Source organism: Paenibacillus kyungheensis (assembly GCF_028606985.1).
GTDB lineage: Bacteria > Bacillota > Bacilli > Paenibacillales > Paenibacillaceae > Saccharibacillus > Saccharibacillus kyungheensis.
Window position 1 is genome coordinate 588,871 of sequence record NZ_CP117416.1, and the last position, 115,343, is coordinate 704,213.

General features: G+C 39.5%; 106 protein-coding genes and 3 pseudogenes (2 of these 109 only partly in view). 77 read left to right on the top strand and 32 right to left on the bottom strand.

The window, feature by feature from the left end; translation table 11 throughout:
• The 4 genes from PQ456_RS02595 to paiA all read left to right on the top strand — a co-directional run.
• A protein-coding gene (locus tag PQ456_RS02595; protein WP_273614730.1) for a hypothetical protein crosses the window boundary here: on the top strand, positions 1–9 show its final stretch. It extends 477 nt beyond the left edge of the window; only the last 9 of its 486 coding nucleotides appear in the window; its start codon lies off the left edge, out of view; the stop codon is at positions 7–9.
• 204 nt (positions 10–213) lie between these two features.
• On the top strand, positions 214–1,584 hold the full coding sequence (locus PQ456_RS02600; RefSeq protein ID WP_273614731.1) for a TraB/GumN family protein: 1,371 nt from the start codon (positions 214–216) through the stop codon (positions 1,582–1,584).
• Between the two features lie 186 nt (positions 1,585–1,770).
• The gene (locus tag PQ456_RS02605; RefSeq protein WP_273614732.1) at positions 1,771–2,232 is read left to right on the top strand and encodes a MarR family winged helix-turn-helix transcriptional regulator; all 462 of its coding nucleotides are present in this window, start codon (positions 1,771–1,773) and stop codon (positions 2,230–2,232) included.
• An 18-nt stretch (positions 2,233–2,250) separates the two neighbouring features.
• Positions 2,251–2,775: a spermidine/spermine N(1)-acetyltransferase gene (paiA, locus tag PQ456_RS02610; RefSeq protein WP_273614733.1), complete on the top strand. Its 525-nt coding sequence runs from the start codon at positions 2,251–2,253 to the stop codon at positions 2,773–2,775.
• Positions 2,776–2,803: 28 nt separating this feature from the next.
• On the opposite strand, the gene PQ456_RS02615 is transcribed toward paiA, so the two are convergent.
• Entirely contained in the window at positions 2,804–3,355 is a 552-nt protein-coding gene (locus tag PQ456_RS02615) for a hypothetical protein (RefSeq protein ID WP_273614734.1), read from the bottom strand.
• A gap of 292 nt (positions 3,356–3,647) precedes the next feature.
• Here PQ456_RS02615 and PQ456_RS02620 point away from each other — a divergent pair, with 292 nt between their 5' ends.
• Entirely contained in the window at positions 3,648–4,544 is an 897-nt protein-coding gene (locus PQ456_RS02620; RefSeq protein WP_273614735.1) for an NAD-dependent epimerase/dehydratase family protein, read from the top strand.
• Positions 4,545–4,656: 112 nt separating this feature from the next.
• On the opposite strand, the gene PQ456_RS02625 is transcribed toward PQ456_RS02620, so the two are convergent.
• The 3 genes from PQ456_RS02625 to PQ456_RS02635 form a co-directional block, all read right to left on the bottom strand.
• Complete coding sequence (locus PQ456_RS02625) at positions 4,657–5,244, bottom strand: hypothetical protein (RefSeq protein WP_273614736.1); 588 nt, start codon at positions 5,242–5,244, stop codon at positions 4,657–4,659.
• 88 nt (positions 5,245–5,332) lie between these two features.
• A complete protein-coding gene (locus PQ456_RS02630; RefSeq protein WP_273614737.1) occupies positions 5,333–5,869 on the bottom strand; it encodes a chromate transporter in 537 nt (178 codons plus the stop codon).
• 12 nt (positions 5,870–5,881) lie between these two features.
• On the bottom strand, positions 5,882–6,523 hold the full coding sequence (locus PQ456_RS02635; RefSeq protein ID WP_273614738.1) for a chromate transporter: 642 nt from the start codon (positions 6,521–6,523) through the stop codon (positions 5,882–5,884).
• Between the two features lie 320 nt (positions 6,524–6,843).
• Here PQ456_RS02635 and PQ456_RS02640 point away from each other — a divergent pair, with 320 nt between their 5' ends.
• Positions 6,844–8,043, top strand: coding sequence for an ROK family transcriptional regulator (locus PQ456_RS02640; protein WP_273614739.1), 1,200 nt, complete (start codon positions 6,844–6,846; stop codon positions 8,041–8,043).
• 89 nt (positions 8,044–8,132) lie between these two features.
• A complete protein-coding gene (locus tag PQ456_RS02645; RefSeq protein WP_273614740.1) occupies positions 8,133–8,489 on the top strand; it encodes a DUF1292 domain-containing protein in 357 nt (118 codons plus the stop codon).
• Positions 8,490–8,575: 86 nt separating this feature from the next.
• Here PQ456_RS02645 and PQ456_RS02650 read toward each other — a convergent pair whose 3' ends face one another.
• Together PQ456_RS02650 and PQ456_RS02655 are read right to left on the bottom strand one after the other, a co-directional pair.
• Positions 8,576–9,172: a hypothetical protein gene (locus tag PQ456_RS02650; RefSeq protein ID WP_273614741.1), complete on the bottom strand. Its 597-nt coding sequence runs from the start codon at positions 9,170–9,172 to the stop codon at positions 8,576–8,578.
• A gap of 62 nt (positions 9,173–9,234) precedes the next feature.
• Positions 9,235–9,891, bottom strand: coding sequence for a hypothetical protein (locus tag PQ456_RS02655; RefSeq protein ID WP_273614742.1), 657 nt, complete (start codon positions 9,889–9,891; stop codon positions 9,235–9,237).
• Positions 9,892–10,334: 443 nt separating this feature from the next.
• On the opposite strand from PQ456_RS02655, the gene PQ456_RS02660 reads away from it, so the two are divergent.
• Together PQ456_RS02660 and PQ456_RS02665 are read left to right on the top strand one after the other, a co-directional pair.
• Complete coding sequence (locus tag PQ456_RS02660; RefSeq protein WP_273614743.1) at positions 10,335–11,705, top strand: dihydrolipoyl dehydrogenase family protein; 1,371 nt, start codon at positions 10,335–10,337, stop codon at positions 11,703–11,705.
• Positions 11,706–11,890: 185 nt separating this feature from the next.
• Positions 11,891–12,703 (top strand): helix-turn-helix domain-containing protein, encoded by an 813-nt coding sequence (locus PQ456_RS02665; protein ID WP_273614744.1) that lies wholly within the window; start codon positions 11,891–11,893, stop codon positions 12,701–12,703.
• A 103-nt stretch (positions 12,704–12,806) separates the two neighbouring features.
• On the opposite strand, the gene PQ456_RS02670 is transcribed toward PQ456_RS02665, so the two are convergent.
• From PQ456_RS02670 to PQ456_RS02685, 4 genes are all read right to left on the bottom strand, one after another.
• Positions 12,807–16,547, bottom strand: a complete 3,741-nt coding sequence (locus PQ456_RS02670) for a collagen binding domain-containing protein (protein WP_273614745.1) — start codon at positions 16,545–16,547, stop codon at positions 12,807–12,809.
• 474 nt (positions 16,548–17,021) lie between these two features.
• Positions 17,022–18,572, bottom strand: a complete 1,551-nt coding sequence (locus PQ456_RS02675; RefSeq protein ID WP_273614746.1) for a DUF3502 domain-containing protein — start codon at positions 18,570–18,572, stop codon at positions 17,022–17,024.
• Between the two features lie 61 nt (positions 18,573–18,633).
• Positions 18,634–19,575, bottom strand: coding sequence for a carbohydrate ABC transporter permease (locus PQ456_RS02680; protein WP_273614747.1), 942 nt, complete (start codon positions 19,573–19,575; stop codon positions 18,634–18,636).
• A 13-nt stretch (positions 19,576–19,588) separates the two neighbouring features.
• Positions 19,589–20,458: an ABC transporter permease gene (locus tag PQ456_RS02685; protein ID WP_373462061.1), complete on the bottom strand. Its 870-nt coding sequence runs from the start codon at positions 20,456–20,458 to the stop codon at positions 19,589–19,591.
• A 449-nt stretch (positions 20,459–20,907) separates the two neighbouring features.
• Here PQ456_RS02685 and PQ456_RS02690 point away from each other — a divergent pair, with 449 nt between their 5' ends.
• Positions 20,908–21,588 (top strand): hypothetical protein, encoded by a 681-nt coding sequence (locus PQ456_RS02690; RefSeq protein ID WP_273614749.1) that lies wholly within the window; start codon positions 20,908–20,910, stop codon positions 21,586–21,588.
• Between the two features lie 216 nt (positions 21,589–21,804).
• On the opposite strand, the gene PQ456_RS02695 is transcribed toward PQ456_RS02690, so the two are convergent.
• The 3 genes from PQ456_RS02695 to PQ456_RS02705 form a co-directional block, all read right to left on the bottom strand.
• Positions 21,805–22,407 (bottom strand): nitroreductase family protein, encoded by a 603-nt coding sequence (locus PQ456_RS02695; RefSeq protein WP_273614750.1) that lies wholly within the window; start codon positions 22,405–22,407, stop codon positions 21,805–21,807.
• Between the two features lie 164 nt (positions 22,408–22,571).
• Complete coding sequence (locus PQ456_RS02700) at positions 22,572–23,183, bottom strand: hypothetical protein (RefSeq protein WP_273614751.1); 612 nt, start codon at positions 23,181–23,183, stop codon at positions 22,572–22,574.
• 121 nt (positions 23,184–23,304) lie between these two features.
• A complete protein-coding gene (locus PQ456_RS02705; protein ID WP_273614752.1) occupies positions 23,305–23,784 on the bottom strand; it encodes a GAF domain-containing protein in 480 nt (159 codons plus the stop codon).
• Positions 23,785–23,991: 207 nt separating this feature from the next.
• Between PQ456_RS02705 and PQ456_RS02710 the strand changes: the two genes are divergently transcribed.
• From PQ456_RS02710 to PQ456_RS02720, 3 genes are all read left to right on the top strand, one after another.
• Positions 23,992–24,321, top strand: a complete 330-nt coding sequence (locus PQ456_RS02710; protein ID WP_273614753.1) for a hypothetical protein — start codon at positions 23,992–23,994, stop codon at positions 24,319–24,321.
• A gap of 158 nt (positions 24,322–24,479) precedes the next feature.
• The gene (locus PQ456_RS02715) at positions 24,480–24,647 is read left to right on the top strand and encodes a hypothetical protein (RefSeq protein WP_273614754.1); all 168 of its coding nucleotides are present in this window, start codon (positions 24,480–24,482) and stop codon (positions 24,645–24,647) included.
• Between the two features lie 474 nt (positions 24,648–25,121).
• Entirely contained in the window at positions 25,122–25,490 is a 369-nt protein-coding gene (locus PQ456_RS02720) for an immunity 22 family protein (protein ID WP_273614755.1), read from the top strand.
• 294 nt (positions 25,491–25,784) lie between these two features.
• Here PQ456_RS02720 and PQ456_RS02725 read toward each other — a convergent pair whose 3' ends face one another.
• Complete coding sequence (locus PQ456_RS02725; protein ID WP_273614756.1) at positions 25,785–26,348, bottom strand: DMP19 family protein; 564 nt, start codon at positions 26,346–26,348, stop codon at positions 25,785–25,787.
• A 36-nt stretch (positions 26,349–26,384) separates the two neighbouring features.
• A pseudogene (locus PQ456_RS02730) lies at positions 26,385–26,933 on the bottom strand (hypothetical protein).
• Between the two features lie 169 nt (positions 26,934–27,102).
• Between PQ456_RS02730 and PQ456_RS02735 the strand changes: the two are divergent.
• The 5 genes from PQ456_RS02735 to PQ456_RS02755 are packed head-to-tail and all read left to right on the top strand — an operon-like array spanning position 27,103 to position 31,090.
• On the top strand, positions 27,103–27,654 hold the full coding sequence (locus PQ456_RS02735; protein ID WP_273614757.1) for a biotin transporter BioY: 552 nt from the start codon (positions 27,103–27,105) through the stop codon (positions 27,652–27,654).
• 12 nt (positions 27,655–27,666) lie between these two features.
• On the top strand, positions 27,667–28,476 hold the full coding sequence (locus tag PQ456_RS02740; RefSeq protein WP_273614758.1) for an energy-coupling factor transporter ATPase: 810 nt from the start codon (positions 27,667–27,669) through the stop codon (positions 28,474–28,476).
• On the top strand, positions 28,452–29,309 hold the full coding sequence (locus PQ456_RS02745) for an ATP-binding cassette domain-containing protein (RefSeq protein ID WP_273614759.1): 858 nt from the start codon (positions 28,452–28,454) through the stop codon (positions 29,307–29,309). The genes PQ456_RS02740 and PQ456_RS02745 overlap by 25 nt, the downstream gene beginning before the upstream one ends.
• A complete protein-coding gene (locus PQ456_RS02750) occupies positions 29,302–30,105 on the top strand; it encodes an energy-coupling factor transporter transmembrane component T family protein (protein WP_273614760.1) in 804 nt (267 codons plus the stop codon). Before PQ456_RS02745 ends, PQ456_RS02750 begins: the two co-directional genes overlap by 8 nt.
• A 25-nt stretch (positions 30,106–30,130) precedes the next feature.
• Positions 30,131–31,090: an NAD(P)H-dependent flavin oxidoreductase gene (locus tag PQ456_RS02755; protein WP_273614761.1), complete on the top strand. Its 960-nt coding sequence runs from the start codon at positions 30,131–30,133 to the stop codon at positions 31,088–31,090.
• Between the two features lie 399 nt (positions 31,091–31,489).
• Here the strand turns inward: PQ456_RS02755 and PQ456_RS02760 are convergent, their stop codons facing one another.
• A complete protein-coding gene (locus PQ456_RS02760; RefSeq protein ID WP_273614762.1) occupies positions 31,490–31,957 on the bottom strand; it encodes a MarR family winged helix-turn-helix transcriptional regulator in 468 nt (155 codons plus the stop codon).
• Between the two features lie 695 nt (positions 31,958–32,652).
• On the opposite strand from PQ456_RS02760, the gene PQ456_RS02765 reads away from it, so the two are divergent.
• Positions 32,653–33,528: a glycerophosphodiester phosphodiesterase family protein gene (locus PQ456_RS02765; protein ID WP_273614763.1), complete on the top strand. Its 876-nt coding sequence runs from the start codon at positions 32,653–32,655 to the stop codon at positions 33,526–33,528.
• An 85-nt stretch (positions 33,529–33,613) separates the two neighbouring features.
• Here PQ456_RS02765 and PQ456_RS02770 read toward each other — a convergent pair whose 3' ends face one another.
• The gene (locus PQ456_RS02770) at positions 33,614–34,882 is read right to left on the bottom strand and encodes a BaiN/RdsA family NAD(P)/FAD-dependent oxidoreductase (protein WP_273616222.1); all 1,269 of its coding nucleotides are present in this window, start codon (positions 34,880–34,882) and stop codon (positions 33,614–33,616) included.
• Positions 34,883–35,187: 305 nt separating this feature from the next.
• Between PQ456_RS02770 and PQ456_RS02775 the strand changes: the two genes are divergently transcribed.
• From PQ456_RS02775 to nadE, 3 genes are all read left to right on the top strand, one after another.
• Positions 35,188–36,861, top strand: coding sequence for a two-component system sensor histidine kinase NtrB (locus tag PQ456_RS02775; protein WP_273614764.1), 1,674 nt, complete (start codon positions 35,188–35,190; stop codon positions 36,859–36,861).
• 122 nt (positions 36,862–36,983) lie between these two features.
• Positions 36,984–37,418 carry a BrxA/BrxB family bacilliredoxin gene (locus PQ456_RS02780; protein ID WP_069329441.1) on the top strand — a complete coding sequence of 145 codons (435 nt, stop codon included), beginning with the start codon at positions 36,984–36,986 and terminating at the stop codon, positions 37,416–37,418.
• 151 nt (positions 37,419–37,569) lie between these two features.
• Positions 37,570–38,379, top strand: coding sequence for an ammonia-dependent NAD(+) synthetase (gene nadE / locus PQ456_RS02785; protein ID WP_137224941.1), 810 nt, complete (start codon positions 37,570–37,572; stop codon positions 38,377–38,379).
• A gap of 147 nt (positions 38,380–38,526) precedes the next feature.
• Here nadE and PQ456_RS02790 read toward each other — a convergent pair whose 3' ends face one another.
• Positions 38,527–39,357, bottom strand: a complete 831-nt coding sequence (locus tag PQ456_RS02790; protein WP_273614765.1) for an alpha/beta hydrolase family protein — start codon at positions 39,355–39,357, stop codon at positions 38,527–38,529.
• A 178-nt stretch (positions 39,358–39,535) separates the two neighbouring features.
• On the opposite strand from PQ456_RS02790, the gene acpS reads away from it, so the two are divergent.
• The 4 genes from acpS to PQ456_RS02810 all read left to right on the top strand — a co-directional run bounded on the left by acpS (position 39,536) and on the right by PQ456_RS02810 (position 42,971).
• Positions 39,536–39,943, top strand: a complete 408-nt coding sequence (gene acpS / locus PQ456_RS02795) for a holo-ACP synthase (protein WP_273614766.1) — start codon at positions 39,536–39,538, stop codon at positions 39,941–39,943.
• An 81-nt stretch (positions 39,944–40,024) separates the two neighbouring features.
• Positions 40,025–41,416 carry an A/G-specific adenine glycosylase gene (gene mutY, locus PQ456_RS02800; protein ID WP_273614767.1) on the top strand — a complete coding sequence of 464 codons (1,392 nt, stop codon included), beginning with the start codon at positions 40,025–40,027 and terminating at the stop codon, positions 41,414–41,416.
• A gap of 19 nt (positions 41,417–41,435) precedes the next feature.
• Positions 41,436–41,855 (top strand): SMI1/KNR4 family protein, encoded by a 420-nt coding sequence (locus PQ456_RS02805; RefSeq protein ID WP_273614768.1) that lies wholly within the window; start codon positions 41,436–41,438, stop codon positions 41,853–41,855.
• Positions 41,856–42,095: 240 nt separating this feature from the next.
• Positions 42,096–42,971, top strand: coding sequence for a DMT family transporter (locus PQ456_RS02810; protein ID WP_273614769.1), 876 nt, complete (start codon positions 42,096–42,098; stop codon positions 42,969–42,971).
• 77 nt (positions 42,972–43,048) lie between these two features.
• On the opposite strand, the gene PQ456_RS02815 is transcribed toward PQ456_RS02810, so the two are convergent.
• The gene (locus PQ456_RS02815) at positions 43,049–43,657 is read right to left on the bottom strand and encodes a superoxide dismutase (RefSeq protein ID WP_273614770.1); all 609 of its coding nucleotides are present in this window, start codon (positions 43,655–43,657) and stop codon (positions 43,049–43,051) included.
• A gap of 678 nt (positions 43,658–44,335) precedes the next feature.
• On the opposite strand from PQ456_RS02815, the gene PQ456_RS02820 reads away from it, so the two are divergent.
• From PQ456_RS02820 to PQ456_RS02880, 13 genes and pseudogenes are all read left to right on the top strand, one after another.
• The gene (locus PQ456_RS02820) at positions 44,336–44,764 is read left to right on the top strand and encodes a GNAT family N-acetyltransferase (RefSeq protein ID WP_273614771.1); all 429 of its coding nucleotides are present in this window, start codon (positions 44,336–44,338) and stop codon (positions 44,762–44,764) included.
• A gap of 153 nt (positions 44,765–44,917) precedes the next feature.
• Positions 44,918–45,436: a signal peptidase I gene (gene lepB, locus PQ456_RS02825; protein WP_273614772.1), complete on the top strand. Its 519-nt coding sequence runs from the start codon at positions 44,918–44,920 to the stop codon at positions 45,434–45,436.
• A gap of 25 nt (positions 45,437–45,461) precedes the next feature.
• A pseudogene (gene queG / locus PQ456_RS02830) lies at positions 45,462–47,164 on the top strand (tRNA epoxyqueuosine(34) reductase QueG).
• 43 nt (positions 47,165–47,207) lie between these two features.
• Positions 47,208–48,242 (top strand): HD-GYP domain-containing protein, encoded by a 1,035-nt coding sequence (locus tag PQ456_RS02835; protein ID WP_273614773.1) that lies wholly within the window; start codon positions 47,208–47,210, stop codon positions 48,240–48,242.
• Positions 48,243–48,382: 140 nt separating this feature from the next.
• Positions 48,383–48,661 carry a YneF family protein gene (locus tag PQ456_RS02840; RefSeq protein WP_204826593.1) on the top strand — a complete coding sequence of 93 codons (279 nt, stop codon included), beginning with the start codon at positions 48,383–48,385 and terminating at the stop codon, positions 48,659–48,661.
• A 59-nt stretch (positions 48,662–48,720) separates the two neighbouring features.
• Complete coding sequence (folE, locus tag PQ456_RS02845) at positions 48,721–49,314, top strand: GTP cyclohydrolase I FolE (protein ID WP_273614774.1); 594 nt, start codon at positions 48,721–48,723, stop codon at positions 49,312–49,314.
• A 125-nt stretch (positions 49,315–49,439) separates the two neighbouring features.
• Positions 49,440–50,291, top strand: a complete 852-nt coding sequence (locus PQ456_RS02850) for a lipoate--protein ligase family protein (RefSeq protein WP_420540637.1) — start codon at positions 49,440–49,442, stop codon at positions 50,289–50,291.
• A 56-nt stretch (positions 50,292–50,347) separates the two neighbouring features.
• The gene (locus PQ456_RS02855) at positions 50,348–51,346 is read left to right on the top strand and encodes a beta-ketoacyl-ACP synthase III (protein ID WP_273614775.1); all 999 of its coding nucleotides are present in this window, start codon (positions 50,348–50,350) and stop codon (positions 51,344–51,346) included.
• Entirely contained in the window at positions 51,336–52,640 is a 1,305-nt protein-coding gene (locus PQ456_RS02860; RefSeq protein WP_273614776.1) for an ATP-grasp domain-containing protein, read from the top strand. Before PQ456_RS02855 ends, PQ456_RS02860 begins: the two co-directional genes overlap by 11 nt.
• Positions 52,637–53,629 (top strand): NAD-dependent epimerase/dehydratase family protein, encoded by a 993-nt coding sequence (locus PQ456_RS02865; RefSeq protein WP_273614777.1) that lies wholly within the window; start codon positions 52,637–52,639, stop codon positions 53,627–53,629. The genes PQ456_RS02860 and PQ456_RS02865 overlap by 4 nt, the downstream gene beginning before the upstream one ends.
• Positions 53,626–54,519: an MBL fold metallo-hydrolase gene (locus tag PQ456_RS02870; RefSeq protein ID WP_273614778.1), complete on the top strand. Its 894-nt coding sequence runs from the start codon at positions 53,626–53,628 to the stop codon at positions 54,517–54,519. The genes PQ456_RS02865 and PQ456_RS02870 overlap by 4 nt, the downstream gene beginning before the upstream one ends.
• On the top strand, positions 54,516–55,865 hold the full coding sequence (locus PQ456_RS02875; protein ID WP_273614779.1) for a F390 synthetase-related protein: 1,350 nt from the start codon (positions 54,516–54,518) through the stop codon (positions 55,863–55,865). Before PQ456_RS02870 ends, PQ456_RS02875 begins: the two co-directional genes overlap by 4 nt.
• A gap of 100 nt (positions 55,866–55,965) precedes the next feature.
• On the top strand, positions 55,966–56,832 hold the full coding sequence (locus PQ456_RS02880) for an SDR family oxidoreductase (RefSeq protein WP_273614780.1): 867 nt from the start codon (positions 55,966–55,968) through the stop codon (positions 56,830–56,832).
• 92 nt (positions 56,833–56,924) lie between these two features.
• Here PQ456_RS02880 and PQ456_RS02885 read toward each other — a convergent pair whose 3' ends face one another.
• Positions 56,925–58,082 (bottom strand): alpha/beta hydrolase, encoded by a 1,158-nt coding sequence (locus PQ456_RS02885; protein WP_273614781.1) that lies wholly within the window; start codon positions 58,080–58,082, stop codon positions 56,925–56,927.
• Positions 58,083–58,349: 267 nt separating this feature from the next.
• Here PQ456_RS02885 and PQ456_RS02890 point away from each other — a divergent pair, with 267 nt between their 5' ends.
• Positions 58,350–59,093 carry an IclR family transcriptional regulator gene (locus tag PQ456_RS02890; RefSeq protein WP_273614782.1) on the top strand — a complete coding sequence of 248 codons (744 nt, stop codon included), beginning with the start codon at positions 58,350–58,352 and terminating at the stop codon, positions 59,091–59,093.
• A 241-nt stretch (positions 59,094–59,334) separates the two neighbouring features.
• On the opposite strand, the gene acnA is transcribed toward PQ456_RS02890, so the two are convergent.
• The gene (gene acnA, locus PQ456_RS02895; RefSeq protein ID WP_273614783.1) at positions 59,335–62,064 is read right to left on the bottom strand and encodes an aconitate hydratase AcnA; all 2,730 of its coding nucleotides are present in this window, start codon (positions 62,062–62,064) and stop codon (positions 59,335–59,337) included.
• Between the two features lie 681 nt (positions 62,065–62,745).
• On the opposite strand from acnA, the gene PQ456_RS02900 reads away from it, so the two are divergent.
• From PQ456_RS02900 to PQ456_RS02970, 15 genes are all read left to right on the top strand, one after another.
• Positions 62,746–63,720, top strand: a complete 975-nt coding sequence (locus PQ456_RS02900) for a glycoside hydrolase family 5 protein (protein ID WP_273614784.1) — start codon at positions 62,746–62,748, stop codon at positions 63,718–63,720.
• A 162-nt stretch (positions 63,721–63,882) separates the two neighbouring features.
• Positions 63,883–64,191, top strand: coding sequence for a chorismate mutase (locus tag PQ456_RS02905; protein ID WP_273614785.1), 309 nt, complete (start codon positions 63,883–63,885; stop codon positions 64,189–64,191).
• Positions 64,192–64,429: 238 nt separating this feature from the next.
• Positions 64,430–65,521: a D-alanine--D-alanine ligase gene (locus PQ456_RS02910; protein ID WP_273614786.1), complete on the top strand. Its 1,092-nt coding sequence runs from the start codon at positions 64,430–64,432 to the stop codon at positions 65,519–65,521.
• A gap of 650 nt (positions 65,522–66,171) precedes the next feature.
• Positions 66,172–66,495: a hypothetical protein gene (locus PQ456_RS02915; RefSeq protein WP_273614787.1), complete on the top strand. Its 324-nt coding sequence runs from the start codon at positions 66,172–66,174 to the stop codon at positions 66,493–66,495.
• 88 nt (positions 66,496–66,583) lie between these two features.
• The gene (uvsE, locus tag PQ456_RS02920; RefSeq protein ID WP_273614788.1) at positions 66,584–67,585 is read left to right on the top strand and encodes a UV DNA damage repair endonuclease UvsE; all 1,002 of its coding nucleotides are present in this window, start codon (positions 66,584–66,586) and stop codon (positions 67,583–67,585) included.
• 47 nt (positions 67,586–67,632) lie between these two features.
• Positions 67,633–68,505 carry an inositol monophosphatase family protein gene (locus PQ456_RS02925; RefSeq protein ID WP_273614789.1) on the top strand — a complete coding sequence of 291 codons (873 nt, stop codon included), beginning with the start codon at positions 67,633–67,635 and terminating at the stop codon, positions 68,503–68,505.
• Between the two features lie 143 nt (positions 68,506–68,648).
• Complete coding sequence (locus PQ456_RS02930; RefSeq protein WP_273614790.1) at positions 68,649–68,918, top strand: hypothetical protein; 270 nt, start codon at positions 68,649–68,651, stop codon at positions 68,916–68,918.
• A gap of 127 nt (positions 68,919–69,045) precedes the next feature.
• Complete coding sequence (locus PQ456_RS02935; protein WP_273614791.1) at positions 69,046–70,317, top strand: SGNH/GDSL hydrolase family protein; 1,272 nt, start codon at positions 69,046–69,048, stop codon at positions 70,315–70,317.
• 276 nt (positions 70,318–70,593) lie between these two features.
• Entirely contained in the window at positions 70,594–72,357 is a 1,764-nt protein-coding gene (locus PQ456_RS02940; protein ID WP_273614792.1) for a sensor histidine kinase, read from the top strand.
• The gene (locus tag PQ456_RS02945; RefSeq protein ID WP_273614793.1) at positions 72,350–73,909 is read left to right on the top strand and encodes a response regulator transcription factor; all 1,560 of its coding nucleotides are present in this window, start codon (positions 72,350–72,352) and stop codon (positions 73,907–73,909) included. The genes PQ456_RS02940 and PQ456_RS02945 overlap by 8 nt, the downstream gene beginning before the upstream one ends.
• Positions 73,910–74,540: 631 nt before the next feature.
• Positions 74,541–75,833 carry an ABC transporter substrate-binding protein gene (locus PQ456_RS02950; protein WP_273614794.1) on the top strand — a complete coding sequence of 431 codons (1,293 nt, stop codon included), beginning with the start codon at positions 74,541–74,543 and terminating at the stop codon, positions 75,831–75,833.
• Between the two features lie 115 nt (positions 75,834–75,948).
• Positions 75,949–76,854: a carbohydrate ABC transporter permease gene (locus PQ456_RS02955; protein ID WP_204826615.1), complete on the top strand. Its 906-nt coding sequence runs from the start codon at positions 75,949–75,951 to the stop codon at positions 76,852–76,854.
• Positions 76,855–76,895: 41 nt separating this feature from the next.
• Complete coding sequence (locus PQ456_RS02960) at positions 76,896–77,762, top strand: carbohydrate ABC transporter permease (protein ID WP_273616224.1); 867 nt, start codon at positions 76,896–76,898, stop codon at positions 77,760–77,762.
• Positions 77,763–77,898: 136 nt separating this feature from the next.
• A complete protein-coding gene (locus tag PQ456_RS02965; protein WP_273614795.1) occupies positions 77,899–79,179 on the top strand; it encodes a rhamnogalacturonan acetylesterase in 1,281 nt (426 codons plus the stop codon).
• Between the two features lie 91 nt (positions 79,180–79,270).
• On the top strand, positions 79,271–80,305 hold the full coding sequence (locus PQ456_RS02970; protein ID WP_273593132.1) for a glycoside hydrolase family 88/105 protein: 1,035 nt from the start codon (positions 79,271–79,273) through the stop codon (positions 80,303–80,305).
• A gap of 160 nt (positions 80,306–80,465) precedes the next feature.
• Here PQ456_RS02970 and PQ456_RS02975 read toward each other — a convergent pair whose 3' ends face one another.
• From PQ456_RS02975 to PQ456_RS02985, 3 genes are all read right to left on the bottom strand, one after another.
• Positions 80,466–80,828 carry a hypothetical protein gene (locus tag PQ456_RS02975; protein ID WP_273614796.1) on the bottom strand — a complete coding sequence of 121 codons (363 nt, stop codon included), beginning with the start codon at positions 80,826–80,828 and terminating at the stop codon, positions 80,466–80,468.
• A 20-nt stretch (positions 80,829–80,848) separates the two neighbouring features.
• The gene (locus PQ456_RS02980) at positions 80,849–82,021 is read right to left on the bottom strand and encodes an amidase domain-containing protein (protein ID WP_273614797.1); all 1,173 of its coding nucleotides are present in this window, start codon (positions 82,019–82,021) and stop codon (positions 80,849–80,851) included.
• 232 nt (positions 82,022–82,253) lie between these two features.
• Positions 82,254–83,339 carry a hypothetical protein gene (locus tag PQ456_RS02985; RefSeq protein WP_273614798.1) on the bottom strand — a complete coding sequence of 362 codons (1,086 nt, stop codon included), beginning with the start codon at positions 83,337–83,339 and terminating at the stop codon, positions 82,254–82,256.
• Positions 83,340–83,497: 158 nt separating this feature from the next.
• Between PQ456_RS02985 and PQ456_RS02990 the strand changes: the two genes are divergently transcribed.
• Positions 83,498–84,802, top strand: coding sequence for a VWA domain-containing protein (locus PQ456_RS02990; protein WP_273614799.1), 1,305 nt, complete (start codon positions 83,498–83,500; stop codon positions 84,800–84,802).
• A 354-nt stretch (positions 84,803–85,156) separates the two neighbouring features.
• On the opposite strand, the gene PQ456_RS02995 is transcribed toward PQ456_RS02990, so the two are convergent.
• Entirely contained in the window at positions 85,157–86,104 is a 948-nt protein-coding gene (locus PQ456_RS02995; protein WP_273614800.1) for a DMT family transporter, read from the bottom strand.
• Between the two features lie 230 nt (positions 86,105–86,334).
• Here PQ456_RS02995 and PQ456_RS03000 point away from each other — a divergent pair, with 230 nt between their 5' ends.
• The gene (locus PQ456_RS03000) at positions 86,335–87,735 is read left to right on the top strand and encodes an aminotransferase-like domain-containing protein (protein ID WP_273614801.1); all 1,401 of its coding nucleotides are present in this window, start codon (positions 86,335–86,337) and stop codon (positions 87,733–87,735) included.
• Between the two features lie 155 nt (positions 87,736–87,890).
• Here PQ456_RS03000 and PQ456_RS03005 read toward each other — a convergent pair whose 3' ends face one another.
• Together PQ456_RS03005 and PQ456_RS03010 are read right to left on the bottom strand one after the other, a co-directional pair.
• Positions 87,891–89,210 carry a glutamate-1-semialdehyde 2,1-aminomutase gene (locus tag PQ456_RS03005; RefSeq protein ID WP_273614802.1) on the bottom strand — a complete coding sequence of 440 codons (1,320 nt, stop codon included), beginning with the start codon at positions 89,208–89,210 and terminating at the stop codon, positions 87,891–87,893.
• 160 nt (positions 89,211–89,370) lie between these two features.
• Positions 89,371–90,495, bottom strand: coding sequence for an LCP family protein (locus PQ456_RS03010; RefSeq protein ID WP_273614803.1), 1,125 nt, complete (start codon positions 90,493–90,495; stop codon positions 89,371–89,373).
• Positions 90,496–90,718: 223 nt separating this feature from the next.
• Here PQ456_RS03010 and PQ456_RS03015 point away from each other — a divergent pair, with 223 nt between their 5' ends.
• The 7 genes from PQ456_RS03015 to PQ456_RS03045 all read left to right on the top strand — a co-directional run bounded on the left by PQ456_RS03015 (position 90,719) and on the right by PQ456_RS03045 (position 96,478).
• Positions 90,719–91,744 (top strand): ABC transporter ATP-binding protein, encoded by a 1,026-nt coding sequence (locus PQ456_RS03015; protein WP_069329394.1) that lies wholly within the window; start codon positions 90,719–90,721, stop codon positions 91,742–91,744.
• Positions 91,737–92,531, top strand: a complete 795-nt coding sequence (locus PQ456_RS03020; RefSeq protein WP_204826626.1) for an ABC transporter permease — start codon at positions 91,737–91,739, stop codon at positions 92,529–92,531. Before PQ456_RS03015 ends, PQ456_RS03020 begins: the two co-directional genes overlap by 8 nt.
• A 4-nt stretch (positions 92,532–92,535) precedes the next feature.
• A complete protein-coding gene (locus PQ456_RS03025) occupies positions 92,536–93,324 on the top strand; it encodes an ABC transporter permease (RefSeq protein ID WP_273614804.1) in 789 nt (262 codons plus the stop codon).
• A 101-nt stretch (positions 93,325–93,425) separates the two neighbouring features.
• The gene (bcp, locus tag PQ456_RS03030) at positions 93,426–93,884 is read left to right on the top strand and encodes a thioredoxin-dependent thiol peroxidase (RefSeq protein ID WP_273614805.1); all 459 of its coding nucleotides are present in this window, start codon (positions 93,426–93,428) and stop codon (positions 93,882–93,884) included.
• Positions 93,885–94,055: 171 nt separating this feature from the next.
• Positions 94,056–94,502 carry a DUF3290 domain-containing protein gene (locus tag PQ456_RS03035; RefSeq protein WP_273614806.1) on the top strand — a complete coding sequence of 149 codons (447 nt, stop codon included), beginning with the start codon at positions 94,056–94,058 and terminating at the stop codon, positions 94,500–94,502.
• A gap of 22 nt (positions 94,503–94,524) precedes the next feature.
• Positions 94,525–95,160, top strand: coding sequence for a DUF421 domain-containing protein (locus tag PQ456_RS03040; RefSeq protein WP_273614807.1), 636 nt, complete (start codon positions 94,525–94,527; stop codon positions 95,158–95,160).
• A gap of 142 nt (positions 95,161–95,302) precedes the next feature.
• Positions 95,303–96,478, top strand: coding sequence for a M20 metallopeptidase family protein (locus PQ456_RS03045; protein ID WP_273614808.1), 1,176 nt, complete (start codon positions 95,303–95,305; stop codon positions 96,476–96,478).
• A 206-nt stretch (positions 96,479–96,684) separates the two neighbouring features.
• Here PQ456_RS03045 and PQ456_RS03050 read toward each other — a convergent pair whose 3' ends face one another.
• The gene (locus PQ456_RS03050) at positions 96,685–97,338 is read right to left on the bottom strand and encodes a DedA family protein (RefSeq protein WP_273614809.1); all 654 of its coding nucleotides are present in this window, start codon (positions 97,336–97,338) and stop codon (positions 96,685–96,687) included.
• A gap of 269 nt (positions 97,339–97,607) precedes the next feature.
• Between PQ456_RS03050 and guaA the strand changes: the two genes are divergently transcribed.
• From guaA to PQ456_RS03110, 12 genes and pseudogenes are all read left to right on the top strand, one after another.
• Positions 97,608–99,146: a glutamine-hydrolyzing GMP synthase gene (gene guaA, locus PQ456_RS03055; RefSeq protein WP_204826635.1), complete on the top strand. Its 1,539-nt coding sequence runs from the start codon at positions 97,608–97,610 to the stop codon at positions 99,144–99,146.
• Positions 99,147–99,813: 667 nt separating this feature from the next.
• The gene (locus PQ456_RS03060) at positions 99,814–101,529 is read left to right on the top strand and encodes an ATP-binding protein (protein WP_273614810.1); all 1,716 of its coding nucleotides are present in this window, start codon (positions 99,814–99,816) and stop codon (positions 101,527–101,529) included.
• Between the two features lie 246 nt (positions 101,530–101,775).
• Positions 101,776–102,276, top strand: coding sequence for a hypothetical protein (locus PQ456_RS03065; RefSeq protein WP_273614811.1), 501 nt, complete (start codon positions 101,776–101,778; stop codon positions 102,274–102,276).
• A gap of 785 nt (positions 102,277–103,061) precedes the next feature.
• A complete protein-coding gene (locus PQ456_RS03070; RefSeq protein WP_273614812.1) occupies positions 103,062–103,448 on the top strand; it encodes a hypothetical protein in 387 nt (128 codons plus the stop codon).
• A 199-nt stretch (positions 103,449–103,647) separates the two neighbouring features.
• Positions 103,648–104,055: a DUF5071 domain-containing protein gene (locus PQ456_RS03075; protein ID WP_273614813.1), complete on the top strand. Its 408-nt coding sequence runs from the start codon at positions 103,648–103,650 to the stop codon at positions 104,053–104,055.
• A gap of 92 nt (positions 104,056–104,147) precedes the next feature.
• Entirely contained in the window at positions 104,148–104,786 is a 639-nt protein-coding gene (locus PQ456_RS03080; protein ID WP_273614814.1) for a lysozyme inhibitor LprI family protein, read from the top strand.
• Positions 104,787–104,814: 28 nt separating this feature from the next.
• Positions 104,815–105,969 (top strand): DNA glycosylase AlkZ-like family protein, encoded by a 1,155-nt coding sequence (locus tag PQ456_RS03085; protein WP_273614815.1) that lies wholly within the window; start codon positions 104,815–104,817, stop codon positions 105,967–105,969.
• A gap of 340 nt (positions 105,970–106,309) precedes the next feature.
• A complete protein-coding gene (locus tag PQ456_RS03090; protein ID WP_273614816.1) occupies positions 106,310–106,678 on the top strand; it encodes a hypothetical protein in 369 nt (122 codons plus the stop codon).
• A 194-nt stretch (positions 106,679–106,872) separates the two neighbouring features.
• Positions 106,873–107,712 carry a helix-turn-helix domain-containing protein gene (locus PQ456_RS03095; RefSeq protein ID WP_273614817.1) on the top strand — a complete coding sequence of 280 codons (840 nt, stop codon included), beginning with the start codon at positions 106,873–106,875 and terminating at the stop codon, positions 107,710–107,712.
• Positions 107,713–108,069: 357 nt separating this feature from the next.
• A pseudogene (locus tag PQ456_RS03100) lies at positions 108,070–109,074 on the top strand (chitinase); the annotation flags it as partial.
• A gap of 6 nt (positions 109,075–109,080) precedes the next feature.
• The gene (locus PQ456_RS03105; RefSeq protein ID WP_273616225.1) at positions 109,081–109,284 is read left to right on the top strand and encodes a carbohydrate-binding protein; all 204 of its coding nucleotides are present in this window, start codon (positions 109,081–109,083) and stop codon (positions 109,282–109,284) included.
• A 63-nt stretch (positions 109,285–109,347) separates the two neighbouring features.
• Positions 109,348–110,136, top strand: coding sequence for a lytic polysaccharide monooxygenase (locus PQ456_RS03110; protein ID WP_273614818.1), 789 nt, complete (start codon positions 109,348–109,350; stop codon positions 110,134–110,136).
• Positions 110,137–110,312: 176 nt separating this feature from the next.
• On the opposite strand, the gene PQ456_RS03115 is transcribed toward PQ456_RS03110, so the two are convergent.
• The 4 genes from PQ456_RS03115 to PQ456_RS03130 are packed head-to-tail and all read right to left on the bottom strand — an operon-like array spanning position 110,313 to position 114,707.
• Positions 110,313–110,540, bottom strand: a complete 228-nt coding sequence (locus PQ456_RS03115) for a hypothetical protein (protein WP_273614819.1) — start codon at positions 110,538–110,540, stop codon at positions 110,313–110,315.
• Complete coding sequence (gene hydA / locus PQ456_RS03120) at positions 110,540–111,973, bottom strand: dihydropyrimidinase (RefSeq protein ID WP_273614820.1); 1,434 nt, start codon at positions 111,971–111,973, stop codon at positions 110,540–110,542. Before hydA ends, PQ456_RS03115 begins: the two co-directional genes overlap by 1 nt.
• On the bottom strand, positions 111,970–113,262 hold the full coding sequence (gene preA / locus PQ456_RS03125; protein WP_273614821.1) for an NAD-dependent dihydropyrimidine dehydrogenase subunit PreA: 1,293 nt from the start codon (positions 113,260–113,262) through the stop codon (positions 111,970–111,972). The genes hydA and preA overlap by 4 nt, the downstream gene beginning before the upstream one ends.
• A 53-nt stretch (positions 113,263–113,315) precedes the next feature.
• Positions 113,316–114,707 (bottom strand): NAD(P)-dependent oxidoreductase, encoded by a 1,392-nt coding sequence (locus tag PQ456_RS03130; RefSeq protein ID WP_273614822.1) that lies wholly within the window; start codon positions 114,705–114,707, stop codon positions 113,316–113,318.
• A gap of 366 nt (positions 114,708–115,073) precedes the next feature.
• Between PQ456_RS03130 and PQ456_RS03135 the strand changes: the two genes are divergently transcribed.
• Positions 115,074–115,343, top strand: partial view of a PucR family transcriptional regulator gene (locus PQ456_RS03135; protein WP_273614823.1) — the 5' portion only. The gene runs 1,419 nt beyond the window's last position; only the first 270 of its 1,689 coding nucleotides appear in the window; it begins with the start codon at positions 115,074–115,076; its stop codon lies beyond the right edge, outside the window.

The following is a 115,343-nucleotide window of genomic DNA, read 5'->3' on the forward strand; positions in this document are numbered from 1 at the left end:
AACGGATAGATGAACTGATATGTATATAAAGAAGCACTCGTATAAGATGATTATCCCATCTTGTATGGGTGCTTTTGCTATGGGTATCCCTTTATTTGTAATAAAGTATAAATATAAAGAAATAATGTATTGTACTTGAAAGAGGATTATGCAATATTTAGAAGGACACGTTTGGCTTTGGATGAACATTACACATTCAGAGGGAGTTATATAATGAAAAATTGGCACAAAAAAATGCTTTCGCTTGTTTTGGCAGCAGGATTACTTGCGACAGCTTCACCTGCGATGGCAGCGACAGCTTCACAGCCATTAATCGTGAAAGTGAACGATCAGAAGGTTCAGTACAGTAAAGGAATAGCACCAACAGTTCAGCAGAAAGTGACAATGGTTCCACTTCGTTCAACATTGCAAGCGATGAAGATTCAATTGTCCAACGTATCCAAAGATAGCATTACCGTTGTAGCCAATGGTAAAAGTGTAACCGTTAAAAGTAAACTGGCTAAAATCAATGGTACTGCATATGTGCCTATTCGTACCTTTGCTGAATTAACTGGATATACTGTGATTTGGAATGCCAAAACACATACGATTCAGTTGACTTCACCTCCTGCTACACCTACTCTTCCTGTAGAAGAAAATACGCCTCCAGTAGATACAACGGTTGCTCCTACAGAGAATACAGCACCACCAGTAGTGACTCCAGACCCTAGCAGTACGATAACACCAACACCTGCACCATCTACAGAAACTGCCGATACAGGTGGTCGTGGATTTATGTGGGAAGTACAAAATAACGGAAATACCGTGTACTTGGTCGGTTCGATACATATTGCCAATGAAAGTTTTTATCCGCTACGCAAAGAATATGAGCAAGCTTTCGCAGAAGCTAATTATCTTGGCGTAGAAGTAGACATTACACAGATATCGGATGAAGCGATGCAACAACGTGTTTTGGAAATCGGTGAGTACAAAGATGGAAGCAGATTGCAAGATCATCTATCTACGTATACGTATGCCAAATTAGGTAAAGCACTTCTAGCGAATGATTGGAAACGCGATGCGTTAGATCATTTCAAACCATGGGTTGCAGAAATGATTGTAAGTTCTTTTGCTCCAAGCGATCCAGAATACAAATCAGCAGATGGCATTGATCTACACTTTATCCAAAAAGCTGTAGAACGCAAAATCACAGTGATGGAATTAGAATCACAAGATTCTCAGCTTATGATGCTCAATAACTTCTCTGATGAATTACAAGAACAAATGTTATATTCGACACTGTATGATCTGGACAATCCTAATCAAGCCGATCTGAATGAAAATACAGATGAAGCCGCAGAAATGTGGAAAACAGGCGATGAGAAAAAATTGCTAGAATTAACAAACAGTACAGCTGGTAATGAAGAATATAATAAAGCAATGCTGGTTAATCGCAATATTGGAATGGCGCAAAAAATTGATGGCTATCTAAAAAGCGGTGGCAACCAGAAATACTTTATCGTTGTCGGTGCGGCTCATTATCTAGGTAACGATGGTATTATTCACTTGCTTGAGAAAAAAGGATATACCGTTACAAGAAAATAACAGTATAGTTAGCGTAAACATAAGTATGATCTTAGATTCAACAATATCCAAAACATAAACGTGCTCCAAAAAACCACCTCATTCTGTAGTGAATGGAGTGGTTTTTTGTTGCAAATACAACATAAATAAGATATATTTAAAAAAGAATAATTGTTGCATTTACAACAAAAATAAAAGGAGCTCATTATGAAAGAAATTCTTCGAGAAATCGGAATGATCGCTAGAGCGTTAGATAGCATTAGCAATATTGAATTTAAAGAGTATGCACTCACCAAAGGTCAATATTTGTATCTGGTGCGTATCTATGAAAATCCTGGGATTATTCAAGAAAAATTAGCTGAAATGATCAAAGTCGATCGTACCACTGCTGCGCGTGCAATCAAAAATTTAGAAGAGAATGGATTTGTACAAAAAAAAGAAGATCCGCATAACAAAAAAATCAAAAAGCTTTTTCCTACAGTGAAAGGAGAACAGATTTATCCTGTGATCAAAAAAGAAAATGATTATTCTAATCTGATGGCACTGGAAGGATTGTCAGAGCAAGAGAATGACCTACTGTTCGAGCTTCTACAAAAAGTAAGAAAAAACGTAGAAAAAGATTGGACGTTTGTCAAAAAAGGCAATAAACGAAATTACGAATCATCGTGAAAGGAGTACACAAACGATATGGATATTATGATAAGACAGTGTACGTTAGAAGATGTACAACAATTACAGGAAATCAGCTATGCCACCTTTAATGAAACATTTCGAGAACAGAATTCGCCTGAACATATAGATTATTATTTGGAAAAGGCATTCAATCATTCGCAGTTAGAAAAAGAATTAAACAATCCGTATTCAAAGTTCTTTTTCGCTTATGTGAATAATGAACTTGCTGGTTATCTCAAGATCAATACTGATCAAGCACAGTCTGAAAAGATGAGCGAGGACAGTCTGGAGATCGAACGCATTTATATCAAGCAATCATTTCAAAAGCATGGAGTAGGGAAGCATCTTTTTCAGCAAGCCCTTCAGATTGCGAAAGAGCTGAACAAACAGCAGATGTGGCTAGGAGTATGGGAAAAGAACGACAATGCCATCTTATTTTATCAAAAGCTAGGTTTCGAGCTAACCGGTCAACATTCGTTCTATATGGGGGATGAACAGCAAACCGATTTGATTATGACCAAAAGACCACTTATGGATTAAGTGGTCTTTTGAATAGAATCGGATTCGATCAGTATGAAAATTTCGCAGTGTACGCATTCATTTCTTTATGGAACTGTGTAAGTAATTTGTTGGCAATCGCTAATTGAGTATTTGCTTTTTTGGATATGCTAGGATCTAATTTCTTGGTAGATAAATATTTTTGGAAAAGAAGCATACCTTGTAGTTGATAGTTAGCACCTTTTACATATATTTTGTGCATACGAGCCAAGTCTTTGTTGGGTGTATAGACTTTTTGTACCCCTTTAACAAACTTTTTATAGTTCGGAAGAGCAATCCCTGTAATCTCTACATAAGAAGAACGATGATCTGAAGCTTTGAATTTTTTATTTTCTTTAAAAATAGTTAGAGCAATTTGTTCATATTCTTGCAGTGGTTCCAATTGATCGTCATAATCCACGTAGTCATGATACGCCTGCTTGTATTTGGCAGGAACTTGGCTATCATCATAACCATATTCAGAAGAAGTGGCTGCATGAGTAGATGGAAGAGGTGCAACCAATACCATACTTTGTACGATCAAAAAGGTGAGCGTTACTATCCATAACAATCGAGCTTTCACGTTACTATATAATCCCCTTTCGCTAATATATTTGAGAAGACTCATTATAACATAGGTTGATTTTGTCAGTTCCTGTTACTATTTGTATCGTCACTTTGCATTCTTTCTTTTAGAAAGTTAGCAAGCATATTCTAGTGTATATAGTGAATATAAGCAAATTTAATTGCTTGGTATACATTGGAAACGGTTAACATATAAAGAATGAACATTTAGCGCACTGCTAAACATTGTAACAAGTTAAAGCGTTCGATATCGTGCTTGGCTATCTTGTTAAGGAAAAGGAAGTGTACACATGGTCAAAAGAGTAATTGTCACAGGTGGTAGTGGACTCGCTGGTAAATGGGTAGTACAAGAATTATTTGAGCAAGGATACGAAGTACTCAATTTAGACAAAGTTCCTTTGGATCATCCGCATGTACGGACACTGATTACAGACCTTACAGATGCAGGGCAAGTATTCAATGCGTTAGCCAGTCCTACGATTGATAAAAGTTACCATGAATCGATAGCACCGCAACCGATCGATGCCATTGTGCATCTAGCAGCAATTCCTCAAATTCACACGTATCCAGACAACGAAGTGTATCGTATCAATGTGATGAGTACGTACAATATATTGGATGCCGCGACCAAATACAATATTCCTAAAGTCATTTTAGCTTCCAGTGAAACGACGTACGGAACTTGTTTTGCAGACGAGCATCGTGATCCTGATTATTTCCCGCTCGATGAAGATTACAATATTAATCCGATGGATAGCTATGCTACATCCAAAGTGGTGAATGAAGTCACAGCCAAAGCTTTTCAGACCCGCACAGGTATAGATATCTATTGTTTTCGGATAGCCAATGTAATAGATCCTTCCAAATATGCTGATTTCCCTGCTTACTTCGCAGATCCTATTCAGCGTAAACGGATTACTTGGAGCTATATTGATACTCGTGATCTAGCGCTAGCATGTAGGTTAGCTGTTGAAACCGATGGATTGGGATTTCAGGTAATGAATATTGCCGCAAATGATGTTTCTTCTGACAAACCAACCAAAGAATTGCTAGCTGCTTATTATCCAAATGTGCCTTTGAAAAAAGAACTGGATGAATATGAGACATTAGTGAGCAATACCAAAGTAAAAAGACTGCTCGGATTTGAACAACAACATTATTGGAGATCTTATGTAGATACCGAATAGGATTACTATACAAAATATAATAAAAAGGGTGCGGCTGATCGTAGCTACACCCTTTTTGCTATCGTTCATTATCTAAAATGCTAAATGATATTTTGCTGAACGAAGCGATTTATTATGAAAATTGAGCATTGTACAAAGCGATTTTTTCGTTAAAGTCACTAATCAATAGCTGACCTTGAGTGAATTTTACATTCGCTTTTTTGATAATAGTGGGGTCTGGATTTAGTTTGGAAACGTATTTTTGAAAAAGGATCATTCCTTCTAATTGAAGAGTCGTTCCTTTAATAAATTGGGCGTGCATAGTGGAAAGGTCGGTATTGTTAGGCTTGATTTGTTTGATTCCACTTAGAAATTTTTTGTAACTCGGGATCGCAATAGTCGTCATTTCGCTATAAGCTTGTTTGCGCGTAGATGCGAGTACTTTTTTATACTTATTTAGAATAGTGGCAGCTTTGGTCTCGTAAGGAACCCATTCTTTATATTGATTATAGTAATCTACATAATCGTCAAAAGCCTGCTGTAATTCAGGTGCAACTTCATTATACGTATCATCTTCTACATAACCAGGTTCAGGTGCAGAAGGGCTACCATTCGTTATAGTTGTATTGGTTGCTGCATGTATCGTAGCTGGCGAGTGAAACACAGGAATACACGTAAATAACACTACCATCATGATCACCAACAACGATTGCTTTTTCATAGACAATAAAGTCTCCTTTGTACCTTTTTTTCTATAAAAATCCATTTATAAAGGTATCATACCAGAAATAAAGCACAAAGAGGTAACACTAAAATAACACAATCCCTATGACGGCTGAACCGGCTATTACCATTAATGGATGAAGCTTGTATCGGACAATCGCCCAGAATGCTGCAATACCGATCAATAATGTAGCGATTGTAGTCCAGCTCATAATCACATCTGCATGGTTAGACAGACCAAAATGGACCGCTGCATAAGCAATCAATCCGGTAATAATGGGGCGTAATCCGTAGAAAGACGATTGTACCCATATATTCGAATGAATTCGGTAAAAGAATGCTGCTAATATAATCACTACAATCAGCGAAGGAAGCACAATACCGCTTGTAGCGACAATAGCACCTGTTAACCCAGCAGTCTCATAACCGATTAAGGTGGCACTGTTGGTAGCAATCGGCCCCGGGGACATGCCTGCGAGTGAAACAGTGCTTTGAAATTGCTCGTCAGTTAGCCATCCATATCGACTACATTCATACTGGATCATCGGAATAACTGCATAACCTCCGCCAAATGAGCTAAAGCCGATTTTCAAAAAGCTTAAAAATAATTGCCATAATACCATGATATCTCCCCCTTAGATATAATATTCAATCGTAGGTGGGATATGATCATGAGTCGCTTTTTCGGTACGGGCAGTTAATCCTAATTTCTTTTTGGCTTGAATAATTAAGATACCGATACCTAGTCCGAATAAAATCATAAAGATCGGATTCAAGCCTGTAATCAGAAGAGTAATCAATGCTCCTGTAGCTACTACAATCGTAGAGCGATCAAATAATGCATTTTTCCCCATCCGATAAGCGGCAACAGCAATCAATCCGATCACAGCACCATGTATTCCTTGAAAAGCAGCTTGCACTTTCGGTTGATCCTGAAAAACAGAATAAAAAGCACTGAGTGCAAATACGATAAAAAAGGTAGGTAATGTAATCCCGAGTACAGCAGCGATAGCACCGGGAATCTTACCCATCCGATATCCGAGAAAAGTCGAAGCATTCACTCCTACACCGCCGGGTGCAGAACCTGCAATCGATAATAAATCGCTCATTTCCTGACCATCTATCCATTTTCGTTTCTGTACAACTTCTCGTTCTAATATCGGGATCATCGCATAGCCTCCGCCAAATGTAGCAGGGCCAATTTTGAAAAAGATCCAAAACAAATTCCATAGTAAATGTATTTTTAACTGAAGGGTTTCAGTCCAATAAGTTTTCATCACGTTCACTCCACTCTTAGTTACCAGTATATCATCTTTTAATCATTTTGAAATAAACTTTGGAGGTTGATCTTGTAAATGTTTCTGATCATCCTTAAAACGTTTGCTTATAAATGAAAAATAAGCTATAAAATAAGTGTATTCATCTTCTTTTTTTCTCAATGATAAAAAGTGGTCAAGGTTATCGTTACACGTTACAATGAAGGCAGATTTTAACCTTGAAGCGGAGTCAGAGCGGTATAAACGGCGTGCTTTACGACTTCTTTATGATCCAATGTTGTCGCATGTATACTGCTATATGCTAGAGAAAGGAAGAACGTATGAATACATTTCAATTTCCGATGAAAGTGGTCAAACGGCAAGTCTATGACCGGATAGCTACACAAGATCATATTTCCAAAACAGAGTTGCTGCAAGAAATGGATATTACGAGTAGTAGTCTGAATCGTATTCTGGATGAACTGACACGAGAAGGATGGATCAGTGAATCCGGACAAGGGCAATCTACAGGCGGACGACGACCTACATTGTATCGTATCAATCCTACGCACCGCTATATTATAGGATTGGAGATTTCACGAGTCTATTCGGTATTGGGATTGTATGATCTGCAAATGAATACGATTGTGTCGTATCGCTGGTTTATGGATGAACAGATGACTCCCGAGCGTCTGGTGGATTATGTAGAAGAACGAATCGATTGGATGCTCAATGATTATCAGTTAACGTTAAGTCAGATGATTGGTATAGGGATAGGAGCGGTAGGGCCTTTAGATCGAGCAAAAGGAATGATCTTGAATCCTGTTTATTTTCCAGCGACAGGTTGGAAAGATGTAGCGATCTGCCAGATGATTAACGAGCGTACCGGATTAACAGCAGTGCTTGAAAATGGAGCCAATACAGCACTTATAGGCGAACATTGGGCAGTGCGAGATGAGAATATGCAACATATGTTATTTGTAAATGTGGGTGCAGGGATTCGTTCTGCGATGATGTCTGGCGGACAATTAGTACGGGGTGCTGTTGATCGTGAAGGCTCGATTGGTCAGATGATTATTCAGACTGATGGAGAAAAATTACACGATCAAGGAAATTATGGCGCACTGGAAGCTTTTGCTTCGGTACAAGCGCTCGAACAGCAAGTCAGACAACGGGTGAAGTTAGGTATGGATATCTGGGAAGCGGCGCAAGAGTTAACACCGGAGCAGATTCATTTTGATACCTTAATTACTGGTCTGAATCAAGGCAATGTATTTTTACAAGAATTGTTTGCAAAATCTGCTAGTTATATGGGGATCGGGCTTGCTAATCTGATTAATATTTTATTGCCAGAGAAAGTAATTCTCGGTGGGGCATTGATCAATGCCGATCCTTCTTATTATGAACAGGCGATAGCAGTTGCTCGCAAAAAAGTAGGGTATGATAACAGTTACCAGCCGATCTTTTCTAAAGGAGTATTGCAAGAAAGAGCGGTGGCTGTGGGTGCGGCTGTGATGATTTTGCAACAAATGGAATTGTAATCTAATCTGTTGGATTGACGCTGAGTCTGGTTGATGCTAACATGGCGGTGTGACATTACAATATCTGTATATTTGAGGAGAGAATAATGATGAGTAACCACAACAACTTTCCGATCGAACTAGGGCAATTCCGCGATGATCTTGGATTGCTAGAAGACGAAGCATTTCAAAAAGGGTTTCTCATTTTGGATGAACAAGGTAATGAACATGATATGATGATCGTCAAAACATTTACGTATGATCAGATTCCGTATGCTCTTTTGTTACATAAAGAACCTTCACCGTTAGATGGTACGATTTTACGAGTGGAGTATGATGAGGGAGAAGACGAATTTTTCTTGAATCATATTACTGATGATGAAGAATGGCAACGTATGGGACAAGTGTATGAAGTGATTATTCAGTTGAATAAAGACAATCCTCCTGCATCATCAAATGTAGAATAAAGGTATATGATTTCGATATTGATCATGTGATATGTATACAGAAAGACCTTCCTCAAGTGATCAGGAAGGTCTTTTTTGCAATGTAATTATTGGAATTTAGTAACATACGTATCAAAATAATCATATACATCATCAATCATCGTACTACCTTTTGTTAATTTATCAATTCCTGTGTTAAGCGTTTTGAGATTGATTTTGTTGGTAGATACTGATTTTTGAATCAGCGTCATTCCTTGTAGTTGTAAAGAGATCGCTTGAATCGTTTTGTTGTGAATAGCAATCAACTCTTCATTTTCAGGCTTGATTTTTTTCATGCCTTTGACGAACTTGGTGTAGTTCGGAATAATCGTTTTGTTGAGTTTGGTGTAAACGTGCTTACGTGTGCTGGCATTCAATACACCCAATTGATGAAGCTGATCGATAGCCGTATCTTCATAGTTTTGAAGAGGAGTTAACTGATCGATATAAGACATAGCTTGCTCGTATTCTTCTAACAGGGCAGGATCAACGTCTTCATCTGTATACGTATCTTCATCTACATTGGTATTATCGTCCTCGGTGATCCATTCACTGTCTGTTGAAGTAGCGGTATCTTCTGCTGCAAAAACAGAAGCTGTAGGGATCAAAGAAGTACCAATCAGTAGAAAAGCAAGTAATGCGGTAGCAAGAATCTTTTTGTTCATGAGTAATAATAGCCCCTTAGTGTGTATAGCGTACGATTTTTAGAATAGTCACATGCTAAGGTTTATTGTGCAGGTAGAAATTTGGAAATATATGCTTCCATTTCTTTATCAAATTGAAGTAACAAATTGCCGCCTACGTCTAATTTAGCATTGGACTTGTCTAGTATATCATCATTTAATTTGGTTTTGGATACATATTTTTGAAACAAAAGGAAGCCTTCCATTTCAAGGGTAGCGCCTTTGATATACTTAGCATGCATTTTAGCTAACTCAGGATGAGTCGGTTTGATTTGTTTGATACCTGTTAAGAATTTTTTATAGTTTGGAATAATCGTATTTGTAACCAGTGCATATTCTTGTTTGCGATTGGTATTGTTAACATAATCATTTTTGTAATAGGCTGTCCACGCTTTTTTCTCATACTCCAGTAATGGCGCCATCTGATCACTATACTCTAGAAATTGAGTCGCTTCTTCCACCAAAGCAGGGTCAAGATTCTCTACACTTTCGCTCTCGTCATAAGTATCTTGATCTACCGCTACAGGAGGATCCTCTAATGAAGAAGCGGAAAAAGAAGAAGCCATCGTTTCCAGATCCATCGTATACGTGCCATCCGGCAAAACATCATCCGTAGCCGCAAAGGTAGCGTTTGCAAACATCACATTGGAACCTGTCAAAACAGCGGTTAACACCAGCGTAAGCATGAGTTTTCTCTTCATCTGTAATAATCCCCTTTTTCTAGCGTTTGGCAGTAAAAACGCGACCAGTCTAATAAAAAAATGATTTTTGCAAAGCAAAATATCTACCTTAGCGTTTGGCAACAAAAACGCGACCAATCTAATAAAAAAACGATTTTTGTAAAGCAAAATATCTACCTTAGCGTTTGGCAGTAAAAACGCGACCAGTCTAATAAAAATGATTTTTGCCAAACAAAATATCTCTTTTAGCATCTGGCAGTATATAAAATGATTATGTTGAAAATTTACCACGTAAATTAAAAAAAACCAATACCAAATTAGTCAAATTTTAAAAATAATAATTAACGTTAACAACGTATGGTAGATTGCTATCTTCTATTAAGGTTTAAGTAGTAAAGAGAACCTACTCCATTAATCGACTATAAGAATATGGATATACCAATAGAATGAAGGAGGAAATACAAATGAACAAACAATATGATCTCATTGTCATCGGCACAGGTAGCGCAGGAGCGGGTGTAGCCACCGCTTGTAGCAAGGAGGACTGGAAGGTAGCAATTATCGATTCTAGAGCTTACGGTGGCACGTGTGCGCTTCGTGGATGTGATCCGAAGAAAGTATTGGTAGGTGCCGCTGAGATTATCGATTGGAATGAACGGATGCAAGGCAAAGGCATACAACACCAGCCTACGATTAACTGGGCAGATCTGATGGCATTTAAAGAAACATTTGTAGAAGAGATTCCACCAGCACATGAGAAAAAGTTACAAGAAGCAGGAGTAGATACTTTTCATGGATTCGCTTCATTTGTGAGTGAGGATACAGTTCAAGTCGGAGACGATCAGCTTACAGGTAAACATATTCTGATTGCTACAGGTGCAAAGCCTGCTCCATTATCGATCGAAGGCGAGCAATATTTAGCCAATAGCGATGATTTTCTTAATTTAGAACAATTGCCATCTACTATTGTATTTGTAGGTGGAGGTTATATATCGATGGAATTTGCGCATATCGCTGTGAGAGCAGGGGCAGAAGTACATATTGTCCATCATGGAGATCAGCCGTTAGGCAAATTCGATCCTGATCTGGTCGATGAATTGGTCGAGCGTTCACGTGAATTAGGCATTCAATTTCATCTGAATACCGAGATTGAATCTATCACACAACTAGCAGATCAACAGTATAAAGTAACAGCGACGCAGAAATCGGATCAACAAAAGCAATCTATAGAGATAGAATGTGGATTGGTGGTGCATGGTGCGGGTCGTGTAGCGAATATCGATCAGCTTCAGCTAGATCAAGCCAATATCGCTTCAGAGAAACAAGGCATTACAGTCAACGAATATTTGCAAAGTACCAGTAATCCACGTGTCTATGCCGCCGGAGATGTCGCTGCAACCAAAGGATTACCGTTAACACCAATAGCAAGTATGGAATCTCAAGCTGTACGTACGAATTTGCTTCAAGATAATGTACAAATACCGGATTACAAAGTGATGCCAAGTATTGTATTTACTATTCCCAAATTGGCATCGGTCGGTATGACGGCTGAAGAAGCGCAAAAGTTAGGAGATCATATCAAAATTAACGATATGGACACCTCCTCATGGTACACCTACAAACGAACAAATGAAAAGCATACCCGTATCAAAGTAATTATAGATACGAAAGCTAGAAAAGTGCTGGGTGCTCATATTTTAAGTGGGGAAGCAGATGATTTGATTAACCATTTTGCGACAGCGATCCAATTCGATCTTAATATTGATGAGTGGAAAAAAACAATCTATGGTTATCCAACTGCGATGTCAGATCTTTCGTATTTTTTGGAAGAGTAAATGCAGCTATATCTTTGTAAAAGAGTGCAATCCTAATATAGAGGATTGCGCTTTTTTTATATCCGAATGCGTAATTTCCCTCTTGTCAGACTACAGTAATTCAGATATCATCGAAATAAAGCGCTTACATTTTATGAAAAGACAGGTACGTATTCCTTCATTATTCAAAGGAAAGGGGTATCATTATGTATGCAGAATTAACGGCTGATCGTTATTTATTAGCTGGACCATCGCCTTGCTACCGTCCACAGGTACAACAGAAATGGGTTATTCTTTATACATTGTCCGGTCAGGGAATGATCCATGATCAAGATCACCGTCTCGAATGTCGTGCAGGCAGTATTGATATTATTCCGCCTGGTATGCAAAAAAGTGTATGTCAACCTTCCGATCATCGACTAGAAGGCATTTGTTGCTCTTTTACCGCTCATCCACAATGGTCTATTTTACTCAAAAGTATTCAAGATTTCTGTCCTAGCCTACATATCCACATGGATCATTCTATTTTAGCTTCACGTGTTCAACATGCTTTTGAACGTCTACTGGAATATTGCACAGAGCCTATAAGCAGATACGATAACGAACTTTCTTTTCACACCCTTAGCGAAATTCTACTTTCTATTACAGTCTATTATGAGCCTCAAGAAGATCGTACAGATTCGAGAATTACAGAGATTATCCAATACTTGCAGGAACACTACAAAGAAGACTTGCGTATAGAGCACCTGGCACAGCGTGTCTGTCTTTCTCCATCACGATTGCTACATTTATACAAAGCAGAGACAGGAGAGACGATCGTCGATACAGTGACTCGTATGAGGCTAGAACAAGCTGAATATCTGTTGCGCTTTACCCCGCAGTATATTAACGAAATCGCTTATGAAGTAGGCTTTAATTCACAGACTTATTTTTCTCGTAAATTTGCCGAGCACTTTGGTGTCAATCCTTCGACATTTCGTCAGGGACATACACTTCAACCGATTATACTGACTTCGTAATCAACACAAAAAGCCCCTGTGGCTTAGAACAGAAACGATAGTAATTATCGATCTGCTCTAGCACAGGGGCTTTGGTGTATCTATTTAACAAAGGCTATCCGTTTTATTTAGAACGAGCTTGTTTGTTATGGTGAACACGTCTCATAATCAATCCAAACAATAACAATGCTGATCCAGCTAACCAGAAAGGCATATTGCTAGACTCGCCTGTTTGTGGCAAACGATCCACATCAGGTGTGTTTGTTGGAGTAGACGGATTCGATGGTACGGTTCCTTTAGGAATTGGATCATCATTTACCGGAATATCTTTGTCCGGCGTTACCGGTACATTCCCTTGAGGGATCGGATCATCATTGATCGGAACCTCCGGGTCTGATGGTGAATCCGGCGTTGGATTGTTGCTTACCGGAGTAGATGGTTCATTCCCTGGTTGTGATGGTTGTGTCGGTGTATCTGGTGTAGGCTCTCCAGAACCTTGTGGAATCGGATCATCATTTACTGGAACATTAGCAAATGGGTCATCCGGTGTAGGCTCTACACGTCCACCTGGCACGTCATCATCGTCATTATTAGATGGTTGCCCAGGATTCGTTGGCGTTGTACCATCTGGCGTTGTCGGTGTAGTAGGAGGCGTCTCCGGTGTTCCGCCACCTCCGCCGCCCGGTGGTGTTACCACTGGTGGCTGTGTTACTGGTGGAATCACGACCGGTTGTTTCTCATTCGTGATCGTCAGTGACAACATATTGCCTTTTTTCAAAGTACTAGAATCAATAGTTACATCATGTACTGTAGGATCAAGTACATATCCAGCAGGTGCTTTGATTTCTTGTAATGTATATTTACCATAAAGCAGGTTCGTGTACATTACTTGTCCTTGTGCATCTGTTGTTAACTCGATTGCTGGTTTGCTTTGAGCTACATCTTGTAATTTGAACGTAGCATCTTCTAGCGGTAAGCTCTTATCGTCTTTATCGACTTTTTGTACTGCTAATTTGCCGACTACGCCTGAACCTGTACCTGAACCGGAAGAAGTACGTACTTCAATTTCTTGTTCTGTGGCAACCGTTCCTTTTGTAATACCGTTACCGGAAAAGGCTACGCTGTTGCTGACTGCTTCTCTATCCGCTGCTGTAATCATACTTGAGTATTCAAGAATAAAAGCAGAACGGATCGGTTTGATGAACGTTAATTCAAAACGAGGTGTTTCGCCTGCAAAGAATGCTAATTTGTAGTCGGTTCCTTTTACCATTTCAGTTCCTTTAGACAATCCACCATTGCTAGCTACATTCGCTGCAAACAAGTGGAAAGAACTGCTGGATAACACTTGATTCGGTGTAGGAGTATCTACAATCTTGGCATTTTCTACATAAGATTGACCGCGGTTAATGTAAACCGTCCAATTGATTTTGTCTCCATCTTGTGTACCTGTTTTGGAGACATATTCGCCACCTTTAGGAATCTCTACAACAGCTGCCCACGGATAATAATCATTACCGCTACGAAGTACAGCTTCATTATGAATATTGGAATCAATTACTTGATTCTCAAGCGTTGTTTTGAATGTAATCCAGTAAGGTGTGTTGATTGTGTCATTAAAAGCAATTTTTAGTTGATTCGTATTCTGTGCTGTAGGAGCAGTGAATGTATATGCTGAAGAATCTACAGTCGATCCTTTAGAAGTACCATTCCACCAGCCTAACAAATTCAGATTATTCACTTCTAGCGATCCAGGTACATACGTTTGACCGGATTCAAGTGTATCTGTAATCACAGCATTAGGTAGTTCTTTTTTGTTGTAGTTTGCTTTGATTGTCCAAGTGATCTCTTTGGTTGTTGCGTTATAAACGCCTTCTTTAGAGCCATTGTTGACAGTCATATTATCTGGCCAGAAACGTGCTTCTGTTGTTTGAGAACGAGGTGTACCGTTTTCTGTCCAAGTTAATTTAGCACCATTGTAGAACTCAGGTTTTGTTTTATCTATTTTCCAATCGTTATTGAACGTTGTTCCATATTGGATCGTTAACTGTTCCTTAACGTCTTGAGCAAATTTGATATCAAAACCAGACTTGGCATTGCTTGTGGTTACGGTATAAGCAGATTTTGGAAGTTTAGCACCATCAGCTGTACGAACAACCAGTGTAGATGGTAAAAATTCTAAGCCACCGTTTGTGAAATAATCGTTGATCGCTACATCAGACATTGTATATCCATCACGATTGACGACTAATTTCCATGTTGCAATTTTACTAATATAATTTGCATCTGATAATGTTTTAACAAAAATCGTACTTTGCAAGTTTTGACCTGCTTGTACGCCTGTTCCATCTGAAGTTACTTTGTTAATTACTTTCTCATCCGTATAGACACGTCCAGTAGCTTGTGTCTGATAAGTGATCGTGTAACCAGAAGTAATATCAGAATTAAATTGAAGATCAAAACCATTTGTTCCTTTGTCGTTCGTTACAGGAGTTAATGTATAGTCTGTACCTTCGACCATTGTAGTACCTGTAGTTACATTAACGACTTTAAATGTATTCTGAAGGAACTGTTGTGTGCCATTAAAGCGATCTTTAAGCAATGCTTTAGCTTTTGTAATCGGCTGTTCATTCATATTGTAATTGATAGACCATGAGATCGTACGAGTCTTATCGTCATAACCAACTACATTTTTAGACAAAAATTCACCGCGTTTTACACTAACTGTTGCGCTGGCTTTTACTGATTCAACACTGCTTGTCAAAGTAGCTGTATTCGTGTAGCTAGTCTGTGTTCCTTTATCTACTGCTGTAGAGTATGTCACACGATAAGCAGAACGAATATCTTGAGCAAATGTGATTTTGAAATCCGCTGGGTTAGTTGTTAATTGATAACCAGACGTGATTTCTTGACCGACTTTTGTACTACCGTCTACATTGACATCTAAGTTATAGACATGAATAGAATTAGGATCAAGTGTAAGACCTGTAGGAATCGGGTCAGTTAATACACCATTTTGAATATGCTTGAGGTTCGTGTTCACATCAACTGTCCAGTTGACTTGTTGATTTTTTTGAACATCGCCTTTTTTACTGATTGCCGCACCTTTTTCAGGTTTGATCACTATAACGATCACTTTATCAGAACCATTGATCGGGAACGGAATCTCTATTTCTGTACTACCTTTTAGAATCTCTTTGCTAAATTCTGTATTGATCTGAAGCATACCGCCAATTTGAGAATGTTCTTCAACGAATTTGTTAAATGTCATAGTAACATGACCTTTACTGGTTACATTGAAGCTACCTACAGAATCACCATCAAAACTTAACGGTACATTATTGATATCGTTGTACAATTTGAAAGCAGCAGGAATATCAAATTCATACGTAGAACCTGCTTTGTACGATCCGTCATCCGGTAAAGCCCATTGATAGATCAGACTTACAGGTGCGCCTGCTTCGATCTGATAATCAGGGTTTTTGACCATATCAATCACGTTATTGTTAGCATCAACAATAGTGACATTCGTTAAGATACTCTGTGAGTTAGCTACTGGAGCAGGCTCCGGTGTAGTAGGGGTTGTAGGGTCAGTGGGTGGAGTTGTACTTGGATCTCCTGTCGATCCACTATTACCAGATCCACTTCCATCCGTCGGGGCGTATGTATCCGACTGTACAGTAGATTGATCATTGGTACTTGTAGTATCTGTTGAACCCGAATTAGCGACTTGTGAGGAATCTGTAGATTCCGTACTTGATGACGATGACGTATCGGCAGCATAGATTGTACTGGTGGCACCGACAAGAAGGTGTACCATAAGTATCAGTGACAGTACAAATGCACTTATTTGTTTTGCTTTTTTCATCTAATATCCCCTTGCAATCTAATGATGAATAACGTGCGAGTCTGACGACACAATAGTTGACTTACTGTAAGTTTTAAAATTAAGCTATTTGTGTGAGTTGCTCCTTTCATTTTTGTAAATACCTGCTTTGACAGTATACACGCTGTTTCTGAACAATTTCTCAACAACTTTTAGCAATTGGGCAGGAACTTTCGGACAAGTCATCAACGCAAAGCAATGAATTGAAGCAAAGCCAAATACTAGAAATTAAAACTGACTCATTATTTATATCATACAAGCCGACAATAACGCATGAATAAATGATATCTATTCTTAAAATAAGTCGCTAGTACTATAATAAGTCACTGATAGTTTATAAACCAGGAATAAAGTTTTGTAACACCTTGTCGAAAATGAAAAAAAAGCAGGAAACTCTAACATACATCATTTAGAGTTTTCTGCTTTTTTATATTGGTTTTCAAATTAGTTTTATTTTTATTTATTAGCTGTACTATCCATCTGGGCTTTGTAAGCATCTAATTGACGTTGTAGTTCAGCCATCACTTTATCGTAGCCCGCCAATTTGAGCTTATCGCGATACTCTTGTACAGCTTGCGTAGGGTCGCCAGCTTTACCGTAAGAAATTGCAGGGCCCATTTCACCTGTAACTTGAGAGATCGCTGTTAATTCAGACTCAATCGCTGTTTTATCGAATACGAATTGTCCATATGGATACGGTTTTTTGATTTTGTCGTATTCTTTGTACATCGTATCGATTTTGTCCCATGTGGTATCACTAGGAATCTCGAATTTGTCCATACGTCCTGCCCAGAAGTCAGAGTAGAACGAATCATTCGTCTCGTTGTAGTTGGCAGGAAGAACACGTTTACCATCTTTGATATCGTATTGAACGCCTTCCATACCGTAGTTAATCAACTGGTAAATTTCTTTGTTATTGCGAATCAGATCGTAAGCCATCAATGCACGTTCAGGATTTTTGCTGTGTGCACCTAGAGATACACCACCATGCGTGATTGGCATTTCCAGTAAGTTATTGCTTGTACGGGAGAAAGGATACATCATCAATTCAGAACCCGGTTGATCTTTATCCATTTGCACGCGAAGTCCAGAGAATGTCTGTGTATGATGACTGTCCATCCCGTTCTGACCTGCACGTAGTGCGTTACGTGCATCATTTTTGTTATTCAGTACATCTTCGCGCCAGTATCCTTTATCAGCCCAATCTTTCATCATTTTAGCAAAGTCGAGGAACGTATCTTCAAATACAGGGCTAACGACTTTATAGCGATCATCATACGATTCTGTATTGAAAATAGGCATATATCCTGTAGAAATCGGTAACTCTAAATGAGGCGTATACGATTGTACCCAGCCACCAAAGTTACTTGTACTTGCTTGTACATCATAAGGAATCACATCTGGTTTGTTGTCTTTGATCCATTGCAGGTATTTGCCAATCGTATTCCAATCTTTGATCGGTTCTGTAATTCCTGCTTGCTTCGCCCAGTCCCCACGATAGAAGAATCCATGATTAATCCATTGCGTGTAATCGTTCTCAGGAATCAGAACGATTTTGCCATTATATTTACTTTGTGCCCAGTCTTCTTGAGGAATCTCTTTCCAAGTCTGAGGAGCATACTTAGGAAGAAGATCATCTAATGGTAAAAAAGCACCCCGTTGTGCATTCGACCATGTATCTAACCAGTCCGTTCCGATCGTGACAAGATCGACAGGTTCACCGGATGCAAGTAACAAATTATATTTGGTCTGCCAATCTGCCCATTCGACCCATTTCCATTGCAGTTCTGCATTGATCTTTTCTTTCATAATCGCATTGACTTTTTCCATGACTTTTTCAAATTGCCCGTTCTTCGGCTTATCGCCAAGTACGACGAAGCTGATCGTTACAAATTGAGAGGTATCACCGCCTGCACTACTGCTTTCTTTTTTACCACCACACGCTGCGAGACTAATGACCATAACAGCAATCAATACTGAAATCGTTAATTTACGAAATCTGGACATCTGCTAACCTCCTTAGAATAAAAGCGTATCTTGCTTGTACGATATCAAGGGTAGAATACGCTCAGCCTTTGACTGCACCAACAGTAATCCCTTTGATAAAATAACGTTGCACAAATGGGTAAAACAAAATCACAGGACCCGTCGCTACAACAGCCGTTGCCATTTTCATTGTTTCCAGTGGAACATCGCTCATCGCTACGTTAGAAGAAGCCGCAGAGTTACGAATAAAGTCGGCACTGGTCACTACGTTATACAAGAATAATTGCAGCGGACGATAATCCATATCCGGCGAAAGGAATAACATCGCGTTGTACCATTCATTCCAGTAACCCAGTGCAATAAACAGTCCAATCGTCGCTAGTGCCGGAGTAGTCATCGGCAAGATCAGACGTAAAAAGATCGTAAAGTCGCCAGCGCCATCAATCTTGGCAGACTCTGTAATCGCATGGGGAATCGAACGAACAAAACTTTTCATCATAATGATTAAAAAGGGTGTTAATAATCCAGGTAATAGTACAGCAAGATAGCTGTCTTTGAGGTCTAAGTATTGGGTGATTAGTAGATAAAAAGGAACCAATCCACCGGAGAATAACGTCGTAAAATAGATAAAAAATGAAATCTTATTACGATATGTGAAATCCGGTCGCTGTAGCGCATAACCGGTCATTGCTACGATAAATAAACCAACTACAGTACCAACAATCGTGATCCCCATTGTGACCAAATAAGAGCCAATAATCAGCTTGGGATTTTCAAAAACGATCTGGTAAGCAAATGTACTAAATTCATGAGGCCATATATTAAAACCGAACTTCTTCACCGCTTCTTCACTGGTAAATGAGGTTCCCAAAATGAGTAAAAATGGAAGTAAGCACGAGATGGCAAATAAGCCGATAAAAATATAACCAAACCAACTCATAATAATCTCGGTGTAGTCAGTACGAATACGTGCAGGTCGCGGGGTATTGCCTCCAATCAGATCACGTTCATTACGAATATCCATAGATGTTCACCTCCTAGAATAGTGAATTTTCAGGCGATACTTTTTTGACAATCCAGTTCGCAGTTATTACCACCACAAATCCAAATACCGATTGATACAGACTGACTGCACTACCCATAGAGAAGTTGAAATTAGTCATTAACGAACGGAAAACATACGTTTCGATAATATCTGTACTTGCATACAGTGCAGTATTGTTCGCACCAACCAGGTTGAAGAATAGTCCGAAGTTTCCTTTCAAAATGCCGCCTAGTGAGAACAGCAAAAGAATAATAAAGGTAGGTTTGAGCCATGGAAGTACAATATAGATAATCCGTTGAAATGCATTTGCTCCGTCGATCTCTGAAGCTTCTACAATCTCACTATCAAGCCCCATAATAGCGGCAAAATAAACAATAGAACCATATCCAGTCGTCTGCCATAAGTAAGTGATCACAATAATAAAAGGCCATAGATGAGGTTCAGAGTATGCTTTGACAGGATCAAGATGAAGAGACCGCAAAATCCCATTTAATAGTCCATAGTCATAGCTCAAAATATTGTAAGCTAGCAACCCGATCAGAACCGCCGAGATAAAATAAGGCAAAAACATCAGCGTTTGCGATATCTTTTTGAACCATTTTTTGCGAATTTCATTAAGTAAAATAGCTACGGTGATCTGGGCAATATTACCAAGTACAATAAACGCTATATTGTATGCCACTGTGTTAAAAGTAAGTCGCCATAAGTCTCCGGTAATAATCAGAAACTTAAAGTTGTCCCATCCGACAAATGGACTGCTGAATATTCCATCGGTGTAATTATATTTGACAAAAGCCAGATATAATCCAGGCATCGGCAAGTAAGCAAAAATACAAAAGAATACAATAGCTGGCAAGCACATCAGCAGGAGCACACGGCTATTGCGGAATTGCTTACGTTTGGAATTTTTGACACGTACAGCAGGGATCGATTTGGCTGTATCCAAGTGATATTCCTCCTTTGTGCTTTAAACGGTTTCTTTTTTTTGTAGCGCTTACATTTTGCTAAGTGTGTTGTTGTTCTTTTTATTGTAAGGGGTTCTTTACGTTTTCTATTGCACAATAATGCTATTAACCATCACCATTATGCTACGATTTGGATTTTAGAAAAGGGTAAATCGAAAAAATGAAAAGGGTTACAAAAAGAGGTTGTATGATCAATTTCGACATGATATGATAGCAGGCTTAATATTGTAAATGATTGATAGTTTGGAACCCTGTGTATTTGGGGTAAAGGATAACGAAAGCATCTAATGCAAGATGCATACAGAATCGTTATTCTATTGTTCTCAAAGAGAGGGGCATCATTCCAATGACATCATTTAAGTATACGACACTTACTGTACTAGGCAGTCTATTGATTGCAGGAGCAGTAACCGGATGTTCCAACCCGGATGCAACACCTGCTGCACAAGACCAGACCGAAAATAAAGGTCCAAATACAGGTCAGACCGATAGCAGCACTACTGACCAAAAAAATGCAAGCGAACAATCTGATTTAGCGGATCTAAGACAGTATTCGTCTGATCCGAACAAATCAGATATGAACGCTGACTTTAACGTAGTAGGTACATTTGTCAGTCAAAATGAAGATAATTTGACGATCAAAGTAAGCGGTAATGAAGTTGTAATTCCGAAGAAAAGTTCATTTGAAAAAGGCGATTCGTTGCCAGATAATATGGATGGCAAAGATATCAGTGTGAAAATTGATAATCAAAGTCAATCCGCTGTTAGTGCGGAATTAGCTACAGCAGCTAACGATGCAGACAACACTACCAAAGATCCAATCGGAACGTATGTAAGTGAAGATACGAAGACCGTTATGATCAAAAAAGGTGAAAAAGAAGTATCTTATAACAAAGCGGCTGATTTCCAAGAAAATGTAGAAGCTGGCGCGGCGGATATGACAGGCAAAACCGTTCAATTAGAACTGGATGCAGATGGTAATGTTAAACGTGTTAGCTTGCAATATCAAGATACAAGTTCAGGTTAATTGATCTATTCATTTAACTGCTCTTGATTGCATCTATGTAGAAGATAAATGCTAATTAAAAAGCACCTCTTATCGGTGAAAACCTTCCCTAAGTCACTGGGAATGTTTTCGGATAAGAGGTGCTTTTGTTATACATATGGATCGGGATGATCTAACAGCTAGTACATAGCATTAGCCTGTTAGATCTACGCCTAACTTATGTGGTTAATGCCAATCTTATTTGTATACTTTAACGCGTTCTTCAACCGGTTGGAATGTTTTTTCGCCAGCAGGAGCCGCAGGTTTACCGAAAGGCATTTGTGCAACTAATTGCCATTGTGCTGGAATATTCCAAGTAGATTTTACTTCTTCATCAATTACTGGATTGTAATGTTGTAGTGTAGCGCCTAGACCTTCTGCTTCAAGAGCTGTCCAGATCACCAATTGCAACATACCGTTAGCATGATGTCCCCAAAGTGGGAAGTTGTCTTTGTATGCTTCAAATTGATTTTGAAGATTAGTGATAATATCTGTATCTTCGAAGAATAATACTGTACCGTATCCGTTTTTGAACATGCTCATTTTGTCAGCAGTTCCTTGGAATGCTTCTTCGTTATTTACAATACCACGCAATGTTTCTGTTGTGATATCCCATAATTTATCATGTTGCTCGCCTAGCAATACAACTACGCGTGCGCTTTGTGAGTTAAAAGAAGATGGCGTATATTTTACTGCTTCTTCAACGATTTCTTGAATTCGGTTATCTGCGATTGGAGATTCTTTGCTGATTACATAGATAGAACGTCTGTTTTCAAGTGCTTGGAAAAAGTCTAAAGCCATAATGTGGTTCCTCCTTGGAATATCTAAATGTTTGTTACTTACTTTTATAATGATACTACATATTTGTTATAAATCAAGAGAAAAAAGAAAATAATCTTAATGTTAAGATAAATAGGGATAACTTTTCGAAAAAAGTTATACACATGTGGATACAATTATTTATTCTATGAGTGTTCGCTGTAATAACATTTGTTTTGTGTACAACCATACACAATCGTATTACCAAAGTCTTCATAATATACTTTTTCTTCAAAAGAAGAAGGTTGTGTAGATTCGATTTTTTGCAATAAGTCTTTAGCGACAGGATAAATTGTACGATCTGTTGAATCGCCACCAATAGCAGGACCACTTGGCCCTTCATATGCGGTAAGTATCCATTGATGTCCATTGTCATCTTGAGCTTGAATAATATAATCGTAGGCTTGTTCAGCATTTTGTGATTGCAAAATAGGTGCACCAAACAAAGTAATTAAAGCTCCTCGAAATTGAGCAGTGCCTGTGCCATCGGGTAAAGAAGTAGACAGCATATGAGAAGTACCGATTAATAAATCGGTGTTTTTTAACTTTTTGTATGTATAAAGAGAAGTGAAATTTTTATTTTTGAGATAAAAAGGTGCTTCTTCTTCGTGAGATACTTTTTGAGGTTCAGTGTAACCGAACGTTGAGTCATTATCACTGTATGAATAAGATACAGATGATTGTTTATTAAGGTGCTGTGCATATAATCCTGCACTTACACCTGCTACAATCACAAGAAGAGCTATTAGAAATTTCATCAGATGAATATTCGTCCTTTCATATATATTATGGATACAACGCATAAAAAAGTAGCTACTTGATCAGATCAAAGTAGCTACTTTTTAATCTTTTACAACATCGAACATACATGCTATAGAATTATAGCGCTTTGACCAATATTTCAGCAAATTGTTCTAAAAATGCTTGGTCTTGTGCATCAAAGCGTTCTTTAAGCGGGCTATCGATATCAAGTACACCAATCAAAGTATCGCCTTTTACTAAAGGAACAACGATTTCGCTATTTGAAGCGGCATCGCAAGCGATATGTCCGGGAAATTCGTGTACATCTGCAATACGTAATGTGCGACGTTCAGAAGCAGATGTACCACATACACCTTTACCTAAAGGGATGCGAATACAAGCAGGTAATCCTTGAAAAGGCCCTAATACTAATTCTTTACCATCATACAGGTAGAATCCTGCCCAGTTGGTATCGTTCAAGCATTGTTTTAACAATGCAGATGCATTTGCCAAATTTGCTACACGATCTGGCTCATCCGCAATAAGACTTTGCAATTGACTCAAAGCGGTCTGATATTGTTCTTCACGTGTACCGCTATACGCTATATTTTCAAACATGAGTTTCACCTTTTTTCCGATAGATTACAACCATAAAGCCTATAGAACAGTATACAACTGGTGTATTTATTTGCAAATAGTAAAGTCGAAATTGTGCCTAATGACAACAATTAGGTAAATGATAAATAAATAACCCAGAAATTGTTTCCGCTTCTAGGGCGACGGGTAATTACAGCGTGAATCTATTAACCGGAAGGAGAGGAATTTATGCACGCTGAAGTACAGAATTTGTTTATTCGTATTCATCTACTTCACCATTCCAATGAAGAAAAATTAACAGTCAATGATATGCAACCGTTTCTGGAAGATCGGGGTTATCGTGTAGGCGAACGTGAGATCAAGCAAGAACTAGAATATCTGGTGCAGGAAAATATGCTGACCTCCAGTAGCGATGAATATATAATTACAGGTACAGGGATTCAAGAGTTAAAAGCGATTCGTAAACGGTTATCGTTATTGTGCGGAGAAGTCGTTCCAGGTTCTTCCAAGCAAAGTAGTAGCCGCAAATCGTATAAAGAACCTTCTGTAGTCATGTAATAAAGTCTAAATAAAATGATGATATTGAGAAGAGCGCTGATCTTCGCTACTAAAGCGAATACCAGCGCTCTTTTTAGTATATAGAGAAAAAGAAATTGACTTCTTTTTATTGTTAACCTAAATTATATGAATTGGTTAACGATTGGCAGGGGAAGATAATGACAACAAAAGAAATGGTATATGTGACTTTAGTTGCTGCACTCATTAGCGTATTAGCATTGTTTCTTCCTATCCTTGTTGGATTTATACCTATTCATACATTTATATGTACAGGACTAGTAGGAGCAATAGACTTTTTACCAGATGATTCTTATAGTTATATCTAAATAATAGATTTAATCTGATATGAATATCTTTAAACCTTTGATTGATTATGCAATTACATGTCTAGATCAAGTGGCTGTGATAGATATTTATCGAACTTTGTTCCAAACAGCACAATGTATTGCGTATAGCTTGGAAAAGTATAGTTTAAATCAGAAAAAGGTTACGATTTGTCTTCAAAACGAATCGAGTTTGTAGAGCATTATTTGACGATATACGTAGCAGACTATAATCTAAATAAAAGTAATTACACTCTCAGATAATCAAATAGGTCTTTATCTTGATTGGTTAAATACACTGGATCGGCAAAACACGATGTATTCGTAAAACGAATTAGTATTTATTGCATTTACCAGGAGTGCGAGTTGAAAAGAGCTAATACAAAACGTGATGGGGTAAGAATAAAAAAGAAGTTCATACGGCACTATGTAAGAAATGATAGATCTATAACTAGAAAACTCAAAGGCAGGTAACTAATGAAAACTGATAAGAAAATCCATGTTTGGCTTGGCATTTACCATGGTAGTGATGGAGAATGGGAGAAATATTTCGATGTTGAAAAGTACGGGAACGAATGTGGATTTTGCAAAGATACCCAAACGAAATGGTTTGATTGGGATAAGTTTTCGGTTTATAATGCGGGTGGTCCCACGTCTGTTGAAGAAGTTATAATTGAGGTGCCATATTCTGATCAGTTTGAAGATGAGCTTTTACGAGCATGTAGTGCTTTCAAGATTGCTCAAGCCAGTCATTGTTTCTCTATGATCGATTTTGATGGTTCAGTTACTGTCGGTTCCAAGTACAATGGATTGACGCTTGTTGGTATTTTTATTTTTTCTGTTTGATAATGCTTTATGGGGTACATTTTATCACGCTAACTCATTTGACCTTGTTCACGTAATACAATAATGTCAGCAGACTCCTTTATGGAAGGACGTATACGTAATCGCATCAGGTGGTATGAATCCATTTCCAGAAGAAGCCGTGTTGCAACGGAATCTAGAGAGTACTGATGTGATGATCATCGGAAAAACATATCCATACTAAAAAGGCTCTGTTAATTGTTAATGTTGATAATTAATAAAAGAAATAGGGAATTCATTAATGTGTAATTCCCGTAAAGATAATAAAAATTCTACTTAATTATTAAGCCCTTCTACTAAATTATCTTTGTTTGTATCCACGTATTTTATAAGGTAATCAAATAAGTTTCTATCACCATTATAAAGATAAAGTTTATCAGCTACTTCACTAATTTCTGATACCATATCATTATATTTAGAACTGTGAGTTTCCGAAAAAGTAGATATAGAGTATTTGATTTGATTATTTACATTATTTCTTAAATCCTGTGTCGATACATTGTTTTGTTCCAGTATTGATTTTATTGACTTTAGTATTTCGTAATCTTCTTTTGCCTGTATTCGTTGTAAAGTTTCTATCGTATCATTTAAGAATAATCCTGTTGAATTCTCTAAGAAACCCAAAATACCTTGCATATTCAGTTCTGTATCTAAGTTAATTATAAGTACTATATCTCTTATTACAATAGGCAACTTATAAAATGTATCCCTTTCAGTTAAATGATAATTCTCTTCATTATATAAGTTTAATGCAATCTCATTGATAATTTCTTCGCCTGAATTCTTAGTTAGAAGATTTAGTTGAATTAAATTCTTAATTATTTCACGGTATTCACTCATAACTAAACCTCCATTTCTAATTTCTATCAACTTTAATTAAGTGGTAGAACGAGATAGATACAAGCTATCATAGGTATCAATCATCTCAAATACAAAGGATGTTAATAGAAATTCTTTAATATTGTGTTTTGTGCTTTCATTACTTGGGAGTTGCTTTTGTTCGGCCGCTGGAAACAAGAACGCAGACGTGTTCGTAGCTGATTCCTCAATATTTAGATTTCCCACCACGCTTACGAGGTTTGCGTTCTGAAATGCCTCGCTTACCTTTTTCAGATTATAGGATATAGTTCTCCTCAACTTCAACGCTACCTTCAAAATTCTCAAAATCTATTTGTTTAAGTACGTTTAGCAGTTTATGTCTCCAATAAAAAGCGTAATTCAAGTAACTCTTACGATTTCAGCAGATTTTCGTAAGGAATAATCTTTGAACATACAATCAAAGAGTTTCTCGCATTTCATTAATTAGCTGACCACAGACAGAGGAATAAGGTTCAATGTAGTGTTTATCCAGTGAAACGCTCGCTCTTTTTGTGTATGTGTCAAATTACCAATATCTCTTAATAGATTATTAAATGCTTTGCTCAACCTTATCCCCTCCCAAATATTTGTTCTTATGTTAATTATATTAAGGTTTCTGATAGGATTCAAATATCAACATTTATCTTTAACAGAGCCTTTAAAAAAAGAAATTGACTTATTTTAATTGTTAACCTAAATTATATAAAGTGGTTAACAATTAATGGAGGTTAAAAAAATGACAACAAAAGAAATGGTATACGCGGCTTTATTTGCTGCACTTATTAGCGTATTAGCTTTGGTTCCACCGATTCCTTTAGGGTTTATTCCAGTGCCAATTACTGTACAGACTCTTGGAGTTATGATAGCTGGAGCATTTTTAGGTAAAAAGATTAGCGGTATTAGTTTAATCCTATTTCTTGTATTGGTTGCTATCGGACTACCTGTATTACCAGGCGGTCGTGCAGGACTATCTGTATTAGTAGGGCCTACGGGTGGCTATCTATTAAGCTGGCCGATTGCGGCTTTTTGTATCGGCTATGCAACAGAAAAGGTATGGGGAAGTCTAAAAGTATGGAAAATGATTGTGATTCATATCGTTTTTGGGGTGTTGTTAATCAATGTAATTGGTGCTCCTTTTATGGCGTTCATAACGAATACTTCTGTATGGGCAGGGCTTGTAGGAGGCGTAGCCTTTTTACCAGGAGATTGTATCAAAGCTGTAATTGCCGCTATCATTGTATGGCAATTAAAAGCAATTAGTCCTATCGAAGCAAGGGCGAATCGTTAAGGAAGTGAAATTATGCTTAGATTGAATCATGTTCATTTTTATTATAAAAAAGGTCGACCTGTTCTCGACGATATAAGTTTGACTATTCAGCAAGGTGAATTTGTAGCAATCGTGGGGGCAAATGGCTGTGGCAAGTCGACTATCGCCAAGTTAATTGATGGCTTGGTTGTACCAAAACAGGGAACTGTACATTGGAATGAATGGGATACGTCCAAGCCAGATGAACTAGCAGAGATCAGGCAACAGATCGGCTATATTTTTCAAAATCCAGAAGATCAATTTATCACCACAACTGTGATGGATGAAGTGTTATTTGGCTTAGAAAATATAGCGTTACCCCGCGCTGAGATGCAACCTCGTGTACAAGAAGCATTACAAGCAGTACAGATGGAATCTTATGTTGATGCACAACCTCATCAATTATCTGGAGGGCAAAAGCAACGGGTAGCGATAGCCGCGATATTAGCGATGCGTCCGCAGATGATTATTTTCGATGAAGCAACGTCAATGCTTGATCCGCAGGGGAGAGAGCAGATACTTGCGATTATGCATCAGCTCCATCAACAAGGAATTACGATTATTCATATTACACATCATATGGATGAAGTACTGACAGCACAGCGAGTATTGCTGATCGATCAAGGTCGATTGGTATTTGATGGAGCTCCTGCTTCTTTTTTTGACGAGATACCTGTAAATGATTATCAATTACAGCTTCCATTTGCTGTCCAGGTTCACCGTCAATTACAACTCACAACTCCTATGGCAACAGATTGGAAAGAGGCGATTCGTAGACAATGGTCTATCAACTCCAACACGTAAGTGTACGTTATCAGGAACAGGATGCGCTACGAGATACTCATTGTACGATTGAAGCGGGCAAATGGATTTCAGTGATTGGACAGACAGGCGCAGGCAAGTCCACACTGGTGCAAGTATTGAAAGGATTAATTCCTGTTATTCAAGGAGAATATCTGATAGATTATCAAGCGGTATCAAGAGATGCCAGAGGACGATTACAAGTCCGACCAGAGATTGGTTATGTGTTTCAATATCCGGAGCATCAATTATTTGAGATTACTGTAGCTAGAGAATTAGCTTTTGCACCAAGACAGCAAGGATGGTCGACTTCGCATATTCAGCAAAAGATCGCAGAGATTTTGCCTCAAATCGGTCTGTCTGAAGATGTTCTAGAGCTAGCTCCTTTTCAATTAAGTGGCGGGCAAAAAAGACGTGTAGCGCTTGCTTCGATTTTGATGATGGATCCGCAAGTGCTGATTGTCGATGAACCTACCGCAGGTCTTGATCCGATAGGTCGAGCAACGTTGTTACAGTATTTGCACCAATGGCAACAGCAAAATAATCGTACACTTATTCTGGTATCGCATCATCTGGACGATGTGGCTCAATATTCAGATGAGATTATATTGATGCATCAAGGTGTATTGATAGGTCAGTATGATCCGGTTACTTTGTTGATTGAACAGTCGCATCTATTAGAACAACATGGACTGATATTGCCAGAATCGATTCAGTTACTTCAGTTAATCGAACAATGTTATGGACAGAAGATTGAGGTAGATAGTTGTCGGGAAGAAGATATTTTCGCCCGCATCTTACCGATCTGGCATCGAAAGGAACAGAGTTATGACTAATCAGGTGCTTATCGGTCAATATATAGAGACGCATTCGGTATTTCATCGCTTAGATCCACGAATCAAATTAATCAGTTTGTTGATACTGATGCTGAGTTTTATCAGTCTGCATACAGGGATTAGCTATCTGATTGCCAGTGTATTTGTTATCGGATTAGTATATTTAACTCGTATTCCGGTTGTGGTGTTTTGGCGTGGATTGAAGCCGTTATGGATCATTTTATTATTTACGTTTGCATATCATCTGTTATTCACACAAGGGCATATCATCTGGTCATGGGGATGGCTTGAGATTACGACAGAAGGGTTACAGAATGGAGGACGGTTTGTATGGCGAATAGTCTTACTGATCTTACTTGCGGCTATATTGACGCTGACTACCCAACCTTTAACATTGGCATATGGTCTACAAAAATTAATGTCGCCACTGTCTAAGCTAAACGTACCTGTGGAACAATTTTCGCTTATGATTGTGATTGCTATTCGATTTATTCCGACTATTCTAGAAGAATTGGAACGTATTTTGCTAGCTCAAAAAGCAAGAGGATACGATATAACAACACTGCGATTCCCACAACGCATACTAGCGTATATCCCTATTCTAGTTCCGCTTCTATTTACTATTGTTCAACGTGCTGAACATCTAAGCGATGCAATCGATGCACGTGCTTATGGGAATGGTAAAGGAAGAACATCGTATCGACAACTTCACTTGCAATCTATTGATTACATAGTGATCGGTATCGCCATCGTATTTGCGGTAAGTCTGTTATTATTAAATATAATGAATAGATAGACGCATACTGTAAAGGATGGTTATCATGAACTGGAAAACAAGAATCACAGAGTTATTGCAAATCGAATATCCGATTATCGAAGGAGGACTGGCGTATCTAGGTTATTCTGATCTAGCTGCTGCGGTCTGTAATGCAGGAGGACTCGGGCAGATCACAGCGATGAGCCTGCCAGATGCCGAAGCGTTACGCGAAGATATTCGTCGTCTGCGTACCTTAACGGATAAGCCGTTTGGTGTGAATTTTGCGATAGGACAATATGGATTCGGCTATGAAGATCGAGTGCAGGTCGCTATTAATGAACAAGTACCGGTAGTGACCATTACAGGGGGTAACCCGGCACCGGTGCTTGACATGTTACGACCAACAGACATCAAAACATTAGTGCTAGTCTCTTCACCTAGACAAGCTCAAAAAGCCGAGCAACTGGGCGCTGACGCTGTCATTGTCGTTGGACAAGAAGGAGGCGGACATCTAGGTATTGATGATGTCGGCACTATGGTACTGGTGCCTCAAGTGGTTGATGCTGTGAAGATTCCGGTGGTTGCTTCAGGAGGAATCGGAGACGGACGTGGATGGATGGCAGCTCATGCGCTGGGCGCAGAAGGTATTGAAATGGGTACACGCTTTATCGCTACAGTCGAATGTATCCATGCTTCACCTTCATACAAAAAAGCACTGGTCGATAGCGCCGCATCCGATACCGTTATTATCAAACGCTCTATCAAAGCACCAGCCAGAGTATTACGAACTGACTATACCAATCAAATTCTACAGGTTGAACAAGTCACACCAACCTACGAAGCGTTAAAATCCTATATCAGCGGAGAAGCCAACAAACGCTGGATCTACGACGACCAACCTGAACAAGGATTCGCATGGGCAGGACAAGTCATCGGTCTCATCAAAGATATCCCAACCGTCTCTGAACTCATCCAACGAATGACCCAAGAAGCCCAAGATATCCGCCAAAAGTGGTCAACATAATCATTTGAAATCTGATGATATATGTATCTCTAATTGTATAGAAAACTAACACAATCTTTAAAGGCATTATATTTAAATCTTTTTACAGTACCCACCGCCCCAAAGGTCTATGTTTTTCTTGAAATGCCACCACCCACGATGTGAAGCGGAGGGGAATTATCGTTCTGAAAGAGCGAAGCGCTCGCCTTTGTAAGCTAATCCCTACCGCAAAGCGGTTATTCAAGGGATCAGCTTACAACAGCGACGACAAGAACGATAATTCCACATAGCGCCACCCCACCCTCCCCCATTTCCAAAAACAAAACCCAAAAAAGGATCATTTCGCATTCTCTCCTAAAACAAGATGGAGAAAATAGGGAATGATCCTTTTTGCAATTCGTACGCTCACGTACAAGCTACTTATTTACGCATAGCAGGAGACAAACGTTCTGCTTCCATACCTAATTTTTTAAGTAAGAAAATCATTTGTTCTTTCTCTTGGAAATTCAGACCACTTAGCGCATAGTTCAGACGTTCTTCGTATTTTGGATAAATATCATCCATCACAGCGCGTCCTACATCAGTCAATTCAGCATAGATTACGCGACGATCGGTAGGGCAAGGATGGCGACGTAACAAGCCGCTGTGTTCTAACTTGTCGATCACATAAGTAACATTACCACTTTGTAGTAATAATTTAGCACCAATTTGTTGAATCGGTTGGGCGCTTTTAAAATAAAGAACTTCCATTACAGCAAAAGCAGTAGAGTTGAAGCCTTCAATTTTGCTTCCTGCTACAGCATGTTCACTCAAACTTTTAAAAGCTTTAGCAAAAACGCGGTAAAGATGCATCGATTGTTCAGTATCATTCATGGACATATTAATCATGATAAATTCACCCTTTCTAGGCATTTTAATGTGGAATATATTCATCAAATGAATTAATGGATTGGATATAAATCTATTTTACGTGTAATTTTTTTGAAAAAACATGCGATTTGTCACAATGGTAGACTTTTTAAATATTAAATTTAAATATTAAATTCCAATCAAACGAACAATGATGGTATAAATTGTGGATAACGATTTTTGAAACATTGATTTTACATAAAAAGTGATTTTTTTATGAATTGTTTTCTGTGTGTTAACTGTGTATAAGTGGATAAATACTGTTGATAACTATGTGTATAAATAAAGAAAAAGGTTATTTACGGACAATATATGCAAAATCAGAATAGAATATATAGCAAAAGTGCTCTAAATCAGTAGTTTTCCACAATCTATCCCCTATTTTATCTGCATAATTATATTTTTCGATGTATAGTGTGGAATTATTTTACTGAAATCTATCCTCAATCTGTTCACAACCTGTTGATAACTTGTGTGTAAAACCTTAATATCTGGTACTAATTTGTGTATAAGCTGTTTATAATCAAAAAAATGAATTTACACAAAAAGAGATCAATTATCTACTGATTTTGACTCTTATTGATTACAGTATAAAGATCAGTTATAACGCAGACATCAATTTTGATCAGATGTAATTCATCATACCGAATAAAACAATAGAGGAATGATAATAAATGGGAAATCATACAGCTACGCCGAGAAAACAACCTTTCGAATCTTCGTTAACAGAGATTTTGTCTAGTTTTTGGGATCATAATGGTCGTGTGATGATGACGGTGCATCGAGGAAATTGGAAGCAAGCGCCCGAAAATTCATTAGCAGCGATTCAATATTCAATCGTAGCTGGAGCAGATATGATAGAGATCGATGTTCAACAGACATCAGATGGTGTCTTAATTTTGATGCATGATGAGACTGTAGATCGAATGACCAATGGAACAGGTGCTATTCGTGAAATGACTTTTCGACAGTTACGCGAATTACGCTTACGTCGGTATCAAGGTGGAGCCAATCAACCTTTAACCAATTACAGTATTCCTACATTAGAAGAAATTTTAATTTTAACCAAAAATAAAGTAATGATTAATTTGGATAAATGTTGGGATTATCGGGAACAAGTATATGAAGTGTTACAACGCACAGGTACTGTATCGCAAGCATTATTCAAAAGCACAGCCAGTCCAGAAGAAGTACACGCATTTCTAAACAATAAATTAGAACAGCCATTGTATATGCAGATTCTTGATGATTCTAACCCTGAGATGGTTAATGAGATTGATTATATTTGTGCTATGGTACATCCGCAAGCGTTTGAGATTTGTTTTGAATATGAAGAGTATGAGCGTATCTCTATAGAAGTACTAGAACGAATCAAGCAAAATGGTTGCCGAATTTGGACGAATACGATGTGGGATTCGATCTGTGGCGGGCATTCCGATATTATTTCGAGAGTAGACGTATCCGAAGGATGGGGTTGGCATATTGAGCGCGGTGTGAATATGATTCAGACGGATGATCCCGAAGGATTGTATGCTTATCTGAATGAATAGATAGCTATCATAATATCAAAAAGAAGCTTTCCCTGATGATAGGAAAAGCTTCTTTTTGTGTATCCACAAATGCAGTATATAATGATTATACAAAGCTAGCTTGAAGCGCTGCACTTTTGCCTGCGTTATAACCTGTTGTAAAAGCAGCGGTAATATTATATCCACCGGTATAGCCATGGATATCTAGCACTTCACCGCAAAAATATAGCCCATTCATCAGTTTGGATTCCATCGTTTTGGGATCAACTTCTTTTAGATTGACACCGCCACCTGTTACAAAAGCTTCTTTGATCGATAGTGTACCATGCATAGCGATTGGAAATGCTTTGATTAATTTAGCCATCTCCAACCATAATTGACGAGGAATATTATAGAACGTAATATCGTCAGCTAATCCTGATTTGCTCAAAATAATAGGAATCATCCGCTCGGGTAGATAGCCTTTGAGCACATTTTTGATCGCTTTTTTGGAATCGGTCTCTGCTAAAGCCAATGTTTCTTGATATACTTCATCTACCGATTTAGCAGGAAATAAATCCAGTGTCACCATAATCGAAGTTACCGGGAATTTTTTGAGTGCTTTGACCACATATTGACTACATCTTAGAGCGGTAGGGCCAGATATCCCGAAATGGGTAAATATCATATCCCCATCATGATAGATCAGCTTTTTGCCCTTCGGATTCCAGACGGTTAAGCCGATATCACGTAAAGATAATCCTTGTAATTCTTTGCTCTGAATAAAAGGTTCTGGTGAAGTCATCGGAACTTCAGTAGGATAGAGGTCAGTAATCGTATGACCTGCTTGTTCTGCCCAGGCATAACCATCGCCTTCAGAACCGGTCTGAGGTACAGACTTACCGCCGACTGCAATAATAACTGCTTTACTTTTAAATACTTCACCAGAACGAAGCCGTACGCCAACCACTTGCCCTTGATCATAGAGAACTTCATCAACAGGGCTATTGGTGCGAATATCGACTCCTTGCGAACGAACTTTGTTGACCAGAGCATCAACAACAGTTTTGGCTTTGTCAGATACGGGAAACATTCTGCCGTTATCTTCTTCTTTAAGTTGAATACCCATATTTTCAAAAAAGCTCATAATATCACGGTTGCTAAAATTAGCGAGAGCACTGTATAAAAAACGTCCGTTACCCGGAATGTATTTGATCAAGTCGTCGATTTCTTTAGCGTTAGTGACATTACAACGTCCACCACCAGAAATACCGAGTTTGCGTCCTAATTTATTTCCTTTATCAACCAGTAATACCCGAGCACCATCTTCACTTGCTGCGACGCTTGCCATCAACCCGGCTGAACCGCCACCAATAACTATAATATCGTATATCAACATATATCTTTCCTTTGTATTAAAAATAGGAATCGACCCTTTGAATCTAAAAGAATCGTTCTTTTTCAATATACCACTAATGGGTGTAGGAAAGGGGCACAATTCATAAATAGTATTCAAAAATAATTAACGTAGCACTATTGTTTATAATAGTAGACATCAAGGGTATTGAGTATAGGATTTCAAAATCTTAGAGTAAGGTACTATATATTGTAATATGGTATCTGATATACTTTAATCGAAATAGGACAGTTGTAGAGGAGGGACACGTCATTATCATTGTCGTCAAGGAAATTCTGCTGCAAATGTTGGCTGTAGGATCTGCTGTTTTTTTCTTTTTGGGAGTAATTGAACGCAGTGGTTACGATTCCTTGCATAATGGGCGATTAGCATGGCGTGGGTATTCTCCTGTTGTCGTGTTTTCTTTCGCCATCAGTATAATGATTTGTTGGTTTTTCTCAATATATAGTGCATCTCCGTACGCTCTTCATATGGGCGTTGTTTCATTGATTGTAGGAGTGATGTATATAGGGCCTCTTCGAGGGATGGTATTGCTAGGTCTGGGTATTATTATGTACTTTTTGTTTAACGATCGTTGGAGTTGGACAGGATTACTGATTGATACCGGATTATTATTGTTTCCATTTATCTGTATTCTTTCTTTACGTTTTCGTACAGCTACTTTAAAAGTAAAACGCTTATTTGTCGCCATATTGATTTTGTTAAGCGCTGTATTATCTATGATAATTTCAACATTGAGTGAAAATACATTACCGATGAACACGCAACTGTGGATTATTGTTGTAATGATTGTTGTAGCAGCATTGGGTGCAGGCGATTATTGCGTGCAAGCGATTGAACGTATTATAGAGAAGAAGCAATTGAACCGACAAATGCTTCGTTTATCGAATAAATTTATTACTGAAGCTGAAAAGTTACGTCAGATTATGAATGTAGCCCCTTTAATTATTACATCTTTAGATGAAGATGGACGAATCACAGCTATTAATGCGAGTGCTCTGCAATTGATAAAACGTTCAATTCCTGATCTTACATTAGAGTCTGCGATTGGCTTACATCTTACAGATTTAAAAAAAGAAGATATTACACCAGGTCTGTACGAGATCATTATACTAATCAAGGCAGCACAATCCGGACAAGAAACGATTAACAAATTACTTCGTCTAGGGTATGGTTCATTTTATGTCAATATTGTACCGCTATTTACGCCTTCAGAAGAGTTATCCGGTGTGGTGATATTGAGTCAGGATACAACAGAGATTGAGCAATTACGCAATGAACTGAATCATGTAGAGCAATTGAGTCTAGTCGGCAAAATGGCGGCTAGTATCACACATGAAATTCGCAATCCTATGGCGGTCGTTCGAGGCTTTTTACAGTTGATGCAAGAAAAGAGCCCGCCTTCTCTAGATCATTATTATGTGATTGTGATGGATGAACTGGATCGGGCGAATAGCATTATTAACGATTTTTTATCATTAGCCCAGAATCGTGTAGTAGAGAAGCAACGGATTCATTTACATTCTATTATAGAAGAATTGCTTCCGTTATTATGGGCAGATGCGAATCTACGCGGACAAAGTATTGTATTCGTACAGGGTGCTAATATTCCTGAATTGAATTTGAATTCAAAAGAAATCAAGCAACTGATTTTGAATTTAGCACGTAATGGGATGGAAGCGATGGAGGATAAAGGTGAGTTAACGATAGAGACTCACAGTAACGGCAATGAAGTCACGATGAGTATTCAAGACACAGGGCCAGGTATTTCTCCAGACAAGCTAGAAAAGCTATTTGAGCCTTTTTATACTACCAAATCAAAAGGGACTGGTCTGGGATTATCGCTGTGCTTGAGTATTGTCGAACGTCATCATGGACGGATTCAGGTGGAATCGCAACAAGGAATCAAAACAACCTTTATCGTTACATTTGATTCTGCATACGATCAGATCGATTAAAGCCTACTTAAAACTTTCTTTACAGTATTGTCTTAACAAGTATTCGATTCTGTCTCTTGCTTTCATCACACATGACTGTATAATATAACTTAACGCTTATTAAAAGTAAGGAGTGAATAACAATGTCAATGTCTTTTGATCAATATATGAGAGATATGGTTCAACCGATGCGGGATGAACTTACTACACTAGGTATTACGGAGCTTCGTACTCCAGAAGAAGTAGAAGCACATCTTCCTGATCAAAAAGGAACAACACTGGTTGTCGTGAACTCAGTATGCGGATGCGCAGCAGGTCAATGTCGTCCAGGCGTTGCTCAAGCCCTACAAAATGAATTGAAACCGGATCATTTGTATACGGTATTTGCAGGACAAGATAAAGAAGCAACAGCCAAAGCACGCGAATATTTCGCACCGTTCCCACCGTCTTCGCCTTCGATTGCTTTGATGAAAGATGGAGAATTAGTCCACTTTATCGAGCGTCACCAGATTGAAAACAACTCGGCAGAAGATATTGCTTATGCATTGAATGATGCATTTGAAAAATATTGCCTGTAATCTAACCGCATGGTTTATATAAACATCATCAAATGTCCTGCTTTTTTCGGCAAAGCTGAAAATTGCGGGACGTTTGTTTTTTTTCGCTGATATGAATAGAATGGAATGGGTAAACATGTAGTACAGAATAAATAAAGGAGTGGAAATGAAGATGAGTATACAACAGCAAATTATTGATGATTTACGCGTTCAACCAACGATTGAACCCGATGCAGAGATTCGCAAGCGTGTTGATTTTCTCAAATCCTATATTCAAAAATCAGGTACACAAGGTCTACTGATTGCGATTAGTGGTGGAATTGACAGTGCTGTTGCGGCGGGTCTGTGCAAACAAGCGACTGATGAATTGAGCGAGTCTACAGGTAAAAAATACATGACACTTGGTGTATATCAACCTTATGGACAACAATCAGATATCGCTGATAGTTATGCAGTTGCTGAAGCATTCAAGCTTGAGCATACTGTCGAAACTGATGTACAAAGTGGTGTAGATGCGATTACAGATCTAGTGAATAAAGTATTGCCTAGTATCGATATCCAAGATCCAATCACTCCACAAGCTAAAGGAAATATCAAAGCAAGAACACGTATGGTCACTCAATATGCACTGGCAAATGAATTGAATTTGTTAGTAGTAGGAACCGATCATGCTTCTGAAGCAATCACAGGCTTTTTCACTAAATATGGTGATGGCGCTGTAGATATTACGCCGCTAAGTACACTAAACAAACGTCAAGTTCGTCAGTTAGCTACACATATGGCTGTTCCACAATCTATTCTGGATAAAGCTCCTTCTGCTGGATTATGGGAAGATCAGACAGATGAAGACGAATTAGGTATTACGTATAACGATAACAGCGACTATCTAGAAGGCAAAACAATAGATCCAGTAGCAGCAGAGCGTCTTGAAAGTTATTACAAACGCACTGCACACAAACGTGATCCGATTCCAGGTATCTAAATCACTATTGGTACACTATCAAGTCCGAACATAATTACGAATTTTTTTATACACACGAAAACAGCGTTCTTTTAACCGTAGCAAAAGGTTGAAAGAGCGCTGTTTATATTTTGATTTATTATAGAAAATACAGATGTTTCATATAGATTAATCCAAACGACTACCGATCACGCTACGAATAAATGTACTGCTTGCTTCGATGGCTTGATCCAGTTGAGGAGAAGAATCAACAAAAGGATGAACCGTATTAAACATATGGTTGCCACCTTCAATAGCAACATAATTAATCGAAGGATTGGCATTCAACAAAGCTTGTGATCCTTCAAGAAGATGCGGATGATCTTCTGTGCCTTGCACGAGCATAATCGGCAAAGCCGCTTCAGTGATACGATGAAGTAGATCGTATTGTTCACGATGTTGCTCGATATCATCAATAATGCTACGATCCAGTGGCATCTGCTGACCTGTGCGTGCATTGGTAATATAGCTTCTGCCGGTCGTCACCATTTCTTTTTTCTGTTCAGTAGTGAACAGGCTAGGTAGATCACTGATCCCATTCCATGATAATACACCTGCAATCTGATCTGGATGATCCAGTGCATGAATAAGGCTGGTTCCACCTCCACGACTATGTCCTAGCACAAATAGTGGCAATTCTTGATATTCAGGTTGTTCTTTTATATAATTCGTCACGTTCGATAAATCTTCCAGTTCAAAACCATACGTATTATGAGCAAATAATTCAAGCTCGGTAAATTCTTCTGGCTGTTCGCCAATACCATTATGTGAAAAGTTAAATGTAATCACATCGCCGATACTGCTTAATTGCTGAGCAACATAAGGGAACATCCCCCAATCTTTGAATCCTTTATACCCATGAGCGATAATTATCACTGCTCGTACTTCATGTTTAGCAGGGTAGCGAGTACAACGAATGACTGCCCCGTCTGCTCCGGGGATTGTAAATGAATTAGACATCATCATTACCTCCTTCTAAATACTACTTACCCAAAGTGCTTGATACTCAAAGCGCGACCTCTATAGATTAAAAATGATTGGTATTCGCAAAATATCTTACAGTAGTGCTTGGCAGTCAAAGTGTGAGCAATGGTACAATAGAAGTATGCGAAATTAGAATGTGCAGGAGGTACGTATTTTGATTTATGGTATAGGACACGATGTTCTTGAAATCAAACGGGTGACTACGATTATGAGTGGCTCACACGGGCAAAGATTTATCGATCGTATTCTCACACCGGCTGAACGTGAGATTGCTCAGACCAAAGGAGCCAAATTATATGAATTTGTAGCTGGTCGGTTTGCTCTTAAAGAAGCTATTTCTAAAGCATTCGGCTGTGGAATTGGCGCAATATTGAGTTTTATTGATATCGAGATTGTACCGGATGCTTCAGGCAAGCCTACTGTAACCTTATCAGCTCAAGCATGGGAGCGATTAGGATTGCAATATCAAGCTGAATATTACCAGATGCATGTAAGTATTTCTCATCAGACAGAACTTGCTTCTGCATTTGCGGTGATTGAAAAAATAGAATTTATACATTAAATAACATATTGCATCAGATGAACAACACGATTCTACATCATATCCGGTCGAAAAGATATTCGATCACTGAAGGAGAGTATTATGTCTAATCTAGCATTACAGCAAGAAGCCAAAATTTATTTTAGTCGTGAATTGTTAGTATGGTATGACGAGCATAGGCGTGATTTACCATGGAGACGAAGCCGTAACCCTTACCATATCTGGATATCTGAAATTATGTTACAACAGACGCGTGTCGATACAGTTATTCCTTATTTTACTCGCTTTGTTGAAAAATTCCCGACAGTAGAAGCATTAGCAACTGCACCGGAAGAAGAAGTGCTCAAAAGCTGGGAAGGACTCGGTTATTACTCGCGTGCACGCAATCTACAAGCAGCAGCGCAACAAGTAGTAGAGCGTCATGAAGGCATTGTACCGAATACACCGGAAGAAATATCTGCACTCAAAGGAATAGGGCCTTACACAGCAGGTGCAGTACTTAGTATTGCTTACGGTGTACCTGTTCCAGCAGTCGATGGAAATGTAATGCGTGTATTATCGAGATATTTCTGCTTGGAAGATGATATTGCCAAAGGACCAACCAGAGTCAAAATGGAAGTGTTAGCCAAAGAGTTAATTCCACGTGGACGTGCTTCTGATTTCAATCAGGCATTAATGGAATTAGGTGCTATGGTATGTACGCCCAAATCACCTGGCTGTCTAACCTGTCCGGTTATGAAGCATTGCGAAGGTCGAATGAATGGGATGGAACTTATTTTGCCGATCAAAACCAAATCCAAGCCACCACGTCCTGAACATCGTTTGCTTGCTCTGATCGAAGGTACAGGCGAACGTGCAGGTCAGGTATTGATTCGCCAGCGCCCGGCTACCGGATTACTTGCACGGATGTGGGAATTGCCTCATATTCTTGCTGACGATTCCAAAAAAGCAGGTGCAGGTGCAGATCTGCCAGATGCAGAAGCGATGAAGCGTTTGACTAATGGTATTCATAATGAAGGCGTAGATATTCAGCCGTTAGAACCATGGATTACCGAAGAACATACATTTAGCCATATCCATTGGACGATGCGTGTATTCCGCTGTCATGAAGCTGGAGTGCAGGCTACAGGGCAATATTCACAAGATACAGAGAATGATACAAGTTCTATGACACAGCCGTTAGAAGCGTCTCAAGGAGCTTTGAAAGATATCGATCCATTGGAATACGAACAAGCGACATTAGAACTCAAATTATCAGGTTCTACACCGGGTAGCTTACAGAAGATCAAAGAACAACTTCAACTGGATGATACATTGATTGTAGAGCATCAAGATGCGGTTGCTGAGCATCCTGAAGTGTATCAAGCGGTTCCAAGTACTTTAGTCGGTGAAGCTTTTGCTTATGACTATCGCTGGATTAGCGCAGAAGATATGAAAAATTACGCTTTTCCTAATCTATTCCTCAAAATTCTGCAACAGCATTTTGCCAAGTAAAAAAAGGAGCGGTATAGCCATGATATCGTTAGAGGAAAGTGAACAATCGTTAACCGAACAAGAATGGCAGACTTTTGCTCAAAAGATAGAATATCCGTTACCCGAGTCATTCAAAGACTTTTATCTACAACATAATGGTGGTTATTTAGAAACGTTATTTATAGATGGAGAAGAATATGCTCCGTTGATTCATGGATTTATGCCGATTACACATGGTTCACTAACGATTGAGCAATCGATGATCGATATGCAGTATGCGTGGGATATTTTGCAAGAAGTCTGTATTCCATTTGCTTCGGATCCTGGAGGGAATAGCTTTCTATTACGCATTGAACCTCAACATTACGGAGAAGTTGTGGTCTGGTTAGAAGAAGATAAGTCGATTATTGCTTTTCGAGATTCTTTTACCGAGTTGCTAGAAGATCTGCCTTATTATTAAGCTTGATGATTAGGAATTGAGTAGACTATCCATATAACAACAAAAGATAGCGTACAATAGGAGTGGCTATATGTACGCTATTTTTGTTGTGAATAGAATAGCAATAAATTGAAAGTTTTATCATGATTGATCTTTTATAGTAAAAAGACATCTCTCTATCAAAGAGTAAAAAGTAGAAAAAGAAATACATAGTGCTCAGAGAGATAAGTGATATTTTGGAGAAGATGGAGGCGCAAGATTATGAATCCCAAAGAGTTAGGTGCTTTACTGTTATTGGGTGCACTATGGGGAGCATCCTTTTTATTTATTCGTGTAGCGGCTCCTGTATTAGGACCGATCTGGCTTATTGATCTACGGGTATTGATTGCAGGGATCGTATTGCTGATCTATGCACTAATAGTACGCAAACTTCCTCATTTCAAAAGCCAATGGAAATCATATCTGATGTTAGGCTTACTGAATGCATTGATTCCATTTGTCTTGATCGCGTATTCAGCGATTCATCTCAATGCGTCATTAACAGCGATCTTGAATGCCACTACACCTCTATTTACAGCAATTGTTGCTCGCTTTTGGCTCGGTGAATTGTTATCAGTTCGCAAAGTAATCGGTATTCTAGTCGGGCTTACAGGTGTATGTATTCTGATGGGTTGGAGTTCAGTTCCATTCACTGTAGAAGTCTGGTTATCTATTGGAGCTTCGTTAATGGCGGCTTTATTTTATGGTATTGGTGGAGTCTATACCAAGCGTACTTTTACCGGTACACCTCCGCTTGCTTTATCAATTGGACAGCAATTGAGTGCAGGGCTTATTTTGATTCCGTTTAGCGTAGTTAGTGTACCGACAGCGCCTATTTCTTTGACCGTGATACTAGCGGTATTGGGATTGGCGGTATTATCAACTTCGATAGGATATTTATTATACTTTTATCTAGTAGAACGTGTAGGCCCGACCAAAACGGTGAGTGTGACGTTCTTAGTGCCATTATTCGGTATTTTATGGGGCGTATTGTTATTAAATGAACAGATAACAGTAGGAACGATTATAGGATTGCTGGTGATTTTGGCAGGTATTATTTTAATGAACGGTATTCAAAAGCAGAAGAAAATCATATAAATCAAAAAAGACCTCATTGATTAATACTAATCAAGAGGTCTTTTTTTGAAATGCTTATATTGTCAAAAGATAAATTCTTATTTTGCAGCAGCGTAACGTTTGTTAACTGCATCCCAGTTGATTACATTCCAGAAAGCTGCAATGTAGTCAGGGCGTTTGTTTTGATATTTAAGGTAGTATGCATGTTCCCATACATCAATACCAAGCAATGGAGTAGCACCTTCCATAACCGGGCTATCTTGGTTAGGAGTACTTGTTACTGCCAATTTGCCATCTTTAACAACTAGCCAAGCCCAACCGCTACCAAAACGAGTAGTTGCTGCTTTAGCGAAGTCTTCTTTGAATTTCTCAAAGCCACCTAGTTCGCTATCGATTGCTGCTGCGATATCACCAGTAGGTGCGCCGCCAGCGTCAGGTCCGATAATTTCCCAGAAAAGACTGTGGTTGTAGTGTCCGCCACCGTGGTTACGAACTGCTGTACGAATACCTTCAGGTACGCTGTCCAGGTTGCTGATCAATTCTTCCAAGCTTTTGCCTTGCAATTCAGGAGCACTTTCCAAAGCGGTATTCAGACTAGTTACATATGTGTTGTGATGACGGTCATGGTGAATCATCATCGTTTGTTCGTCGATGTGTGGTTCCAGAGCGTTGTTAGGGTACGGTAATGCTGGTAATTCGAATGCCATTGTAAAATACCTCCCAGAATTTAGAATTCAGAAACGAAAAATAGCAGATAGAATAAGAAAAAATAATTCAACTTACTGATCACTGCTAAAAACCGTTCCCTATGTAAATAAACATATTACACTCTTTATTAAACCGTATATTTTTGATTAAATCAACTTTTATGTTTAGAAAGTTGATGTGGCGCGGGTTGAGAGCGATTTATTTTATTTTGCTAACCTACAATCATGATCTATAAAAGAGTCGAAAATACACGAAATATGACAAAAAGTATAGTTAGGTTGCTTAGGTAGTGGTATACTAGATCTTGTGCTGCATATAACTTGAATTTGAGAGATAATAATTTGTATGAATATTTATAAGCGTTTATCTATAAATATGTTTGTACATCCTTTGATTACCAAATTATGTTTAAGTTGGAATCGATAGGCGAAATACAGAGTAATTAAGCGCTTTCAAAAGAAAAATGGTGTAATCTGGCGAAAAATGTGGTTTAATTATCGGTGAGGTTATATTCTGCACATTTTTGCAGTTTTTTGTTGTCTTTTGGTCTATTTGCATTATTAGGATTTTATACAATCCTTTACTGTTGGACGCATCGCTTCTATAAGCGAGTGTGCTTCTTTTTGTTTTTTTATAAGGGTGTACTTAATCAAGCTGATGAAAAGGGAGTTTGGAGTATGAATGTTCGTTCCTTTAAATTAAGTGATTTGAGTCTCGTTACAGAACTTTTGAAGGTAGCTTTATCTGAAGAATGTTACGAGAACACGATGGGACCATTCGCCACACAATTATCATGGGATTCCGAGCTAATCGTAGTAGCGGAACAAGGCGAAGAAATTGTAGGTCTGTTAATCGGTACAATCGATCGGAATTTTGGTTGTTATTACCGCATCGCTGTACATCCTGATGTTAGACGCAGAGGTGTAGGTACAGCACTTGTCAAAGCTATGGAACAACGTTTTGAGCAACGCAATGTCAGTGGAATTATGGTCGCTGGCGATGAGCACAACAATGCTGTATTACCACTTTACGAAGCAATGGGATATGGAGAAAATAAAGTCCTGAAGACTTTTGACAAACTCAGTATCGTTGCTGTTCATGCGTAAAGCTTAGAGAGAAAAATTTTATGTAATATCCACATATGAGCACATCTTGCCCTCCGAAACACGGATGGGAATAAAGATGTGCTTTTCTATATTTAGGGAAAATGTAAGGTATAATAAACATAGAACAAGATAAGATTTTAAATGAGGTGTATTATGTATTGGCGGGAATGGCTCAAGACGATGGTCTGGGCATTAATCATACTCGGAGTGTTAAATATGTGGGTATTCAATATTTCAACAGTCAAAGGACAATCGATGCAACCTACACTTGTTCAGCAAGAACGGTTGTTTATCAATAAATTTATTTATAAATTTCATCCACCTGCGCGTGGAGATGTGATTATTTTGCATGATCCGGTACTCAGTGAACAGCCTACATCGAAATTATTAGTGAAACGAGTAATAGCGATCGGTGGAGATCGTATTGAGATACGTAATCATGAAGTCTATATCAATCAGATCAAGCAACAGGAGCCTTATATTGATACAGTCATAGGCGATGTAGATCTGGCACCTATTATTGTGCCTGAAGGGCAATATTATGTCATGGGTGATAATCGTCATCAAGGAATGAGCAAAGACAGTCGTATTTTTGGTACGATATCATTGAAGCAAATTGTCGGGCGTGCAGATTTTATTATATGGCCGTTATCCAAAACGGCATTGTTATAGAGAGTACTAGAGGAGGTGACAGTGTATGACGCAGCAAGAAGTATTACAACAATCAACAACTAGATGGGAACAGCTCAAGCTTGAAATCAAGCAGGCTGCGCCATCGCTGGGCATAGATGATGTAGGCTTTACGACAGCCGATCCTTTTTTGTATCTAAAAGGAGTTCTGGAAGAGCATCGTCGTAAAGGGCATGAATCTGGATTTGAAGAACCAGATATCGAAAAACGCATTAACCCCAGCTTAGCATTAGATGGAGCGAAGTCGATTATAGCGATCTCTGTCACATACCATTCCAAAATGGAAAATCCACCAAAGTCAGAACCCGGAAAATATCGAGGTATTATGGCACGTTCGGCTTGGGGAAAAGATTACCATTATGTGCTTCGTGATCGGATGCAGCGGTTAGAAGATTTTATTCGTGAAAAAGTACCGGAAGCTCGCATCGAAAGTATGGTGGACACCGGTGTGCTATCAGATCGAGCAGTCGCTCAGCGTGCAGGGATCGGCTTTTACGGTAAAAATTGTGCAGTGATCTCGCCTACATTGGGCTCATGGATATTCCTCGGTGATATGATTACCGATATTCCTTTTCCACCGGATACCCCGGTAACCGAAGATTGTGGTACATGTACCAAATGTATCGATGCTTGTCCAACAGGAGCACTGGTGGGGCCCGGACAATTGAACTCACAAATCTGCGTTTCTTTTTTAACACAGACCAAAGGGATGTTGTCGGATGAACATATGCGCAAAATTGGCAATCGATTGTATGGTTGTGATACTTGTCAGATCGTTTGTCCCAAAAATAAAGGCAAGAACTGGAATCATCAAGAAGAACTTCGTCCTGATCCAGAAAAAGCCAAACCGTTATTATTACCGATGCTTGATCTGAGCAACCGTGAATTCAAAGAACAATTTGGCGATACTTCAGCCGCATGGCGTGGCAAAAAGCCGATTCAACGGAATGTTGTAATTGCACTTGGTAATTTCCGTGACAAATCATCTGTTCCCAAATTAACAGAATTACTGCATCGTGATCCTAGACCGGAGCTCAGAGGAACTATCGCATGGGCACTCAGCCGAATTGGTGGCGAAGATGCGTTACAAGCTGTTACTCATGCGCTAACCAAAGAAGTAGACCCGGAAGTGACAGAACGCTTGCTTACTGCTAAAGAAATATTGGAAGGAGAGATGGTCTAGTGTTGTCTTTATACTACGATGAAATTCAAGCGCCTACAGGTGTAATTACGATCACGACATCACTAAAAGGGATCTGTCGTTTAGATTTTAAATCTTATGCCGATAATAAAGATAAGATGAAAGTCTGGGCAAATCGTTGGTATGGAGAACATCAGTATATTCACTCGCCTTTTCATTTACAGAAAGCAGTTGAGCAATTGAACGAATATTTCGCTGAAAAGCGACAGGTGTTTGATCTTTCGTTTGATTTACAAGGTACAGCGTTTCAACGTTCAGTATGGGAAGGATTGTTAACTATCCCTTATGGAAAGGCTGTTTCTTATAAATGGATAGCAGAGCAGATCGGTCATCCTACAGCAGTGCGAGCAGTAGGCGGAGCTAACAATCGCAATCCGATCCCGCTGATTATTCCATGTCATCGTGTGATTGGAATGAACGGACAAATGGTCGGCTATGGTAGTGGTCTGCCACTTAAAGAATGGTTGCTCAGTCTGGAAGGATATCATATTGAACCTGTACTATTCTAATGAAATAGAGCTCATATCCTAATATCGGTAAAGGAGACTTCCCATGAGGTACGTAAACATCGATAAAGTAGAGACAGGGCAATATTTAGGGAAAGCGATCTATTCAGGCAATGGAGCGATTCTGTTGTCTGCTGGCGTACAACTGACCGTCTATATGATCAATACGCTCAATCGTATCGGAGTCACTATGTTGTATATTCAAGATGAGAACTTTGCAGATATAGAAATGGAAGAAGTACTCAGTGAAGCAACCAAACAGATGATGATTCGTGAAATGAGTGATACGTTCGATGCTGTTCGTTCTGGCAAAGAATGGAGCCCTAACAAAGTTAGATTTAGTATAGAACAATTGCTTGAAGATATTACCGGGATGCGTGAAGTCCAGATTCAATTAACCGATATCAAAACACGTGATAATGTGCAGTATGTTCATGCGATGAATGTCTGTCTATTATCAGCAATGATCGGGATGAATATGGGATTGAATCAGCATCAATTGAAAGATTTGGCAACAGGAGCGCTATTGCATGATGTAGGCAAATTTTCCAATCTGGCTGAAGATGATCTGAATATCGATTCTAAAAACCACCATACCTGGCGCGGATTCGAATGGATCAAAACCAAACGGGAATTCAATCTGATGATCGCTCATATTGCACTTCAACATCATGAACGAATCGATGGTACAGGCAAGCCACGCGGACTGAATGAAGAAGAGATTCATATGTATGCTCGAATCGTAGCGACAGCAAATATATATGATAATCTGATCACATCCAAAGAAAACGGCGGGCAGGGATTGCTACCACATCAAGCATGTGAAGAAATGATGGCTCAATCTGATCGGATGTTGGATCATGATGTGCTAGTCGAATTTACACGTATTATCTCGGTGTATCCTAATGGGACAGGTGTCCGCTTATCCAATAAAGAAACCGGTGTGATTGTAAGACAGCATCGCGGATTACCGGGTCGTCCGGTTGTACGCATTGTTAGTGGTAGTGGCGGCGATCTGGATGTGAAAGAAATTGATCTAGCCAATGCTACAACAACATTTATTGAAGCTGTAATGATGTAGCAAATAACGATTGAAAATGTTTGCTAAGCCGATAACGGAAATGTTATGATAAATGCTGTTCCTGCCTTTTATGGTAAAGGGAGTAGTGTACCCTTTGAGAAGGAACTTTACACTATAATTCATCTACAGGGGTGGCAGTTATGACGTGGTTAAACTGGGTCATTCCAATCGTGACTTTAATTGTCGGTCTGATTGGCGGCTTTTTTATTGGTGCATATTATTTGCGCAAACAGATGGAAAAAATGCAAAACGATCCAGCAGCTTTGCAAAAAATGGCGAAGCAAATGGGTTACAACCTGAATGGTAAGCAGATGCAACAAGCACAACAAATGATGAAAAACAATACACAAGGTGGCAAAGCGCCTAAAGCTAAAATGCCTCCTATGGGTCGCGGCAATACAGGTAAACGTAGAAGATAGTAAGCCGTATCACAGGGATTAGGTCCATAAAGACCTTGTAATGGAAAAAGGAGGTCACTATGGCTGGTATCAAAGATTATACCAATCTTGAAGTCGGTGAGAACCGCGCACAGATTGAAGACCATATCCGTCAGATTTTGAAATTGATCGGAGAAGATACAGAACGTGAAGGGTTGCTTGATACACCTGCACGTGTCACTCGTATGTATGAAGAAATTTTTGCCGGTTATAGCGTAGATCCTAGAGAAGCGCTTGGTGTGACTTTTAACGAAAATCATGAAGAAATGGTTATCGTAAAAGACATTGTATACTACAGCCAATGCGAACATCATATGGCTCCTTTTTTCGGCAAAGTTCATATTGGTTATGTGCCAAGTGGCAAGATCGCTGGCTTGAGCAAATTCGCTCGTCTGGTCGAAGCAGTAAGTCGTCGTCTCCAAGTACAAGAACGTATTACTTCGCAAATCGCTGATATATTGGTTGAAGTACTTGACCCTACAGGCGTTATGGTTGTGGTTGAAGGCGAACATCTATGCATGTGTGCACGAGGTGTCAAAAAGCCGGGTAGCAAAACAATCACTTCCGCAGTTCGTGGTGGATTCCGTACAGACGCTCCATTACGTGCCGAATTTTTATCGTTGATTAAAGACTAAATGATCATTCAAAAATGGTGGGGATTATGCCAAATGGCATCGTTCCTGCCATTTTTTTATGTGGAGAGCATACATAAACTGTTATAATATAATCATCAGGATCGACGAAATGAAGCGGAGGAATTATGGTGTCAGCAGAAAATCATCATCGGCTTGCTATCCCTACATTAGTAGATCGGCCGATAGGTTTAGAACATGCGGTATGGGTAGAGCGACCATTGGTAGAGCAAGGAGAGTCAATATTAGCACCGTTGGCATGGGAAGAATTGATGTGTCGTCAAGTGGGACAAGGCCATGCTCCTGTAGTTCATATCTGGAGACATACCGATGGAATAGCAATCGGTCTACGAGATCGGCGATTGACCTATGCGACCCAAGCGATGGAGCAATTTCGGCAAAAGGGGACCTCGGTCTGTGTACGTCCTTCCGGTGGAGCGGCTGTGCCACTACATCCAGGGATTGTGAATCTATCAATTATTTTGCCTAATCCGAAGCGTGATATTAGTATTCATCGTGATTTTCGCTTTATGGCGGATTGGATCAGCAGAGCAGTTGATCCATGGAATAATCAGTCGTATGTAGGTGAGATTGAAGGTGCTTTTTGCCCGGGAGATTATGATGTCAGTATTGCTGGACGCAAATTTTGCGGAATTGCTCAGCGTAGACAAGCCAAAGCGTATATTATTACTGCCTTTATTATTGTAGAAGGCAGTGGAGACGAATTATCTGCGGGTATTCGAAGCTTTTACGATCAGGCAGTTGGAGAGCAAGATAAAGGATATCCTGTAGTACAGCAAGGTACGATGGGAAGTCTGGCTGAATTAGCACAAGTACCGGATGTGGCATCGTATACAAAGCAATTACAATATATATTAAGTCAAGGTCAGTCGATTCAGAAGATAGATGAGCAAGAGCTATTTACCAAAGAAGAGATTCAGCAGATGGAAGCTTACTTGATAGAGAGATACGATAATTAATCAAAGATAGTACAATCGCAAACAAGCAACAGGTTGGACTAGAAAAGAGGCTTATAATGCAACTTCGTAAAGTGAAAATAGTAGGTACTGGAAAATATCTACCTAAGCGTACAGTGACCGATGAGGAATTGGATCAGAAGTTAGGTGTACAAGCAGGATGGACTCATAAAGCTACAGGTGTGGGTGTGCGACATTATGTGAGTGAAGGCGAGACAGCTTCAACGATGGGCGCACAGGCAGCGCAAGATGCTCTGGATGCCGCTGGTCTTACTTTTGCAGATATCGATTGTCTGGTCTGTACAAGCGGAACGAAAGAACAACCGTTACCGAGTACAGCGGTATTTATTCAGCAAGCGATGGGACAAGAAGATTCAGGTGTGCCTGCTTTTGATATTGATGCGACATGTCTTAGCTTTGTAGTAGGGTTAGACACCATGTCTTATCTGGTTGCCGCCGGACGGTATCGTTATGTTTTGTTAGTATCTACAGAGATTGCTTCAGCAGGGCTTAATTGGAATGAAAAAGAAAGTGCAGCGTTATTCGGAGATGGTGCAGCAGCAGTCATTATTGGTGCATCTACGTCAGAAGAGTCTGCCGGGATTATACATACATCGCTTCAAACGTATAGCAAAGGTGCACGTTATTCTGAAATTCAAGGCGGAGGAACTCGATTACCTGCTCATATGCAAAAAGAGTTAGCAGATCCTTTTTTATTTTTTATGGATGGACAGAAAATATTCCGCATGGCATCGCGCTTATTGCCTGATTTTATCGATCAAATTTTGGAGCAATCCCAGACCAAAATGGAAGATTTCAAATTGGTGATTCCTCATCAGGGGAGTGCTATGGCGATGCGTCTGATACGCAAAAAGTTAGGCATCCATGAACAGCAATTCCTTGATATTACCCCCAATCATGGTAATACGATAGCTGCTTCGATTCCAATGGGGATTCATGAAGCGATTGTGCAGGGCAGGATTCAGCGAGGAGATCGTATATTACTAATGGGAACAGCCGCGGGTCTATCACTGGGAGGAATGGTTCTTGATTACTGATACTGAGTCAGCTCAAGCACCACAACGGATACTGATAACAGGTGGACGTGCTCCTGTAGCGCTTGAATGGGCGCGTCTTTTGCATCGTAACGGTCATCAGGTCTATGTAGCTGAAAGTAGTCGTTATCATCTTTGTCGTGTATCTGAGGCTGTTCTAGCCAGCTTTCAAGTGCCACCACCACGTCAACAACCGCAAGCTTATCTCACTGCATTGAAGCAGTTGATTATACAGTATCAGATCGATCTTCTTATACCTACGTGTGAGGAGATTTTCTATATTGCCGAAGGATTAGAAGGGTTACAGCCTTATTGTCGTGTACTAACACCGAATATAGATACACTTCATCATCTGCATCACAAAGGGACATTTATCGAGCAGGTGATATCTAGTAATCTCGCTGTGCCTATTACTTTTCCAGTAGAAGATCCATCTATAGATTCTTATGATTATGCTGTACCTGATCAAGCAGGCAATACGTTTGTACGTAAGCCGGTTTATTCACGATTTGCATCTAATGTTATTATGCCTCGGGAATCTAGACGCATTTCTGCTCCAAATAAACAATCTACTATACCAACCTTGTCTACCACAACACAAATAAAAGCAACAAACACAAAGGTTGATTCACCTCGCTGGATTGCTCAACAGTATATTAAAGGCAAAGCGATTTGTACGTATAGTATCGTTCATCAAGGAGTCGTTATCGCTCATGCAACCTATACAAGCGACTATAGAACATCACGTACAGGAGCAAGTGTATACTTCGAAGCGATAGAGCATGATCAAGCATATACATGGGTCTGTCAATTTGTGCAACATCTACACGTCGATCATCAGCAGACATCTAATTCAGCATTTAGCGGTCAGATTAGTTTTGATTTTATAGAAGAAGATTCTACAGGTATATTATATCCAATCGAATGTAATCCACGAGCGACCAGCGGTATTCATCTATTTCAGCGACAAGATCAATTGGTACAAGCAGTCATCGATCCCGATTCATGTGTACAACGTAGACAAGTGATTATGCCGAATATTGGAACAGCTAGAGTTCTCACCTTACCGATGTGGGTAGCAGGGTTCAAATACAATCGTAGTACACAAGACTGGCGCTATTGGTGGAAAAGTCTGCAACAAGCGACTGATGTTGTGTATCAAAAAGAGGATCGTAAGCCATTTGGGGAACAATTTCGGCTCGTTATGCAAGCATATCTTACCAGTCGTGCACAGCGAATATCGCTTACAGAAGCTTTAACGTATGATATCGAATGGAACGGAAAGGAGAACCTATGACTAAAGCATTGATTACCGGCGCTACAGGATTTCTAGGCGGGCATATGGCAAGACGATTAGTAGAGTTAGGCTGGGATGTGACAGGAACAGGACGAGATCGTAGTCGTGGTCAAGCTTTAGAGCATTTAGGCGTACAGATGAACTATTATGAGCTAGGCGATGCAGAACAGACGAGACAAGCTTGTAAAGGGCAACATGTAGTATTTCATTGTGCGGCACTATCTTCGCCCTGGGGCACGTATTCTTCTTTTTATCGAAGTAATGTAGAAGCGACTCAACATATTGTAGATGGTTGTATTGAGCATGATGTCGAGCGATTGATTCATGTCTCTACGCCAAGTGTCTATTTTGATGGCAAAGCTCATTACGGGATTAGAGAGTCTGATCCTCTCCCTCGAAAAGCAGTAAATCACTATGCAAGTACCAAATTATTAGCGGAACAGATTGTGCAACAGGCGTATCAGAAGCAAGGATTACCGTCGATGATGATTCGTCCACGTGCTATTTTTGGACCGATGGATCAGACATTATTTCCACGTCTGTTAGAAGCTAATCGTCAATCCGGTGTACCTTTATTGCAAGGTGGACGTGCTCCGATTGATCTTACATATGTCGATAATGTAGCGGATGCGATGTTATTAGGTGTACAAGCTCCTGAAAATGCACTGGGTCAAGCTTATAATATATCTAACGGTGAGCCGATTCCTTTTATCGAATTGTTGACCCGTTTATTTCAACGGTTGGATATTCCTTTACATACTCGTCGTGTGCCTTATCCTGTTGCTCATGCTGTAGCTGGAACGATGGAAATGGTGTACCGACTTATCCCTGCATTGGGTGAGCCTCCGTTAACTCGCTATAGTGTCGGTTCTATAGCTGTACCGCATACGTTGGATATTTCGTTAGCACAGCAACAACTGGGTTATGTACCACGTATCAGTGTAGATGAAGGGTTAGAACGATTTGCAGATTGGTGGTGTGAACAGTGATCACTTCGACAGCAGTTCGATTATGGATAGGGGCGGCAGGATATTGTACACATCCTGAATGGTTGACGTTGCGTGGCGGTTCGTTACGATCTGTATCATTTCCGGCAGGGTTTGCTTGTATTCATCATCCAGAGCATGGTTATATTTTGTTCGATACAGGATATAGTGCGCGCTTTTTTGAAGAGACAGCTACCTTACCGCAATCGTTATATCGTTATATTACGCCTGTCGTATACCAACAAGCAGATTCAGTAGTCACTCAGTTAGAACAACAAGGGATACGTAGTGATCAGATTGCATATGTAATCTTGTCGCATTTTCATGGAGATCATATTGCTGGAGCAAAAGACTTTCCGCAAGCGACATTTATCTACCTTTCTGAATCGTATCAAGCAGTCAAAGACTTGAGTGATATACGTGCTGTCAAAGCAGGCTTTCTAGCTGGGTTATTACCGCATGATCTAGCTCAGCGCTCGCATATGTTACATCGATCAGAAGCGTTACCTGTAACGTCGCTCCTACATAACGATTCATCTTTAGCCACAGCTCCTTCTTTGACAAATTTCCCATGGCAACAAGGTTATGATCTACTGGGAGATGGAAGTCTGATTGCGATTGAATTGTCAGGTCATGCAGAAGGAATGATCGGGATTCTGTTATCGACAGGGAAAGCAGATTACTTGCTCTGTGCAGATACCGTATGGTCGAGTAGAGCATTTACCGAAAATCGTCCACCGCATAGGTTAGCAGGTATTATTATGTCTGATCGTCAGCAATATATGCTCAACTTGAACAAATTACGTCAGCTTCATAATGAATATCCATCTATTCGAATAGTACCTAGCCACTGTAATCAAGTATTACAGCATTGGGGAGGACAATGGTTATGAAAAGAATGAGCGAACTGCTCTACACGCTTCGGATACTGTATCATTATTGGCGCACTCGCCGCTTAGCTGGGTGGACAAGTAAACCTAAGTTGATGAACTGGCAAGAAAAGAAAATCATCCAGCATATTCGTCGTATCCGTAAGCAATCTCCTTTTTATCGTCAATGGTGGCAAGGAATACTTGATCATCAATGGCGAGACTTTCCGCTGATTGATAAGTCGATAATGATGGAACATTTCGATCAATTGAATACACTTGGAATTACAAAAAAGGAAGCGATGCAGATTGCTGATCAAGCTGAGCAGACGCGAGATTTTGAGCCTACTATACAAGGGGTGACAATCGGTCTGTCCTCGGGTACATCGGGTAATCGGGGGCTATTTCTAGTCAGTCCACAAGAACAAGCACAATGGACAGGAACCGTGCTTGCCAAGTTGTTACCCGGTAGTATTCGGCAACCCCAGAAGATCGCTTTCTTTTTAAGAGCGAACAGCAATTTGTATGAATCGGTACAAAAAGGCAAACTGCAATTTCGCTATTTCGATCTATTGGTGCCTTTATCAGAACATATTCAGCAACTGGAAAGTTATCGTCCAAGTCTGTTAATTGCACCTGCCTCTATGTTACGTTTGTTAGCCGAGCAGAAGATAGCCGGTCTATTAACGATCCAGCCACAAAAAATAATTTCAGTAGCAGAAGTACTTGATCCGTTAGATCGTGAATATATAGAGTCTGTATTCGCACAGACTGTACATCAAGTCTATCAAGGTACCGAAGGATTTCTAGCGGCGACTTGTGCGTATGGTCATCTGCATCTGAATGAAGATATTGTACATATTCAAAAGGAAGTATTAGATGAGCAGAGCCGACGCTTTGTACCGATTGTGACTGATTTCTCGCGTAGATCGCAACCGATTATTCGGTATCGCTTAAATGATATTTTGACCGAATCTGTAGAGCCTTGTCCTTGTGGATCGCCAATGCTCCGAATCGAACGAATAGAAGGACGTTACGATGATATTATCTATATTGCTCATCAGATAACCAAAGAATTAGTACCGCTATTTCCTGATCTTGTTACGAGAGCGATTATAGGCGCATCGCCAGCAATAGAACATTACCGTGTGATCCAGTATGACAGCCATCAACTGGAAATAAGTTATCGTCTTACTGGAAATAAAGATTATGTAGCACACGATGAAGCTGTCGAAGCACAAATAAGCGATCGTATTCAGCATATTTGCGATACTTTACAAGCCGTCATGCCAGTGATTACATTTACAGCATATGAGTTCACGCCCGGGATCGTAAAGTTACGGCGAGTGGAGCGAAAGTGGAAGTTGTGAGTAGCAGATCAGTAGCGCTACAACCTTTTCTATATCGAAAACAGATCATTCTAAAATAAAGTCATATGTATTCAGGCTTGAGTAGATAAAGGAGGGTATCATGTCCAACCAAGTAAAAGCGTCATCAGAACGCAAACGTATCGCTTTGGTGACAGGTACATCTAGCGGATTTGGATTGTTGATTGCGGTATCCTTAGCGGAAAAAGGAATAATCGTTATTGCGACTATGCGTGATCTGACACGCCAAGTAGAGCTGGCACGTATTGCAGAACAAAAAGGAATTGCCGACCGGATTCATTATTTGCAATTAGATGTGACTGATACAGTGTCGATATCTACAGCGATAGAGAACATTCAGGCGCAATATGGAACGATCGATATTCTGGTCAATAATGCAGGTTATGCTGTTGGCGGATTTATCGAACATGTTCCGATAGAGACTTGGCGAGCGCAACTGGAAACGAATGTATTTGGACTGATTGCTGTTACCCGCGCTGTTCTGCCTATCATGCGTGAGCAAAAGGATGGCTATATTATTAATATGAGCAGTGTTAGCGGACTGTCTGCTTTTCCCGGATATGCTCCTTATGCGACTTCCAAATTTGCTATCGAAGGATTCAGCGAAAGTTTGCGCCATGAGATGGCTGATTTTAATGTGAAAGTGGTTCTGGTCGAGCCCGGTTCCTATCGCACCTCTATTTGGGAAAAAGGGCTAGCAGATATCTATACGGTTCCTAACTCACCTTATCAATCTCGCTTAGAAGCTGTATTACGCTACTCTCGCAAATCCGCATCATCGGCTCCTGATCCACAAGAAGTTGCTGATCTAGTCGGTCGTATTGTAGAGAAACGTTCTCCTAAGTTGAGGTATGCTATTGGAGAAGGTTCTCACATCATGATCTGGGCACGCAAATGGGTACCCTGGCGTGTGCTTGAATGGGTGATAGGACGGGCTTTAAAATCTTAAAGTAAAACCATACTCCTCACCAATAATAAAAAAACAGCACCATTCATCCCTTAGCTAAAGGTGAATTGTGCTGTTTGTGCTATACCGATCCATTATTTACTTGTAGTCTCGTTAGAAGTAGATGTTGTACCAGATGTACTTTTGCTACTGGAAGAAGATGTTGCAGTCTTTCCAGTAGAAGTGGATGAACTGGAAGTCGAAGAAGTGCTATCTGTTGCTCCATCATTTAACAATGGCTCATTATTGACATCATCTTCTTCAGCCAGATTGAGGCTACTCAGGAAATCTGAAACTTTCCGCAAATATTCTCGCGGATGTTCGCGGAATTCAAGCTCATGGTGAGCTCCTTGTATTACCCAGCTTCCTGAATTCGGATTGGTTTGATTTGCGGCAAGTTGTTCTGCAATCTGGTAAGGTGCTTTATCGTCATTGGTTCCATGAATAAAGAAAATCGGGAATGGATAATCTTCCTTTTTCACCTGTTGATATGGAATCTGATTCAAGCTAGTACCATTAACGATCGGCAGTAGAAATTCCAGAATCTCCAGTGATGGATGTCGTGGAAGATCCAACTGCTGCTGAATATTGTAATAAAGTGTATCCGGTTCTAACAAGAATGTACTATCTAAAATCATTGCAGTCACATCTTTGGTTTTGAGTCCAGCTTGTAAGGCTGTACCTGCTCCCATTGAAAAGCCCCAGACTACAATTTCTTGAGATCCTTTTTGCTTGGCAAGTTGAATCGCTCCAAGTAATTGTTGAGATTCTTTTTTACCACCGGTGGCGACTTCTTTATTCGTTTTGGCGGCAAATCCATAATCGAACATGACTACATTAAAATTAAGTTTGTGTGCGTAGTGAGCGAGATCGTACATAGGAATCCATGTTTCTTCTCGATTCGCACCATATCCATGACTGAAAATAATCGTTTTGGACGACTTTTGTTCTGCTGGAATATACCAGCCCTGCATCATCCTGCTATCATCTGCTGCTGGAAATGTAATATCTTCGTACGCCATTCCTTTTGCCTGCATCGGATTAGAATAGACACTTGCTACTGTCGGATTAGACAGCACCCAAGCAATATAGGCATGCAGTGCCACAAAGCAAAACAGGAAAAAAAACACTATGGATAACAGGAAAGCTACCACAACATGCTTTATTCGAATCTGTCTTGGTGAAACTACAGGAGGTGTCTCTTCTAGCTCAGATGAATGGGGCTTTGCATTTTCTTGCAAAGTAGTGGACATCTTGCTCCTCCTAGAAGTGAAAATGTATTGTTCGTTCTAGCATCCATTGTTCCATGAACCGATTTGATTCGACATTATCTACTTATGGTAAAAGTCTATGACAGCAAAGTCAATGTCAGCTCAATGTCTTCTTCATTATTATCGACGTATTTCTCTTTACGATTAGAGCTAGCTTCGATATAATTTATGTAACCAAGTTTCATCCAATGAAACTTACAAAATTAGACAGTGTGCGTATGAATAGATTCAAATGCGGAGGCGACAACAATGGAAGATCGCAAGTTAACTGTACGAGCAGTAGAACGTGCGTTAGACATATTACTGTGTTTTACCCGAACGAGCGATCTTGGACTCACCGAGATTGCAACCGAGATTGGATTACACAAAAGTACAGTACATCGGTTGTTAGCGACTTTAGAAGAAAAAGGATTTGTGATTCGCAATAGCAGTACAGATAAATACCGCTTGGGTATCAAAATCTGGGAGTTATCGACCCACCTTTCCCAAAACGATGATCCTGGATTATTGTTGCTTGCAGATATGGAAGAATTACGCGAGCAATTGGGAGAAACGATCAGTCTGTACTTGCGAGATGGCGACGAGCGCTTACGGATTCAAGCGGTGCAAAGTAACCAAGCTGTGCGACGTGTTGCGCCTGTAGGAGCAAGATTGCCTTTGACAGTGGGCGCATCGAGTAAAGTACTTGTTGCTTTTTCCAGTAGCGAACAGCAAGAAGAGTTGTTGAATAGTCCGGATTGGCCGAAAACTGTAGATGTCACGCATTATCGTGAACAGATCGCAGAGGTACAACGTAACGGATATTCGACCAGTTATGAAGAACGCGAACCCGGAGCAGCAGCAGTCGCTGTACCGATTTTTGATCGAACAGGAGCATTGCGAGCTTCATTATCGTTATCTGGACCTGTTAGCCGTCTGTCGATGGACAAGTTACATGAGTATGCGCCTGTATTGATTCAAGCGGCGCAAGAGATGGGTTTTAAATTGAGATAATGGATAGATAGAGCAGTAAGAACGTAGAAATAACAAATCTAACACTGGATCAAATGATATATACCGTTCAATTATTCATATTAAAAGTATATAGCGTGACCAAGATATGATCTAACTAAACCAACAGTGAATGCCCGCAGGATAAGGCGTTCACTATTTTTTATAACACAAAAAAGAGGCTCCCACATTAGGGAAGCCTCTTTTTGTATGACTTTATGATCTAAGCGAAATGGTTAATCAATTATACCGTTTCACCTTTGTTAGTGTTTTGCATCATTTGACGAAGTACAGTTTGCAAGATACCACTGTTATGGTAGTAATCTACGTCTACAGCACTATCCAGACGAGCGGTTACTTGGAATTCAAATGTTGTACCATCTTCACGAGTACCTTTGACAGTAACTTGTTGACCTGGTTTGACATCGTTGCTCAATCCTACGATATCAAATGTCTCTGTACCTTTAAGTCCCATACTGCTCCAACCGTAACCTTCTTGGAATTGTAGTGGCAATACGCCCATACCTACCAAGTTACTACGGTGAATACGTTCAAAGCTTTCAGCGATAACCGCTTTGACGCCTAGCAAGAATGTACCTTTTGCTGCCCAGTCACGAGAACTACCTGTACCGTATTCTTTACCTGCGATAACAATCAAGTTTTGACCTTCTTCTTGATAACGCATCGATGCATCATAGATCGACATCACTTCATTGGTAGGAAGGTATGTGGTTACGCCACCTTCTGTACCTGGAGCGACCTGATTACGAATACGGATATTAGCGAACGTACCGCGCATCATCACTTGGTGATTACCACGACGGGAACCATAAGAGTTGAAGTCTTTACGCTCAACACCGTTTTCTTTCAAGTATTCGCCTGCTGGTGAAGAAGGAGAAATATTACCTGCTGGTGAGATATGATCGGTTGTTACCGAATCGCCAAGCAATGCAAGAACGCGTGCACTGCGAATATCTTCGATATCTTTGATACCATCAGCCAGTTTTTCAAAGAATGGTGGATTTTGGATATAAGTTGATTTGTCATCCCACTCATACAATTCACCTTCTGGAACAGGAATTTCATTCCAACGTTTGTTCGCTGTAAATACATGCTCATAACGGCTACGGAACATTTCTGGAGAAATGGATAAGCCGATAGCATCACGAATTTCTTTCGCTGTAGGCCAGATATCTTTCAAGTAAACTGCTTCACCTGTAGGATCATAACCGATTGGATCATTTTGTAGATCGATATCAACCGTTCCTGCAAGAGCGTAAGCGACAACAAGTGGAGGAGAAGCCAGATAGTTCATTTTCACTTGAGCATGAATACGTCCTTCAAAGTTACGGTTACCTGATAATACAGAAGCAACAGTTAGATCATTATCTGCAATAGCTTGTCCTACTTCGTCTGGCAATGGACCGGAGTTACCGATACATGTTGCACAACCATAGCCTGCTAGGTAGAAACCAAGCGCTTCAAGATCTTTGTCTACGCCAGCTTTTTGCAAATATTCGGTAACGATCAATGAACCAGGTGTTAAGCTTGTTTTCACATAGCTAGGTACTTTCAAGCCACGAGCAACCGCTTTTTGCGCAAGTAATCCAGCACCAAGCATAACGCTAGGGTTAGATGTATTTGTACAACTTGTGATAGCAGCGATAACGACTGCACCTGCACCCATTTGAGTCGTTTTACCGTTTGGATGACTGACTGTGATTTTCTCAGCAATTTTTTCATCCGACAATCCGTAACCACCTGCATCTACAGGAGTACGTATTGCATTTTGATAGCTGGATTGCATATTAGTCAGTTCGATGCGATCCTGTGGACGTTTTGGTCCAGCAAGACTCGGTACAACAGAAGCTAGATCCAATTCAATCGTATCAGAGAATACTGGATCAGGTGTTTCTGCAGTACGGAACATGTTTTGTGCTTTGTAGTAAGCTTCTACCAATTCAACTTGCTCATCAGCACGTCCTGTATTGCGAAGATAGAACAACGTCTCATCATCGACAGGGAAGAAACCGATAGTTGCACCGTACTCAGGAGCCATATTAGCTACAGTTGCACGGTCAGCTAGACTGATATTGCTTAGACCTGGACCGTAGAATTCTACGAATTTACCAACTACGCCTTTTTTACGAAGCATTTGAGTCACCGTAAGCGCTAAATCTGTTGCTGTTGCGCCTTCACTCAAGCTACCTGTTAATTTGAAACCAACGACTTCTGGCATAACGAAGTATAGCGGTTGTCCAAGCATACCTGCTTCAGCTTCAATACCACCAACACCCCAACCAACAACACCAAGACCGTTGATCATTGTAGTATGTGAATCTGTACCTACTAAGGAATCAGGGAATACTTGTAGTTCGCCATCAACAGTGCGAGTAGCTGCTACAGAAGCAAGATACTCCAAGTTAACTTGGTGAACAATACCTGTAGCTGGTGGAACAGCGCGGAAATTATCAAATGCTGTTTGTGCCCAGCGCAAGAAACGGTAACGCTCTTCGTTACGTTCAAATTCAATATTCATATTATATTCAAGTGCATCAGGCGTACCGAATGCGTCTACCATAACGGAGTGGTCAATAACAAGGTCAACCGGTACAAGCGGATTGATTTGTTTTGGATCGCCACCGGATTTTTTAACAAAATCACGCATAGCAGCTAAATCAACAACTACAGGTACACCGGTAAAATCCTGAAGCACGATACGTGCAGGGATAAAAGGAATTTCTTTCTCTTCGCGACCTTCACTCCAGTTCGCAAGTTGATTCACATGTTCTTCAGTGATCGCACGTCCATCATATTGACGAACAGCAGCTTCAAGAAGCACACGAATCGAGAAAGGAAGTTTGGAAATGTGCTCATAACCTTTTTCAGCTAAAGCATTAAGGCTGTAATAACGGTAAGACTGGTCTCTCACTTTCAGTTCTCGGCCAACAGAAAATGAATCTTTTGGTGACATAGATGCCCCTCCTCAAATAAAATACGGCTTACTTTTTGGATTTTGCGTTACAGGGAAAAATCCTCTACATTTTGGCAAATGATCTTGACACGCTTGCTGGATAAAATTAGAAATGAAAACGGTTCAATTCATTACTATTCTATACTATTAAGCAACTAAAATCGAATTATTCAAAATGAAGAAAGGTAAAAAGTTTTGTAGTTTCATACAGTGAAACACAATTTCAAAAAGTAACTCTTGTATTAAGTATACCGTTTACATGATAGGTAGTAAAGATTTTTTTGGAAGAAATTTGATTCAATTACAATCTTAAAAAGGAGTTGATTGTGGTTCGATAATATCTTTTTAAGTAAAGTAATAATTTTCTGAATTGTATCCTTCTTCAATAGTAGAAATTTGATCTAAATCGTATAAACATAATGAGTTACTTTATACACTCAATTTTGTTCTATATAGTTATATAAAAATTAAATATTTCCCTTTTATAAAAGATAAATTAATATAATTCACTTCCTTTTTATTAAATTAAAGTAGGGTGGTATCAGATTAAGAACGTATTATATGAATAATTTTATTTTTACATTTAAAACAAATATTGTAATTGAATACTTTTGATGATAATTTACAAGGGACATGTCGAACAGTTAGCTGATTTTCAAATGACAAAGGAGGAATAATAATATGGTGTTGAGAAAAAGCCTGATGATGGTATTAGCAATGATAATGGTATTCGTGACAGTCGGGGTATCCAAATCTTCTGCTGCTACTGGATTTTATGTAAGCGGTACCAAATTATATGATTCGACAGGAAAGCCTTTTGTCATGAGAGGGGTTAACCATTCTCATACGTGGTTCAAAAACGATCTGAATGCCGCTATTCCAGCTATCGCCAAAACAGGTGCAAACACCGTACGTATTGTATTATCTGATGGAACTCAATATACCAAAGACGATATCAACTCTGTGAAAAATATTCTGGCGCTGGTCAATCAATATAAAATGATCGCTGTTCTTGAAGTGCATGATGCAACAGGAAGCGACGATGTAGCCAAATTAAATAATGCTGTGAACTATTGGATCAGTATTAAAGATGCTTTAGTTGGCAAAGAAGACCGAGTAATCATCAATATTGCTAATGAATGGTACGGCTCATGGAACAGTGAAGGTTGGGCGAATGGCTACAAACAAGCTATTCCTAAATTGAGAAATGCAGGTCTTAATCACACACTAATTGTAGATGCTGCGGGTTGGGGACAATATCCACAATCGATTGTAGATTACGGACAAGCTGTTTTGGCAGCCGATTCTAAAAAGAATACCGTATTCTCTATTCACATGTATCAGTATGCAGGGAAAGACGATGCTACAGTCAAAGCCAATATGGAGAATGTACTCAATAAAGGTCTTGCTCTGATCATCGGCGAATTTGGTGGATTCCATCAAGGGGAAGATGTAGATGAGTATGCTATTATGAAATATGGTCAGCAAAAAGGAGTCGGTTGGTTAGCATGGTCATGGTATGGTAACAGCTCTGATCTGTCTTACCTTGATCTCAATAATGGCCCCGCAGGTAGCTTAACAACTGCTGGAAATATTATTGTGAATGATCCTAATGGTATCAAAGCGACTTCTAAAAAAGCAGGTATTTACCAATAATAGATTCAGTCATCAATCATTAATGAAGTCTACAATAAAATACAAAAAACAGCTGAGCGTTTGAGCTGTTTTTTTGTTATTTAGACATTGGGGATTAGGAGCAATACCTTTATAATAGAAGACAGTAATCAATCAAGTGCATAATAGAGGAGCTGAGCAGAGATGAGAGAGTGTCAGAATTTAGCTGAGGTTAGAGAAAGTATCGATCAATTAGATGAACAGATCATCCAGTTAATCAGTGAGCGTAGTCAATACGTCAACCAAGCCGCTTCTTTTAAAAAAGATATAGATGCAGTGAAAGCACCCGCTAGAGTAGAAGCCATAATTACCAAAGTCCGCCAACTGGCAACAGAGCACCAACTAAATCCTACTATTGCGGAAAATGTATATCGAGCGATGATTGCTAGTTTTATTGAAGATGAGCTACAAGAGCATCAGCGGATTCAGTCAACACCACCGTCATCTCAATAAAGAAGATCATCACAAAGAAAATAATTATGCTTAAGGTAGTTGTTATCGACTACCTTTTTCTAATACAAAATAGAAAGTGAAGTCAGTCCTTTACTACAAAATTAGATAAGCAGACAAAGTTTTTTTGCAGTGTTTTTGTACAAGCTTTATACTGAATACAGGTTATACAATAACGATCATTTACAATAGCATGTATCAATATGTTTTCATATGTACAATGACTAACGGGGGTTCTAACATGACAGCAACAAAATTAACAGTAGGTTTGATTTACGGTGGTAAATCTGGTGAACATGAAGTTTCTTTACAGACTGGATTTTCTGTATTAAATGCAATCGATTATAACAAATATAACGTAGTACCGATCTATATCGATCCTCAAGGACGCTGGAATATGGGAGACGCGTACCATGCAGCACCTGCTCAATTAAGCGATCTACAGATCCAGGGTGGGGAAGAAGCTACTTCACAAGCGATGAGCATTCTTTGGAAAAAATTAAGCGGACAAACCAGTGAAATTGACGTATTGTTCCCGCTTCTTCATGGTACATATGGTGAAGATGGCACGATTCAAGGACTTTTTGAAATGATGGATATGCCTTATGTGGGTGCAGGTGTACTTGCTTCTTCTACAGGTATGGATAAAGCAATTATGAAAAAGCTATTCGCTCAAGCTCATTTGCCACAATGCAAATATGAGACTTTTATTTCAAAAGAATGGGAAACACAACAATACGATATTTTGACAACGATCGAAACGAATTTAGGGTACCCTTGTTTCGTCAAACCCGCTAACTTGGGCTCAAGTGTAGGTATTTCCAAAGCCAAAGATCGTGCTGAATTAGAAACAGCGATTGCTTATGCACTACGCTATGACTTGAAAGTGGTTGTAGAAGAAGCTGTAGACGCACGCGAAATTGAAGTTGGTGTACTTGGCAACGAATTACCACAAGCTTCGGTTCCTGGTGAAGTCGTATCTAATAGCGATTACTATGACTATGAAGCAAAATACATCGACGGCACATCTCAAATGGTGATCCCTGCTGAAATTGATAGCGAACTTGCTGAAAACCTACGTGAACTGGCTATCCGCGCATTCCGCGCAATAGACGGAAACGGCTTATGTCGTGCCGACTTCTTTGTACGCCGTAGCGATGGTGAAATCTTTATTAACGAAGTGAACACAATGCCAGGCTTTACCGCATATAGCATGTACCCATTACTATGGCGCGAAACTGGTACAGCCTATCCAGATTTATTGGATCAATTGATCACTTTAGGTATAGATCGCTATAACCAACGCCATGAACTGAAATACGGAAGAGAATAGTCCAATTTATAACTATTTCTATCCAATCAGAGGCATATAGCGATCCCCATATCGAATAATGTAAATAAATGATTATTCTTTTCCTCATTACATCATATTATTCGATACGAATGATCACTAACGCTATATATTTAAAGTATTTAAAGTGTTTTATATTATTTTTATAATGTCCCATAATGATTAACCATAAAAATCCCTACAAAAAATTCATCAATTTACGCCCAGTAAATCATGAATTTGTCCCTAAGTTCTCCAAGTCTCTAAAGTCTCTAAAGTCTCAAAATCTCTAAAATCTTTAAAGCTCTAAATCTTTAAAATCTCTACAAGCCTTACCATCTCTACAACCATAAAAGCTAAACTACAAAACATTCCAATACCAAAATAAGTACCAAAACATCAAGCATGCAAAGCATGGAGAGTATTTCAAGCATTCAGATGTTCAAGGTGTTTATGTACAAACCCGCGTGGAAAAAGTGTAGGTACCTCTAGCGGAGGGGATAGAATGTTCTGAAAGTCGCATTTAAGACTCGGATATCGACTGCTTGCAGTCTAATTCAGATATCCGATCTTAACAGCGATGGGAAGAACATCTATCCCCGAAGCGTCCGTACCTCACCTCAACCACCGCCCACTCGAAAGGAGCAATGACCATGGGATTTCAAACTGAATTTAACTCTGTATGCAAATTCAAAAACGAACAAGAACTGCTCGAACTTTTAGAATACGGCAAAGGCAAAATGCTCAAAAGTGGATTTCGCGTCTATCCAACCGGACAAAAAGTTATCGCTTATACACCGAAAAATGTAGCAATCGCAATTGTGAAAATCACAGCATCTATCGCCGAGATCAATTTTCAAGGTCGGGAAGTAACCGCAGTAGAATTGGAATTAGTTCGCAAATTAACAGAAGAAGAAGCACGAGTGCAGACCGATCTTGCACATGAAATGTTTTTCGGAGAGCAAGAATCGGTTTAATCATACACATACAGAATCCTATCATCATCAAATGCTTTTCTTCTGTATACACCAGTGAATATTACTCTAGAGGAGGCACTTGAAATATATGATTGTACGATTCGGCTATGTGGCGATGTCGCTTGAAATCGCAGATTCTTCACCTTCTAAAACAATGACTATGGCTAGATTTAGCAAACTGCCAGATCGCGAAGCAGGATTGCGTGCGTTAGAACAAATCGCAACAACCAACTTACACAATACACTGCGTTTATTACGCCATAATGTAGCAGAAGGCATCCAGATGTACCGCTTTTCATCCAAATTGATTCCGCTAGCGACTCATACTGATTTGCATGATTGGAATCCGTTTGAAGCGTTAGCAGAACCATTTGCAGAGATCGGCGAGTATGTGCGTAAACATGATCTACGAGTATCATTTCATCCCGATCATTATACAGTGCTCAGTACACCAAGACCGGAAGTGCTGATCTCGTCGATTCGTGATCTGCAATATCATGTGAATATGCTCAAAGCGATGGGGCTGGATGCTCGTTCCAAGAATAATATTCATATCGGCGGTGCGTATGGGGATAAGCCTACGTCTGCTGCACGTTTTGTAGAACATTTTGGTCGCTTGAGTGCAGAGATTCAGTGCCGGATTACGCTTGAAAATGATGACAAAACGTATACTACCGGTGAGACGCTTGCAGTCGCTCAACAGACTGGATTACCGATGGTACTAGATATCCATCATCATATGGTGAATTGTCATGGAGAACCTGCTTCAGACTGGTGGGAAGAAGTCGCCAAGACATGGAAATCGCCATTAGCACGCACCGATGTACCTGAAGGTGTACATTTACCACCCAAAATCCATGCCTCTAGTCCAAAAAGTGAAACCGATCGCCGCAGTCATGCTGACGGTGTAGAAACTGGCCCTTTACTTGATTTTCTAAGAGTAGCTGCACGTACTTCTTCTCATCTGGATGTGATGCTGGAAGCGAAGCACAAAGACCATGCGTTATTTCAATTGATGCGTGACTTGACAATGTACGAAAACGATGGAGTACGGATCATAGACGGTGGAAGTATCGAAGTGTTCTCATGATATAATGTAGGTAGATGTCAATTCCAGAAATCAGGGGGAATGAAATGATGGAAGAACAACAAAAAGTACCTTATGTAGTGAGCGGAAAAAGCAAAGTAGCGGTAGCTATTAATGCAGCTTCCAAAACGGGAGAATGGATCAAAAGCAAACTAGGCGATTATAAACAGTTGAACACCAAAGTATCTTCACAAGATTTGGTAACAGAAGTCGATAAAGGCGCAGAACAAATGATTCGCAAATTGATCTTAACGTACTGCCCGGACGATGAATTTTTGGGCGAAGAAAGTGTAGGCGCAGGCGCAGCGGCTTCCGCTCAAGCGATCAATGCGGTTAAAGATTCAGAATATGTATGGATCGTCGATCCTATCGATGGCACGACTAACTTTGTGCATGGTTTCCCATACTATTGTGTTTCGATTGCGTTAGCACACAAAGGCGAAGTGATTATTGGTGTGATCTATGATCCTTCTCATGATGAATTATTTGTAGCCGAAAAAGGCAAAGGCGCTTATGTACATGGTAATCTAATGAAAGTCTCACAAGAAGCTACACTGGGTGAAAGCTTAGTGGCTACTGGATTCCCGGCAGATCGTGGTGAATCGTTGCGTCTGAATATGAGTGGACTGAATGCGATTGTACCGAAAGTACGCAGTATTCGTAACGGGGGTTCAGCAGCTCTACATTTAGCTTATGTAGCGGCAGGACGGCTTAGCGCTTATTGGGAAATTGGATTGAATGCTTGGGATCTGGCGGCAGGTTCACTGTTAGTAACCGAATCCGGCGGACGTATTGGCGATATTTCTGGTGAAGATTATCATCTAGCTGTACGTAACGTATTAGCAACCAACGGTCATATTCATCAAGAATTGATGACTGAATTACATGAGGCAGGCTTACAACATATTCCTGCGCAAAAGTAACCTAGAGATCATCGACCAATTGCTCAGCTTACGATTAGTATCTCTACTTTTTTGGGTAATCATAAGATAGAGAAAGAAGTTATACTATAACGCATAAAGTCCTTATGGCGAATCTATTATTATCGTTAAAGGAGTGAGTCACGATGAGTTCATTTGAGAAATCAGCAGAAGAATTGGAACGCGAATTGACCGAGCGTCTGACAGAAGGTCTGATGCAAGAAGAAGATCGTGAAGCAAGAGAGCGACGGATGATCCCTTCAAAGTATGAGATTCGGATTCAGACGACACTTGATCCAATCGCTGAAGAAACCAAGCAGTATCGCAAAATGGCAAAAGAAATTGATGGACGTTATGATGAGTACATGAACAAAATCAAGCGCCCAGAGTCAACAGATGATACAGAGTCTCGTTGATTATAGGATACAGGGTACAGAGCTGTTATCTATCACCCTCCAGGGAAAATAGATAACAGCTTTTTTGGTGTGCATACGTCAACAAATTAGATTGAGATATACAGACAGAGAAAGGGTGAAGCAGTGAATGAAAAGCAATTCTAAAGGCATACTGTATTTTGTCATGATTATGTTTATTCTGGTCAGTAGTGCAGGTATAGGAAGTTCATCTGTACATGCAGCAACCACAAGTCAGACTCCAGATCCCAAGCGAGCTTTTTCACATATGGTCTTTTTAGGAGATTCGCTTACAGCAGGATACGAACCAGGTGTAAAAGCTTCTTACTATGATGGCTTTGCACCACGAGTAGCAGAGCAAGGATTGTTCCGCGCAACCGTACAATCAGATAATCACAGTATACTTGGACTTACCAGTACAGGGCTGGATAATTATCTAAGTGCAGTCACCGCAGGAACAGCGATCACGACTAAAGATATCCAAAGCAATTTGCCAGGAGCCGTCTATACGTTAGATACAGTTCAAGCGAAAAAAGATATTGCGCAAGCAGATCTGATTACGGTCACGATTGGTGGCAATGATTTTTTGAATGCGCTGGGTTCTTTAAATGAATTACCACAAGACATTTCCAGTCTTAATCTAGATCAAGTAGGGACAAAGTACAAAATCAATATCGACAATATTATGAAGCAAGTCACATCACTCAATCCCAAAGCAACTATCGTGGTTGCAGATCAATATCAACCTATGCCTGTTCAAGTAGGTACCAAATTATATGCAGGGCTTAATACAGTCGCAAATCAATTTAGCCAGATTGTAGATCAAACAGCGAAATCGTATGTAGCCAAAGGATATGATGTACGTGTAGCTCATATCTCCAAAGATTTTCCGGGTAAAGAATTAGCGATGACTCATATCGCTGAGGGAGATATCCATCCGAATCAGACTGGATATGATGCGATAGCACGTACATTTATACAGACGATCTGGGGAAGCAAAGGCTACCTGAGTCCATTTGTCAAAGGACAATCTAGTTCTTCTGCAACACCTGCTATTGTAACGAATGGGCAACCGTTAGCAACAACATATAAGCCTATTATTCGAAATGGCAAAACGTATGTAACGTTGCGAGATGTAACAACAGCTCTAGGTGCCACAGTAAATTGGTCTAATACTTCACAAACAGCTACGATCCAAAGTGGCAAAAACAAAATCAGTATTCCTGTAAATAGTAAAAAAATAAAAGTAAATGGGGCTACGCAGTCTGTCGATTATGCTGCTTTTGTCCAAACAACTAAAGGAATAAGCAAAGTCTATGTACCTTTAACTGTACTCACTCAAGCATTTGATTATGATGTACAATATGTAGCCCGCTGGAAAGCTGTTTTTATCAGATCATAATTGAAGTGAATTGATAATATAAGTAATGATTAACGATGATAATGACCAAGTGACAATAGAAAATATAGCAATAAAAAAAGACATTCTATCTCAAAGGATGTCTTTTTTTGCTAATACTATCAATAGATTTGTGAACCTATTTATAAACATATACTGAAATTTTGGATCATTCACGCTATAATAAACATACAGTAATTGGAATTTAATTAATAAAAATGTAAACGTTATTATTAAAAATGTAAATACGTCGGGGTAGCAAAGGTGGAAACCATTCTTATGTTTACCAGAATTAAAAGCGCTTACAATAATTTAGGTATTCATCGTAAAATGTTGCTACTGATCTCTGCATTGTTGTTAGGAAGTTTTGCTTTTTACGCATTGGTATTAAGCAATTTGTATGAAACGTATGATAGCCAAATGTACGAAAAGACATCTGAATTACTGAATATGTCTTCTGTCGGTATTGAAAATCAACTGAAAGATATGGAACATTTATCATTTAAAGTAGTTACCGACGAACAATTGCAACGCTACTTAACAGAGCTGGAACAGACCAATTCAGTGTATCAAAAAAATGTATTACGCAAAAAGCTAACCAATCGGTTGATCGCTTTTGCAGGTTCGGAGCCTTTTGTCTATTCGATGATGGTGATCGACAAAGAAGGTGAGGTAATGTCAGCAGGCAATCGAGAAGGGATACCGGCTGAATTGCGAACCGATCTAACCACATTAGCAGATCAGAATGATGGAGCCAATTCGTGGTATGTCGGGGGCAAGTCTTCTTTGTTAGCAGTTCGTCAATTCAAGGCTTTTACCGGATCAACCTTCACGCTGAAAAATCTAGGTACAGTGATTATTCGGATTCGGATAGACCGGATTGTCGATAAACAGGTGCATCAGTCTGCTGGAAGTACACTTGTGATCGCAGATCATCAACAGATTGTTTATCCTGAAAAGGTGTCATTTAGCGAAACTGAAATCAATCAAGAATTGAGTCGCAATCAGCCTTATGGTGTAGTGAATTTGCCGGAAGGTGGTTATTTCTCTGCTCGTATTCAATCGCCATATACCGGATGGACATACTTGCATATGACGCCATTTGATCCAATGTTTGAACGAATAACATGGATGAAGCGTCTGGTGACGATTATATTTATTGCGATCTTTTTGCTAGGGCTGGCATTTGGCACACGATTATCGCGCAGTATTACAAGACCGATGGAACGCTTGTTGCAGAAAATGAGAACCGTAGAGACTGGCAATCTGGATCGTCTGGAAGAATTAACACTCGGGCCTGTGCTTGAAGGATCACAGACTGAAGTAGGGTTACTGCACCGCACATTTAACCGAATGTTACTGCGAATCAGTGAATTGATTGATGAAAATTATGCCAAACAATTGATTATTCGCGAAACTGAACTTAAAGCGCTACAAGCACAGATTAATCCTCATTTTCTCTATAACACCCTAGAATCGATTAACTGGATGGCGAAAGTTAACAAACAATCCAAAATCTCTGAAATGGTCGAAGCGTTAGGCTTTTTATTACGAAGCTCTGTCAATATGAGCGAAAAATTGATTCCGTTAGGACGCGAACTTGATATTGTTTATAGCTATGTCACGATTCAGCAGATGCGCTTTGAAGAACGTTTGCATTTTGAAGTCGATATTCCTGACGATCTCAAAGATGCGCTAATTCCCAAATTAACGCTACAACCGCTGATCGAAAATGCGATTCATTATGCGCTGGAGCCGAGTGTTAACGTGTGCCATATTCGTATTGTAGTGAGACATGAAGAAGATCTGCTCTATATCAGTGTAGAAGATGACGGACCGGGAATGACGGCTGAATTTCTAGAACGTCTACATAGTGGACAAGTACAGACGCGTGGTGAAGGGATTGGACTCAGCAATATAACCGAACGGATAAGGCTGACATTTGGCTCGGATTACGGAATGGAGATCGAAAGTTTGCCCGGTGTGATTACTGCTTTTCATATTCGTATTCCTTATGAGAGAGGGGAAGCGCAAGATGTATAAAGTATTGTTAGTCGATGATGAACGGATGATCTTGGAAGGGATATCACAGGTCGTGAACTGGCATGAAAGTGGAACCGAATTGATCGGCACCGCACGTAATGGACTGGAAGCCTATGAGCGTATTCAAGAAAATTGCCCTGATATCGTGATTAGTGATATCTCTATGCCCGGACTCGATGGAATTGGACTGGTCGCCAAAACCCATGCTGCATTTCCAGAGGTGCGCTTTATTATGTTGTCCGGTTATAAAGATTTTGATTATGCCCGTAGAGCGATGCAGTATGGGGTGAAACATTATTTGGTGAAGCCTTGTAACGAACGCCAGATTCAAGAAGCGATCAGTGAATTGTTATCCGAACGTGAGGTTGAGCATGAGCGTGATGAATTTGTAAACAGTATGAAAGAGCAATTTACACGCATGTTGCCACAGGTGAAAGAACAATTTCTGAAAGAATTTATCGCTAATAAAATGTACGGGGTGCGTGACCTTGCTTATTATGAGCAATTATTTCATCTGAATCTGCGTGACCGTCCGGTACGAATGGCTTTGATGCGTGTCGAAGAATCGCATGAATATGAACATTTATTTGCACTCAAAAATATCGCTGATGATCTACTAGATGGTGTATTGATGGGAACAACGATTCATATGCAAGATGAATTACTACTTTTACTGGATGATCCTGAATCGATTACCAAGCTGATTAGTGATCTGGAACATGTACAACAAGTGTTTGCAGGCTTTTACAAATTAGATGTGACGATTGCTCTAAGCGAACCGGATTATATGATCTCATTACGGCGAATGTATCGGGATACACAGCAATGTATGAATCACCGCTTTTATGTAGGGGAAGGCAGTATTATTACCAAGTCGGATCTAGCATTGGCTGACCAGAAAGATAATACTTCGTTTGAAATGGATGAAGAAGCTTTTACATTGTTAATTAAATCTGGACAAATGGAAGAAGTGACCGCGGAGATTGATCGTTTATTTGTAACATTAGCGGAATGGCGACATGATATCGGAGTGACGCGCTCGTATGTATTGCAATTATATGCAGTGATGATCCGTCTATGCTTGCCAGAAGAACGTTCTTTATTTACAGGTCGAATGGCAGAACTGGCAATGCTAGATACATTAACTGGATTACATGAGTTCGTACAGGAAGCCGCTGCTTACTTAACGATGAGTTACTATAAGAGCAATGTGAATCGCCAATCTTCTGTCGTCAATAAAATGATTCAGATCATCGAGCAAAATTACACCAGTGCTGAATTATCGCTAAACGGAGTCGCTAATCAAATGCTGTATATGAACCCGGACTACCTCGGTAAAATTTTCAAAAAAGTGACTGGCGATAATTTTTCTCATTATGTCAATCGTTATCGAATCGAACGCTCCACCGATCATATTCGTCGTAGCGGTGATGTCAAAGTATTCGAACTCGCCGAACTGTTCGGATTCGGTGGTAACTCTCAATATTTCAGTCAGGTATTCAAAAAGTGGACAGGCATGACCCCAACCGAATATCGGAAAAGTGAAGAGTAGAGCAAAAGCAAATATAAAATAAACTTTTTGTAGATATAACTTATTGTAGCTATAACTTGTAATGAAGTTTTATCTTTTGGAGTTTACTTGTCTAACTATTATGCTGTGATGTAAATGAATGGATACGAATAATAGTACACTTCAACAAAGAATAAAGAATAAAGAATAAAGAATAAAGAACAAAGAATAAAGCGACTTTTGATGGTCGCTTTTTATTTTGACTCAAATCTATCTAGCGTATCTCAGCGCACAAGCGAAGAGCATCATCATATTCTGAAAGAGCGAAGCGATCGCCTTTGTCATGAACTCCCTACCGCTTAGCAGTTATTCAAGGGAGTTCATGACAACAAGCGACGATAAGAATAAGATGATGATCGTAGCGACAGCCCCTTGATACCGTAAACCAATTCATTTGAATACAAATATCCGTCATCATCCAAATTCAGACTACTCTGTTTTTTACACGATCACATCGGATTTGTGTATTCATTTGTGATCTGGCATCTGCGAAAATGAAGGTATAACTTAAATGTAAGCGTTAACAAAAAAGGAGCATTATTACATTCTACTTATTGATTTTAAGCAATATGAACAGCAATCATCAGCTTGATTAACGAAAGGGGAGAATATAATGAGAAAAAAGACAGCACTGGTATTGATGGTTACAATCCTACTTTTCATCACAGCTTGTGGTAATTCAGGTGGCGGAGGTAGTAATGCTAGTGGAGGTACAGACGGCAAAACACTTCGGATCGCTTGGTGGGGATCAGATACTCGACATGAATATACTCAGAAAATTATTGATATGTACAAAGAGCAAAACCCCGGTGTAAATATTGATATCGAATATGCTTCTTTTGATGATTATTGGAAAAAGCTAGCTCCACAAGCAGCCGCTAATCAATTACCGGATATTATGCAAATGGACGTATCTTATATTAGCCAATACGCTAAAAACGGACAATTGGAAGACCTGACCCCATACTTAGGAAGCAAAATTAAAGTCGATGATGTGACTGAAAACGTACTTAAAACAGGTGTAATAGGTGGCGTACAATACGGTATGCCAACAGGGGTTAACGTTTTAGGATTCCAATACGATCCAGCGATTTTGAAAAAAGCAGGCATCAGCGAAATTCCAGACAATTGGACTTGGGATCAATACAAAGAAATCGCACTTAAAGCGAAAGACAAAGGAATCTACTTTGATAGCTCAATGGCAGCAGATATTTTCTTTAACTACTTTTTACGTACCAAAGGTCAATCGCTTTACAATGCTGAAGGAACAGCACTTGGATATGAAGATGATGCGCTATTTACAGAATTCTTCGGTATGTTAGCTGAACTGATCAAAGAAGGCGCAGTACCTTCTCAGGAAAAATTGAACCAGACCAAAGGGATTCTGGAAGAATCCGATATTGTAAAAGGTACAGGCATCGGGATCTGGCAATGGTCGAACCAATTTGTAGCGTTACAACGTGTCGTGAATCGTCCGATGGAGCTTGCTCCGATGGTAGGGCCTGATATGGAAAAAGGAATTTATATGCAACCAAGTATGTACTGGGCTGTAGCGAAAAGTTCGCAATCCAAAGACGAAGCAGCTAAATTTATCGACTTCTGGATCAACAATCAAGATGCCAATAAATTGATCAAAGGCGAACGTGGTGTACCAATTTCTGCGGCTGTTAAAGAAGCTGTAGCACCAGAACTAAGTGAAACCGAGAAACAAGTATTTGATTTTGTCGCTAAAATGGAGCCAATCAGTTCACCAATGAGCCCACCACCACCTGTAGGGTCGGCTGAGATTATTGCAGCATTAACCGATTATGTAGAGCAAATTAACTTTGGACAAGCTACTGCTGCTGAAGTTGCACCGAAGTTCCGGGCAGATGCGAATGCGATCTTGTCAAACAATCAACCGTAACGAACTCGTTAGCTGATAGATGTAGAGAACGTGAACCGATCGCTGGAGAATGTATATCCAATCGGTTCACGATTTTCTTTCAAAATCTCAACGATCTGAGGAGGTGCGAACGCTTATGGCTATACGTAATGAGTCTTTAAAAACCAATTTGACCGGCTATGCTTTTATTAGCCCTTTTATTATTGGATTTCTGGCTTTTACTTTGATCCCGATGTTTATATCGTTGTATCTTTCGTTTACCAGCTATAACTTGTTTACTTCGCCACGCTGGATAGGACTTGGTAATTTTGAAAAAATGTTTACCAATGATCCGAAATATTGGAACTCGGTCAGAGTGACTATTTATTATGTTTTTGTAGGTGTTCCTTTACGATTAGCTTTTGCTTTATTTGTAGCGATGGTGCTCAATACAGCATCACGGATGGTGGGTACATATCGAACGATTTATTATTTACCATCCATTATTGGTGGTAGTGTAGCTGTATCTATTATGTGGCGTAATATTTTTAGTGAGCAAGGGATCGTCAACCATTTCTTAATGGCTTTCGGCGCAGCACCTGTCAATTGGTTTGGTAATGCTACCGCTGCACTGGGCATGCTGATCACGTTATCGGTATGGCAATTCGGTTCATCGATGTTGATTTTCCTTGCTGGCTTAAAAAATATTTCACCTGAAATGTATGAAGCCGCCAGTGTTGATGGTGCTTCACCTGTACGCAAATTTATGAATATTACATTACCGTTACTCAGTCCGGTTATTTTATTTAATCTGATTATGCAGACGATTAGTGCATTTATGACATTTGTACCTGCCTATGTTATCTCCAAAGGAGAAGGTGGCCCTCTGGATGGAACAATGTTGTATTCACTTTACTTATTCCGTCAGGCATTTATGTTCAACAATATGGGTTATGCGGCAGCGATGGCTTGGGTGATGTTGATCTTTATCGGTATTCTAACATTTGTATTATTCAAAACATCTAAAATGTGGGTGTTCTATGAATCAGAAGGAGGACGTTAATTATGGCTGAACGTAAAGCGTCTATCCCTGAATACAATGTAATGAGCAGTACACGCGCGCAAAAAGGGTGGTTCTGGCGCAAAATCAAATGGCCTATATATCATATCTTTGTCGGGTTACTGGCGATCTTGATGATGTATCCGATTGCATGGATGTTGCTCAGTTCATTTAAAGAAAGCCGTACCATTTTTGCTACAGCGAATACATTATTGCCTGCTCAATGGATGTGGGATAACTATATTACCGGTTGGAAAGGTGTCGGTGGTTATTCTTTCGGGCATTATATGTGGAATTCATTAGTAATTGTAGCGATATCGACAGTCGGAGTAGTTATTTCTTCGGCAGTGATTGCTTTCGGATTTGCTCGTTTGAATTTTAAAGGTCGGAACTTCTGGTTTGCGATTATGATGGTGACCTTAATGTTACCTCATGATGTGGTATTGGTTCCGCAATATATTATTTTCACTAAATTAGGATGGTTAAACAGTATTGCTCCTATTGTGGTACCGCAATTTTTCGGTGCACCGTTCTTTATTTTCTTGATGGTACAGTTTATCAGGACGATTCCGAAAGATCTGGATGAAGCGGCGACGATTGATGGGTGTGGCAAATTCCGTTTGTTTATACAGATCATTTTGCCATTGATCAAGTCTTCTCTGGCGACAGCAGCGATTTTCTCTTTTTACTGGCGCTGGGAAGATCTACTAGGTCCGGTACTCTACTTGAATTCACCGGATAAATATACGGTCTCGATGGGATTGAAAATGTTTTTGGATAGCGAATCTTCTTCTAACTGGGGAGCGATGTTCGCGATGTCTATCGTAAGTCTATTGCCTGTGGTAGCGATCTTCTTTGCTTTCCAAAGACATATTGTCGAAGGGATCAGTTCTAGCGGGATCAAAGGATAAGATACGGATCAACAATAGCTAGGTAGATATCTCATACTGAATACTTTATGTTGCTCATTATTGAAGTTATCGAAATAGATGTTATGTACCATATAGATAATCATTAAAGCGATCTATGCAAGGATGGTGAAGCCAAATGAATCACAAATCAGCTACTGAGACGGCTACAGAACAATGGCGGATCACAGAAGGTGGCGATGCCCATGCAGCATTAGGTGATCCTTCATCTACGCTTCATGCATCTGCATCCGATCTCTCAGCACATGAACCGTTGTTATCACCATTGCGATATGATTTTGGACCGGGAGAAGTTACTCCCGGTTATATATCTGTGTCTCCTGATGATCGATATGAAAATGTGCAGACTGGATCAAGTTATGGATTTGCACATCCTGAGAGGGTATACGGACGAGATCGAAGCAATCTGCTAAGTGGAGATCTATTCGCAGAGACTTCTAATCATTTGCTAAGTAGCTTCTGTATTCCACTGGACACTTCATTTATAACCGATCTGCCTAACGGTACATATCAGATCCAGATTACGGTTGGAGATGAACAAGCCGCTACTCATACGATCATTAAATGTGGCGCTGGCAAGCTGATGTTACCGCCTGTAGATACATTGCCCGGTCAATTTGTAAATAAACTATTTACCGTTCCGGTGATTGAACATCAACTGCAATTGCATATCAGCGGCAAAGCTCCACGTCTAAATGTGGTTGAGATTACAGCTGTACCGCAAGCACTCAAACTATTTATCGCTGGCGATTCAACAGTGACTGATCAGAAGCAAGGTGGAGCTCCTTATGCGGGTTGGGGGCAGATGTTACCTGCAAAATTCAAGCACGATGTCTGTGTCGATAATCATGCAGTATCCGGTCGCAGTTCCAAAAGCTTTATTGATGAAGGTAGACTGGCTATAATTGCAGACCAGATCAAAGCAGGGGATTTTCTATGTATTCAATTCGGTCATAATGATGAAAAAAATGATCCGGCACGCGGGACAGAGCCATTTACTACATTTAAAGAGTACTTATTGCAATATATCGAAGTCGCTCATACCAAAGGGGCAACTCCAATTTTGATAACTCCGGTTAGTCGGCGTTACTTTGGAGCAGATGGCGTTCTTACAGATACTCATGGCGACTATATTGTAGCAATAAAAGAATTAGCGACAGAGCAACAGGTTCCACTAATCGATCTCGCTCAGCAGACCAAAGTATTGTTAGAGTCACTGGGTGAAGAACAAAGTAAATCGTTATTCGTCTGGCTCTATCCAGGGGAGTATCTACATTTTCCCGATGGGATGGAAGACAATACTCATTTTCAAGAACAAGGTGCTATGCAGGTAGCAGGACTGGTTACTGAAAGTATTCGTACGTTGGCGATTCAACCGTTAGTGATGTATTTGCGCTAATGCTAATATCGTTACTTTTGTATAGAGTGATCCTCATGACATTTCGAATCTACTGACAATCTAATATGCGATACAGAAAGGATGATTAGTTATGCCTGCTTTACAATTTGATGAACAGCATATCCGTGATGTGATTGATCGTGTGGTTGAACGTACATTTAATATGGATTTTCGTTGGGATTGGCCGGGTGGAGTTGCTTTTTACGGAATCTGCGAAGCCTATGAAGCAACAGGAAAAAAGGAATATCTAGACAAACTTAAAATTTGGATCGATGAGCAGATTGAAGAAGGATTACCACAGTTATCGGTCAACGGGGTATCGATCGGTCATTGTCTGCTTACCTTATATGAAGCAACAGGCGAAGAAAAGTATTTAGATATTGCAAAAGAAATGGCTGAATTTCTAGATAGCAAAGCAGAGCGTTTTGCAGATGGTATTTTCCAGCATACGGTCAATTCACTTACCGATGTATTTCCACAGCAAGCATGGGTAGATACGATGTTTATGGCAGGGTATTATTTGCTACGGATCGGTCATTTGTTAGGCAATGAGAAATATATCGAGGATGGTCTGAAGCAGTATCATGGACATGAAGAGTTTTTACAAGATAACGATACCAATCTGTATTATCACGGTTGGGATCATGTGAATCAGCATCATATGTCAGGCATGTATTGGGCGCGTGGTAATTCATGGGCGGCACTGACCATGGCAAAAGCATTGAAGTTTATTCCAGTGCAACATCCATCGTATATGATTATTGACGGTTCTTTGCGAGATCAATTAAGCGCTCTCGTACGTCTGCAATCACCAGAAGGATTGTGGCATACCGTACTGACCGATGAGACTTCATATCTGGAAACATCCGGTTCTGCGGGTATCGCGACAGCATTATTGTTGCAAGGCAGACTGTACAATAAATATACGCAAAAAGCGATTGATGGCATTTTGTCGAAGATCAAAGAAGACGGTACTATAACAGGCGTTTCCGCAGGGACAGCCGTCATGAATGATATTGATGGCTACCGCAAAGTACCTGCCAAACGTATTCAAGGATGGGGACAAGGACTGGGCTTAGCTTTTCTAGCTCAATTGGTACGTACCAAAGAAGACGTATTTGGTTGATTATCATGAAGCGATCATATCGATCGTTATTTTGAAAAAATATAGCATAGTATTATTCCTGGACATTTTAATTCAGCAAATAAAATATAAAAAAACACGCTGTTCTTATTCAAAGAGCAGCGTGTTTTCTTTAGGTTACATGCAGTGAAACGACAAATTTCTAGCTGCTTTGTCTTACCGTAACATTCGTTACTTTTTGATCAGAACTTTTAGTAATAAATAAAGTATAATGCTTAGAATCTTTCTCAATAGATAACACTTTGTTACTTTCGATAGGTTGAACGTTCCACTTATCCTGTTTTAATTTCGCAATATAGTCTGTAGTTAATGTATCAAATGTTTCCGGTACTTTGTAATTTTTTAGATCATTATCAGAAATCGTAGCTACTTCTGTAGCACTTGAAGGAACAGGCAAGTTATTTAATTCAGCCACATAAGAGAACGTATCTTTTGATGGTTGAGAAGATGTAGAATTTGAGCAAGATGCAAGTAGAACAACAAAACAGATTAATAAAAAACGCATATTACACACCTCATTATGAATTAACGTTCATTAGGACTTTTTGCAGCATTATTCATTTTCCAAATATAAACATTGTAGCCAGCAGAATACCAAGAGCTAAGAGCATTATTTTTTTTGTCATCTGTATGTTGTGTTACATAAAAATGGCCATCTTTTAAAAGTGTAATTAATGCAGTATGATCAATATCTCCATCTTTAGTAAAGTCTGCGTTTACTGGATCACCCATATCAGCTTTCGAAGCACTAGCAGCTAAAGTAGTACGTGTACGCCAAAAATGATAAAAATTATTTGCGCCACCCCAACTATGTGAAGGTTTTGAAATTAAATTATCTGAAAAATACCAAGCATTATCTCCAGTTAAGTATGGACCTTTCCACTGTGACATACCACCTGCATATAATGCTTGAGAAACAAAATTTGTACAATCATTCCATTTAGCCCAACATGCTTTTGAACTTAAAGAACACTTATTATAATTAGCATAGTAGTTAGAGTAGGTTGGATTTCTACCATTCCACCATTTATAAGCATAATCTCTTGCATTAATTGAACTATAACCATTTGAATAAGCATTAGGTGTTAAAAAACTTTTGGGTTTATCTTCGTATACCGATTCATGTACAGAAGATTGTATTTCATATACAGAAGATTGAACAGTGATTGGGTCAGAAGAAGAAACTGGGATCAAGTCGTAAAGTTCATTGAGTTCATTCTCGTTAATAGAAGCTGTATATAATTTATTTTTAAAATTTTTGATTTGTTTATTTTTTTCTTTGTTCTCATAGAAATCCATAAACTTTACAAATTCTATTATATAATTTCTATCTTTACTTGAAAAATCATCAAGAGAAGTTCCTAAACCTTTAATAAATAATTGATATTCAGTATTATCTAGATTCTGTTCTATTGTAATTGAATTTATATTTATGTAATCTTTTATTATTTTAATAGCTATAGCATATTTTTTTTCTGCTTCTTCTTTTGTTACAGTTGTTTCTATTAGATTAGGAATATTTACTTCTACTTTACCAGTAGCTACATTATTTATATACTCCCTGAATTCTGTTTGGGGATATTCTAAGGAATCTGTATGTAACTGATTAGATTCTGCTAAAGCATTAGAAGGTAGTTGACTTACAAAAAAAGTGAAGATAATAAATAATAGTAATAAGAATTTTTTTGATTTTCTCATTGTATTCCTCCTTATATAAATTATTTTTAAACTTTAACATAGTTTGAAATTGGTAACAATGTGTTATTTTTCCTAAATAAATAATTTGAATATAAAATTTCAGGTCTATATATCTAATTAATCGACAAAATATTTGCTTATGTTTTAATTTTTTCTATTAATAATATTTGAACTTATAACTTAAAATACCATTTCAGTTATCTAATTGAAATGGTATTTTAGGTTTGAAAATTTACAATAACGGTTGCTTCACAATCGAGAACTGATGATCTAGATTCTCAACGATCATATAGAGTATACCATTCTCGTATTTAATAAATTTGGATACCGTATTCTCAGATGTTTGGGGCATTTGCCAGATTTCTTTGCCATTACGATCATACAGATAATTCTTCTGTTCACTATTATCAATGAGAAAGACTTGATTGTTATTGTAATCGGTTGTCCATTTTTCATCACGATCAGCTAACGTACGAATCATTTCATATACACGTTGACCTGTAGCTAGATTGTAACGAGCATAGATTGGGAAAGGTTTGTCTGTATTAGCGCCTAACGGATTTCCTTTAATATTGGTCGTGTAGACAATCAATTCATTCGATTGTAATTGAAAATCAGCATCTAGATTCCACGGTACGGTAACCGTTTTGGCTTTTACGTTAGGATGAGCAGTATCCCAAATGTAAAACACATTTTGCGTTTGCATCAAGCTACCACCATTGTATTGAGCGACCACGTAATGAGAGAACATTTTTACTTGAGTTGGATTAGCATTTTCATAGTTAAACGTCTGCTGAATCGTTGGCGTTGTAGTCAGAGATGCTTGTTTCCAAGGTGCTTGATAGACCGATAACTGCTTGCTCGACTGAACAACAATTTGTTCTTTGCTAGTGGATGTAGGAGCAGACCATGCTAACTGCGAACCATTGCCCGACACGACTTGATACAAGTGTGCAGGTAACGTAACCGTTGATAAAATTTTGCCTGATGTTGCTTGAGCTGTTGATAATGTGATTTTTTTTAGGGATTGTTTATGTTGTACAATTAATACTAATTTGTTAGAACTGGTCAATACGTTATAGCTGAAAATACGATCATACGTATTGTTCCAAAGAGGCATCGATGTGTTCAAATTCACGATTTCTATGCGGTTATTCGCTATATCTACTAGAACTGCTTGATCATGAGGTAGATTCACAATCTGTGTATCGATCCGAAAATCGTCTGGAAAAGATAAATGATCATCTGTAGGATTAGCAGCAAATGCTTGTACAGGTAATAATAGCAATAGTGTTAACGTTAGAATCCATTTTTTCATCACAGGTAATCCTTTCTGCACATCCTTTATTTTATGTAGCATACCTATATATATTATACCGTATATTTGCAGCATGTGTACTATTTAGATTTGACGAGGTAAATAATAGGCTTTATGGTAATAATATAAAAATAATGATTGAAAAAGGGGTTGCTCTTATGGCTAGTGAACATATCGTACTGAATCAAGGACAAAATACCAATCTGGCGCAAGGGGATTCGTTAAAAGTAATGATTCAATGTGATGCTTCACCGTCGCCGCTGGATATCAGTTGCTTTATGGTAAATGAAGCAGGCAAAGTACCTTCAGATGATTATTTTATTTTTTACAATCAAAATGTCGATCCGCATCAATCAGTGCATTTGGAACAAGCAACAGAGCGGAGTACACAATTTGCGTTAAATATGACTAAATTGCAAGCGGCTCCTATTGCCAAATGTGTATTTACAGCTACGTTAGAAGGGGCAGGCACATTTGCAGAAGTACAAGGTTGCAAAGCGGTGCTTACGCTTGGTGAACAAGAGATTACATATACAATTACAGAAGCGACAGCAGAGACTGCGCTTATTTTTATAGAAGTGTATCGCTATCAGCAAGGGTTCAAAGTGCGAGCGATTGGACGTGGATTTTTTGGCGGTTTGAAGCCTTTAGCAGAATCATTTGGTGTAGAAATTGACGATAGTCCTGAAGAAGAAACAGCGCCTTCGCAAGCAAGTCCGGCTGATCCAACACCTGTGCCGGTTGTTGAGCCTGTATCCACACCTGAACCGATCACTCCACCAGTAAATACATCGATAGGCAAAATCGATCTGCTCAAACGCAAAGTCACCTTATCACTTGAGAAGAAACAAATCCCTCCGATTCAAGCCAGAGTGGCGGTAGTGTTCGATGCATCGGGTTCGATGTATTCTTTGTACAAAAAAGGGGTCGTGCAAGAAGCGTTTGAACGTATATTGGCGATTGCGGCGGCATTTGATGATAATGGGGAATTGGATGTATGGTTTTTTGCTAAAGAATTTCTACGTGCGCCAAGTGTACGTGCTGAAGATTACAAAGATTATGTCGCGCGCACCTATAAGTTAGGAAGTAAAGGTGGAACAAATAACGAACCGCCTGTGATGGAAGATGTGATTCGCAGATATACAGTCGAAGAACCGAATGTACGTATTCCAACGTATATTATCTTTTTTAGCGATGGTGGAGTCAGCAGTAAAAGCAAAATTACCAAATTAATTACCGAAAGTTCTCATCAAAATCTGTTCTGGCAATTTGTTGGACTGGGCAATGCGAATTATGGTATTTTGCGTCAGTTGGATGAGCTCAAAGGACGTTTTATAGACAATGCCAGCTTTTTCGAATTAGACGATATTTCTAAAGTGAGCGATGAAGAGCTATATGATCGCCTATTGAACGAATTCCCAAGCTGGATTGTAGAAGCAAGACGTAAAGGAATTTTGGCATAATTGCACAAGAATGAAGAATGAAGAATGAAGAATGAAGAATGAAGAATGAAGAATGAAGAATGAAGAATGAAGAATGAAGAGTAAAAGAGCCAGAAGGCAGTAAAGCATCTTGTATAATGTAGAGATGACTTTTACTAGCTTTTGGCTCTTTTTTTGAATTAGAAGAAGGAACTGAGATAGATAAGAATCATTTATTGGAATAAAGAAAGGCTATACATTGCTACGAAATAGACGTGATGCGTAAAATTTATTTTTTAGTTTTCACATATCAGTTTTCTATCGCATTAGAATAGGCATCTTGCAACAACAACGATTAGAGAATCTTCTCTTTTGAAAAGAGGGCTTTACCTCACTTTAACTTTTTGATGTTATCATCTGCTTGAATCGATCGCCTGAGCGTTTGCCCCAGTTGGTTCCCAATACCCCAAGAATAATCAATGTTGTGCCAATAATATGGTAATACATTAACTGCTCATGCAAAAATACACTACCTGCAATCATCGACGTAATAGTTGCAAAGTTGCTAAATACACTCATTTTGGTCGCTTCCAGATGAGAGAGCGCATAACTGGATAACAAAGTCGTTCCCAGCGAAGACAATATCCCTAAGTAAAGCAAAGCGAATCCATAATGTGGCTCTGTAAATGGCTGAACATATTCAATTACCGTCCCGAGTATCAGATGTCGACCAAGTGCTACAATATTAAATAACACACAAGCCGTTATCATCGTTACCCATGTTAATTGAAGTGGATTATACTGCTTGGTAAGCGGGCGAGCGAGTACACCATATCCTGCAAAACAAAGCGCAGACCCGATCAATAACAAGATTCCACCCAGATTACTGAGCGAAAAGTTGGTACCGCCTTTCATCACAAAAATAAACACAACGCCTATCACAGACAATAACAGTGATCCTTTTTGTATCCATGACGATTGTTCTTTGAGAAAATAAGTCGCCAGAATCAATGTGAAAATAGGAGCAGTCGCCTGTATAATACCAGCTTCAGAAGAAGAAGCATACAACAATCCAAACGCTTGAAAAGCAAAAAACAAAATAGGTGATAACATCGCCAGTGGTAAAATGCGCCAGATATCTCGCCAGGTGCAGGTGACTTTGATCCAGCCTAGCAGAATAGGAATTCCCAACACGATAGTAGATAACAAAAATCGATGAGCCAGTACATCGAGTGGATGTGCTGTATTGATCGTCATTTTCATAAATAAAAACGAAAATCCGATAATCAGTGCATAAGCTAGAGCAGCTAGGTAAGCGGGTATACGATTAGATTGGGTAGTCATTTGTGTGTACCTCCAGGTGATCATTTGCAATATGAATAGGTTGCTTATTCAATATACGTGGCGGACAAACAGCTCACAATCACGATAAAATCAAACTGTACCGATACAGATTGTATACACCTTTTAGAAGATCCAATGGAGAAGAGTCTATAATATGGTCTATACCATAAGTATTCAGCAGAGTACGTATAGTAGACGAAGGCACTACAGGGTAAGGGAGGAGCCAACTCATGAATAAATTTAAAAATACATCAAAAAGTAAACCTATGAATAAACAACAACAATTAGTTGTACATATCGCACAGCAGATTCAAGCAGGTACGTTAGTATCGGGTCAGAAATTACCTTCGATTCGATCTATGGCTCAAACTAATCAGTGTAGCCCTTCTACAGTAATCGGAGCGTATGAACAATTGATGCAAGAACGCTGGATTTATGCGATGGATCGAAGCGGATATTATGTGGCTCAACAAGGATATAATCAACAGCGTTATCCAGTGCGTGAACAGATTGATTTGTCATCAGCAGCGCCAGCACCTGAGTTGTTTCCTTATGACGATTTTCAAAGTTGTCTGAATCAAGCAACTCATGTCTATCGAGATCAATTATTTTCATATGGGATGCCTCAAGGCTTACCTCCATTATTGTGTGAAGTAAGACAACAGTTAGAAGAAGTACAAGTATTTGCGCGCGAGTCTCAGTTATTTGTCACATCAGGGATACAGCGAGCATTGTCGATTTTGACGATGATGCCTTTTTCAAATGGTCGACAGACGATTATGATCGAGCAACCGAGTTACCATTTGTTGATCGAATTACTGGGAGCACTTCATGTACCTGTGGAAGGAGTAGAGCGAACAGTGAATGGACTGGATTGGGAGCGAATCGAGACCCTTTTCCAGAGTGGAGAGATTAAGTTCTTTTATGTGATTCCACGATTTCATAATCCATTAGGAACATCGCTATCGACAGTAGATAAAAAGCGGTTAGTCGCATTAGCGGCAAAGTATGATGTGTATATCGTAGAAGATGATTATTTGTCTGATCTAGAACACTCTGTCTCGAATGACCCGATGTATGCGTATGACACGTCAGAGCATATTATTTATCTCAAAAGCTATTCCAAAATTCTTTTCCCTGGTCTACGAATCGGTGTAGCAGTGTTGCCAGCAGCATTAATCGATACCTTTGCTCAATATAAACGTTTACTGGATATCGATAGTTCTGTGCTATCGCAAGCCGCATTACATATGTATATCAAAAACGGAATGTTTACCCGTTATCGTCGCTATTTGCTTGAAGGATATGATCGCCGAATCAAGCAGTTGCATCGCACACTGGAGGCTTTGTCTGCTGATCCTATTTTTGCAAATGCTCCTCGTAATCAGGCAGTGCATACCTTTTTAAGATTACCCGATAATTTCCCGACTTCTGTGTTGATCCGTCGTTTAGCACAGCAGAACATTATCGTAGGCGATGGTAGCCAGCACTTTTTGCCAGACAGTCCATATACGATTAATCTATTACGGATGAATGTATCCAATGTACCTGAAGAGCAGATTGACCACACACTGAACATTATCGCCAAAGAAATTCGTAAGTTATCGATTACGCCCAAGCTACATGAGTAATAGTCTTCATCTACTACAATCAATGTTTTACGGCATACGGTAGGATGATTCAGGCAAAAAAAGCGACCTGTGATATACTCACAAGTCGCTTGATTTACGTTTGGGATCATCAAAGCTATATATTAACGTTTTTTATTATAAAGTCTGCTAGCACATTACTTCCCTGCTGCAACCAACTTCAACGCTTCATCTGCCGCTTGCAACGTCTGATCAATATCAGCATCCACATGAGTAGTTGTTAAGAACCATGCTTCATACTTGGAAGGAGCAAGACATACACCACGATCTAGCATATGACGGAAGAAGGATGCGAATTTCTCACCATCGGTATCTTGAGCTTGATCGTAATCAGTTACCGGATGATCGCAGAAATGTGTAGAGAATGCGCCACGAATACGGTTAATGGTCATCGCTACACCATGACGATCCGCAGACTCACGTAATCCATCGGTTAAGCGAATAGCTAGGCGTTCCATTTCTTCATAGACGCCTTCGCCTTGCAACACTTCCAGACAAGCAATCCCTGAAGCGACAGACGCAGGATTTCCTGCCATCGTACCTGCTTGATAAGCAGGTCCTAGTGGAGCGACTTGTTCCATAATATGTTTGCGACCACCATAAGCACCGATTGGCAGTCCACCACCAATAATTTTACCAAGTGCTGTTAAGTCAGGCATGATCTGATCGTGATTGTCTAAGCCAGCATATGTCTGACTGGAACCGTAATGGAAACGGAAAGCTGTAATGACTTCATCGTAAATGACTAAAGCGCCATAATCATGAGCTAACTTACATAACCCTTCCAAAAATCCCGGAGCAGGCATAACCATACCAAAATTACCGACAATCGGCTCTACCATTACGGCTGCAATCTGATCGCTCCAGTGTTCTAATGCTTCACGTAGCGCTTCTAGATTGTTGAATGGTACCGTGATGACTTCTTGCGCAATACTGGTTGGAATCCCAGCGCTATCTGGAATCCCCAGTGTTGAAGGACCAGAACCTGCTGCGACAAGCACCAGATCCGAATGTCCATGATAACAGCCAGCGAATTTGATAATTTTGTTGCGTTTGGTATAGGCGCGCGCAACACGAATCGTCGACATCACCGCTTCAGTACCGGAGTTTACAAAGCGAACTTTATCCAGAGAAGGAATACTGTCTTTGAGCATCATTGCTAATTGGATTTCAAGTTCTGTCGGTGTACCGTACAGAATTCCATTTTGGGCAGCTCTTGTAATCGCTTCAGTGATATGTGGATGGGCATGTCCGGTGATGATCGGGCCATATGCCGCTAGATAATCGATATACTTATTGCCATCGACATCTGTAAAATGAGCACCTTTCGCATTAGCCATAAATACAGGTGCACCGCCACCGACAGCTTTAAATGAGCGAGACGGGCTATTCACACCGCCTACAATATGTTCTAGTGCTTGTTCATATAATTGGGAAGAACGTGTTCGTGGATTCAATACAATCGCTCCTTATTCAAAATAACAGCAACCACCGTCCAGACAAGAAAAAAGCGCCCTTTAGATGGGCGCTATAACTACAGATGTGACGATGATTGAACTGCGCTGTTTCTATTTTACCATTGTTGCTACAGAATGTTGAGTGATTATCTTAACAGGCTTACTGCACTGAAGAACTTGAGCTGTTCGATGTAGAGCGTGAAGAAGAACCGCCTGTATTGGTTGGACTGGAACTTTCTGTACTTGAGCTTGAATTGGAACTGCCCGAAGAACTGTCTGAACTTGTACCGCTTTTGTTAGTACCTGTGGATACCGGTGTTGGTTCCACTACTGATTTATTTAAAGCATCTTGTACATATTTTTGTAATTCTTCGCTACTCTTGATACCGATCACATCAGCACCGCCTACTTTTTTCTCGGCTAGTAGATCGTCTGGAGGCAGTTGGTCACTACCATTCATTTTACTATCGTAAGCGACCGAAGCGAGTTTCCATAGATCATCAGTGCTCAAGTTCGTATCGATATACGGATTGACCTGTTGTAAGATCGTCGGCAGATTCATAATTGAAGTGGTGGATTTCATTTTCTCACCAACCGCAGTTAAAAAGGCACGTTGTCTTTCCGTACGGGAAAAGTCAGACATGGCATCATGACGAAAACGTACATATTGCAGAGCAGTTTTGCCATCTAAATGTTGCATACCTGCTTTGAGATCAATATCGTATTCGTGTTTATCTGCTGCACTGGTATAATGCATATCTTTTTCAACGTTAAAATCAATACCGCCAACAGCGTCTACCAGTTTGATAAAGCCCTGGAAGTCCGTATAGACATAATATTGAATCGGAATACCAAGCAAGTCACTAACTGTTTTCATCGCTGTATTCGGTCCATGTGTAATCGCACTATTGATCCGATTCTCGCCATAACCAGAGATCGGAATATACGTATCACGCAGGATCGAGAATAAATGAATGGTTTTTTTGACAGGATCAAGTGAAGCGACAAGCATGGTGTCTGAGCGTGGAATTTCACCATCGTCTGCACTACGCGAATCGACACCCATTAAAAGAATATTGACAGGTTCGGTTCCTTCCCATACAGGAGGCTGAGTAGCGGCGACATTGGTAGGTTGCACATTTTTAAAAGGTGACGCATCGCCTGTTTTTTGTAATGCATCAATTTGATTATATACTGCTGTGAAGTAATAAATCGCATAGCCTATAACCGCAACTACAATGATCGCTACGGTCCAAAGCAGCGTTCGCTTTGTCTTTACATTCATGTTCTTTCTTCCTTTCGAGGGTGAGGTCTATACTATGTTTTCAGAATCTTAATGCCAATTTGAAAAATTGTTTATCACTTTTGATTGCTCTTCATGACACCCGTACATTATAATTTTTTTTTAGGCAACAATCAATTACAGCGAATTGACAAGATTGTTATAAATAACGCGAATTATAGCGCATTTCTAACATGAACATCAATCAAGCATAAAGGAGATACTCATGCAGGCGATCGAAGTACAAGATTTACGCAAAACCTTTCAGATTCAGAAGAGCCGCGGAGGATTAACCGGAGCACTGAAAGACTTATTCGCAAGGCAATATAATGAAGTTGCTGCGGTGAACGATATTACCTTTTCTATTCCACAAGGAGAAATCTGTGGATATATCGGGGAAAATGGTGCTGGCAAATCGACCACCATCAAAATGCTCACTGGTATTCTTGTCCCTACATCCGGACAGATTAAGGTTAACGGGTATGTGCCTTATCAAGAACGGGAAAAGTTCGTGCAGGGAATCGGTGTTGTGTTCGGACAAAGAAGTCAGTTGTGGTGGGATATAGGAGTAATAGAATCTTTTCAATTGCTTCGTAAAGTATATCAGGTATCTGAAGCAGATTACAAAAAACGCCTCGATGAGCTGGTGGAACGTCTGCAATTACAAGACTTATTAAGCCGTCCTGTACGTAAGCTGAGTTTGGGTCAGCGGATGCGTTGTGAATTAGTTGCAGCATTGTTACACAATCCATCGATTATTTTTTTGGATGAACCTACGATCGGTCTGGATATCGTCGTCAAATCCGAAATTCGTGAATTTCTAAAAGACCTTAATCGTACACAAGGGACAACGATTCTACTGACAACACATGATCTGCAAGATATCGAAGCACTCTGTTCGCGCGTGATTATGCTGGATGCTGGTAACGTCATCTATGATGGCGGCTTAGATGATCTGAAGACTCGCTGGGGTAAAGGCAAAGAAGTACGCTTCCAGTTCGGCAAAGCAGTGACTGCATCTCAGCTCCAAGCGTGGACAGCCAGTCTACCTGTACAGTGGACACAAGAAGGTGAACTTGTAGCTACAGCATTAGTAACTGCAGATACAGCCGTATCCGATGTGCTAACCGCAGTACTCAGTCAGGTCGAAATTCTGGATATTCAGATTTCCGAGACCAGTACCGATGAAATTGTACGTCAGATTTATAGTTCCGGTTCAGCCGAAAAGCCGGAGGTTAAGATTCATGTCTAGTCTGTATTGGGATTTTATTCGTATTCGTTTTTTGACGATGCTGGCATATCGAGTGAATTATTACTCTGGTATTCTGGTATATACGCTTAATATCGGTGTGTATTATTTTACATGGCAAGCGATCTACGGGGGCAAAGAGCAGATTGCAGGCTTTACAGCCGCACAGATGACCACGTATGTAGCTGTTTCATGGATGGCACGGTCGTTTTATTTTAACAATCTGGATCGGGAGATAGCGACCGAGATTCGAGACGGTACGATAGCGATTCAGTTTATCCGCCCGTACAACTATTTGATGGTCAAAATGATGCAAGGATTCGGTGAAGGATTGTTCCGTTTCTTATTATTTATGATTCCAGGGATGTTGATCGCATTACTATTATTTCCGGTTCAATTGCCGACAAGTATCACCTCTTGGATCGGTTTTCTGATCATGTTATTTTTTAGCTTTCTGATCAATTCGCAGATTAATATTATTATCGGAATGCTTGCTTTTTTTGTTGAAAATAACGAAGGTATGATGCGGATGAAGCGAATTGTCGTTGATCTATTTTCAGGGTTATTGATTCCAATTAGCTTTTTCCCGGGTTGGTTGGTATCGATTATGAATTTTCTACCTTTTCAAGCGATCACGTATTTGCCGGGTTCGGTATTTACAGGTCGTGTTAAAGGAACAGGCATTTTAGAAGTGTTAGGGATTCAGGTGGTCTGGTTTGTTCTATTATTAATTCCAATTTATTTTATATGGCGTGCTGCTCGTGTGCGGCTGTTCGTACAAGGGGGCTAAGCAGATGAAATATTATCTTGGATTGGTATGGGAATACTTTCTGAATTATGCGAAGACACGTCTAACATATCGTGCCGACTTCTGGGTAGAAGTGATCTCGGATTTGTTATTTCAAGCGACCAACTTAATCTTTATTTTTGTCGTATTTGCACATACAGATACATTAGGTGGATTTACCGAAGCGGAAGTGGTATTTGTATATGGATACTTTATGATTCCGTATGGATTGTATAGTTGCTTTGTGAATCTATGGAACTTTGGCGATCGTTATATTGTCAAAGGAGAAATGGATCGCATTTTGACCCGTCCTGCTCATAATCTATTTCAGATTTTTCTAGAAAATCTTGATCCACCGTCATTAATCGGTTCGTTGATTGGTGTGATTATTATGATCTGGAGTGGAGGTCAGTTAGGAATCGAGCTATTATGGTGGCATATTCCTGCACTGATTGTGATGGTTCTCGGTTCAACACTGATCTATACCGGAATCTATACGATTCTAACGTCGATCTCTTTTTACTCGGATTCACCGACAGGGATTATTCCGTTAATGTACAATATCCAGACATACGGACGTTATCCGATTACGATCTACAACCGTATTATTCAAATTTTGCTAACATGGATATTGCCATTCGCATTTGTAGGTATCTATCCTGCGGCACTGTTTTTAGATCGACCTGAAATGATTCGGATGGCTTGGATCACACCTGTGATGGGGATTGTCTTTTTCGCACTAGGATTGGTATTCTGGAATGGTGGAATCAAGCGTTATCGCGGAGCAGGATCATAAGTTGAATATATTAAGAAGGAACATGCTTGTATTTTGAAAGTGAGTTCTTTATATTTTACATCGAAGCTAAAAAGAATAAGGTAGCTGAAGGAGGAATTACCATGAGTGAATTACAAATAGGGCAACCGGTACCTGAATTTACATTAGAAGCATCTGGAGGTCAAGAAATCTCGTTAAGTGATTATCGTGGCAAAAAGGTCGTGTTATACTTTTACCCGAAAGATAGCACGCCGGGTTGTACCCAGGAAGCTTGTGATTTCCGCGATAGTTCAGCAGCGTATGAGCAAAAAGGTGCGGTTGTGTTGGGAATCAGTCCTGATCCGGTCAAATCTCATGATAAATTTGCACAAAAGTATGAACTGTCTTTCCCGTTACTATCCGATCCTGATCATGCAGTTGCAGAAGCATTTGGCGTATGGCAATTGAAGAAAATGTATGGCAAAGAATACGAAGGTATTGTACGGTCTACATTTTTGATCGACGAAGAAGGTATCTTGATCAAAGCTTGGAACAAAGTGAAAGTTAAAGGGCATACTGAAGAAGTATTTGCTGCACTGTAAAAAGACATTGTTATGGAAGCAAGTAAAGTTGCTACAAATCAATATGGCTCTATGATAGTTTTACCAAAGCAACGTCCTTCCAAAGACGTTGCTTTTTTAATGGATAAAATAGCGCTTACCTGTAGTCATCTTGTGGATAGCAATCGATACCAAAGGAGAGGAGAACGACTTATGAATTTTTACACTATTGCTTATTTGGAAAATCAATCGACATTTAATGTCTATCTCAAATACATCTTTATTTTTGTCGCACTGATCTTATTGCTGGTGTTATTTTCCTTATATATGCGCAAACGTATTGAGACCAAATATCGCGATCTAAGTATTATTTTGCTACTTATTATAGTGTTTATGATTGGTGTACAGTATTCGGATTATACGCAAGATCAGAGCACCTATTCCAAATACTCGCAGATGGTGCAATTTGTCCATCAATTAGCCAAAGACCAGAAGTTGGATGAAACAACGATCAGTGTGAATTCAACCACGCTTGTAGACGAAGTTATTATCAAAACACCAACAGCTTACTATACCGCTCATTTTAATGATGATATGAGTGCTTATACATTAGAAACGGTCTATCTGGTGAATCCAGACGTTCACATCATCAACCAATAAGTAGAAAGAAAGGAAACAATCTATGGAAGCTTATTATCCTGTTATTATCAAATTAGCGCTTGGTATTCTTTGTCTGGTGTTACAGATTAATCTAATGGGCAAAGGCAATCTAGCGCCCACATCGGCGATTGATCAAGTGCAGAACTATGTACTCGGGGGCATTATAGGCGGTGTGATCTATAATGAAGCAGTCAAGCCATTACAATTTTTCCTCGTGCTGATGATCTGGACGTTACTGGTCTTTATGATCAAATTCCTCAAACAACACAATCCATACATTAAGCGTATTGTCGATGGCAAGCCGATCAACTTAGTTGTCAACGGGGAAGTCAATGTTGGCGAATGTCTACGTTGCGGCATATCGGCAAATGAATTGATGTTCAAGTTACGAGCGATAGGGATATATGAGATTAAAAATGTAAAACGAGCCATTTTAGAGCAAAACGGACAATTAACCGTTATCCAATACGGTGATGAAAATATTCGTTACCCGATTATTGTAGATGGGCAGGTCAATCAAGATGTACTTGATCTGATTCATAAAGATATCAAATGGCTAGAAGAGCGGGTCAAACAAGAAACTCATCATCATATATCTGAAATTTATCTAGGTGAATATATCTCAGGTGAACTGCGCCTGCATGCGTACAAAAAGTAAATCGATTTGCTGTTTAAACATCACATTTTTATATGATAAATTTGACATAAAGAGTGAGCTATGTTAGTTTGGAGTCATTGGGTTTTTCTAAATAATGGAATATTTAGAGGTTGATTCACACTATTCAAGGAGGCACACACTTATGACAAAACAACAATGGATACAAGCAATCGAAGCACAATTTGATCAAATGGTATCTTGGCGTAGACATATGCACAAGTTCCCTGAATTATCTTTTCAAGAAGTGAAAACTTCTCAATATATTGCAGATACGTTAAAAGGATTCGGGTATGAAGTGCGTACAGGTGTAGGTGAAGGCGGATTGATCGCTGATCTACAAGGGGCACAATCAGGCCCAACGATAGCATTTCGAGCAGACTTTGATGCACTGCCCATTCATGAAGAAAATACAGTCGACTATCGTTCGCAAAATGATGGCGTGATGCATGCTTGCGGACATGATGGGCATACAGCAGCATTACTGGGTGTAGCCAGTGTACTTAGCGATCAGCAAGCACATTTGAAAGGAAAGGTTCGGTTTATTTTCCAACATGCTGAAGAACTTCTTCCAGGTGGAGCCAAAGCAATGGTCGAAGATGGAGCATTGGACGGAGTCGATGAAGTGTACGGTGCGCATTTAGCGAGTGCTCTTCCACTGGGCAAAATCGGCACAGCTTCAGGGCCTGCAATGGCATCCGCAGATTCCTTTTCAATTACGATTCAAGGAAAAGGCGGACATGGCGCACAGCCTGATTTGTCAGTCGATTCTATCGTGATCGGTAGCCAGTTAGTAGGAGCTTTGCAGACCATCGTATCCCGTCATATCAGCCCGATGCAGTCGGCTGTAGTGACTATCGGTGTGTTCCAAGCAGGACAAGCATTTAACGTTATTGCCGATAAAGCGAAGATCGAAGGTACAGTGCGTGCATTTGATCCAGAGATTCGTACCAAGATTGAGCAAGATATTCGAGATTTGGTACATGGCATCACATTAGCCAGTCATGCGACATATACAATTAATTATATTCATGGTTATCCAACCGTTGTGAATACACCAGAGCAGACAGAACATGTTCAACAAGTCGTTGTCGATACGATGGGTGAAGAAGCATTTCTGATGTTACCACCAGCGATGGGAGCGGAAGATTTTGCCTACTATCTACAAGAGCGTCCGGGTAACTTCTTCTTTGTCGGATCGAAAAATGAAACCGAAGATACCGCATTCCCACATCACCATCCACGGTTCGATATCGATGAACGTGCGCTTGTGAATGCAGGTAAAGTCTTTTTGGGCATTGCGGCAGAGAAATTACTGTAGGTTATTCTGGATGATACGATGAGAGAAGATACAACAGAACTTGGTATGTAGAACTTAATAAAAAATATCATCAAAAAAAGAACAAAGTACTAATAGCAGTATGAGCATATCTTCTAAGTAGTGTCATATTCAATATGAAATAAAAAAAGCAGCGAAGATTGTGGCATCTATTGCCCGATTCTTCGCTGCTTTTTTATACTTTTAGTTTATTCACCTGCGGAATCATCAGGCTTTTTCTTTCCAAATCGATTCACCAGTGCAATTCCTAATCGTCTGCGGAACTTCACAAGAATAAAGAACAAGATTAGCACCACAATAATCGCAATCGCTTCAAATGAATAGTGATGAATCCAGTGAAAGACCATCGTCCATTGTGGTCCGAAAATGCGACCTAATGCTAGAAAGATACTAACCCAGATCAATGCACCGCTATATGAGTAAGCAGCAAAGCGCCAGAACTTAAAGTTCATAACACCTGAGAAGTAACCGGTGAAATGACGTACTCCCGGTATAAAATATCCAAAGAATACAAGTGTATATCCATATTTACCAAACCACAGTTGTGCTTTATCCAGCTTGGATTGTGGCAACAACAACCATTTTCCATATTTACGTAAGAACGGAAGCCCTGCTTTTCGACCGATAAAATAAGTGATCGTCATCCCGATCGTTGTACCGGCAAACGCACAAAGAAATAATAGCACTATATTCAGGCGACCCATATAAGACAAATAGCCAGCATATCCCATCATTGTTTCACCAGGGAAAGGAAGAGCGATAAATTCAAGCAATAGTCCTAGAAAAAGCACCAGATAACTATGATGTGTAAAAAGAGATTCTATATAATGTATAAATTGCATGAGTTTTCCTCCGTGGTGCTATGATTTCTCTGTATTTGACTATTTTTCCTAAAATAAAACAATCTATTACATCATAATCTATCGGAAACTACAAAGTCTATTAATAGGTCTATTTTAAAAGAAATCTCGTTATTTCTGAAATGTAAACGTAATCTTGATAGAGAGTGGAAGAAAGTACACTTTTAATTGCTGTAGTAAGGTTGGAAGCCTTGACGGTGGCTTTTGCACATAGGTATAATTAGACTCATTGAAATGTGGGAGGTTCGTGAATGAATAGTCCAAGTGAAATTATTGTAGTTCTCGATTTTGGGGGACAGTACAACCAGTTGATCGCAAGACGTATCCGTGATCTAGGCGTGTACAGTGAATTAATGCCTTTTAATACCCCGGTCGAAAAGATTCGTGAATTGTCACCGAAAGGGATCATCTTTTCCGGTGGACCTTCTAGCGTGTATGCAGAAAATGCACCGCATGTCGATCCAGCGATCTATGATCTGAATGTGCCGATCTTCGGTATTTGCTACGGTATGCAGTTAATGGCTCAACAATTGTCCGGTAAAGTAGAACGTTCTGCGAAGCGTGAGTACGGGAAGTCTGATGTAGACTTTATGGCTCATTGCGCATTGAATAAAGGCATGGAATCCAGTCACACCGTATGGATGAGTCATGGTGACCATGTAGTCGGCTTGCCAGAAGGATTCGTATTGGATGCAAGTACAGAATCGGCTCCAATTGCTGCGATGAGTAATGCAGAGCGTCAATTGTATGCTGTACAGTTCCATCCAGAAGTACGTCATTCTGTGTTCGGTAACGAAATGATCCGTAATTTCTTATATGAAATTTGTAAATGTGCGGGCGAATGGAGCATGGAGACGTTTATCGAAGATACGATCGAAGAGATTCGTACACAAGTCGGCGACAAAAATGTATTGTGCGCACTAAGTGGCGGTGTCGATTCTTCGGTAGTGGCGATTCTTTTGCACAAAGCGATCGGTCCTCAATTAACATGTATGTTTATCGACCATGGTCTTTTACGTAAAGGCGAAGCGGAAAGCGTCATGGAGACGTTTGTTGGTAAGTTCGATATGAAAGTTGTCAAAATCGATGCCCAAGAACGTTTCTTGTCCAAATTGGCAGGCGTTGACGATCCTGAGCAAAAACGTAAAATTATCGGTAATGAATTTATCTACTGCTTCGATGAAGAGTCTCGTAAATTAGGCGACTTCGCGTATCTAGCACAAGGTACACTTTATACCGATATTGTAGAAAGTGGTACAGCAACAGCACAAACGATCAAATCTCACCATAACGTAGGTGGATTGCCAGAAGATATGCACTTCGAATTGGTAGAGCCACTCAAAGCACTATTCAAAGACGAAGTACGTAAAGTCGGCGAACAATGCGGATTGCCAGCTGCAATCGTATGGCGTCAACCTTTCCCAGGTCCAGGTCTAGCGATTCGTGTCTTGGGCGAAGTGACTGAAGATAAATTGCAAATCGTTCGCGATTCCGATTACATTTTGCGTGAAGAGATCGCAAAAGCAGGTCTTGAAAGCGAAATTTGGCAGTACTTCACTGCACTTCCTAACATGAAGAGCGTAGGCGTTATGGGCGATGCTCGTACGTACTCGTATACCGTAGGTATTCGTGCTGTAACATCGATCGATGGCATGACTGCCGACTGGGCACGTATCCCGTGGGATGTGTTAGAGAAGATTTCGGTGCGTATTGTCAATGAAGTCGATAATGTAAACCGTATTGTGTATGATATTACGTCCAAACCACCAGCTACGATTGAGTGGGAGTAGACTATAAAATAAAAATGAAGTTTTTACGCTAATTTAATAGGAATTTACATGTTATAAGAAGGTTTATTTTAAATAAAAATTAATTGGTTTCGCGCCAAACTCTCTACCCAAAATTGGTAGAACGTGAAACCAAATACCCTTGTCAAATTCTGATGGGGGTATTTTTTTATTAGATTTAGCATAATAGAGTTTACTTTTGGATAGTATATTCTCAGAAAAAATTGATTTGCCCAATCGAATTGATAACTCTGAGTATGGATTATTAAAGCGAACTACAATATTAAAACTTTCTTCAAAAGTTTTTAATCGAAGGAAAAACTATATTTGTCAAAGACTACTGTAAATGTAGTCTAAGTTTATGAACATATAGCTGCCTTTCCTGTTAGATAAATAATATGTGAATACATGTATTAGTTTATTAGTTTGCCTTCGATAATTTATAAATATATTTATTTGTACCATATCGTTAAAGCATTCATGTCAATAATTTTGTTACTCTAAATCTTAAATTTAATAAAAAATCCTTTGCCAGGAAATTTTTTTCAAACATACACCCCATATAGAGTGAAGGAAAGTAAGAGAGTGCAACAATGGCTATTTTTTTACTTCCTTTAATAAACATTTGAATTGGACCTGAGGCCAATTCGAAAATAGGAGGATTATTAATATGGAAAACAAATTATCAAGTGTTTTAAAATCAGACATCTTTCAAGTGGATAAGGCTCTTGAAAGTTGGCGTGATTCGGGTTTTGATTTATCTACGGCAGTAGGTGAGGTAGTTGATAATTCAATTGAAGCTGGTTCAAAGATTGTTAAAGTGATTCCTTATCAAAATAAGACTGATAAAAGTATAAATACAATTGTGTTCGCTGATAATGGATTTGGGATTAAATCGGATATACTAGCACAAACTTTAAAAATAGGTTTTTCGACTAGATATAATCAACGCAAGGGACTTGGTCGTTTTGGTGTGGGAATGAAAGTTGCTGCATTAAGCCAAGGAAGAAGAGTAGATATTTATACAAAGACTTTAGGGGAAGACCGATATTATCATGCTTTTCTAGATCTTGACCTCATAACAACAGAGGAACAAACTCACATTATTGCTCAAGAAATCGATGGGTTTCCAAAGGAATATGCAATGCATATGGCGTGGGATGAAGGGGCTCCTTTTGATTCAGGAACATTGATTGTCTGGTCTAAAATTGATCGTTTAACTAATGAAGGTAAATATGGAAATTCTATAAATGAATATTTACAGGAATTAACAAAGTTTCTTGCGAGAGCTTATCGGAAGTTTATTGATCAGGGCTTATTGATTCAATTAAGCGATAAATTTCTTGACCTATATGACCCATTAATGTTACTAGACAGCCCAAGAATTTCTAAACTCGTCGGTGAAAATAACTTACCTGCTGATGTTATTGATCGATCAGTTATTGAGATCGAGGGCGAAGAAGTAGTGATAACGGTTACTTTACTGCCAGAGGTGCTTAGGAAAGTTAAAGGAGAAGGTGGATATAAAGGTTCTGCATCAAGGTTTAAAGAGCTGTATCTAAAGGATCGCGATGGAAAGATTAGTATCCTGAGAAATGGAAGAGAGATTTATTATGATCCAATTCAAGGCATGTTTCCATCTAGGATTGAGAATATTGACAGATTTATTGGGGTGGAAATTAGTTTTCCCGCAACCCTTGATGAATATTTTCAAGTTCGCAATGTTAAAAGGGGAGCAGTTCCTGTTGGTAAGTTGAGGGCAGAAATTCGTAAAATTCTAGATAAACCAGTTAAAGCTGCTCGTAAACAAATTCAAGATGTATTTGCGAAAACTAGTACGGAAAAAAGAAAACATGATATAGAACATACTCCAGCAACAAAGGCAGTAAAAGAAGCTGAAAAGACTGCTATACCTGGAAGAGCTGGTTTAAATGCTACGGAAGATGAAGTAAAAGAGGTTATTAAGGATATACTTGAAGATGCTGGGATAGATGCTGATATTAACAAGGAACTAGCTGACAAAATGACCGAGCAAATTAATGAGCAACCTATTACCTTAGTAGACTCTTCGTGGCCTGGTAAAGAGTTGCTTGATATAACACATTTTAATGGTAAAGCAGTAGTGAAAATAAATCATCGGCATCCATTTATTAAACAAATTTATAATCCTATAAAAGAAGCGTCTAGCCAAGACCCTTCAACGATTAACCCTGATGAAATGATTGAACTTGCAAGAAAGGCTGAAGCTGCTATCGATGTATTATTTATGGCTTATGCTAAAGCTGAGAATATGCACGCAAATCCAGATGATGTGTATAGTGATTTAAGGACACAATGGGGTTTCTTTTCTGGGGCTTATGTTCGCGAATTGTTAAAATCGTTTTAATAAAACAAAAGTAGATATATTTTTTTTATTTCTTCTCCCGCATATAAAGTGAAAGCAGGAACGGAAAGTTGCTAAAATTTTAAAATATAGAAAATAAATTGTGAATTATGTAAAAAAATTATAAAATAGAGTTACCTGTAATCGATCCCGAGGACGGCTACAGTAAAAGTATGTAACTAGATTCTAACTTTTCAAAAAGATTCAGTGACCGACTATATTAGCGGACACTAGAAATGGGGCAAAAAAATGAATAAAAACTATCTACAAATGAGTCATGATGTTATTGATGCATTAATTCTGTTGGACAACATGAGAGCCAAAGCTCTTAAATCCACGAGTGGTTCCTACCGAATTGAGCGAATTGAGCAAGCAATGGACTATCTTTTGAATACGCCTTTAAAGCAGGGTAATCCAAAAACCATTGTACGAGATGTGTTAGGGAGTGCTGGCTCTAAAATTCGCAATAGAATTAATGTAATTAAAGAAGCGAGTGAGATGGCGGGTATTGCATCATTACTTGTAACTAATCAAACTACTAATGACTATGAAAATTTCAAATTGGAAGTAACGGATGAAATTAGCCGTATAGCTCTGAATAAGCAGATAAAGGCTGTTTTAGTAGAACTTGCTTCAGGTAAAGATGCTGTAGATTTAGCAGAATACTACAATACCAGTGTTAAGGCAATGCGAACAAGAGTTAGTAAAGCAAGGAAGGCATATAAAAAAGAATTGGGTCTTGCCTTATGAAGCCAAGGTTGTATAAGTTTACTCCATGGCTCATCCGTCTCCTAATTCCAAAAGGATTTAAAGGAACCTATATTCTTTACACAAAGAGTAAAAATACAGTAGTACCAATCTACGTTGGAAGATCTGATACGGATTTGCAACGTAGGTTATTGTATCACCCTTATTCGCAAATAGCCGACTACTTTGAATATTTCACCTTTGATTCAGCTGAAAAAAATTATTTATCAGAAACGGCATTATACCATTGTTTTGAAGGTGATATTGCAAATAAGATTCACCCTGCTATGCCAGCAAATACTCATTTAAAGTGTCCTTTCTGCAATAAGACCTATAATGACACACGTAGCAATAGAATTAATTTAATCTCTTAAATAATTTCTAAATACCTTGCTTAATAGAGCCAAACGAATTTCATAGGCGTTGGCTCTATTTTTAATTTGGAATTTATTTGACAGGCTCATGCAGCAAACAAGGCAAGAAGTTGATATAATATTTACTTATTTATCCAAAAAAACAATAAAGACTCTTTATATACTTATTTAGTTAAGTTAGCATACATAAGTCATGATAATAAAAGAGAACGTCCTGTTCATTTTAAGTGGAAATCCTAGAGTGGGAATAGGATAACCAAGCCTCAAAATCTTAGATCTCTAAGGTTTTGAGGTTTTTTTTTAGTTATAATGTATACAAAAAAAGGAGTGATTATCCATACTACAAATTAAGCAGTTACATGATTTTTTTAACAAATGCCTGTCTAAGTGACCTTAACGAAAGGATTGAACTTCATGGATAAAAGCAATTCGTTACCTCCAAAGCAAATCATTGATTCTTTTGAAGGTCTAGTAGATCATATTATGCAATATCATCTTGATGATGGCATGAGACAACATTTTCTTGATATTGAAGAAAAGAATCTATTTGAATTTCATTGGTCATTTGGAATGTTTATCCGCAATGCATATGAATTATCTGATACAGAGAAAGTTCCAAATTTAGTAGAACATTACAAAAGAATACTGATTACTGAAGCTGGAGAAGATCCAGACTTACTAACTTCAGAAAGTGAACCTTTATATTACTTTCTCCTAACAGGTCTGTTAGGTGATGATGGGTTATCAAGGCATATTCTCAAATTAATATGGAGAAGATTAAATACAGAGCATAGAGGTTAGTTTTAAACATAGATTGAACAACCCAAAGTATTGATATGTAGTTCAATTATCGAGACAAAATTTACAGAATGTTATCCATTATTCATATCATTTTTACTTTTCCCTTTTTTGAACATGATAAGATGAACCACATGATTTGGCTAAGTATTACAGAGGTAGCTACATTTTTTGAAATTTATATGTAAAGGAGGGCTTGAACATGACCGAATCCAATCACTTAATACCAGAATCCAAATTTGATTTTGGTGCAATCCAGCGATTACAGCAATTAGACCCTCAAGATCTAATCCCTATTCTTCCAGAACTACTTGTCTGGTTGCAGGATATTAACTGGCCTGTTGCTATACCGATGTCCAAAATACTGCTTACAGTTCCTGATGAAATTGTTCCTCATGTGCGAGACGTATTGCATACAGATGATACCGAATGGATCGAATGGTGTCTGCAATATATTGTTGGTTTTTTACCTGTAGCTTTGATTCGAAAGCTAGAACCAGAAATTCGTCGGATAGCTGATTCACCCACACAATGGGAGCATGAAACGGAAAGTCATATTACAGCACGAGAGATTTTAAATACATTAGATCATGATCCAGAAAATTCATGATTTTAAATACCAAAATAGCGATTTGATTCTACATATCAATTTAATATGTAATCTACAATCAGATACAACTAACGTATACAAGGAGAATATTTATGAAATGGACGATTAGTTTACTTTTAACATGCACGGTATTAACAGCTTGCGGTCAATCGAATCATCAGGCAACGACACCAGAGGCTACTGCCACATCCAAACCAAGTGTTACAGCATCGGCTGAAGTTAATCAAAAGACAACCAAAGCAAACCAGACTTCTACAGAGCAATCGGAAGAATCTACAGAAGATACTCCATACTATGGCGATTACCAGATGGACCCGGAAGATACATTTAATCATCTGATCCATAACAATCCGTTAGATCGGGCATACAATAAAGAGTATAATGAATTTCAGAACTCTAGTCAGTTCTCGACCGCCGGTTGGGTTGCTCTTGAAGGAAAGTATTTGAAATTATGGGATATCGAAATGAATAATACGATGCAACAATTGAAGTCCAAGTTATCTGCATCCCAGTATGCTTTGTTACAACAATCTCAAAAAGGTTGGGAAACGTATGATCAACAAGAAGCAGAATTCGTCGAAGATACGTTTTTGAAAGATTCGTATTTTGGTTCTCAAGGACAAGTAAGTGCAGTTAGTGCCCAATTGTCGAGAACACGTGAGCGAACTATTCAATTGATGGAATATGCTTACGAACATAATGATCATCAACTGAAATTTGTGTATCAATAACATATCCAGTCCATAACAGGAGGATTCTATGCTGACAACGACCAGAGCACAGATGAAGCGTCTGCAATTGCATCAACAAGGACTATTACAACCTCATTTGAATCACTATCAGGATGCTAATGGAGTATTACATGCACTCAACCGACTTGGTTATGTCCAGCTGGATACGATGAATGTATTATCTCGTAGTCAGGATTTATTTTTCTGGTCGAGAGATCATCGGTATCAGCGGGAATGGTTGTTAGAATTGTATGAGCAGCAGTCGATTTTTGAAGTGTATTTGTTTGCTTTGTGTTTGTTGCCAGCATCTTCTTATGAGCATTTGCATCATTATTTTGCACATCATCATTTGAAGATCATGAACCAACCGAAGTTAGATTTTATATTAAATATTTATGAGCAAGTACAGCTTAATCAGCCACTACGTTCGCGAGATATTGAACACGATCAGCCATCAAGTGGAGCGACATGGAGTATGACACCGGCAAGACGAGCATTAGACCAATTATGGCGTGCAGGCTTGATCAAGGTCAGTCGAGATCATCATTTCAATAAGTTATATACAATAACAGATCAGAATATTGAAGAACATCGGACGCTGGAACATGAACCGACGCTGAATACATATTTGCTTGATTTGACGTTTGAAAATTTGGGGATCGCCACGCTCAAAGAATTAAAAGCTTGCTTTAACCTCAATAAAACAGCAGTCAGCGAGTATATCCAGCAACAATTGGAACAAGGGAATATTCAGCAGATACAGGTGGAAGATTGGGCGGAAGAGCATTTTATTCGTACACAAGATATTCCGTTACTGTCTACTTTGGAAAAGTTAGAAGGTAGCGCAGCGACACTGTTATCTCCTTTTGATAATATGATTCGAGATCGGTCACGGTTGTTGAAGTTATTTGATGTGAATTATAAGCTAGAAAGTTATATGCCCAAAGAACAACGACAATATGGTTATTTTGCAATGCCAATTTTGATTGGAGAACAGATTATGGGTGTGATTGATCTCAAAAATGATCGCCAACGTCGGGAGTTACAGGTGCAAAAATTAACGTTATTTGATTCCGCTCAAGCCGTAGAGCACAAGCGCCAGATTGAATCTATATTGCAGAATTTATGTGTATTTGTAGAAGCAGAGCAGATTATTCCTGCGCAAGAAATCACTTATTTATAACCTTCCTATAGATGTAGTTATGAAAAAAGATAACAATTGCTTGAGCTACCTGAAACTCAAATCAGGTGGCTTTTTGGCATCTGAGATCCTATTTGTTCTAATCGTATATGAATATATATACATCTATAGGGCTTATACATCGAACATGATAAAATATAAATAGCGTATAAATAGCTCATAAAGACAAAAAGCAACACTTAGCTCAGCTAAATGTTACTGCTACGACCATAATACATTGTAATCTAAGCCATATGTATATAACACTACGACTGATATCTGGATATTACCAGGCTTAGAAATGGATAATGCCAGCTATTGTTAGCCGAAGGAGATCAGAGGATTGGAACCGTTAACGCTGATATTAAGTTGTATCGGATTACTGATTTTTTTTGCAGTGATTGCGATTGTATTACCACGAGTCTTGAATAAGAAAAGTATCACCGAACAGACGATACTGGAAGGTTATTCGGCACGAGCAACGATTATCTCGATTACCCCGACAGGTCAATATAGTAGTGGACAACCGGAGATTCTATTGGTGGTGAAGATTGAGCGTCCAACAGCACTTCCTTTTCAAGCAACAGTCAAAACAACAGTCTACACGATGAATCTTCCCAAATTTCAAGAAGGTACCAAAGTCCATGTGAAAGTATTCGAAGATCGCAAAGGCAAACATATCGTCGTCAAAGGGACACTAGATTATCCATAAAGTCTGTAGAATACTAGCTAAGTATGTTTCTATTCAACAGAATCAATAACAGTTTCTCCGAGATAGTACAAATAATCTTCTTTTTTGATAGATGCTAAGAAATTCTCTCGATATGCGTATTTCTACACCTGATACTAGAGCAATTCTATCTTTATGATAGACGTATAACAGAAGTATTCAGGAGGTAGTGCACATTGGTTAGCCAGACTGTACTGGATTACCGCTGGATCGGGCAACGGATTCGAGAGATTCGACAGCAACGTGGATTAACACAGCAACAATTGGCTTTAGGGATTTGCAATCAATCGCAGATCAGTCGTATTGAAAAAGGAGTCGAATCGGTATCGGCTGAGATTTTATTTCAGATTGCACATAAGTTTAGTCTGGATATCCGTATTTTTTTCGATATGACTGAACAGCAGATCAATGAGATTCAGAGTATTCGTAAAAATATTAGATATTTGCAAAAAAAGCATATGTATCAGGAGTTATTGCAATATATTGAAGATCATCAAGTAGAAGCGATATGTCGTTATTCGTTGATGGATCAGCAATTTGTACTGTATCAGAAAGGAAACGCCTATGTGCATCTGGGAGCTGTAGATCGTGGATTTCCTATGATTCAGTTAGCTTTGAAATTAACATATCATTGCGAGCGAATTCCAGCGTTGTATGAGATCGAAGTGATTCAGGCGTTAGCCATTGCGTATGGATTCGATGGAGATTATAGAGCATGTATAGGTTGGTTACACAAATGCTTGCGTGCACTTCATGTCTATCGTGAAGGTAGTGATCAGTTTACGCCTATCTTTTATTATTTGTCGAAAGCTTACTCGGATACGCAAGATTATCGAATGGCTATTGAATATGCTACGCAAGGTATTCGCTATTGTGAAAATCATAAAATCGGCTATTACCTTGATCAACTGTATTATGAATGTGGCTACAGTTATGAGCAGATTGGACAACAGTTCAAAGCAGAGCAGTGTTACACCAAGTTCCAGTTGCTACAAGATTTATTTTGCACGTATTAATTCTTCATTCGATGACCCCTCATAGTCGCTGTCACAATACACCGTCCACCTTTTCCTTATGGAGAAGGTTTTTTTTGTTTGGATCGTTTCCGTTGATCTAGTAATGGATCGGAAAAGGAATAAGGCGATGTATAATTCGCCTTATATTATGCGGATATACATAAGTTTTTCACAATATAAGCATTATAATTCAGTTATACCTGAAATAAGGAATTTATTGGAAAAGGAGGAAGATCGTCTGCTCGTGATTGTATTGTCTATGGAGATGTCGTGAAAAGCAACCGTCGTATAACGCATGATCTTATTCCACTATTTGAAGGAGTGCATATAATGAATATCATTCAAAAAGGCAAATTAATGAAATGGGTACTGGCTGGAGTAATGAGTTGTTCACTGCTAGCAACATCTATGCCAACGACTCAAGCCGCAGATAGTGCTTCAACAATGCCAAGTATTAGTGGTAAAAAAGTTATGGTGGGTTACTGGCAAAATTGGACGTCTTCTGCCAAAGATGGATACGCGGGAGGATCTTCACGCACAATAGCTTTAAGTGAATCTCCAACAGCTTATAATGTCGTTACAGTTGCTTTTATGACTGGCAACGGGATTCCTACATTCAAGCCAGATCGAGGAACGGATGCTGAATTTCGTCAGCAAGTGGCTACATTAAATGCAAGAGGAACAGCCGTTATTCTTTCGTTAGGTGGAGCAGATGCACATGTGCAACTGAGTGCAGGACAAGAGCAAGCATTTGCCAATGAAATTATTCGTCTGGTCGATGTGTATGGTTTTGATGGATTAGATATCGATTTGGAGCAAAATTCGATCAAAGCAGGAAGCAACACAACCGTTATTCCTTCCGCTCTCAAAATTGTCAAAAATCATTACAAAGCTCAAGGACAGAACTTTTTGATCAGTATGGCTCCGGAATTTCCATACCTCAAGCCAGGTGGAGCGTACGAACCATACTTAACCAGTCTAGCAGGTTATTATGACTTTATAGCGCCTCAACTATACAATCAAGCAGGTGACGGTATTTGGGTAGATGAAGTGAGCAAATGGTTAGCGCAAAATTCAGATGCAGACAAATACAATTTCCTTTACTATATGGCAGATTCCTTTATTCATGGCACAAGAGGATTACTACAGATTCCAGCCGATAAATTAGTGCTAGGGTTACCAGCGAATCCAGATGCAGGTGGCAATGGAACTGTCAAAGATCCAACAGTAGTCTATAACGTATTTTCCAAATTACAATCACAAGGGCAATCGCTTAAAGGTCTAATGACATGGTCAGTGAACTGGGATCTGGGTAGCAATAGCGCAGGAACACCGTATAATAAAGCATTCTCCAATGCATATTATAACTTGATCTATAACGGTACTGCGCCAACGACTCCAACCACACCGACTATACCAACCAATCCTACTCAACCAACAGCCAAAGCATGGACAGCGTCTGCGGTATATGTTGGTGGAGATACAGTCAGCTATAATGGCAAAACGTATCGTGCCAAATGGTGGACTACCGGCGAGACACCAGGACAAGCAGATGTATGGCAACAGCTATAATCTCTTTTTCGATCAAATAAATCTATACCGCATAGCGAGTGATATTATTGGGGAGGTATATAGATGAATTGGAGAAAAGCGATGACAGCGACTGTTGCTATCAGTACATGTGCGTTGTTGATGAGCAGTACGATATGGGCACATGGTTATATTGAACAGCCTGCTAGTCGTGCTTACAAAGGATCGAATGCACTGGGGCTGAATACCAATGTAGGCAGTGCACAGTATGAACCGCAAAGTATCGAAGCACTCAAAGGATACCCTGCGGCAGGGCCAGCAGATGGACATATCGCTAGTGGAGGGGTTGCAGGTTTTGCACCATTAGATGAGCAGACATCTACCCGCTGGCACAAAACGGATATCAAAACAGGTGCACTTAAAGTGCAATGGAAATTAACAGCTCAACATGCGACAGCCAGTTGGAAATATTATATGACCAAACAAGGCTGGAATCCAAATGAGCCACTAAAGCGCAGTGCATTACAAGAAATTGCAGTCATTAATGATAATGGAGCCAAGCCATCTGCGAATGTGAGTCAGACGATTAATATTCCATCGGATCGTAGTGGTTATCATGTGATTTTGGGCGTATGGGATATTAGTGATACTGCCAATGCTTTTTATCAAGTGATCGATGTGAATGTTACAGGTCAGGGTACAGGAGGCACCCCACCGACTACCCCTACTAATCCAGACCAACCTTCTGCTAATAACGCTTGGACTGCTTCTGGGATTTATGTAGGTGGAGATACGGTCAGCTATAACGGCAAAACGTATCGTGCCAAATGGTGGACAAGTGGAGAAGCTCCGGGTACATCGGATGTGTGGGAATTGCTGGCACGATTGCAGTAAATTCATGTTTGCTATATCATGTCCAGTTCAATCTGTTTTTTGAAATAGTTCTATTGGATTTGAAATAACAATACAGCTCAAAGCCCATCTATATCGAATCCAGTAAGAGGTACTGGCTCGGTGTAGATGGGCTTTTTTTGAATTGGAGTGTATCTAAATGCGTAAAAGAGGAGAGGTTATACCGAACGAGCGAGTTGTCCATTCATCAGTAAGCGAGTGGTTAGATATTTACGAGCATCAGCAGTAATAAGATGAAGATCATCATACTTAGTACTAGAGCGATCTTTACTAAATTTGACCAGTGCGCCTTCCAGATTTTCCTGAATCGCAACTACTACATATCCGCTATCTAGAAATTGATCGATCGCCAGCTTTTCTTTTTCAAAATCAGCGAACGCAGACATTATCGTATTCCTCCGCTTACTTTTTCTGCTGTAGAAGATAACTCTACTGTAGGTACTTCAAACCGATTACGGTGCAAATATTGACCTGCTCCCGGTGTACCGACAAATTGTTTATCTCGAATAACAAATTCGCCTCTGCTCAGTACAGATACCGGCTCACCTGTAATTTCTATACCTTCAAAAGCATTATAATCCACATTCATATGATGTGTTTGTACAGAGATCGTTCGTTTCACTGTAGGATCGAAAATAACGATATCCGCATCGCTACCGATTGCAAGTGTACCTTTTTGCGGAAAAAGTCCAAATAGACGTGAACTAGCGGTAGCGATAATATCAACAAATTTGTTAAGTGAGATACGCCCCTTAGCCACCCCTTCAGAGTACAATACGCTGAATCGATCTTCGATCATCGGACCGCCATTCGGAATTTTGGAGAAGTCATGCAGTCCCAGATCTTTTTGCCCTTTAAAATTAAAAGAACACTGATCAGAACCGATCGTTTGCAGACTGCCATTCCAGAGTGCATCCCAGAGAACATCTTGATTCCATTTCTCACGTAGAGGAGGAGACCATACATATTTAGCACCTTCAAAATCGGGTTTCTCCAGATCGCTCTGATCCAACAGTAAATATTGCGGACATGTTTCTCCATATACACGTAGACCTTTACGGCGAGCTTCTTCGATTTTGTAGACAGCTTCAGCACAGGTTACATGGACTACGTATAATTGTGAATCGGTAAGACCGGTAAGATAAGCGGCACGTCCAGTCGCTTCGCCTTCCAATTCAGGAGGACGCGTCAGTGCATGATAGATCGGATCAGTCTGTCCAGCGGCGAGTGCTTGTTCAACCAGATATTCGATCACATCGCCATTTTCAGCATGTACCATAACCAGTGCGCCTTCACGTTTAGCAGTCTGTAACGTTCTGAATAGTGTACCGTCATCAGCTTGAAACGTATTTTTGTATGCCATAAATACTTTAAAAGAAGTGATACCTTCATTTTCAATAATCTGAGGTAATTCATCCAGTACGATATCGTTAATCTCGGACACCATAAGATGGAAGCTATAATCAATTACTGCTTTGTCTCGTGATTTGTTATGCCATGTATCTACAGCACTTTGCAATGTATTGCCTTTGGTCGTTAAGCAAAAATCGATTACTGTCGTCGTTCCACCGAATGCAGCTGCTTTGGTGCCGGTCTCAAAATCATCAGCAGTTACTGTACCACCGAAAGGCATATCCAGATGAGTATGAGGATCTATCCCTCCTGGAAAAACATAACAACCACTTGCATCAATAATTTCTGCACCTTCAGCTTCTACATGAAGTCCTATACTGGCAATAATCCCATTTTCGATTAATAAATCAGCGACATACGTATCTGATGCCGTGACAATCGTTCCATTTCGAATAATCTTTTTCATCCAATCACCTCTGCTCCAGTATAGGAATTATTCAGTGAACCGATCATTTTTTGACGATCGTTCCAGCTCATCGGTGCCATGCCATTTTCGATTTCGATCATATCTATTGCTCCATCAACAGGGCATACAATCGAACATAGATTACAACCTACGCAATCTTCTTCACGCACTTGCAAAATACTTTTACCTTCGGCATTTGTTAACATATCTATACATTGGTGAGAAGTGTCTTCACAAGCAATATGGCACTTGTTACAGTTAATACAATTGTCTTCATTAATACGAGCAACCACCTGATAATTAAGATCCAGATCACCCCAGTTGGAGTAACGGGATACACTTTGACCAATCAGTTCATGAACTGATGTTAGACCTTTATCATCTAAATAATTATTCAGACCATCAATCATTTCTTCAACAATACGGAATCCATGATGCATCGCTGCGGTACAGACTTGAATCCCTGTAGCGCCCATTAACATAAATTCAACCACATCTTGCCATGTGGAGATACCACCTATACCGGATATCGGTACGCCTACATTGATATCACGCGCACATTCAGCTAACATATTAAGCGCAATCGGCTTTACTGCTGGCCCGCAATATCCGCCATGTGCACCTTTGCCTCCTACATGAGGAATCGTATTCCAGCTATGGATATCAACACCGGCTAGACTATTAATCGTATTGATAAGACTAATCGCGTCCGCTCCGCCTTTAACAGCATGACGGGCAACTACAGTAATGTCTGTGATATTTGGTGTTAATTTTACAATCACAGGTGTAGTTGCTACTTCTTTAGCCCATGTGGTCTGTGCTTGCACAAGATCAGGTTGTTGACCGGAAGCGGCTCCCATGCCACGTTCAGCCATCCCGTGCGGACAACCAAAGTTAAGTTCTAGTCCATCCACACCTACATCTTCGACTCGCTTTACAATTTCATGCCATTTGTATTGTGTTGGCTCCACCATAAGTGAAGCAATGACTGCATGATTGGGGAATCGCTTTTTCGTTTCATAGATTTCTTTGAGATTCACATCCAACGGACGATCAGAGATTAATTCAATATTGTTAAATCCAGCCACTCGTTGTCCATTGAAATTAACGGCTGCAAATCGGGCAGATGTATTAATAATCGGATCACCCAGCGTTTTCCAGACAGCTCCGCCCCAACCTGCTTCAAAAGCACGTTGTACTTGATACCCTGTATTGGTAGGTGGCGCAGAAGCGAGCCAGAACGGGTTAGGGGAACGTATACCTGCAAGATCAATACTCAAATCTGCCATAATTAACAACCTCCTATAAATATCATTTCATCTATACCATAAAAGAGAACACCTTATACGATCGAACTTAGGGAATGATCTTGTTGTGGAAGCAAATGTTTGCTAATAGCATAAGCGGCTAATTTGCCTTGTTGTGCTGCTGATACAACCATCGCTTCACCTTGACCTGCTCCGAATATAATATCGCCAGCCGCATATACTTTAGGATTGGAAGTACGATGAGTAGAAGTATCTATTTTGACAACCCCCCATGAATGTTCCAGTCCGAAATGTTCGATAAGATCTGTACGACGTTCTTGTCCAATCGCTGTCACAACAGCATCTACAGGCATTAAGAATTCAGAACCTTCGACAGGCATTGGTACTAATCGTCCATCTTTACCGATTTCACCTGTTAATTTCATTTGTACACATTCTAGATGGGTGACTTTACCTGTAGCATCACCGATAATTCGTTTCGGTAAAGTTAACCAGTTGAATTCTACGCCTTCTTGTTTAGCAAATTCATACTCAAAATCATAAGCAGTCATTTCTTCACGTGTACGACGATAGACCATTTTGACATTGGCAGCACCCAAGCGTACAGAACAGGTAGCTCCATCAATTGCAGTATTTCCTGCGCCGATCACAGCTACTTTTTTGCCGAGCAGATTGATATTAGGTTGACCTGTTTTGGTCTGTTCAACCAGTTGAATCGCATCATAGACACCTTCTAGCTGTTCACCTTCTATACGAATAGGAGGGACATATCCCATTCCGGCAGCTAATACGACAGCATCATATTCAGCCAGCAGTTGTTCAGAAGTGATATCCACGCCTACTTTCATATTAGTACGAATATCGACGCCTAATTGTTGAACTTGTTGCACTTCCCAGAGAGAGATGGACTGAGGTAAACGGAATGACACAATACCATGTGTATCCAGTCCGCCTGCAAGTGGTTTGGATTCGTAGATCACCACCTGGAATCCTTCGCGTGCTAATTCACGAGCAGCAGCTAATCCAGCAGGGCCTCCACCAATGACAGCCACTTTCTTTTCATTTGATATACCTGCTTCGAATAATTGAGCATCTTTTTCGATAGCCCAATCGGTGGCATACCGTTGTAATCTACCGATATCTATTGGTTTTGAACTTTCATTGAGTACACAGGCGCCTTCACATAGTTCTTCTGTTGGACAGACACGTGCACAACTGGCTCCAACAGGATTAGCATCCATAATCGTATAGGCAGCACCTTTTAGGTTGTCGGTAGCGATTCGTTTAATAAAAGAAGGGATATTGATTCCGGTAGGACAAGCTGTTATACAGGGGGCATCATAACAGTATAGACAGCGATTCGATTCTTCTATAGCTCCCTTATGGGTTAGACCAGGCTCTGCTTCAGCAAAGTTGCGCATAAACATATCTGGTGAAAATGAAGTAAATGTAGAAGAATGTTCCATCGGTTAAACCTCCTTAGAATTCTTTATGTTTATGATGTTAAATAATGTAACACATTTTAATAGTTTTTCGATATATTTTAGAATTTTTTGTTGAAAATATTTATAAATAACATCAAAATCATAAATATAGTATAATTTATATCTATATAAGTTATGTATTCTGACATTTATATATTAAAACTATAGTCAATGTGTCTTTTTTTTACACTAGACAGAGTGTCTAATTTCGAAAGTTAATTTTTGACGACTGTTTTGAAATGATTGGAATAGAGCAACAAAGCTAGAAGTAGCGCAGAGACAGGTCCGGTTGAACGTTACTTTAGCAGAGTTTAATCTATTCGTTGCTTACAGAAAGGTGGGGGAAATATGGATAGTAACCGTATGTTTACAATCGAAGATGCGATGACAAGACCTTTATTTGCTCAAGCAGAAGTGATCGGTGGAAGTCGAGGAATTTCCAATTCTGTTCGCTGGGTGCATATTCTGGAAAGTTCCAATTTTGAAAGTTTAATTCATGGCGAAGAAATGATTTTGACAACAGGGATACAATTCCATAGTCAACTGACAACAGCGCTTGAATTTATGGACAATTTAATTCAGAAAAAAGCAGCCTGTCTTTGTATTGAATTAGGCGAC

Excerpts from the sequence above, each read along its gene's own strand:
- PQ456_RS02805 (WP_273614768.1), top strand. The coding sequence starts at position 41,436 with ATGATATCGTTAGAGGAAAGTGAACAATCGTTAACCGAACAAGAATGG.
- PQ456_RS02905 (WP_273614785.1), top strand. The coding sequence starts at position 63,883 with ATGAGAGAGTGTCAGAATTTAGCTGAGGTTAGAGAAAGTATCGATCAA.
- mutY (WP_273614767.1), top strand. The coding sequence starts at position 40,025 with ATGTCTAATCTAGCATTACAGCAAGAAGCCAAAATTTATTTTAGTCGT.
- PQ456_RS02850 (WP_420540637.1), top strand. The coding sequence starts at position 49,440 with ATGGTGTCAGCAGAAAATCATCATCGGCTTGCTATCCCTACATTAGTA.
- folE (WP_273614774.1), top strand. The coding sequence starts at position 48,721 with ATGGCTGGTATCAAAGATTATACCAATCTTGAAGTCGGTGAGAACCGC.
- guaA (WP_204826635.1), top strand. The coding sequence starts at position 97,608 with ATGAATAGTCCAAGTGAAATTATTGTAGTTCTCGATTTTGGGGGACAG.
- PQ456_RS02755 (WP_273614761.1), top strand. The coding sequence starts at position 30,131 with ATGAACTGGAAAACAAGAATCACAGAGTTATTGCAAATCGAATATCCG.
- PQ456_RS02915 (WP_273614787.1), top strand. The coding sequence starts at position 66,172 with ATGGGATTTCAAACTGAATTTAACTCTGTATGCAAATTCAAAAACGAA.
- lepB (WP_273614772.1), top strand. The coding sequence starts at position 44,918 with ATGTATTGGCGGGAATGGCTCAAGACGATGGTCTGGGCATTAATCATA.
- PQ456_RS02945 (WP_273614793.1), top strand. The coding sequence starts at position 72,350 with ATGTATAAAGTATTGTTAGTCGATGATGAACGGATGATCTTGGAAGGG.
- PQ456_RS02940 (WP_273614792.1), top strand. The coding sequence starts at position 70,594 with ATGTTTACCAGAATTAAAAGCGCTTACAATAATTTAGGTATTCATCGT.
- PQ456_RS02810 (WP_273614769.1), top strand. The coding sequence starts at position 42,096 with ATGAATCCCAAAGAGTTAGGTGCTTTACTGTTATTGGGTGCACTATGG.
- PQ456_RS02765 (WP_273614763.1), top strand. The coding sequence starts at position 32,653 with ATGGGAAATCATACAGCTACGCCGAGAAAACAACCTTTCGAATCTTCG.
- PQ456_RS03085 (WP_273614815.1), top strand. The coding sequence starts at position 104,815 with ATGCTGACAACGACCAGAGCACAGATGAAGCGTCTGCAATTGCATCAA.
- PQ456_RS02815 (WP_273614770.1), bottom strand. The coding sequence starts at position 43,657 with ATGGCATTCGAATTACCAGCATTACCGTACCCTAACAACGCTCTGGAA.
- PQ456_RS02670 (WP_273614745.1), bottom strand. The coding sequence starts at position 16,547 with ATGAAAAAAGCAAAACAAATAAGTGCATTTGTACTGTCACTGATACTT.
- PQ456_RS02760 (WP_273614762.1), bottom strand. The coding sequence starts at position 31,957 with ATGATTAATATGTCCATGAATGATACTGAACAATCGATGCATCTTTAC.
- PQ456_RS02720 (WP_273614755.1), top strand. The coding sequence starts at position 25,122 with ATGAAAACTGATAAGAAAATCCATGTTTGGCTTGGCATTTACCATGGT.
- PQ456_RS02680 (WP_273614747.1), bottom strand. The coding sequence starts at position 19,575 with ATGGATATTCGTAATGAACGTGATCTGATTGGAGGCAATACCCCGCGA.
- PQ456_RS03115 (WP_273614819.1), bottom strand. The coding sequence starts at position 110,540 with ATGTCTGCGTTCGCTGATTTTGAAAAAGAAAAGCTGGCGATCGATCAA.
- PQ456_RS02645 (WP_273614740.1), top strand. The coding sequence starts at position 8,133 with ATGAGTAACCACAACAACTTTCCGATCGAACTAGGGCAATTCCGCGAT.
- PQ456_RS02855 (WP_273614775.1), top strand. The coding sequence starts at position 50,348 with ATGCAACTTCGTAAAGTGAAAATAGTAGGTACTGGAAAATATCTACCT.
- PQ456_RS02985 (WP_273614798.1), bottom strand. The coding sequence starts at position 83,339 with ATGAAAAAATGGATTCTAACGTTAACACTATTGCTATTATTACCTGTA.
- PQ456_RS02790 (WP_273614765.1), bottom strand. The coding sequence starts at position 39,357 with ATGTCTAATTCATTTACAATCCCCGGAGCAGACGGGGCAGTCATTCGT.
- PQ456_RS02990 (WP_273614799.1), top strand. The coding sequence starts at position 83,498 with ATGGCTAGTGAACATATCGTACTGAATCAAGGACAAAATACCAATCTG.
- nadE (WP_137224941.1), top strand. The coding sequence starts at position 37,570 with ATGAGTATACAACAGCAAATTATTGATGATTTACGCGTTCAACCAACG.
- PQ456_RS03015 (WP_069329394.1), top strand. The coding sequence starts at position 90,719 with ATGCAGGCGATCGAAGTACAAGATTTACGCAAAACCTTTCAGATTCAG.
- PQ456_RS02700 (WP_273614751.1), bottom strand. The coding sequence starts at position 23,183 with ATGAAATTTCTAATAGCTCTTCTTGTGATTGTAGCAGGTGTAAGTGCA.
- PQ456_RS02640 (WP_273614739.1), top strand. The coding sequence starts at position 6,844 with ATGAATACATTTCAATTTCCGATGAAAGTGGTCAAACGGCAAGTCTAT.
- PQ456_RS03040 (WP_273614807.1), top strand. The coding sequence starts at position 94,525 with ATGGAAGCTTATTATCCTGTTATTATCAAATTAGCGCTTGGTATTCTT.
- paiA (WP_273614733.1), top strand. The coding sequence starts at position 2,251 with ATGGATATTATGATAAGACAGTGTACGTTAGAAGATGTACAACAATTA.
- PQ456_RS02740 (WP_273614758.1), top strand. The coding sequence starts at position 27,667 with ATGCTTAGATTGAATCATGTTCATTTTTATTATAAAAAAGGTCGACCT.
- PQ456_RS02695 (WP_273614750.1), bottom strand. The coding sequence starts at position 22,407 with ATGGCTTTAGACTTTTTCCAAGCACTTGAAAACAGACGTTCTATCTAT.
- PQ456_RS03110 (WP_273614818.1), top strand. The coding sequence starts at position 109,348 with ATGAATTGGAGAAAAGCGATGACAGCGACTGTTGCTATCAGTACATGT.
- PQ456_RS02685 (WP_373462061.1), bottom strand. The coding sequence starts at position 20,458 with ATGTGCTTGCCAGCTATTGTATTCTTTTGTATTTTTGCTTACTTGCCG.
- PQ456_RS02725 (WP_273614756.1), bottom strand. The coding sequence starts at position 26,348 with ATGAGTGAATACCGTGAAATAATTAAGAATTTAATTCAACTAAATCTT.
- PQ456_RS02660 (WP_273614743.1), top strand. The coding sequence starts at position 10,335 with ATGAACAAACAATATGATCTCATTGTCATCGGCACAGGTAGCGCAGGA.
- PQ456_RS02925 (WP_273614789.1), top strand. The coding sequence starts at position 67,633 with ATGGAAGAACAACAAAAAGTACCTTATGTAGTGAGCGGAAAAAGCAAA.
- PQ456_RS02705 (WP_273614752.1), bottom strand. The coding sequence starts at position 23,784 with ATGTTTGAAAATATAGCGTATAGCGGTACACGTGAAGAACAATATCAG.
- PQ456_RS02835 (WP_273614773.1), top strand. The coding sequence starts at position 47,208 with ATGAGGTACGTAAACATCGATAAAGTAGAGACAGGGCAATATTTAGGG.
- PQ456_RS02775 (WP_273614764.1), top strand. The coding sequence starts at position 35,188 with ATGTTGGCTGTAGGATCTGCTGTTTTTTTCTTTTTGGGAGTAATTGAA.
- PQ456_RS03045 (WP_273614808.1), top strand. The coding sequence starts at position 95,303 with ATGACAAAACAACAATGGATACAAGCAATCGAAGCACAATTTGATCAA.
- PQ456_RS03000 (WP_273614801.1), top strand. The coding sequence starts at position 86,335 with ATGAATAAATTTAAAAATACATCAAAAAGTAAACCTATGAATAAACAA.
- PQ456_RS02675 (WP_273614746.1), bottom strand. The coding sequence starts at position 18,572 with ATGTCCAGATTTCGTAAATTAACGATTTCAGTATTGATTGCTGTTATG.
- PQ456_RS02900 (WP_273614784.1), top strand. The coding sequence starts at position 62,746 with ATGGTGTTGAGAAAAAGCCTGATGATGGTATTAGCAATGATAATGGTA.
- PQ456_RS02690 (WP_273614749.1), top strand. The coding sequence starts at position 20,908 with ATGACATCATTTAAGTATACGACACTTACTGTACTAGGCAGTCTATTG.
- PQ456_RS03070 (WP_273614812.1), top strand. The coding sequence starts at position 103,062 with ATGGATAAAAGCAATTCGTTACCTCCAAAGCAAATCATTGATTCTTTT.
- PQ456_RS02625 (WP_273614736.1), bottom strand. The coding sequence starts at position 5,244 with ATGAAAAAGCAATCGTTGTTGGTGATCATGATGGTAGTGTTATTTACG.
- PQ456_RS02950 (WP_273614794.1), top strand. The coding sequence starts at position 74,541 with ATGAGAAAAAAGACAGCACTGGTATTGATGGTTACAATCCTACTTTTC.
- uvsE (WP_273614788.1), top strand. The coding sequence starts at position 66,584 with ATGATTGTACGATTCGGCTATGTGGCGATGTCGCTTGAAATCGCAGAT.
- hydA (WP_273614820.1), bottom strand. The coding sequence starts at position 111,973 with ATGAAAAAGATTATTCGAAATGGAACGATTGTCACGGCATCAGATACG.
- PQ456_RS02635 (WP_273614738.1), bottom strand. The coding sequence starts at position 6,523 with ATGAAAACTTATTGGACTGAAACCCTTCAGTTAAAAATACATTTACTA.
- PQ456_RS02820 (WP_273614771.1), top strand. The coding sequence starts at position 44,336 with ATGAATGTTCGTTCCTTTAAATTAAGTGATTTGAGTCTCGTTACAGAA.
- PQ456_RS02960 (WP_273616224.1), top strand. The coding sequence starts at position 76,896 with ATGAGCAGTACACGCGCGCAAAAAGGGTGGTTCTGGCGCAAAATCAAA.
- PQ456_RS03025 (WP_273614804.1), top strand. The coding sequence starts at position 92,536 with ATGAAATATTATCTTGGATTGGTATGGGAATACTTTCTGAATTATGCG.
- PQ456_RS02665 (WP_273614744.1), top strand. The coding sequence starts at position 11,891 with ATGTATGCAGAATTAACGGCTGATCGTTATTTATTAGCTGGACCATCG.
- PQ456_RS02980 (WP_273614797.1), bottom strand. The coding sequence starts at position 82,021 with ATGAGAAAATCAAAAAAATTCTTATTACTATTATTTATTATCTTCACT.
- PQ456_RS02600 (WP_273614731.1), top strand. The coding sequence starts at position 214 with ATGAAAAATTGGCACAAAAAAATGCTTTCGCTTGTTTTGGCAGCAGGA.
- PQ456_RS03130 (WP_273614822.1), bottom strand. The coding sequence starts at position 114,707 with ATGGAACATTCTTCTACATTTACTTCATTTTCACCAGATATGTTTATG.
- PQ456_RS02910 (WP_273614786.1), top strand. The coding sequence starts at position 64,430 with ATGACAGCAACAAAATTAACAGTAGGTTTGATTTACGGTGGTAAATCT.
- PQ456_RS02780 (WP_069329441.1), top strand. The coding sequence starts at position 36,984 with ATGTCAATGTCTTTTGATCAATATATGAGAGATATGGTTCAACCGATG.
- PQ456_RS02955 (WP_204826615.1), top strand. The coding sequence starts at position 75,949 with ATGGCTATACGTAATGAGTCTTTAAAAACCAATTTGACCGGCTATGCT.
- PQ456_RS02735 (WP_273614757.1), top strand. The coding sequence starts at position 27,103 with ATGACAACAAAAGAAATGGTATACGCGGCTTTATTTGCTGCACTTATT.
- PQ456_RS03020 (WP_204826626.1), top strand. The coding sequence starts at position 91,737 with ATGTCTAGTCTGTATTGGGATTTTATTCGTATTCGTTTTTTGACGATG.
- PQ456_RS02650 (WP_273614741.1), bottom strand. The coding sequence starts at position 9,172 with ATGAACAAAAAGATTCTTGCTACCGCATTACTTGCTTTTCTACTGATT.
- PQ456_RS03080 (WP_273614814.1), top strand. The coding sequence starts at position 104,148 with ATGAAATGGACGATTAGTTTACTTTTAACATGCACGGTATTAACAGCT.
- PQ456_RS02620 (WP_273614735.1), top strand. The coding sequence starts at position 3,648 with ATGGTCAAAAGAGTAATTGTCACAGGTGGTAGTGGACTCGCTGGTAAA.
- PQ456_RS02890 (WP_273614782.1), top strand. The coding sequence starts at position 58,350 with ATGGAAGATCGCAAGTTAACTGTACGAGCAGTAGAACGTGCGTTAGAC.
- PQ456_RS03010 (WP_273614803.1), bottom strand. The coding sequence starts at position 90,495 with ATGAATGTAAAGACAAAGCGAACGCTGCTTTGGACCGTAGCGATCATT.
- PQ456_RS03050 (WP_273614809.1), bottom strand. The coding sequence starts at position 97,338 with ATGCAATTTATACATTATATAGAATCTCTTTTTACACATCATAGTTAT.
- acnA (WP_273614783.1), bottom strand. The coding sequence starts at position 62,064 with ATGTCACCAAAAGATTCATTTTCTGTTGGCCGAGAACTGAAAGTGAGA.
- PQ456_RS03060 (WP_273614810.1), top strand. The coding sequence starts at position 99,814 with ATGGAAAACAAATTATCAAGTGTTTTAAAATCAGACATCTTTCAAGTG.
- PQ456_RS02935 (WP_273614791.1), top strand. The coding sequence starts at position 69,046 with ATGAAAAGCAATTCTAAAGGCATACTGTATTTTGTCATGATTATGTTT.
- PQ456_RS02745 (WP_273614759.1), top strand. The coding sequence starts at position 28,452 with ATGGTCTATCAACTCCAACACGTAAGTGTACGTTATCAGGAACAGGAT.
- PQ456_RS02750 (WP_273614760.1), top strand. The coding sequence starts at position 29,302 with ATGACTAATCAGGTGCTTATCGGTCAATATATAGAGACGCATTCGGTA.
- PQ456_RS02930 (WP_273614790.1), top strand. The coding sequence starts at position 68,649 with ATGAGTTCATTTGAGAAATCAGCAGAAGAATTGGAACGCGAATTGACC.
- PQ456_RS02975 (WP_273614796.1), bottom strand. The coding sequence starts at position 80,828 with ATGCGTTTTTTATTAATCTGTTTTGTTGTTCTACTTGCATCTTGCTCA.
- PQ456_RS02605 (WP_273614732.1), top strand. The coding sequence starts at position 1,771 with ATGAAAGAAATTCTTCGAGAAATCGGAATGATCGCTAGAGCGTTAGAT.
- PQ456_RS02710 (WP_273614753.1), top strand. The coding sequence starts at position 23,992 with ATGCACGCTGAAGTACAGAATTTGTTTATTCGTATTCATCTACTTCAC.
- PQ456_RS02875 (WP_273614779.1), top strand. The coding sequence starts at position 54,516 with ATGAAAAGAATGAGCGAACTGCTCTACACGCTTCGGATACTGTATCAT.
- PQ456_RS03065 (WP_273614811.1), top strand. The coding sequence starts at position 101,776 with ATGAATAAAAACTATCTACAAATGAGTCATGATGTTATTGATGCATTA.
- PQ456_RS02840 (WP_204826593.1), top strand. The coding sequence starts at position 48,383 with ATGACGTGGTTAAACTGGGTCATTCCAATCGTGACTTTAATTGTCGGT.
- PQ456_RS02995 (WP_273614800.1), bottom strand. The coding sequence starts at position 86,104 with ATGACTACCCAATCTAATCGTATACCCGCTTACCTAGCTGCTCTAGCT.
- bcp (WP_273614805.1), top strand. The coding sequence starts at position 93,426 with ATGAGTGAATTACAAATAGGGCAACCGGTACCTGAATTTACATTAGAA.
- PQ456_RS03075 (WP_273614813.1), top strand. The coding sequence starts at position 103,648 with ATGACCGAATCCAATCACTTAATACCAGAATCCAAATTTGATTTTGGT.
- PQ456_RS02655 (WP_273614742.1), bottom strand. The coding sequence starts at position 9,891 with ATGAAGAGAAAACTCATGCTTACGCTGGTGTTAACCGCTGTTTTGACA.
- PQ456_RS02865 (WP_273614777.1), top strand. The coding sequence starts at position 52,637 with ATGACTAAAGCATTGATTACCGGCGCTACAGGATTTCTAGGCGGGCAT.
- PQ456_RS02885 (WP_273614781.1), bottom strand. The coding sequence starts at position 58,082 with ATGTCCACTACTTTGCAAGAAAATGCAAAGCCCCATTCATCTGAGCTA.
- PQ456_RS02880 (WP_273614780.1), top strand. The coding sequence starts at position 55,966 with ATGTCCAACCAAGTAAAAGCGTCATCAGAACGCAAACGTATCGCTTTG.
- PQ456_RS02965 (WP_273614795.1), top strand. The coding sequence starts at position 77,899 with ATGAATCACAAATCAGCTACTGAGACGGCTACAGAACAATGGCGGATC.
- preA (WP_273614821.1), bottom strand. The coding sequence starts at position 113,262 with ATGGCAGATTTGAGTATTGATCTTGCAGGTATACGTTCCCCTAACCCG.
- PQ456_RS03035 (WP_273614806.1), top strand. The coding sequence starts at position 94,056 with ATGAATTTTTACACTATTGCTTATTTGGAAAATCAATCGACATTTAAT.
- PQ456_RS02630 (WP_273614737.1), bottom strand. The coding sequence starts at position 5,869 with ATGGTATTATGGCAATTATTTTTAAGCTTTTTGAAAATCGGCTTTAGC.
- PQ456_RS02715 (WP_273614754.1), top strand. The coding sequence starts at position 24,480 with ATGACAACAAAAGAAATGGTATATGTGACTTTAGTTGCTGCACTCATT.
- PQ456_RS02970 (WP_273593132.1), top strand. The coding sequence starts at position 79,271 with ATGCCTGCTTTACAATTTGATGAACAGCATATCCGTGATGTGATTGAT.